Source organism: Faecalibacterium faecis (genome assembly GCF_040096475.1).
Lineage (GTDB): Bacteria > Bacillota > Clostridia > Oscillospirales > Ruminococcaceae > Faecalibacterium > Faecalibacterium taiwanense.
The window spans coordinates 1-87,325 of record NZ_JBBMEP010000013.1; the positions used below are offsets into that span (position 1 = coordinate 1).

The 87,325-nt window shown below is 52.9% G+C and carries 83 protein-coding genes, 9 tRNA genes and 4 pseudogenes; 43 read left to right on the forward strand and 53 right to left on the reverse strand.

The genetic code is table 11. From position 1 onward, the window contains the following. Positions 1-123: 123 nt before the first annotated feature. A complete protein-coding gene (locus WMO17_RS07995; protein ID WP_349137848.1) occupies positions 124-408 on the reverse strand; it encodes a DUF3847 domain-containing protein in 285 nt (94 codons plus the stop codon). Positions 409-493: 85 nt separating this feature from the next. Here WMO17_RS07995 and WMO17_RS08000 point away from each other — a divergent pair, with 85 nt between their 5' ends. The 6 genes from WMO17_RS08000 (at position 494) to WMO17_RS08025 (ending at position 4,684) form a co-directional block, all read left to right on the forward strand. Next, positions 494-1,033: an RNA polymerase sigma factor gene (locus WMO17_RS08000; RefSeq protein ID WP_223383315.1), complete on the forward strand. Its 540-nt coding sequence runs from the start codon at positions 494-496 to the stop codon at positions 1,031-1,033. Continuing rightward, positions 1,026-1,721 carry a DUF4367 domain-containing protein gene (locus WMO17_RS08005; RefSeq protein ID WP_005924698.1) on the forward strand — a complete coding sequence of 232 codons (696 nt, stop codon included), beginning with the start codon at positions 1,026-1,028 and terminating at the stop codon, positions 1,719-1,721. The genes WMO17_RS08000 and WMO17_RS08005 overlap by 8 nt, the downstream gene beginning before the upstream one ends. Before the next feature lie 171 nt (positions 1,722-1,892). Beyond that, on the forward strand, positions 1,893-2,279 hold the full coding sequence (locus WMO17_RS08010; protein WP_223383317.1) for a hypothetical protein: 387 nt from the start codon (positions 1,893-1,895) through the stop codon (positions 2,277-2,279). A gap of 156 nt (positions 2,280-2,435) precedes the next feature. After that, positions 2,436-2,828, forward strand: coding sequence for a hypothetical protein (locus WMO17_RS08015; RefSeq protein WP_223383318.1), 393 nt, complete (start codon positions 2,436-2,438; stop codon positions 2,826-2,828). Positions 2,829-2,839: 11 nt separating this feature from the next. Further along, positions 2,840-3,547, forward strand: a complete 708-nt coding sequence (locus WMO17_RS08020; protein WP_015536562.1) for a hypothetical protein — start codon at positions 2,840-2,842, stop codon at positions 3,545-3,547. A gap of 210 nt (positions 3,548-3,757) precedes the next feature. Further along, on the forward strand, positions 3,758-4,684 hold the full coding sequence (locus WMO17_RS08025) for a trypsin-like serine peptidase (RefSeq protein WP_005924705.1): 927 nt from the start codon (positions 3,758-3,760) through the stop codon (positions 4,682-4,684). Between the two features lie 761 nt (positions 4,685-5,445). On the opposite strand, the gene WMO17_RS08030 is transcribed toward WMO17_RS08025, so the two are convergent. Next, positions 5,446-5,727, reverse strand: coding sequence for a DUF6061 family protein (locus WMO17_RS08030; RefSeq protein ID WP_112091635.1), 282 nt, complete (start codon positions 5,725-5,727; stop codon positions 5,446-5,448). A 439-nt stretch (positions 5,728-6,166) separates the two neighbouring features. Between WMO17_RS08030 and WMO17_RS13240 the strand changes: the two genes are divergently transcribed. Beyond that, positions 6,167-6,373 carry a transposase gene (locus WMO17_RS13240; RefSeq protein ID WP_470295127.1) on the forward strand — a complete coding sequence of 69 codons (207 nt, stop codon included), beginning with the start codon at positions 6,167-6,169 and terminating at the stop codon, positions 6,371-6,373. A 162-nt stretch (positions 6,374-6,535) separates the two neighbouring features. Here the strand turns inward: WMO17_RS13240 and WMO17_RS08035 are convergent, their stop codons facing one another. Then, positions 6,536-7,615 carry a GGDEF domain-containing protein gene (locus WMO17_RS08035; protein ID WP_349137849.1) on the reverse strand — a complete coding sequence of 360 codons (1,080 nt, stop codon included), beginning with the start codon at positions 7,613-7,615 and terminating at the stop codon, positions 6,536-6,538. A 470-nt stretch (positions 7,616-8,085) separates the two neighbouring features. Here WMO17_RS08035 and WMO17_RS08040 point away from each other — a divergent pair, with 470 nt between their 5' ends. The 12 genes from WMO17_RS08040 to WMO17_RS13160 all read left to right on the forward strand — a co-directional run bounded on the left by WMO17_RS08040 (position 8,086) and on the right by WMO17_RS13160 (position 20,437). Next, positions 8,086-8,526 (forward strand): Rrf2 family transcriptional regulator, encoded by a 441-nt coding sequence (locus WMO17_RS08040; protein ID WP_181567127.1) that lies wholly within the window; start codon positions 8,086-8,088, stop codon positions 8,524-8,526. Positions 8,527-8,548: 22 nt separating this feature from the next. After that, positions 8,549-10,462, forward strand: a complete 1,914-nt coding sequence (locus tag WMO17_RS08045; RefSeq protein WP_005946387.1) for an acyl-CoA dehydrogenase family protein — start codon at positions 8,549-8,551, stop codon at positions 10,460-10,462. A gap of 23 nt (positions 10,463-10,485) precedes the next feature. Then, positions 10,486-11,697 (forward strand): FprA family A-type flavoprotein, encoded by a 1,212-nt coding sequence (locus WMO17_RS08050; protein ID WP_349137850.1) that lies wholly within the window; start codon positions 10,486-10,488, stop codon positions 11,695-11,697. A 165-nt stretch (positions 11,698-11,862) separates the two neighbouring features. Then, on the forward strand, positions 11,863-14,379 hold the full coding sequence (locus WMO17_RS08055; RefSeq protein WP_349137851.1) for a ribonucleoside-diphosphate reductase subunit alpha: 2,517 nt from the start codon (positions 11,863-11,865) through the stop codon (positions 14,377-14,379). Positions 14,380-14,389: 10 nt separating this feature from the next. Then, a complete protein-coding gene (locus WMO17_RS08060; protein WP_005946381.1) occupies positions 14,390-15,433 on the forward strand; it encodes a ribonucleotide-diphosphate reductase subunit beta in 1,044 nt (347 codons plus the stop codon). A 34-nt stretch (positions 15,434-15,467) separates the two neighbouring features. Beyond that, the gene (locus tag WMO17_RS08065; RefSeq protein ID WP_005946376.1) at positions 15,468-16,331 is read left to right on the forward strand and encodes a nitroreductase family protein; all 864 of its coding nucleotides are present in this window, start codon (positions 15,468-15,470) and stop codon (positions 16,329-16,331) included. Positions 16,332-16,459: 128 nt separating this feature from the next. Beyond that, a complete protein-coding gene (locus tag WMO17_RS08070) occupies positions 16,460-17,641 on the forward strand; it encodes an FprA family A-type flavoprotein (protein WP_349137852.1) in 1,182 nt (393 codons plus the stop codon). 160 nt (positions 17,642-17,801) lie between these two features. Next, positions 17,802-18,125, forward strand: coding sequence for a thioredoxin (trxA, locus tag WMO17_RS08075; protein WP_154261239.1), 324 nt, complete (start codon positions 17,802-17,804; stop codon positions 18,123-18,125). A 14-nt stretch (positions 18,126-18,139) separates the two neighbouring features. Then, entirely contained in the window at positions 18,140-19,069 is a 930-nt protein-coding gene (trxB, locus tag WMO17_RS08080; protein ID WP_117476252.1) for a thioredoxin-disulfide reductase, read from the forward strand. A gap of 394 nt (positions 19,070-19,463) precedes the next feature. Further along, complete coding sequence (locus WMO17_RS08085) at positions 19,464-19,649, forward strand: helix-turn-helix domain-containing protein (RefSeq protein WP_186825153.1); 186 nt, start codon at positions 19,464-19,466, stop codon at positions 19,647-19,649. After that, a complete protein-coding gene (locus WMO17_RS08090) occupies positions 19,639-20,148 on the forward strand; it encodes a ferritin (RefSeq protein WP_015536768.1) in 510 nt (169 codons plus the stop codon). The genes WMO17_RS08085 and WMO17_RS08090 overlap by 11 nt, the downstream gene beginning before the upstream one ends. A gap of 124 nt (positions 20,149-20,272) precedes the next feature. Next, the gene (locus WMO17_RS13160; RefSeq protein WP_353963379.1) at positions 20,273-20,437 is read left to right on the forward strand and encodes a nitrous oxide-stimulated promoter family protein; all 165 of its coding nucleotides are present in this window, start codon (positions 20,273-20,275) and stop codon (positions 20,435-20,437) included. A 77-nt stretch (positions 20,438-20,514) separates the two neighbouring features. Here the strand turns inward: WMO17_RS13160 and WMO17_RS08095 are convergent. The 15 genes and pseudogenes from WMO17_RS08095 to WMO17_RS08165 all read right to left on the reverse strand — a co-directional run. Then, positions 20,515-23,232, reverse strand: a pseudogene (locus WMO17_RS08095) (winged helix domain-containing protein); the annotation flags it as partial. 785 nt (positions 23,233-24,017) lie between these two features. Beyond that, positions 24,018-24,368 carry a TnpV protein gene (locus WMO17_RS08100; protein ID WP_349137854.1) on the reverse strand — a complete coding sequence of 117 codons (351 nt, stop codon included), beginning with the start codon at positions 24,366-24,368 and terminating at the stop codon, positions 24,018-24,020. 268 nt (positions 24,369-24,636) lie between these two features. Then, positions 24,637-25,062 carry a hypothetical protein gene (locus WMO17_RS08105; protein ID WP_005921288.1) on the reverse strand — a complete coding sequence of 142 codons (426 nt, stop codon included), beginning with the start codon at positions 25,060-25,062 and terminating at the stop codon, positions 24,637-24,639. Positions 25,063-25,104: 42 nt separating this feature from the next. Next, positions 25,105-25,302, reverse strand: a complete 198-nt coding sequence (locus WMO17_RS08110) for a helix-turn-helix domain-containing protein (RefSeq protein ID WP_005921293.1) — start codon at positions 25,300-25,302, stop codon at positions 25,105-25,107. Beyond that, positions 25,280-25,780 (reverse strand): RNA polymerase sigma factor, encoded by a 501-nt coding sequence (locus WMO17_RS08115; protein WP_004853592.1) that lies wholly within the window; start codon positions 25,778-25,780, stop codon positions 25,280-25,282. Before WMO17_RS08115 ends, WMO17_RS08110 begins: the two co-directional genes overlap by 23 nt. 116 nt (positions 25,781-25,896) lie before the next feature. Beyond that, positions 25,897-26,601: a zf-HC2 domain-containing protein gene (locus WMO17_RS08120; protein ID WP_349137855.1), complete on the reverse strand. Its 705-nt coding sequence runs from the start codon at positions 26,599-26,601 to the stop codon at positions 25,897-25,899. Then, complete coding sequence (locus WMO17_RS08125; protein WP_003533443.1) at positions 26,594-27,106, reverse strand: RNA polymerase sigma factor; 513 nt, start codon at positions 27,104-27,106, stop codon at positions 26,594-26,596. Before WMO17_RS08125 ends, WMO17_RS08120 begins: the two co-directional genes overlap by 8 nt. 257 nt (positions 27,107-27,363) lie before the next feature. Next, a pseudogene (locus tag WMO17_RS08130) lies at positions 27,364-27,492 on the reverse strand (Maff2 family mobile element protein); the annotation flags it as partial. Between the two features lie 137 nt (positions 27,493-27,629). Beyond that, positions 27,630-28,457 (reverse strand): annotated as a pseudogene (locus WMO17_RS08135) (VirD4-like conjugal transfer protein, CD1115 family); the annotation flags it as partial. A gap of 86 nt (positions 28,458-28,543) precedes the next feature. Then, positions 28,544-28,909, reverse strand: coding sequence for a hypothetical protein (locus WMO17_RS08140; RefSeq protein ID WP_173821703.1), 366 nt, complete (start codon positions 28,907-28,909; stop codon positions 28,544-28,546). A gap of 77 nt (positions 28,910-28,986) precedes the next feature. Then, the gene (locus tag WMO17_RS08145; RefSeq protein WP_156067938.1) at positions 28,987-29,181 is read right to left on the reverse strand and encodes a transposon-encoded TnpW family protein; all 195 of its coding nucleotides are present in this window, start codon (positions 29,179-29,181) and stop codon (positions 28,987-28,989) included. Between the two features lie 43 nt (positions 29,182-29,224). Next, positions 29,225-30,088: an ATP-binding protein gene (locus WMO17_RS08150; protein WP_227094398.1), complete on the reverse strand. Its 864-nt coding sequence runs from the start codon at positions 30,086-30,088 to the stop codon at positions 29,225-29,227. After that, complete coding sequence (locus WMO17_RS08155) at positions 30,085-30,819, reverse strand: phage replisome organizer N-terminal domain-containing protein (protein WP_156067942.1); 735 nt, start codon at positions 30,817-30,819, stop codon at positions 30,085-30,087. The genes WMO17_RS08150 and WMO17_RS08155 overlap by 4 nt, the downstream gene beginning before the upstream one ends. A gap of 112 nt (positions 30,820-30,931) precedes the next feature. Further along, positions 30,932-31,330: a cysteine-rich VLP domain-containing protein gene (locus WMO17_RS08160; protein WP_156067944.1), complete on the reverse strand. Its 399-nt coding sequence runs from the start codon at positions 31,328-31,330 to the stop codon at positions 30,932-30,934. Beyond that, complete coding sequence (locus WMO17_RS08165) at positions 31,311-31,487, reverse strand: hypothetical protein (RefSeq protein WP_197036909.1); 177 nt, start codon at positions 31,485-31,487, stop codon at positions 31,311-31,313. The genes WMO17_RS08160 and WMO17_RS08165 overlap by 20 nt, the downstream gene beginning before the upstream one ends. A gap of 106 nt (positions 31,488-31,593) precedes the next feature. On the opposite strand from WMO17_RS08165, the gene WMO17_RS08170 reads away from it, so the two are divergent. Both WMO17_RS08170 and WMO17_RS08175 read left to right on the forward strand, forming a co-directional pair. Continuing rightward, a complete protein-coding gene (locus tag WMO17_RS08170) occupies positions 31,594-31,872 on the forward strand; it encodes a type II toxin-antitoxin system RelB/DinJ family antitoxin (RefSeq protein WP_005924829.1) in 279 nt (92 codons plus the stop codon). Next, positions 31,869-32,159, forward strand: coding sequence for a type II toxin-antitoxin system YafQ family toxin (locus WMO17_RS08175; protein WP_002596328.1), 291 nt, complete (start codon positions 31,869-31,871; stop codon positions 32,157-32,159). The genes WMO17_RS08170 and WMO17_RS08175 overlap by 4 nt, the downstream gene beginning before the upstream one ends. A 78-nt stretch (positions 32,160-32,237) precedes the next feature. Here WMO17_RS08175 and mobQ read toward each other — a convergent pair whose 3' ends face one another. The 11 genes from mobQ to WMO17_RS08230 all read right to left on the reverse strand — a co-directional run bounded on the left by mobQ (position 32,238) and on the right by WMO17_RS08230 (position 42,075). After that, entirely contained in the window at positions 32,238-33,683 is a 1,446-nt protein-coding gene (mobQ, locus tag WMO17_RS08180) for a MobQ family relaxase (RefSeq protein WP_349137856.1), read from the reverse strand. A 186-nt stretch (positions 33,684-33,869) separates the two neighbouring features. Continuing rightward, positions 33,870-34,160, reverse strand: coding sequence for a DUF3847 domain-containing protein (locus tag WMO17_RS08185; RefSeq protein ID WP_014081144.1), 291 nt, complete (start codon positions 34,158-34,160; stop codon positions 33,870-33,872). A 28-nt stretch (positions 34,161-34,188) separates the two neighbouring features. After that, positions 34,189-34,650 (reverse strand): RNA polymerase sigma factor, encoded by a 462-nt coding sequence (locus WMO17_RS08190; protein WP_009589128.1) that lies wholly within the window; start codon positions 34,648-34,650, stop codon positions 34,189-34,191. Positions 34,651-34,660: 10 nt separating this feature from the next. Continuing rightward, complete coding sequence (locus WMO17_RS08195; RefSeq protein WP_118610970.1) at positions 34,661-35,113, reverse strand: RNA polymerase subunit sigma-24; 453 nt, start codon at positions 35,111-35,113, stop codon at positions 34,661-34,663. Positions 35,114-35,216: 103 nt separating this feature from the next. After that, complete coding sequence (locus WMO17_RS08200; RefSeq protein WP_055214733.1) at positions 35,217-35,630, reverse strand: RNA polymerase sigma factor; 414 nt, start codon at positions 35,628-35,630, stop codon at positions 35,217-35,219. Positions 35,631-36,471: 841 nt separating this feature from the next. Further along, positions 36,472-36,846 carry a hypothetical protein gene (locus WMO17_RS08205; RefSeq protein WP_055214731.1) on the reverse strand — a complete coding sequence of 125 codons (375 nt, stop codon included), beginning with the start codon at positions 36,844-36,846 and terminating at the stop codon, positions 36,472-36,474. Positions 36,847-36,900: 54 nt separating this feature from the next. Next, positions 36,901-39,417, reverse strand: coding sequence for an ABC transporter permease (locus WMO17_RS08210; protein ID WP_055214729.1), 2,517 nt, complete (start codon positions 39,415-39,417; stop codon positions 36,901-36,903). Further along, positions 39,417-40,097, reverse strand: coding sequence for an ABC transporter ATP-binding protein (locus tag WMO17_RS08215; protein ID WP_055214727.1), 681 nt, complete (start codon positions 40,095-40,097; stop codon positions 39,417-39,419). Before WMO17_RS08215 ends, WMO17_RS08210 begins: the two co-directional genes overlap by 1 nt. A gap of 116 nt (positions 40,098-40,213) precedes the next feature. After that, on the reverse strand, positions 40,214-41,221 hold the full coding sequence (locus WMO17_RS08220; protein WP_055214725.1) for a sensor histidine kinase: 1,008 nt from the start codon (positions 41,219-41,221) through the stop codon (positions 40,214-40,216). A gap of 1 nt (position 41,222) precedes the next feature. After that, positions 41,223-41,894, reverse strand: a complete 672-nt coding sequence (locus WMO17_RS08225) for a response regulator transcription factor (RefSeq protein WP_055214723.1) — start codon at positions 41,892-41,894, stop codon at positions 41,223-41,225. After that, a complete protein-coding gene (locus WMO17_RS08230; RefSeq protein WP_055214721.1) occupies positions 41,872-42,075 on the reverse strand; it encodes a helix-turn-helix domain-containing protein in 204 nt (67 codons plus the stop codon). Before WMO17_RS08230 ends, WMO17_RS08225 begins: the two co-directional genes overlap by 23 nt. Before the next feature lie 144 nt (positions 42,076-42,219). Between WMO17_RS08230 and WMO17_RS08235 the strand changes: the two genes are divergently transcribed. Next, positions 42,220-42,588: a helix-turn-helix transcriptional regulator gene (locus tag WMO17_RS08235; protein ID WP_055214719.1), complete on the forward strand. Its 369-nt coding sequence runs from the start codon at positions 42,220-42,222 to the stop codon at positions 42,586-42,588. Positions 42,589-42,615: 27 nt separating this feature from the next. Here the strand turns inward: WMO17_RS08235 and WMO17_RS08240 are convergent, their stop codons facing one another. From WMO17_RS08240 to WMO17_RS08270, 7 genes and pseudogenes are all read right to left on the reverse strand, one after another. Then, a complete protein-coding gene (locus WMO17_RS08240; protein ID WP_021650276.1) occupies positions 42,616-42,915 on the reverse strand; it encodes a hypothetical protein in 300 nt (99 codons plus the stop codon). A 16-nt stretch (positions 42,916-42,931) separates the two neighbouring features. Further along, entirely contained in the window at positions 42,932-43,285 is a 354-nt protein-coding gene (locus tag WMO17_RS08245; RefSeq protein ID WP_097784692.1) for a TnpV protein, read from the reverse strand. 26 nt (positions 43,286-43,311) lie between these two features. Next, on the reverse strand, positions 43,312-45,192 hold the full coding sequence (locus WMO17_RS08250) for a recombinase family protein (protein ID WP_118610966.1): 1,881 nt from the start codon (positions 45,190-45,192) through the stop codon (positions 43,312-43,314). A 214-nt stretch (positions 45,193-45,406) separates the two neighbouring features. Then, positions 45,407-46,057, reverse strand: a pseudogene (locus WMO17_RS08255) (replication initiator protein A); the annotation flags it as partial. Continuing rightward, the gene (locus WMO17_RS08260) at positions 46,020-46,274 is read right to left on the reverse strand and encodes a hypothetical protein (RefSeq protein WP_005924919.1); all 255 of its coding nucleotides are present in this window, start codon (positions 46,272-46,274) and stop codon (positions 46,020-46,022) included. The gene WMO17_RS08260 and the pseudogene WMO17_RS08255, both read right to left, overlap by 38 nt. Continuing rightward, complete coding sequence (locus WMO17_RS08265; protein WP_154256648.1) at positions 46,271-46,531, reverse strand: hypothetical protein; 261 nt, start codon at positions 46,529-46,531, stop codon at positions 46,271-46,273. The genes WMO17_RS08260 and WMO17_RS08265 overlap by 4 nt, the downstream gene beginning before the upstream one ends. Before the next feature lie 396 nt (positions 46,532-46,927). Continuing rightward, a tRNA-Arg gene (locus WMO17_RS08270) sits at positions 46,928-47,001 on the reverse strand. Positions 47,002-47,610: 609 nt separating this feature from the next. Here WMO17_RS08270 and WMO17_RS08275 point away from each other — a divergent pair. Next, positions 47,611-48,996 (forward strand): TrkH family potassium uptake protein, encoded by a 1,386-nt coding sequence (locus WMO17_RS08275; protein ID WP_154256650.1) that lies wholly within the window; start codon positions 47,611-47,613, stop codon positions 48,994-48,996. 399 nt (positions 48,997-49,395) lie between these two features. Here the strand turns inward: WMO17_RS08275 and pepT are convergent, their stop codons facing one another. Beyond that, complete coding sequence (pepT, locus tag WMO17_RS08280) at positions 49,396-50,613, reverse strand: peptidase T (RefSeq protein WP_332376010.1); 1,218 nt, start codon at positions 50,611-50,613, stop codon at positions 49,396-49,398. A gap of 208 nt (positions 50,614-50,821) precedes the next feature. Here pepT and WMO17_RS08285 point away from each other — a divergent pair, with 208 nt between their 5' ends. Continuing rightward, entirely contained in the window at positions 50,822-51,817 is a 996-nt protein-coding gene (locus WMO17_RS08285; RefSeq protein WP_349137857.1) for a D-isomer specific 2-hydroxyacid dehydrogenase family protein, read from the forward strand. Positions 51,818-52,110: 293 nt separating this feature from the next. On the opposite strand, the gene WMO17_RS08290 is transcribed toward WMO17_RS08285, so the two are convergent. Beyond that, on the reverse strand, positions 52,111-53,190 hold the full coding sequence (locus WMO17_RS08290) for a 6-phosphofructokinase (protein ID WP_005945310.1): 1,080 nt from the start codon (positions 53,188-53,190) through the stop codon (positions 52,111-52,113). Between the two features lie 280 nt (positions 53,191-53,470). Between WMO17_RS08290 and WMO17_RS08295 the strand changes: the two genes are divergently transcribed. From WMO17_RS08295 to WMO17_RS08320, 6 genes are all read left to right on the forward strand, one after another. Continuing rightward, positions 53,471-53,544 (forward strand) — tRNA-Gln (locus WMO17_RS08295). A gap of 34 nt (positions 53,545-53,578) precedes the next feature. Next, positions 53,579-53,654, forward strand: a tRNA-Pro gene (locus WMO17_RS08300). 654 nt (positions 53,655-54,308) lie between these two features. Then, the gene (locus WMO17_RS08305) at positions 54,309-55,919 is read left to right on the forward strand and encodes a glycosyltransferase family 39 protein (protein WP_349137858.1); all 1,611 of its coding nucleotides are present in this window, start codon (positions 54,309-54,311) and stop codon (positions 55,917-55,919) included. 108 nt (positions 55,920-56,027) lie between these two features. Next, positions 56,028-56,867: a CPBP family intramembrane glutamic endopeptidase gene (locus tag WMO17_RS08310; protein ID WP_349137859.1), complete on the forward strand. Its 840-nt coding sequence runs from the start codon at positions 56,028-56,030 to the stop codon at positions 56,865-56,867. A 158-nt stretch (positions 56,868-57,025) separates the two neighbouring features. Next, on the forward strand, positions 57,026-57,280 hold the full coding sequence (gene rpsO / locus WMO17_RS08315; RefSeq protein ID WP_005933138.1) for a 30S ribosomal protein S15: 255 nt from the start codon (positions 57,026-57,028) through the stop codon (positions 57,278-57,280). Between the two features lie 189 nt (positions 57,281-57,469). Continuing rightward, complete coding sequence (locus WMO17_RS08320; protein ID WP_294648317.1) at positions 57,470-59,620, forward strand: polyribonucleotide nucleotidyltransferase; 2,151 nt, start codon at positions 57,470-57,472, stop codon at positions 59,618-59,620. A gap of 79 nt (positions 59,621-59,699) precedes the next feature. Here the strand turns inward: WMO17_RS08320 and WMO17_RS08325 are convergent, their stop codons facing one another. The 8 genes from WMO17_RS08325 to WMO17_RS08360 form a co-directional block, all read right to left on the reverse strand. After that, positions 59,700-60,593, reverse strand: coding sequence for a SpaA isopeptide-forming pilin-related protein (locus WMO17_RS08325; RefSeq protein ID WP_349137860.1), 894 nt, complete (start codon positions 60,591-60,593; stop codon positions 59,700-59,702). Next, complete coding sequence (locus WMO17_RS08330) at positions 60,580-61,425, reverse strand: class C sortase (RefSeq protein WP_349137861.1); 846 nt, start codon at positions 61,423-61,425, stop codon at positions 60,580-60,582. Before WMO17_RS08330 ends, WMO17_RS08325 begins: the two co-directional genes overlap by 14 nt. Positions 61,426-61,504: 79 nt before the next feature. Next, on the reverse strand, positions 61,505-63,133 hold the full coding sequence (locus tag WMO17_RS08335) for an isopeptide-forming domain-containing fimbrial protein (protein ID WP_349137862.1): 1,629 nt from the start codon (positions 63,131-63,133) through the stop codon (positions 61,505-61,507). Between the two features lie 103 nt (positions 63,134-63,236). After that, positions 63,237-65,855, reverse strand: a complete 2,619-nt coding sequence (locus tag WMO17_RS08340; protein ID WP_349137863.1) for an LPXTG cell wall anchor domain-containing protein — start codon at positions 65,853-65,855, stop codon at positions 63,237-63,239. Positions 65,856-65,870: 15 nt separating this feature from the next. Next, positions 65,871-66,461, reverse strand: a complete 591-nt coding sequence (gene lepB / locus WMO17_RS08345; RefSeq protein ID WP_349137864.1) for a signal peptidase I — start codon at positions 66,459-66,461, stop codon at positions 65,871-65,873. Continuing rightward, on the reverse strand, positions 66,458-67,000 hold the full coding sequence (locus tag WMO17_RS08350; protein ID WP_349137865.1) for a hypothetical protein: 543 nt from the start codon (positions 66,998-67,000) through the stop codon (positions 66,458-66,460). The genes lepB and WMO17_RS08350 overlap by 4 nt, the downstream gene beginning before the upstream one ends. Positions 67,001-67,326: 326 nt before the next feature. Further along, positions 67,327-67,548: a hypothetical protein gene (locus WMO17_RS08355; protein ID WP_223388047.1), complete on the reverse strand. Its 222-nt coding sequence runs from the start codon at positions 67,546-67,548 to the stop codon at positions 67,327-67,329. A 48-nt stretch (positions 67,549-67,596) separates the two neighbouring features. Next, on the reverse strand, positions 67,597-68,055 hold the full coding sequence (locus tag WMO17_RS08360; RefSeq protein ID WP_349137866.1) for an InlB B-repeat-containing protein: 459 nt from the start codon (positions 68,053-68,055) through the stop codon (positions 67,597-67,599). A gap of 314 nt (positions 68,056-68,369) precedes the next feature. Between WMO17_RS08360 and WMO17_RS08365 the strand changes: the two genes are divergently transcribed. Next, positions 68,370-68,443, forward strand: a tRNA-Gln gene (locus tag WMO17_RS08365). A gap of 78 nt (positions 68,444-68,521) precedes the next feature. Here the strand turns inward: WMO17_RS08365 and WMO17_RS08370 are convergent. Next, the gene (locus WMO17_RS08370; protein WP_097773890.1) at positions 68,522-69,862 is read right to left on the reverse strand and encodes a D-alanyl-D-alanine carboxypeptidase family protein; all 1,341 of its coding nucleotides are present in this window, start codon (positions 69,860-69,862) and stop codon (positions 68,522-68,524) included. Positions 69,863-70,037: 175 nt separating this feature from the next. On the opposite strand from WMO17_RS08370, the gene WMO17_RS08375 reads away from it, so the two are divergent. Next, the gene (locus WMO17_RS08375; protein ID WP_120079695.1) at positions 70,038-70,730 is read left to right on the forward strand and encodes a metallophosphoesterase family protein; all 693 of its coding nucleotides are present in this window, start codon (positions 70,038-70,040) and stop codon (positions 70,728-70,730) included. Positions 70,731-70,800: 70 nt separating this feature from the next. On the opposite strand, the gene recG is transcribed toward WMO17_RS08375, so the two are convergent. Then, positions 70,801-72,861 (reverse strand): ATP-dependent DNA helicase RecG, encoded by a 2,061-nt coding sequence (gene recG / locus WMO17_RS08380; RefSeq protein WP_349137867.1) that lies wholly within the window; start codon positions 72,859-72,861, stop codon positions 70,801-70,803. A gap of 150 nt (positions 72,862-73,011) precedes the next feature. Here recG and WMO17_RS08385 point away from each other — a divergent pair, with 150 nt between their 5' ends. Continuing rightward, positions 73,012-73,494, forward strand: a complete 483-nt coding sequence (locus tag WMO17_RS08385; protein WP_046414970.1) for a GNAT family N-acetyltransferase — start codon at positions 73,012-73,014, stop codon at positions 73,492-73,494. A gap of 381 nt (positions 73,495-73,875) precedes the next feature. On the opposite strand, the gene WMO17_RS08390 is transcribed toward WMO17_RS08385, so the two are convergent. The 5 genes from WMO17_RS08390 to WMO17_RS08410 form a co-directional block, all read right to left on the reverse strand. After that, positions 73,876-73,950 (reverse strand) — tRNA-Cys (locus WMO17_RS08390). 28 nt (positions 73,951-73,978) lie between these two features. Continuing rightward, a tRNA-Gly gene (locus tag WMO17_RS08395) sits at positions 73,979-74,054 on the reverse strand. An 86-nt stretch (positions 74,055-74,140) separates the two neighbouring features. After that, a tRNA-Asp gene (locus WMO17_RS08400) sits at positions 74,141-74,217 on the reverse strand. Positions 74,218-74,246: 29 nt separating this feature from the next. Further along, positions 74,247-74,322, reverse strand: a tRNA-Gly gene (locus tag WMO17_RS08405). A 30-nt stretch (positions 74,323-74,352) separates the two neighbouring features. Then, positions 74,353-74,428 (reverse strand) — tRNA-Phe (locus WMO17_RS08410). 355 nt (positions 74,429-74,783) lie between these two features. On the opposite strand from WMO17_RS08410, the gene WMO17_RS08415 reads away from it, so the two are divergent. From WMO17_RS08415 to WMO17_RS08460, 10 genes are all read left to right on the forward strand, one after another. Continuing rightward, a complete protein-coding gene (locus WMO17_RS08415; protein ID WP_154261165.1) occupies positions 74,784-76,775 on the forward strand; it encodes a DNA gyrase/topoisomerase IV subunit B in 1,992 nt (663 codons plus the stop codon). A gap of 292 nt (positions 76,776-77,067) precedes the next feature. After that, positions 77,068-79,317 (forward strand): DNA gyrase subunit A, encoded by a 2,250-nt coding sequence (locus tag WMO17_RS08420; RefSeq protein WP_349137868.1) that lies wholly within the window; start codon positions 77,068-77,070, stop codon positions 79,315-79,317. 212 nt (positions 79,318-79,529) lie between these two features. After that, entirely contained in the window at positions 79,530-80,015 is a 486-nt protein-coding gene (gene rlmH / locus WMO17_RS08425; protein ID WP_044954166.1) for a 23S rRNA (pseudouridine(1915)-N(3))-methyltransferase RlmH, read from the forward strand. A gap of 182 nt (positions 80,016-80,197) precedes the next feature. After that, positions 80,198-81,619, forward strand: a complete 1,422-nt coding sequence (locus tag WMO17_RS08430) for a glycine--tRNA ligase (protein ID WP_097773884.1) — start codon at positions 80,198-80,200, stop codon at positions 81,617-81,619. A gap of 506 nt (positions 81,620-82,125) precedes the next feature. Then, a complete protein-coding gene (locus WMO17_RS08435) occupies positions 82,126-83,367 on the forward strand; it encodes an aminopeptidase (protein WP_349137869.1) in 1,242 nt (413 codons plus the stop codon). 137 nt (positions 83,368-83,504) lie between these two features. After that, positions 83,505-83,990: a ribosome maturation factor RimP gene (gene rimP, locus WMO17_RS08440; protein ID WP_005945397.1), complete on the forward strand. Its 486-nt coding sequence runs from the start codon at positions 83,505-83,507 to the stop codon at positions 83,988-83,990. Between the two features lie 37 nt (positions 83,991-84,027). After that, on the forward strand, positions 84,028-85,134 hold the full coding sequence (gene nusA / locus WMO17_RS08445) for a transcription termination factor NusA (RefSeq protein ID WP_097773881.1): 1,107 nt from the start codon (positions 84,028-84,030) through the stop codon (positions 85,132-85,134). A gap of 33 nt (positions 85,135-85,167) precedes the next feature. Then, complete coding sequence (rnpM, locus tag WMO17_RS08450) at positions 85,168-85,467, forward strand: RNase P modulator RnpM (protein ID WP_005945403.1); 300 nt, start codon at positions 85,168-85,170, stop codon at positions 85,465-85,467. Continuing rightward, positions 85,451-85,828 (forward strand): L7Ae/L30e/S12e/Gadd45 family ribosomal protein, encoded by a 378-nt coding sequence (locus WMO17_RS08455; RefSeq protein ID WP_005945406.1) that lies wholly within the window; start codon positions 85,451-85,453, stop codon positions 85,826-85,828. Before rnpM ends, WMO17_RS08455 begins: the two co-directional genes overlap by 17 nt. Next, on the forward strand, positions 85,825-87,325 hold a 1,501-nt coding region (locus tag WMO17_RS08460), incomplete at its 3' end, for a translation initiation factor IF-2 N-terminal domain-containing protein (RefSeq protein ID WP_349137870.1). The genes WMO17_RS08455 and WMO17_RS08460, both read left to right, overlap by 4 nt.

An 87,325-nucleotide genomic window follows, 5' to 3' on the forward strand; every position in this document is an offset into this window, starting at 1 on the left:
AATGATTCTTCCACAAATTGGATAGAAAAGATCATGGAGGGTGTCGGTATTCACTAGATGGATTCTCAAGAAGCATATGCACGAAAGTTCTGCACGCGATAAGTATCTTGCCATTATGAAGCCCTACCTTCTGATGTGGCACAGTAGCAGTTGAAAACAGCTCAGGTTACCTATTGCAATTCTGACTATTTGGAATATCACCTGATCGTTGGTGAGTTCTTCCGGCGCAATCAGAAAACTTTCCAGCATTCCGGCACGGGTACACAGCCGATGCACACGGGCCTTGCGGGTCAGCTCCGGTATCTGGTGTTCCAGAATTTTCTCCCGGTGCTGGTAGTAGCGCAGCTGCTGTTCTGCTTTGGATTTTTCGTTGCGGAGGTAGGCAAGGTCGGTTTTGGGTTGGGTCATGGCATCACGCTCCTTTTCAAAAGTTGGTTGTATTCGACATTTTTATTGGTTCGTGGTACACTACACACAATCAATGTGAATAGAGGTGACTGCGTTGCTTGCGTTATATCTAAGTGTGCTTGATGATCGAAACTTTGAAGAAGATTTTACCGAGGTGTACAATACATACAAACGGCTGGTTTACCATACCGCTTACAAAATCATGGATGATTCGTATCTGGCAGAGGATGTGCTACAAGAGGTATTTTTGTACGTTGCAAAAAATTTTTCTAAAATTCATCGAGAAAACTGTCACGAACTCGCTGCTTATCTCGTTAGTTGTAGTAGAAGCCGTGCATATGATATGCTTCGCAAACAACGAGAAGAATTGCTGGAAGATGTCCCAAACGAACCAGATGCCGCTCCGGTGCCGGATGATGCAGCAGTTAGCACCGATAACATTGAACGTCTAACAGAACTGATTGGCCAAATGAAACCGATGTACCGTGATCCGCTACGCCTTTTGGCAATGGGATATACAAACCGTGAGATTGCAAAATCGCTGGGATTAACGGATGAAGTGGTACGAACACGGCTCTTTCGAGGACGAAAACTATTATGGAAGGAGATGAACAGCCATGAGTGAGCGGACAGACATTTCATTTGATGCGGCTTTGATGATGGCACTTCGTGCAGATGCGCAAAGAGAACTGGATTCGCTTCCAACGCCAAAGCAGTTTGAGGAAATCTACCCAGATACGTCCCAATGGGACGAACGAATGACAGAGGCCTTAAAGAAGAAAAAGCACCACCCAGTGTTGAAACGAGTACTAATTGCGGCATTGACACTCGTAATGCTGACGGTTGGTGCTCTTGCGGTCAGCGCTGATTTCCGCAGGGCAGTCTATACGATGATTCAAAAATTTCTGCCCATTGAGATGCAGCTGACTTATCAGGTGGATGGCGAACCGCTGGAGTGGCTCCCGGATGGATACAGCGACCATTATGTGCCGAACGGCTTTGAAATGGACGATGTGCAGAAATTTGAGCGAGCAGAAAACTTTTTACATGTTTACTCGTCAAAAGAAACAGAGGAAAGCTACACAGTCCGTTGCTCAATTATCCAGCCAGGGCAGCAGTCCCTGTTTGATAATGAGCATACAGTGTACGAAACCGTAAAGGTCGGAGAAGCAGATGGTGTACTTGGAACCAGTACGGATGAACATGGAAAGAATGTTTATACTCTAAGTTGGGAACATCGGGGGATTACACATACCGTTATGGGAAACATTCCATACGATGAGATTATGAAAATTGCGGAAGGTATCCGTTAAGAAAGCTGGACACTTGTGAGAGTTCACAAATGTCTGGCTTTCTTTTTGTCTGAACTTACAAAGATGGAAAATTTGAAAAATTTTCTCCTGAAAATTGAAACGAAGCGAATGCGAATTGCGTTGATTATACAAAGGCTCTTGATGGGAGCAAAAAAACGGAGGTGTATGTCTATGTCGAAAAAGCGTTTGTTGTCCATTGTTGTTTCAGCGGTGATTCTCTTGAGCTTTGCCTGCACCGCAATGGCCGCTGAAAAGTCTGAACGGTATGTAGGCGATAGTACGGTCAACGGATCTATTTACCAAACATACTATCAGGTTGATGCCCAGACTCGAACTGGAGTAAAGAAAATCAGCGTTTCAGGCGTTCTCTATGAAAAGGGGACAATTGGAACATGGCAAAAAGTAAGTAGCTGCTCAAACAGCAGCACGACCTCAACCTGCATGGTGAGCAGTAGCTTTAACACTAAGCCCGGAAAATCTTATAGGCTTGAGTATTCTGCGACCTTTAGCTATTCCGATGGACGGAGCGAAACCATTACCGGAAGTACCAGTAGATAAGTGGAGTTTGTTATATATTTCAGCAAGTTAGAAAGGTGTGAGGTAATTATAAAGGCGAGACCAACGCGAGTTATCCGATACCTAGCTATAGTCGCACTGTGCTTGCTTTTGGGCTTTATGCTTGGAAGAAAAAGCAAATATGAAAAACGAGATTATTTGAAACAATTCAAAATTGGAAAAGCAACATACTCTGAATCGTTGATATATGAGGCTTATGGCGGATTGCAAAATGATGGGATAATGTTAGCGGTATACTACGATGTGGATGCAGCCAAAATTATTCATCAACTCGATTCATGGGAGAAAATTAATGATTCTCCAACCATATCTTCTATATTAAAAAATGTGTCGTCATATTTTGGATTAGATTTTGTGATTCCTGAAATTGCAAGTGGAAATTTTTTTCTTTATGATAATAGTCAGCATAAGGAACTACGCTCGGAAGCCGAAATGAATACATTGCTTTTACATTCTGAAGATGTGAATTTTAGTCTCGTTGTCTGGGATGATGAGAAGCACACAATTTATATAGTAGAGTACAGAATTTAAGGAGGTTCGTTATGAAGAGGTTCGTATCATTAATTCTTTCAGTGTGTTTTTTGTTTTCGATAAATACTGTGTCTTATGCTGCTAACATAAGCAGCCGTAAAGCTAGCAATCCTGTTATTCAAAGCATGAATGATAAGTATCATGTTGATTTTTCGGGAATGTCGATAGATGAATTAAATAAGTTTATCGATAAGATGAAAGATGAAGATCAAACACGTGCATCTGGAAATTTGTTAAATAATACACAGCTTGCATGGTTGGCAGCTGCGCAAATTGCACGGGATAAGGGATATGAATGTGCGGCTCTTATGGTTGAATTCTCTGTATATAATATTGACTATTCTGAGAGTGTGACGGATTCTTCGACGCCATTGCTTGACAAGTTAAACACGACAACAGTTTTTAATAATTATAAAAACAAAGTACTTAATAGTGGCTTGAAAGATTTTAGTGGAGGAAGTTGGTCTTTTACAATTCAAAAGTCTGATAATGCAGATTTATTCTATGCATTGCATAGGGTAAGCACCTCTGGAACAGGCTTCATGATTGGTAATTCTATAATGTATTACTTGATTACCGTTCATGACACATTTGATTTTGCATATGACAACAACTATGACGACTTGTTTACTACTACAGTGAACAATTGGGCTTGGTTGTGCCAGCAGACGCATGTGTTGAATCCCATAGAGATAAATCTTAGCACGGCTATTGGATAAAAAATCAGTGGTATTTATTTTTTTGCGAAAGTAAAAGTTGAAATCTAAAATAAGGATGGCTCTAACGTATGAAAAATTTTACGGAGGTGTTTCCAATGCAGAGCAACTGATGTATAAGAAATCTTGTGTATACTCTAAAAGTAAAGAAGGAAAATTAAAATAGCTAGTGAAAAAATATCTCGTAGAATTTTTTTGAAAGCAAGTGGGATTGTGGCTCTTTCTTCAATGGAGCTTAACTCTGGGCTGACTGCTTTTGCAGATAATCAAAGTGATGGAAGCAAATCTCATATCGAGAGATACCATAGATACGATTTTGATACAAAAGAAGAATCTATAGAGGAAATTATAGTTGAAACCAATTCCTTCACGGATGGAGAGACAACTGCAGGCTATTTTCCAAATGGAAAGATTTCGGATATTGATCTATCCGATCTGTATGCGATTATCGGAAGCAATGATATCACTGTTGTTGATAATCCAACGGCAACACCATATTGTAGTACGGTATGCCTACAGATAACGACCAATAATGGAGGGACAAATTATGGTTCTGGATTTATGATTGGGCCTAATGCACTTGCAACAGCAGCACATAATCTATACAGTATAAAGGAAAAAGCCTACGTTAAGTCGGTAAATGTCGCACCTGCTCGATCTGATAATAGTAAACCTTTTGGAAGCGAAAATGTATCGGCAAGTTCGATGATTGTTAGTGATTCTTATCTTGCTGGAACAAGTTCGGAGGATTGGGCGATTATTACGCTCAAGAATAATTTAGGAACGAAAACGGGATGGCTTGGGTTACATTGGCAGTCTAGCAATTATTCATCATCACAGTTGGTGTATGCTTATGGCTATCCGAGCCAAATAAATGGTGCCGATGCGAGATATCGGATGTGTAAATCTTCTGGGTATATTAGAAGTCAGACTTCAAAATATCTCAAGGGCGATTGGGATTTGACAGGTGGCTTTAGTGGTGGTCCTCTTGTAGAATATATTTCTGGAGCTGGGTATGTAGCTATCGGAATCCATAAAGATGGAAGCACAATTGATGGTTCTTCATATCCAACTTCTTATACAGGGGCATTGAGAATAACACAATCGCTTTATACGCTGTTCCTTTCATACAGAGGTTGATAAAATGAAATGCAAACGGAAGATTATGGTTGGCATAGCATTTGTGGCAGTGGTTCTCTGCATTCTATTTCAATCGAATACATTCGGAAGAAAAAAATCGGAACTTATAATTGAAGAAGTTGACCTGAAGAACAATTGTATTTATGCGACTGCAAAAAATCAATTATATGATACGGATGACAATTATATAATTTATGGCGTATCAAACTACTTGAAAGGAAATCTTCAGTTGTCGTATCTTAAAGAAGGCGAAAGCATTCTTGTGATATCAAACGGTAAGGTGTTGCTATCAGATCCGTATCAATTTGATAAAATATACAGTATTCAACTGTTGCAATAGCGTTTCATTTTCTCAATAAATAATATAAGCTATTTACAGCTGCCTCCTCTGTTAAGTGGTGGTGCAGTGCTTATTCTCAATAACGATGCGATTGATGAAAATGATAGACCTTTTTGGAATTTAGAATTTTCTCAATAATCAAGCCCCCAAAATGGCAAACTTGAAATCATCGAGAGATACATAAAATATAGGGTTAAATCGACTTTCGTGTCGAAAAAAACAAGTGCTAGAAATAGCAAAATCCATTGAATTTTAGAACGACATTTATAAGAAACCAGTAGATTTGCCTGATGTTTGTGATTTCTTTGACCGTTGGGCCATTGATTTTGCACTACTATGAGCAAAGGAAAAACTTAAAATAAGCCAACAACCCGCCATTTGCAGCGACTGCAAGTAGCGGGTTGTTTGGCCTATTTAGAGGTTAGTCTTTCAGTTTGCCATGGTCACAACCGAGCGTGAGGTAGTGCTCTATCTCCCCGCTCAGCACCATCCGTGCGTACTCCAGCGGATTGTTGTATAGCAGCCAATCAAGTTCAGCTCGCTGTGCCGGGGTATTGCCGTACTCGTCCTCAATGGCGATACAATCAATGGAAAGGGTTGTGCCATCTTCAAATCGGGTTTCCACCCGGTTGGTGTCCATGTTGTAGCGGCAGGAAAGCGCTTTTTGAGAGTGATTAAGGTCGAAATTCTGATTTCGTTTCATTTGAATAGCTCCTTTAATGATTTTGAAATTTGATTTTCAACGAGATGAGGTCTCTTTTTTCTTTCTCCTAAGTCACCCAACCGCACTACCCTGCATCAGCCGATCGGACAGAGCCGACATTTCTTCCTCGGTCAAAATGCGCTTGGGCACACGCTCGGTGCGCTGCTTTTCTGCGGCAAGCTGCTCATCATAATACTGCTTCTATTTATCCTTTGGCAATCTCCAGATAAACGCTAAAATGGAGCATCTACTGCACATCCTAACTTAATATGCACTGAATAAAAGAAAAAGCCTTATATTTCAATCCATAGAGGCCAATCTGTGGTATAATTGGAGCAAGAGAACTGGAAAAAATCCAGCAAAAACCTTGTACCTGGAGGGCAGCTATGTATCGTTACAGCAATGGCCAGATCAGCTTGGCGGATTAATCGAGTATCTAATGCAGCAGGAGACCATCCTCCGGAAATGTGAGGCAGTGCTGGATCTACCGTCCGTGTATGAGAAAATGGTGCAGTTGTGCAGCAAAGAAGATAGTCGTCCGCCCCTCGCCCCAGCGTTCATCGTAAAGTACCTGCTGGTGAGTTTCCTGTACAGCAAACCATCGAACCGGCAGATCGGGCAGCGCACCCCTTCACCTCAAAGCTAACGAAGCTAATGAACTGCACGCTGCCACCAGCCTTCAGTACCTCCATCACAACTGCGACGTGGACGTTCAGTGCCGCCTCCCTGTCCTTTCTTCGTCAGGCCAGGCTTTTTTCGCAATAGTGGCGACGAATTCGTTCTTGCTGTTTTTCGTTTGAAAAGAGCCTTATGACCTGGGCGCTCTCCGGTCGTGGGTGGCGTAGTAGGCTCGCTTATTTTCGTACATGCAATAGTCGGCCTTGTCCAGCAGCGTTTGCATGATGCAGCCTTCATAATCGGCGGAGATCGCCCAACCGTAGGCGTAGCTGAGAGGAAGCTGATTGCCGTCACGGTTTGCAGCGTCGGCTTCCCTGCGCAGACTGTCCAGTATGCCCTCCACCTCCTGCCGGTCCGTATGGTAAATGACCGCCATAAATTCGTCGCCGCCGTATCTGCCCACGAAATGCTTTTCCGGGATCACCCGGCGTAAAAGCCGGGCAAAGCTCAGGATCAGTTGGTCACCCGCCGAATGACCCCTCGTATCGTTGACGGTTTTCAGATTGTTCAGGTCAAATATGACGCAGGCCGTAGGCTCCCGGAGAATTTCCCTGTTGTTGAGAAGCTCCTCGCAGGAGCCTTTGTTGGGCAGGCCGGTATGGATGTCGATGTATGCCTTCTGCTCCAGCAGTTGGTTTTTCCGGGCCATTTTCAGTGCCATGGCGGTCTGGAGCATGATCAGGATCACCAGGCACAGCATATCCAGTGCCGAGAGGATCTCAATAGTGCGGATCTTCATGGCGATCTTTTCTGAATAGTGTTCCGCGGCAGACACCGTTTCGTCCGCCATTTCAAAATAGGTCTCGCTCATGGCAACGATTTGGGTGTTCTCATATCCACGATGTCTGGCCGCCGCGACCTCCGCCTTGAGCCGCTCCCAGTAGGCACGCTGGCTGTCCAGCCTTTCCTGATAGGCCGCGTCCTTGAGCTTTACCAATTCGTAGTGCCCTTCTCCGGATGTCAGATTGCTTAAGATATCGTCTAAATACGCGATCAACTCATCGTTTCGGGTGCCTGTAATCTCCAGCTTTACCGCCCGCTGCGTGTCTCCGCGCACCAGCCCGGCATAATTGATGACGCGGGCCGTGCCCTTCAGGTTGCCGATCTCGACCATCATCAGAGCGACAAGGATCACCAAAATCAGCACAAGGCAGCTTTGCAGGATGCTGATGAGATTTTTGCGATCTATTTTTACATTTCCTTTTATCATAACGACCTCGATCACGGAACGACCATGATATTCTTTATTGCGAATCAGTCTTGACGAATACTTTACTCTGTAACGCACATCATGTCAATAACAATGGAAATTTTTCTACTGTCTCCCAAGAATGATCGGCATAAATAAAATGAAAAGCACGCACTTTATTGCTTGTTTCGGTTGGATGGCTTAGGCTTGTCAGGGATCGCCTCATCCGCCTTGGATGGGCGACCCCTGCGAGCCCCAACCAATTTCTCCGCTTTCTGGTTTTCAGGCATAGTCTTTTCTGCTTTCGGCGGACTGCCACGGCACAGCTTTTTCGGCTTCTATAATTGTAAGGGACATGGCTTTTCGCTGAATGGAAAGCGAAGCTGACCCGGGCTGGGGCGGTCTGTAATAAAGCGATATTTTTTTTGAAACTATCTTGACAAAATTTATCAAGATTGATATTATGGTATTAACAAGCAAGCGAAAAGAGGATGTGGAGCATGATCATCACCAAAGAGACGGACTACGCGCTGCGCATTTTGCGGGTGCTGATGGACGGGGAGAAGCATTCGGTGGCCGAGATGTCGGAAACGGAATTGATCCCCAATCAGTTTGCCTACCAGATTCTGCGCAAGCTCTCCGCCGGCAATTTGGTGCGGGTGAGCCGCGGCGCTCTCGGCGGCTGCGAGCTGTCCTGCGATCTGGACGCGACCTCCCTCTACGATCTCATGGGGGTCGTGGGGGAGCGGGGCATCCTGTGCGCCTGCATGGAGCCGGGATATGAATGCCGCTGGCATGACAAGCATGGGCGGTGCGCCATCCACTGTCAGCTGGCGGCTTTGCAGCAAAAGCAGGACGAGGCGTTCCGTGCCGTGAGCCTGCGCAGGCTGCTGACCGGCGGATCCGATCCCCAAGATACAAGCAAGCTGTAAAATTTTAAAAGGAGGTACCCGTATGCTGTTTCAAACCACGTCGGCGCACGAAGAGCTGCGCGCGAAGATCCGGAGTTTTGCGGAGGAGGAGATCAAGCCACTCGCATTTTTAATGGATCAGAACAATGAGTTTCCCGAGGAGGCTGTCAAGAAGCTGGGTAAGCTGGGCTGGATGGGCATTCCCTACCCCAAGGAGTACGGCGGTGCCGGTCTTGATGCTCTGAGCTACGCCATCGCGGTGGAGGAGCTGGCCCGTGTGGACGGCGGCACGGGCGTAATCCTCTCCGCCCACGTCTCCCTCGGCTCATGGCCCATTTTCGCCTATGGCACCGAGGAGCAGAAGAAGAAATATCTGGTTCCGCTGGCCAAGGGCGAGAAGATCGGCGCCTTCGGCCTTACGGAGACCAACGCCGGATCCGACGCCGGCGGCACGGAGACCACAGCGCTGGATAAGGGGGACTACTACCTCCTCAACGGCGGCAAGATCTTCATTACCAACGCCCCTAAGGCGGACACCTATGTGGTTTTCGCCGTCACCACGCCGGACATCGGCACCCGGGGCATCTCCGCTTTCATCGTGGAGAAGGGCTGGAAGGGCTTTGAGTTCGGCGACCACTATGACAAGATGGGTATTCGCTCCTCCTCCACGGCGGAGCTGATCTTCAACAACGTGAAGGTTCCCAAGGAAAACCTATTGGGCAAGGAGGGTGAGGGCTTCAAGATTGCCATGTCCACGCTGGACGGCGGACGCATCGGCATCGCCGCGCAGGCGCTGGGCATCGCCCAGGGCGCGTTTGAGCACGCGTTGAGCTATTCCAAGGAGCGCGTCCAGTTCGGCAAGCCCATCGCGGCCCAGCAGAGCATCGCCTTCAAGCTGGCAGATATGGCAACCAAGCTGCGCTGCGCCCGGTTCCTCATCTACTCCGCGGCGGAGCTGAAGGAGCAGCACGCACCTTACGGCATGGAGTCCGCCATGGCGAAGATGTACGCCTCGGACATCGCGCTGGAGGTCACCAACGATGCCTTGCAGATCCACGGCGGCAGCGGCTACCTCAAGGGCATGGAGGTGGAACGGGCCTACCGCGACGCCAAGATCACCACCCTCTACGAGGGCACTAACGAGATCCAGCGGGTGGTCATCGCCTCTCATCTGTTGGGCAGGCTGGGCAAGAGCTCCGGCGGCGAGAGCCGTTCGGCGGCCAAGAAACCCGCGCCCATCACCGGCATTCGCAAAAAGACCATCTTCCGGGAGGGGGATGCTGCCCAGCAGGTGGCCGACCTTGTGGCGGCGCTGAAGAAGGATGGTCACGACTTCTCCGTGGGCATCCCTATGGATACGCCCATCCCGCAGGCGGAGCGGGTGGTCTCCGCGGGCAAGGGCATCGGGGAGAAAAAGAACATGAAACTGGTAGAGTCGCTGGCCAAGGCCGCCGGCGCGGCCATCGGTTCTTCCCGCCCTGTGGCGGAGACTCTCAAATATCTGCCGCTGAACCGCTATGTGGGTATGTCCGGTCAGAAGTTCACCGGCAATCTGTACATCGCCTGCGGCATCTCCGGCGCATCCCAGCACCTTAAGGGCATCAAGGACGCCTCCACCATCGTGGCCATCAATAAGAACGGTAACGCGCCTATCTTCAAGAACTGCGACTACGGCATCGTGGGCGATGTGGAGGAGATCCTGCCCCTGCTCACTGCCGCGCTGGATAGCGGCGAAAAGCTGCCCGCGCCGCCCATGGTAAAGATGAAGCGGCCCACGCCGCCGAAGCCCGCCCCCATCGGCGACCGCTACGTCTGCAGCGGCTGCGGCTACGAGTATGTGCCGGAGTTGGGCGACGAGGACGGCGAGATCGCGCCCGGTACGCTCTTTGAGCAGCTTCCCGCCGAGTGGGTGTGTCCCGAGTGCGCGGAGACGAAGGATCAATTTGTAAAGGCTTGAGGCCGTGAAGGAGGCAAGATAAGATGTATTGCGTGCGTAAAGTAACGAACGACCTCTACTGGGTGGGCGCCAACGACCATCGCCTGGCCCTGTTTGAAAACTGCTTTCCCATTCCCCGGGGCGTAAGCTACAACGCCTACTGCCTGCTGGATGAAAAGACGGTGCTCTTTGACACGGTGGACTGGTCTGCCTGCCGCCAGCTTTTGGAAAATCTGGCGTATGTGCTGGATGGCCGCGAGCTGGACTACCTGCTGGTCAACCATCTGGAGCCGGATCACGCCGCCTGCATCGAGGAGATCCTGCTACGCCATCCCAAGGTGAAACTGATCTCCAATGAGAAGGCATTCATGCTCATGCGGCAGTTCGGCTTCCATGTGGACGGACATGAGTGCATCGAGGTGAAGGAGGGCGACACCTTCTCCTTCGGCAAGCACACCGTCACCTTTGTGGGCGCGCCTATGGTTCACTGGCCGGAGGCCATGGTGACCTTTGACGTCACCGACGGCGTCCTCTTTTCCGCCGACGCCTTCGGCACCTTCGGCGCGCTGGACGGCAAGCTGTTCGCCGACGAGGTGGACTTCGAGCGGGACTGGCTGGACGACGCCCGCCGTTACCTCACCAACATCGTGGGCAAGTACGGCCCCCACATCCAGCTCCTGCTGAAAAAGGCCGGCGGCGTTTTGGATCAGATCAAGTACATCTGCCCGCTCCACGGCCCCGTGTGGCGCAAGGATCTGGGCTGGTTCATTGAAAAGTACGACACATGGAGCCGCTATGCCCCTGAGACCCAGGGCGTGCTCATCGTCTACGCCTCTATGTACGGCAACACGGAGAACGCGGCGCAGGCGCTGGCGACGTCGCTCTGCGATAAGGGCATGAGCAAGGTGGCGATGTACGATGTGTCCTCCACTCATGTCTCCCAGCTGATCTCCGAGGCGTTTAAGTACAGTCACATTGTCCTGGCCTCTGTGACCTACAACCTCGGCATCTACCCTGCCATGCATGACTTCCTCATGGATATGAAGGCACTGAATCTGCAAAACCGCACCTTTGCCATCATTGAAAACGGCTCATGGGCGGTGAAGTCCGGTGACCTCATGCAGAAATTCGTCAACAATGAGCTTAAGAACATGACGGTGCTCAACGAGCGGCTCAGCCTCGCCTCGTCCATGGGCACGGACAAGCGCACTGAGCTGGAAGCACTGGCGGACGCCATTCTGGAATCTATGAAGTAACTGGCAGGAAAGCCAAAACCAAGACAACAGACAACAAACAGCCCTGCCGCGTCGGCTGCAGAAAAACCGGCTTTCAAAAACAGAGCGGGCAAGCGTGATACTGCGCTTGCCCGCTCTTTGCCCAAAAGGACATGAGAAGTGACCGGAGAAGATGAGAGGATCGAAATGGAGATCAGAAAACGAAACGGGGAGTCTGTTCCCTTTCAACAGGAGAAAATTTTCAACGCCATGAAAAAGGCGTTTGACGGACAGGGCAAGGAGATTGGGAGCAGAGAGATGGATGAGATCCTCGCCACCGTTCTCAACAATCTCTCCGTCACAGTGCCGCTCACCGTAGAACGTGTGCAGGACGAGGTGGAGCGAACGCTCATGGAGCGCGGACACTATGAGGTGGCCAAGGCGTACATCCTCTACCGCGAAAAGCGGTCTGCGCTGCGCCGTGTCCGGCATACCATCGCGCGGACGGTGGGGGATGACTCGCTTGACGAGGTGCTGCGCCGCATCCAGATGGATTTTACCGAGGAAGTCTACTCCCTCGCGGCGCTTCAAATGAAGTTTGAGAGTTTCTGTCGTCTGGGTATGACGGAGGATGAGCGGGCTGAGGCACTGACCAAGGCGGCGGTAGAGCTGACTACGGCAGAGGCACCCAAGTGGGAGTTCATCGCGGCGCGGCTTCTGAACCACTCCTTTCGCTGTCGCAACGCACAGGAATGGGAGGGGCGCGGCGTTGGCGACCTCTATGGCAAGCTTCGCTATCTGACGGATAAGGGACTCTACGGTGACTATATCCTTGCCCACTATACCCACGAGGAAATTGCCATGGCGGAGGACTTTCTCTGCCCGGAACGGGACGAGCTATTCACCTACTCCGGCCTTGACCTGCTGCTCAAACGCTATGTGATCCAGTCACGCAGCCGCGTGCCGCTGGAAACACCGCAGGAGATGTTTTTGGGTATCGCGCTGCATCTTGCTATGAACGAAGGCTCTGATCGCATGGGGTGGGTAAAACGCTTTTACGATATGCTCAGCCGTATGGAGGTCACGATGGCGACACCTACCATGTCCAACGCACGAAAGCCCTACCATCAGCTTTCAAGCTGCTTTGTGGACACTGTGCCGGACAGTCTGGACGGCATCTACCGCTCGCTGGACAACTTCGCAAAGGTCTCTAAATTCGGCGGTGGAATGGGGATGTACTTCGGTAAGGTGCGCGCTGCAGGCAGCACCATCCGCGGCTTTCAAGGGGCGGCGGGCGGTGTTATCCGCTGGATCCGGCTGGTCAACGACACCGCCGTGGCGGTGGATCAGTTGGGGATGCGGCAGGGCGCTGTGGCGGTTTACTTAGACGCATGGCACCGGGATCTGCCGGAATTCCTTCAACTGCGCACCAACAACGGCGACGACCGCATGAAGGCACATGATGTGTTTCCCGCCGTGTGCTATCCGGATCTCTTCTGGCGACTGGCGGAGGAGAACATAGACGCGCCGTGGCATCTCATGTGTCCGCATGAGATCCTCACGGTCAAGGGCTACGCACTGGAGGATTACTGGGGTACAGAATGGGAGAAGCGGTATCTGGACTGCGTCAATGACCCGCGCATCGAAAAGCGCAGCGTCACCGTCAAGGACATCGTGCGGCTGGTGCTTCGCTCGGCAGTGGAGACCGGCACACCCTTCGCTTTTAATCGCGACAGTGTAAATCATATGAACCCAAACGGCCACACGGGAATGATCTATTGCTCCAATCTCTGTACGGAGATCGCGCAGAACATGGCACCCATCGAGCACATCAGCACTGAGGTGCACACGGAGAACGGCGACACAATTGTGGTGACGGCCACACGCCCAGGTGAGTTTGTGGTCTGCAACCTGGCGAGTCTGTCTCTCGGTAATCTGCCGGTGGAGGACGAGGCCTATATGGAACGCACGGTGGAAACGGCCATCCGCGCACTGGATAATGTGATCGACCTCAACTTCTACCCGTTGGAATACGCGCGGCTTACCAATCAGAAGTACCGCAGCATCGGCCTGGGCGTCAGCGGCTACCACCACATGCTGGCAAAGCGCGGCATCCGCTGGGAGAGCGATGAGCACCTTGCCTTCACCGACGCAGTGTTCGAGTTCATCAACTACGCCGCCGTCAAGGCGGACACAGCACTGGCACGGGAAAGGGGTCGTTACGCGCTCTTTGAGGGCAGCGACTGGCAGACTGGCGCGTATTTTGAAAAGCGGGGTTATACCTCCGAAAAGTGGCGGGCGCTTGCGAAAACGGTGGCGGTGCAGGGAATGCGCAACGCCTATCTGCTGGCGGTCGCACCGACCTCCAGCACATCTATCCTCTCCGGCACGTCGGCGGGCATAGATCCAATTATGAAGAAATTCTTTTTAGAGGAAAAAAAGGGCAGCATGCTGCCCCGCGTTGCTCCGGAGCTTTCTATGGACACATGGTGGTACTATAAGGCAGCGCATCTGATCGACCAAAGCTGGTCGGTACGCGCCGCGGGCCTTCGCCAGAGACATATTGACCAGGCGCAGAGCATGAATCTCTATATCACCAACGACTATTCCATGCGTCAGGTGCTCAGACTGTATTTGGAGGCGTGGAGGGCCGGCGTCAAGACCATTTACTATGTCCGCAGCAAGGCCCTTGAGGTCGAGGCCTGCGAAAGCTGCTCGTCATAAGGAGGATAGCATGACGGAACTGAAGAAAAAGCCCCTCTTTAACCCGGAGGGCGACCCTGATGTGCGCCTGCGGCGCATGATCGGCGGCAATACCACCAACCTCAATGACTTCAACAATATGAAGTACGCTTGGGTCAGCGACTGGTACCGGCAGGCCATGAACAACTTTTGGATTCCTGAGGAGATCAATCTCTCGCAGGATGTGAAGGACTATCCCCGCCTGCTGTCAGCCGAGCGCAGCGCCTACGATAAAATTCTGAGTTTTCTTGTCTTTTTGGATTCCATTCAGACAGCGAACCTGCCTAATATCGGCGCCTACATTACCGCCAACGAGGTCAATCTCTGCCTGTCCATTCAGGCGTTTCAGGAGTGTGTCCACTCACAGAGCTACAGCTATATGCTCGACACCATCTGTTCCCCCGTGGAGCGCAATGACATCCTCTACCAATGGAAAACGGACGAGCATCTGCTGCGCCGCAACACCTTCATTGGGGACTGCTACAACGAGTTTCAGGAGCGGAAGGACGCTCCCACGCTACTGCGCGTGATGATGGCAAACTATATTTTGGAGGGCATCTATTTTTACAGCGGCTTTATGTTCTTCTACAATCTCTCCCGAAACGGGAAGATGCCCGGCTCGGCGCAGGAGATTCGCTACATAAACCGCGATGAGAACACGCACTTGTGGCTGTTCCGCAATATCATCACGGAGCTGCAAAAGGAGCAGCCGGAGTTATTCACCGCCGAGAGCGTACAAGCGCTGCGCGAGATGATGCGTGAGGGCGTGGAGCAGGAGATCGCATGGGGGCATTATGTAATCGGCGACGACATCCCGGGGCTGAACCGGCAGATGATCAGCGATTACATCCGCTATCTCGGCAACCTCCGCTGGACGAGCCTTGGCTATCCTGCATTGTATCCAGGCTTTGAGAGCGAACCGGAGAGCATGGAATGGGTCAGCCAGTACGCCGACGCCAACATGGTCAAGACCGATTTCTTTGAGGCACGCAGTACCGCCTACGCCAAGAGCACCGCACTGATAGACGATTTATAAGAAAACCAAAGACATCAGAATAGGAGATACTACTATGAATTACAGCGCTATGATTCAAAATCGCAGATCCGTTCGCGCATTCCGCGAAAAGGAAGTTCCGAGCGAGGCTATCGGCCAGCTCCGATCCTACTATGAAAAGACCTGCCCCCGTCTTGTCCCGGAGATTGCAACGGAGCTGATCGTCTTGGACAAGGATGCACAGCCGGCGCTGGAGAGCTCAGCGGGTTATAATCAATTTCTCATCGGAGCACCGCACTACCTGCTCCTTATGTCTGCCCCGCATTCCTATGCGGCCATCAACGCCGGCTACATGATGGAAGATCTCGTCCTCAAGCTGACTGAGTTGGACATTGACACCTGCTGGATGACCTTCACCGACAGCGACAAAATCAAAAAGGCACTGTCTCTCGCCACCCCGTTAGAGGTGGCGGCAATCGTTGCCTTTGGCTACGGGGAAAAGACCGCAAAAAAGCTGCGGCTGAATATCCTAAGTATGTCTCAGATCGATGTGCGGGCCGAACAGCAGTACTACGCGCCCAAAAAGGGCGTGCACGATTTGGTTCACATGGGGAGCTGGAGCAACAAGTCTGGGCTTGACGAGATGATGGACTTCTACGACGATATGCTCTGGCAGTCCTTCTACGCCGCTTCGCTCTCCCCCAGCTATCTCAACCGTCAGCCCTATGGCTTCCTTGTGCAGGATCACAGCATCTATTTGGTGCAGCAGGAGGATGCCTACACCGATAATTTGGATGCCGCATTGGATCTCGGTATTGTCATGCTCCACTTCTCCGCTGTCGCCTCCCAGTGGGCGGGGCAGGTACGCTGGGAACTTTCACCTGCTGCGCCCGACGGCCTGCCGGAAGGACTTCGCTCCGCTGCGGTGTACCACATGTAACGACTCTGGGGGAAGCAAGGCAACGGTAAAATGCGCGACCGCCGATCCGCGGTTGAGCGTATGTTTCATTAGAAAAGAAGAACCTATCAGTCAGAGTCTGAGTAAGGAAAATAGGAGGTATTTTTTATATGGCTATCCAAACGGTAACAGATGCCATCCGCTATGTAGGGGTGGATGATAACACATTGGCACTCTTTGAAAACCAGTACCCCGTCCAGCCTATGGGAGTGAGCTACAACTCCTATGTCATTCTGGATGAGAAGATTGCCGTGATGGACAGCGTGGACGCACGGGCAACGGAAGAATGGCTTTCCAATGTGGCGCGGGTGTTGGAGGGGCGCAGGCCCGACTATCTTGTGGTCACACACATGGAGCCGGATCATTCCGGCAGTCTCATGCGGCTGGCACAAAAGTACCCGGAGATGAAGATCGTGGGAAACGCGAAAACATTTACCCTGATCAAGCAGTTCTTCGGCACAGGTGCATTGTCGGAAGACCGTATGCTGGAGGTTGGCGAAAGAGATACGCTTTCCTTGGGTTTGCACCGGCTGCGCTTTCTGCTGGCGCCGATGGTACACTGGCCGGAGGTGATGACAGCGTATGAAGAGGAGGAAAAGATCCTGTTCTCGGCGGATGCCTTCGGCCGCTTCGGTTCACTGGAACGGACTGCCCGTGCCCCCTGGGCGCCGCAGGCCCGGCGGTATTATTACAACATCATCGGAAAGTATGGTGCACAGGTGCAGGCGCTGCTGAAAAAAATCTCCGCGCTGGAGATCAAAACGATCTGCCCGCTCCATGGTCCCGTGCTTACAGAAGGGCTGGAGGAGTGTCTGCGGCTCTATGATCTCTGGTCACAATGGGAACCAGAAGAATCGGAGAGCATACTGATTGCCCACGCATCCATCCATGGAAATACTGCCCATGCGGCGAAGACCCTCAAGGGTAAATTAGAGAAAAAAGGCGTACAGGTCAACATATGTGATCTCACTGTGACAGATCTTTCCTACGCTGTTGCCAGTGCATTCTACTGCGGGAAGTTGGTTTTAGCCAGCTCCACCTATGACGGAGGACTGTTTCCGCCCATGAGGGAGTTTTTGGAACATTTACGGACAAAGGGATTCCGAAACCGCCGGGTTGGCCTTATTGAAGACGGCTCTTGGGCACCTGCTGCCGCGCGGCTGATGCGCACCAAATTGGAGGAGATGAAGGATATCCACCTTTACGAAACGGTAGTGTCTCTGCGTGGTGCATTGAACCAAACCAGCGAAGCGCAGATGGACGCTCTAGTGGCTGAGCTCTGCGCAGAATAAGCTGCAACAAACCGCAGCTATTCTCGTACAGATGATGGTCTTACTCATCTGCTTATGTCCCAAGGGCAGAGTACCGTCATCTCAGGTTGAGGTCACGATGTGGTGTGGGGCGAGACCGGAGTCTTGAGAATACCCAAACAAAGGAAAGGAGCTGGCAGATATGGCAGCTATGAACATGAATCAGGAGCAGTTTGAGCAGGCGATCCGGGAGGAAAAGCCCGTTTTGGTGGATTTCTGGGCGCCCTGGTGCGGCTACTGCCGGAGGATCGGCCCCGCGTATGAGAAGATCGGAGAGGAATACGCGGACAGCCTCGCCGTCGGCAAGATCAACATTGACGAGGAGCCGCGGCTGGCGGGGGCCGAGGGGATCGAGGACATCCCAACTCTGGTGCTGTACCGGAACGGAAAGGCCGTGGATTCCATCACCGCGCCCGGCTCAAAGGCAGAAATCGACCGTTTCATTCAGGAAGCCTTGGCGAAATAACGGAGGGTTCAGATATGAACAACAATCATGTTTATGATATGCTCGTGGTGGGGGGCGGACCGGGCGGCTACACCGCCGCCCTGTACGCGGCACGGGCGGGGCTGGACACCATCGTGCTGGAAAAACTGTCCGCCGGAGGGCAGATGGCCCTGACCGAGCAGATCGACAACTATCCTGGCTTTGAGGACGGGATCGACGGCTTCTCTCTGGCGGAGAAGATGCAAAAGCAGGCGGAGCGCTTCGGGGCACGCAGCGAATACGCAGAAGTCCTCCGCATGGATCTGACGGCGGTTCCCAAGCTCGTGGAGACCAGCGAGGGGATCTTTCTGGGGAAAACCGTGGTGCTGGCCACCGGTGCGAACCCCAGAACGCTGGGCGTGGCCAGAGAGTCGGAACTGGTGGGCCGAGGCGTGGCCTACTGCGCCGCCTGCGACGGGATGTTTTACAAGGGCAAAACGGTGGTCGTGGTGGGCGGCGGCAATTCCGCCGCGGCAGATGCCCTCCTTCTCAGCCGCGTGGCGAAAAAAGTGATCCTCGTCCACCGCAGAGACACCCTGCGGGCCACCAAGATCTATCACGAGCCGCTGGCACAGGCCGAAAACGTGGAATTCCGTTGGAACAGCGTCGTTTCCGCGCTGCTTTCCGGGGACAGGCTGACCGGCGTCCGCCTGCGGGACACCGTCACCGGTGAGGAAAGCGTGGTGGACTGCGACGGCGTATTTGTCAGCGTGGGCCGACAGCCCGCCACGGCGCTGGCGGTGGGTCAACTGGAGCTGGACGGCGGCGGCTATATCGTGGCCGGAGAGACCACGGAAACCAGTATTCCCGGCGTTTACGCCGTGGGCGACGTGCGGACGAAGCCCCTCCGTCAGGTGGTCACCGCCGTGGCGGACGGCGCGGTGGCAGTTCACATGGCGGAGAAATATATCGCGGAAAACCGATAAGGGAGGTAGATTCAAAAAGCCATGTTTAAGGTCAGGCCGGATACGACCGCAGCGGGAATGCCGACATATCTGCAAGGCAAACTGCCAGAGTGATGGCAGATAAGATAACCCATGTAAGATCGGGAGATGTGTTGTCTCTCCATATCCAGTCCACACAACAGTGAGCAACTGAACACAAAACACAGCCACAGATGTACTCTGCGGCTGTGTTTTTATGCGTAGTATTACCGCGTGACAAGCGGTTTTACTGTGACGGCGTCACATAATTTGAGAAAATCGGCTTCGAGGCAGCTTTTGGAGCACAAGCCCTTTGTGGTTGTTGACAGAGAAAAAAATATAGGTATAATAAAAGCAAAATAATAAGATTCATTCTTGCATTTGGAGAGTTGGCGGTATGCCAAAATACGCAGAGGAGATATTGGCCGCCGCAACGGAGCTGCAGCAGCATCCCAAGGCGGAGCAGGTGTTCCTGGAGATGAAAAGGGAGCATCCCAGCATCGCTCTGGGTACGGTATACCTGCCCCCCATGCCGGGAGCAGGAAAAGACAATCTTATGGAGGAGAAGTATCATGAACGCTAACGTATCTCTTCTGCTCAACGAGCAGATCAATAAGGAGTTCTACTCCGCCTATCTGTATCTGGACTTTGCCAACTACTACGCCGCCGTCGGACTGGACGGCTTTGAGAACTGGTACCGAGTACAGGCGCAGGAGGAACGGGATCACGCCATGCTGTTTTGTCAGTATTTGCAGAATAACGGCGAGGGCGTCACCTTTGAGGCTATCGCAAAGCCGGAGTGGGAACGAGGCGACCACATGGCCCCGCTGAAAAGAGCACTGGAACACGAGATGCTGGTCACCGCCAGCATCAATGCCATCTACGCCGCCGCATACGAGGTCAGGGACTTCCGCACCATGCAGATGCTGGACTGGTTCATCAAGGAACAGGGTGAGGAGGAGAAGAACGCCGCTGACCTCATTACCAAGATGGATTTGTTCGGCGGTGACAGCAAGGGGCTGTATATGCTAAACAGCGAGCTGAAGGCACGGGTCTACACCGCGCCCTCGCTGGTGCTGTAAGCCCCGCGTGTCTGCGGGATTTCGCATCAGGCAAAAGGCAGACTACATACAGGTGGCCTGCCTTTTCTTCCACCAGATGGTTAGTGCCGGTTAACTATGTATAAAACAGAAAGGACTTCAGAACTTGAACAAGGAAAAGGAAACCGAAACCGAAACCGTTACCCTCATGGTGCGCCGGTATTGTTGTGGCGTGCATTGGACAAGGGGCGAGGCGCTTTGTCCGGCGTGCAATGCACTGCTGGAATACGCCAGAGAACGGCGGGACAGATGCCAGCACGGGAAAATTTAGTGGCACTTTGAATCCTTTCCGAGAGGCACAATGGCGTTTCTTACTACAACTGCATCGGCACTGTCTCTTTTCTCACAGCTGTTTATCATAAACTGTTGTACGATAGAGGGGTCAAGCCATGTGGCACCCAAACGCACATCAATTTCAGATGCCTCCAGATCTTTGGGCTGTGCCTTGGTCAGTGCGTCCACATTAACCTTGAACTCCGGGTGACTTTCCGCAGCAAGCTGTGCCATCCGCAGCTTATCGCGTACATTACCCGAAAGGTATTCGTCCGCAGTCTGCCAGCCCGCTTCCGGGTCGGTGGGGTCGGCGGCAGGGTCCTTGAAGATCACACCAGACAATTCAGTGGTGATGCGCCCGTACTCGTCGGGTGTGCCCAGCAGTTCTGCCATATAGGGCAAGTCCACCTTGCCATGCTCCCCGATGGACACCGCCAACGCTTCACTGGGGGTATCCACGCTGGTAACGGTGCTCTCCGGGCGAATCGTCCGTTTCGTGAACATCGCTGCCTTAGATTTAAGCTGCCCCTGCTCGTCCAGATTTTCCAGCGAACACAGCAGATAATACGAGGAATCCTGCTCAAACAGCCGCCCATTTTTGCGGTCGTTCAGCAGACCGTATTTTGCGGTAAAAGCATCGTAGGCGGCGTTCAAATGCTCCTGCGTTGCCTTGATGTCCTCGTCCGGGTAGTCGTTCAACTGCTGGTCGATCAGGTCATTGACGATCTGCCGCAGTTCCACCATGCCGGTGACACGTCCCTTGGCGGTGTCGGACAGTTCTACCTGCGTCATCACGGAATTTTCCCGGTAGAAAACTTCGCCGTCCACTACGGTATAGGAGAAGTTTTTGACCTCCGGGTCAGCCGGGAGAATGTGCTTCTCATTTTCGACATCCGCAATATCTGGTGTTTCCACCTCAACTTCGGCGTATTGCCCCTCAATATGCTGTACCGCTTCTGCAAGCTGGTCGGCAAGGCTGATGCCCTCAAGGGGCACAACCGTCAGTTCCTCTCGTCCATACTGGGTGCTTTCGGTGGAGAGTACGCCCAGAACCATCTCCGGGTGGTCTGCGAAATACTGGTTGATGGCAAAGCCATCTTCTGTTTTGCCCAACTGCACCCAGTCCGGCTCATGGTCGATGGGGCGGTCACGCTTCTGCAAGAAGATGATGTCGCTGACAACATCCGTACCAGCGTTGGCACGGAAAGCGTTGTTGGGCAGACGAATGGCCCCCAGCAAATCGGCTCGTTCTGCCATGTGCTTGCGGGCAGAAGAATCTTTACTGTCCAGCGTGTAACGACTGGTAACAAACGCCACCACGCCGCCCGGACGCACTTGGTCGATGGCCTTGGCGAAAAAGTAGTTGTGGATAGAAAATCCCAGCTTGCTATACGCCTTATCGTTGACCTTGTACTGACCAAAAGGCACGTTGCCCACCGCCAAATCGTAGAAATCACGTCGGTCGGTGGTCTCAAAGCCTGCCACGGTAATGTCTGCCTGCGGATACAGCTTTTTGGCGATGCGCCCGGTAATGGAATCCAGCTCTACGCCGTACAGCCGGCTATCTGCCATGCTGGTGGGCAGCATTCCAAAGAAATTGCCCACACCCATAGACGGCTCCAGAATGTTGCCGCTGCGGAAACCCATGCGCTCCACGGCATCGTAAATACTACGGATGACGGTGGGGCTGGTATAGTGGGCGTTCAGGGTGCTGGAACGGGCAGCAGCGTACTCATCCTCGGAAAGCAGTCCTTTCAGTTCGGCGTATTCCTTTGCCCAATTATCTTTGCCGGGGTCAAAAGCGTCTGCCAAACCGCCCCAGCCCACATACTGCGAAAGCACCTGCTGCTCCTCGGCGGTGGCACCCCGGTGCTTCTCTTCCAGCTTGAACAGGGTACGGATGGCTTCGATGTTCCGGGCGAATTTCTGTTTGGGGCCTCCGACACCCAAATCATCATCCGTGATGTGGAAGTTCCCGGCAAGATCAAGTGTGGATCGTTCCGGTTCAACTGCATCCAGAGTAGGTGATTTTGAGCCAATCGTCTGGATCACAATATCATAAGGCATACGGTTTTCTTCAGCAGGGTATATGGCAACCGTTTTTACAGTATCATCTGGCTGCGTAGTAACCTGTTCATTCTGCCGCAAGCCCTCCTCGAATTGTTGCTTATTGACAACTTCGTTATCCCATGACTGCCCGTGCGCACTGGTGTCGATGCGCACATCCGTTTCACCCACATAGCCAACTTTCCCCTCAATAGTTCGAGTGGGGAGTTCGACCACAACATTGTCACCGACCTTGTAATCGGGCAGGGGGGATTCCATCATATCCTGCTCCTCGTACAACTCCCGGACAAGTGCCAGCGGTTCCTCCCGGAAAACTGGTATCCGCATTTCTGCCAGTGCCACATCCTGCAGGGTCACGCTACCCCTATCATAGTTTACCGTATCCACTCGGAAGGCTCGTCCCTCCATGTGGATGGTAGTGCCCAGCGGCAGATAATCTTCCCGGCGCAGGTACTTCGTCTGGTGGTGGGTGCCGTCCTCGTTCAGTCCGGCAAGGTAGATGTTCTCGCCGCACTGCCACAGTTGTTTGGCACGGTATGCCCACTGGTCGCGGGGAAAACCGGTGACCGGGACTGTGCCCAATTCCGTTTCCTTTTTCAGCAGCTTTCCACCTACAAGTTCGCAGACCTTCCGGGCATCCTCGCCGTAAAACTCAAACTGACCGCCCTGTTCAAAACCTACCAACGCATCCGGGTGCTGTTCCTTCAGGGCGTTGTACTCGGAGGCGGCATCCAACGGCAACAGTGCCGGGCGTTCCTCTGCTTTGCTGTGGTAGTGCTCCAGTTCCTCGTCTGTGACACTGACGAGTTCCGAAAAATCCAGTGCTTCCAACTCGGTCTCGGTCAGTTCTTCCAGACTTTCGTACTGGCGTTCGTCTATCAGCACCTCGCCCAGATACCGCTCCACACGGTATCCCACCAAATCCACATTAACTTGAATGGGAATATCCTCATCGGTGGCGTTGGTGTAGGCAACGCCGATCTTGGACAGGTCAGAAAAGTCCGGCTCAGAATCATATTCTTCCTGACAAAATTCCCGGATCAGGTTTTTTGCATGGGTCAGGGTGGCATCTGGCTCTGCGCTGACGGGCGGCGTGTAATGCTCCTTTTCCTTGTCCGTCAGGTAGCGGTCGGACTGGATCATCAGGTCGATATACTTTTCCACCTGTGCCCATTTCAGGGTGATCTTCTGGTGATCGGGGTAATGGTCAAATTCCAGCCCCTTCCAGTCATGGTTGACGAATCCCCTGCTGCCGTCCAGAAAATCATAGGAGTGCCCACCAGTGCCGTACTCTTTTGCCAACGCCTTGGCACGGAGGCTGCGGTCTGGCTGGGCCTGATACAGCGTCATAATGCGCTGCTTACCGCCCTCAAATCCTGAACCGTGCTTGCGCAGTTCGTTCTCAATTTCCGCTTGCGACAAAACAAAAGCGGAGGGCGTTTTTTCGCTCTCCGCTTGGTCGATGGCTTCAATTTGCTGGACTTCGGTGGGAATGTGGGCATCGAAGAAACTTAACTGTAAATCAGTTCGTTCAGCACCAGTTCCTCGGCCTGTGCTTTCAGACTGTTCATGTGCTGCACCCACCCAATCTGATGCTGCTCCTTGTTCGGAGCCGGGTTCTGCTTCAGCAGTCCCTGCATGGTCTGCTGCATCTGGCTCTCTGCGGTCTGCTCCACCTCCATCAGGTGCGGGTACAGGCTCCCGTTCAGGAGCATCGTGTTGTACAGCACCGGGCGATGGTTCATCAGGTACGTCCGGCGCAGCCTGCCGTACTTGCCCAGCGGCTTCCGGGGCTGGTTCAGGGTCAGGTTCGGGAGCTGGTAGTCCCCGACGGTCGAGTAAGTCACGTTCTTGCTGTTCATACTGGCTTGCTCCACCAATATAGCGATTGCGGCGGCGTGTTCTGCCCGCTGTTCACCACTACAACGGTGAAAAGGGGGCGTTTTGGCAAACGCAGCGAAAATTTTTTTATTTTCCCTGTCTGCTCCCTACAACAATCCGGCGGTGTGGTTTGCCAAAGATTTTTGAAAATGGGCGCAAAAAAAGCAGTAAACCTTTTCAAGATTTACTGCTTATCTGCCGCTGTGATGGGCGGCGGTATTAAATTGTCAGCCGTTTTTCAAATGGAATTTATCTGCAATCGCTTTCTTTCCGCTTTCCAATTCCTTTTCTGTAATCTTCCATAATCCTAACGCAATGATCTGCTATCTTTTGCATTCCGAGTTCTTCAAAAAAGGCAATTTGTATTTTCATCAGTTCTTCACAAACAGTCAACTTCTGCTCATCCATATTGCTAATAGCAAGCCATGGGAACGCTTTATATTTCTTAGTGTCCCCAATGAGAAAATTGTACCCTATCAACTCATTTTCACGGAAAACGAAATAGAATTGTGGGCCTGAACCTGGAACTGACTTTTCCATAATTTGCTGCATTGTTCTCACGCCGCCGTATGCCGGAAAAAAACCTATTCGCTCAAGAGCATTTAATATGTCAATCCTTTTATCTGTGGGTATGTCTCTATAATTGATAATCTGTTCCATTTGCTCTACCCTCATTGAAGTTTAATTTGTCAGGCTCTAATTATACAACTTTTCTGTTTAGCGGTCAAAGCGGAACTTCAACAGGCTTTCTATCAGTTGCCTGACGATATGCTCCTGCATATCCGTGTTAATCTGTCCGTCCATTTTCGCACAAGAGCGGACATATCCCGCATAATGGGATAGGACGGCGGCAACAGCTTCCGGGTCGCCCTCGCTTGCCTTAACGATTGTCTCATAGGGAAGTAGCTGGCTCATAGGACAAACCCTCCAACTCTGCCCGTAGCCGCCGTAAAATCATCTGAATACGCCGCCCGGTTGTGTTGCCAGCCCGTCCATATCTCCGTCCAATCTCCCTATGCGTCAATCGTTGGAAGTAGTACAAGAAAATGATTTCCTGTTCCATCTGTGATAGTGCGGACAGGGCTGCGGCAAGCTCTGGACTTTCCAAAAGCACCATCTGACCACAGACGAAAAGCGGATAGCTGGTCATGCCGGATTGCTCCGCAAAGTATTTATCTGTGGTACTGAATGGATAGTGTTTTTCTTCTATCAGATATTCAAGCGAGATTTCCCGCTTGCGGCGGCTCCGTATGCTCCGGGCTGCGTCTATGGCAGCGTGGCGAATAACAGTCTTGCAAAAGGCATCGTGTGTATGCCGGATATGTTCTTGATACTTTTCGTGTTCGGTCATGGAAAATCCCCCTTTCTGAATAATGGCAGAGGGCGGCAGCATCTTGTGCTGTCGCCCTCTTGATTACCGAACAGCAAAGACGGGCGGGGCTGTCAACGGCGGCGCATTTGCGCCGTTCATCTTGACCGTTGACAGGCTCGGCTGGGTTTGCTATCTGCTCACGGCAATTCACTCTCATTGATAGGAATTGCTTCAAGTTCCGTATTCAAATCGTTCCAATAAGAGCCAATATCCGCACTTGTGAAATACTTAAAACCGCCTGCTTCTGACTTCAATTCGCCGTTTTTAACTCCATAGCAGGCGTAAATCAAATCGTAGCTTGTTCCATCTGAGAGGTTAAATCTAAAGCTGGTCACATCTGCTCCGGCAGTTTCCTCAGTTGTTTTGTCTTTTAAGGATAAGCCCTTGAACTTATCATACAGGGTCTTTATATCATTTTCAGCAACAACTACTTTCTTTTCTGCTGATGCAGGCACTCCGTCATAGTGGTACATTTCAACGCTTTCGACATCTTCAACCTCAAATGGGAAGTCGATTTTGACAGGCTCATAAGCAATGTTTATAGGTAACAGAAAGAGAGCTGTAAAAATTGCAATGATACAAAGAGCGATGGAAACGAGAACAGCAATCGTTATCTTTTTTCTGCCTCTCTGCTTTTCTTTTGCCTCATGGCGCATAATAACGCTTTCGCTTTCTTCGTGAAGAACATCTTCGCTCGTGTGAGAAAGCAATTTCTGATAAATTGCGTTACAGTCAGCACAGGCGTTCAAATGCTCTTTTACCATCTCTGCGCTTGCTTCGCTGCAAGCACCGTCAACATACAGCGGAAGAATATCTCGAACAATATCGCATTGTTTACTCATGCTTTTCATCCATCCTTTCTTGAATTTTTAGCTTTGCACGATGATAAGTAACTCTCGCCCATGATTCTGTTTTTCCAAAAATTGCAGCGATTTGTGAAAAAGATAGTTCCCCGAATACGCGAAGCTGAAAGACTTCTTTGTATGGTTCTTCCAAACGGTGAAGAACGAGGTGTATGCGGAACGCCATGTCAGAATCTGCAACTGAGTTCTCAACATTTTCATTTGATGGCAAGTCATTGATTTCACTCACATCAGCTACTCGCTGACGGCTTCGCATTTCATCATGGTAAAGGTTTTTTGCTATGGAGCAGAGCCATGTCAATTCATCTGACTTACCTTTGAATTGTGATGTTGTAGAAACAGCCTTATAGAATGTGTTCTGCGTGATTTCCTCTGCTATCTCACGATTTTTGGCAAGAGAAATAGTATACGAGTATACCTGTAAATAGTAGGCTTTATAGAGCTTTTCATAGTCCATACTTGTCATCACCTCCTTCAGCTTCATAGGTTAGACGGAGAAATCGGAATTTCGTTACAAAGAAGTTTGAAATTTTTATACCTTTACGCTACTCTTGCTTTGTGCGGACTATTGGTAGACGCGCATTAACGGCAAGTAAAGAGATTGCTGTGTCAGCTTGATATGTTCAAATGCTAATTAAGTATAGCATACAGCTATGAATTTTTCTATTGCGTTCCCCTGACTTCGGAATAGTGGCAGGGCTGGCTATCCTTGTTTTGCTTTGTGCTTCTCTACCGTACATGAGCATTTGCGGAGGGGTTATCGCCGCCGTAACCCTCCATCAGGTTAACGGCACCCCACACGCCCAGACCGGCACCCAATGCCACAACCAGAGTCTTCAGAACGTCCACTGCGCTGTTAAAGAATTCCATAGAAAAATCTCCTTTGTTTTGAAAAAGTGACCCTGCACACACCCGAAATCCGTTTGCAAAAAGCCGAAAACCACGGCGAAGGCTGATTTTCCGGTGTACCTGTTGGGTCAATGGATAAAAAATAACCGCTCGTCTTATCAGGCGGGCGGGAGTGAATCAGCATCCACCATGATGAAGGTATCATCCGGGTGGATTTTTTCTTTTCGGTTCAAGAACTTCTCGATATCGAGGGCGTTCTTGGGGTCATAATCGGAGGTGTACTTGTAGTTCGGGTGCTGGGTCAGGTCGTACTTGTCGCTCAAAAACGGGCGCACACCCCGCAGTTGCAGGATGCACTTGCCGCCATCCAGCACCGCCAGTTCATCCCGGCTCATAAGTTCGTGGCCGAGTTTTTGATAGTTGGTTCCATAGCTTGGGCTATTGCCACGGGTATCAGAATTGTTGTAGCTGTCGATGGTTTCCTTGCCGAGTGCTTCGGCAAGATCTTTCAGGGTGGTAGGCTCACTGCCGCCGAGGAAAATCTGGCTGTCCATGTTGCCCACGATGGTATCCGCATTATCTTTGTAGATGGCTTTCAGCTGGCTGCGGGTCTGCAAGACCAGACACGCCGAGATCTCACGGCTGCGGATGGTAGCCACCAGCTTTTCCAGCTGCGGAATCTGACCGATGTTAGCACACTCATCGATCAGGCACCGCACATGGACAGGCAACTTGCCGCCGTATTGGTCATCCGCCTTATCGCAGAGCAGATTGAAAAGCTGGGTGTAGATCATGGAGATCAGGAAGTTAAAGGTGCTGTCCGTATCACTCATGATGAGAAACAGCGCCGTTTTTCGGTCGCCCAGCTTGTCCAGTTCCAGCTCATCGTACATGGTGGCATCCCGGACTTCCTGAATATCGAAGGGTGCGAGCCGGGCACCGCAGGAAATAAGGATCGACTTGGCCGTTTTGCCCGAAACGAGTTGTCAAGGACTTTTTCATCAAATTCACAAAAAATCCACAAAAAAGGTGCCAGAAGCACCGTATGGCTCCTGACACCTCGTTTGATAGATTACATTTTTCCGTTCAGCAGGTCTTTGCAGAGATACGCATAGTCTGGCAGCTGGTTGATATATGGCTCCCAGCGCCGCTTGATTTCGGCCAATTCCAGCGGGTCGGCTGCTTCCAGTGCATGATCGTTGCCCGTCATATACAAAACATCCATAGCAACATCATCCAAACACCTGCCGCAGAGATCGGCGGCAGATTCTATCCTGATACCGGTATCCACATAGACTGGATTTACGCCAATCGCCAGCCAAACATAGCCTACCTTGTCCGACCAGAGCAGTTCAAAATCAGGGCTTTGCCGCAGATGTTCCGCAAAGACTTCCTTTACTCGCTCAATTTCATGTTTCTCTTTTTCTGTGTAAAGCATTTTCGTGTCCTCCTTGACAAAAATTTTGGTGCGTACCATCATCAGTTTAGCACAAGGCGGCTTCGTTTATCAGTCTGTCACATTTGCTGAATTTCATTTTTGAGCATACGCTTGATTTTATCGCTCATGGTTTCTGTGCTGGTATTGCTGAAATGGACATGAACCTTGTAGGTCGTCTTGCCGATTTTCTTTACCATCGCCGCCGTGTTTTCCGGCGCTCTGGACGCAGTAGCGGCGGCTGCCACCTGCATAGTACGGGGTTCTTTGTTCATGGCGCTCCTTTCTCCGAACGGGTCTGTGCCGCCCGGTAAAAAATCAGTCTTGCTTACTGCTTACAATGTCTTTTGCTGTCTGTCGGGTAGCACCGGCATTTTCTTCCCGGAAATTCTTCCCGTCAAAGAGGATCGGCGCACACCGTTCCAAAATACGGTCATAGATACGGGCGTGGGCCAGATCAGGCGGGTTTTTCAGCTCGGACAGTTTCAAGTTTGTTGTGATAATCATGGGCCTGCGGCTGCGGTAGCGGCTGTCGATGACGAAAAACATCTGCTCCATCGCATACTCGGTACTGCGCTCTACACCCAGATCGTCAATGATAAGCAGGTCGTATTCGTCAAAGCTGGCGATAAAGTCGGCCCTGTCTTCGGAGAACATCCCTGTCAGGCGGTTCAGGATGGTGGGAAAGTTCGTCATCAGCACAGGCACATCCCGGTCAAGCAGGGCGTTGGCGATGCAGCCGGCGAAAAAGGACTTGCCGGTTCCCACATCCCCGAACAACAGCAGGCCGGTGTTGTTCCTGTATGCCTCCTTCCAGTTCTCCACGTAGGCGCGGGCCTTTTCCATCAGAGGATTTTGGCCGTTGTCGTTGGCAAAGGTGTAGTCGTACAGATAGCGGTCTTGCAGGCCCTGGGCCTTCCGGCGCTTGATGCGCTCCATGCGGCGCTGCCGTTCCTCGGCGGCCTTGCGCTGTTCCTCGGCCTCCCGCTGACACTGGCAGATACAGCGGGGCATGAAGTAGCCGGGTTTCCCAAAGCATGGCACAACGGTCTGCCTCTGGCCGCCGCACTTTTTACAGTGAATGAGACCGTCTGACAGGTCTATATACTCGTCCTCAGCCAGTTCCACACCGGCGGCTGCCTTGTCAATCAGCGCCCGGATTTCTGCGGTAATCTCAATCATACGGTTTCATCCTCCTTTACGCTGTAATCCCGGTTGCGAGAGGGCGGGGCTGCTTTCTTCGCGTCCTCACCGGCCCAGCGCCGGATGGTCGCTGCATGGCTCTGATAACGCTTGCCGGTAGAAGCCATGTACTCGGACAGTTTTTCGATGTACTGTTCCCATACAGCAGGAAAGCTGGCCTGCAAGTCTGCCAGTTCTTCATCTGTCAGGAAAACATTCTGGTAACGGCCATAGGCGGGGGCGGGGTGTCCCTTCTCTATCTCTCTCTTTATCTCTATCTCTTTCTCTAACTCTATCTCTATCTCTGGTGGATGAATGTCGGACAAATGTCCGCCGTTTGTCCGGGGCGCAGAAAGAGCCTTATTTTGGAGCCTCGCAGCCCGCTTTCGCTCAGCCTCGGTAGAGGACTGGCCGATTAAAAGTTCGATGTTGCTCATGTAGAATGTGCCGCTGTCCAGCACCTCCACAAGACCCAGCTTCAAAAAGATCTGCAAGGCTCTCTCCACAGTGCCGATCTGCTGGCGGGTAATGGTGGCGATCATCTGCGCCGTGTAAGGAATGTCCTCGTCAAGTTGAAGCCGTCCACCATGTTTCAGCGATTTCAGATACAGCTTGAGCAGAATGTTGGAATACAGCACACCATCCTGCATACTTTCCAGCAGCACGATGGAATCATCGTCAAAATAGTTTTCTTTGAGTTTCAGATAATAATATTTTCGATTGTCTGACATAGGGTTCCTCCTTGGGGTTCTCTTGGGATTCTGTACGCATTTTAAGGCCGTTTTAGGGGGCGGAGGATAAATCTATCAGCCTGCCTTTGACACCCTCGAAAAAAGCCTTGATTTACAAGGGTTTTTCAGCCCCTAAAGCGTGACATTTCTCCCGTTGTTTTCGCTTGCGCTTTGCGGCGTTGACCCGCTTCATGCGTGCGGCACATTCCGGGCAGTATTTGGCCCGGTTGGAACCGGGGGTAAACAGCGCCCCGCATACGGCGCATTTCTTCGCATTCATCCGGTGGAACAGCGCCGTTTCCAGTTCCTTATCCTGCGGCAATACCGCCGTCCGAAACCACCGGCACAACAGGGAGTAGGAAATGGACTGGACGCAGACACATTCCTCCCCATCATCCAGCGCGATACAGTGGCCGCCGTCATAGTTGCAGCACTCATGTACCAGCCGCCGCGCTCTGCGGTACTGGCGGTAGTCCATGACGGGGACGGGTTCAGGCTTGCTTTTTTTCATGCTGGCACTTCCCACACCCGCCGCAGTTGCCGCAGCCCTGGCAGGCATGGGCCTCCGGCTCCGGGCCGGTGGGCGCGTCTGCCGATTCCAGCTGCAAGAGGGCAAGGGGCAGGCGGATATTCAGGTGGATAGTGACGGGCAAAATAATTTGCTTCATACAGTGACCTCCTTCAATGAATTTACTATTAAATATTCGTGCAAAGTATTGTTTTCTTCGTGCAAATGGCATATACTATAATTGCCAGCAGAAAGGGGTTGATCGTATGGCTGGAAATACCACAAACATCAGTATCCGCATGGACGCAGATTTGAAAGCGCAGGCGGACGCACTGTTTACTGAACTTGGCATGAACCTGACTACGGCGTTTAACATCTTTGTGCGCCAGTCGCTTCGTGAAGGCGGCATTCCCTTTGAAGTAAGGCTGGAACAGCCGAACAAAGAAACGGTTGCTGCCATGCTGGAAGCGGAAAGGATTGCAAAAGACCCGTCTGTAAAGGGCTACAATGACCTTGACGAGTTATTTGCTGACCTGAAAAGATGAAAGAAACCAAATATACCGTCAAGTACACGACCAGTTTCAAAAAAGACTACAAACGAGCCATCAAGCGTGGCTTGAAGATCGAACTGCTGGAGCAGGTCGTAGCGTTGCTGGCGATGGGCGAACCGCTGCCGGATAAGAACCGTGACCATGACCTGTCCGGCGATTGGGCAGGCCATCGGGAATGTCACATTCTCCCGGACTGGCTGCTTGTCTACCGCATAGAAGATGATGTTCTGGTGCTGACGCTGGCCCGCACCGGCACACACAGCGACTTGTTCGGCAAATAAACAGTCTGCCGCCGTATGGGGGAAACCTGTACGGCGGTTTTTCTGTGTGCAAAAGTATGTCGTGAAACGTGGTAGCCCTTACCGCTCCGGCTCCCGGTCGTGAGACTTGTCCCGTTCCTGTCTGGACAGCTGCTCGGCGGTTTTGCGGAGCCGTTCCACTGCTTTCAAATCCTCCCGCATGGATTTCATGGCAAGCGTGTCCGCCTGCTTTCCAGCGGCCAGCTGGTCAATTTCCCGCTGCCATGCCTTCGGGGTGATTGCCTCGCCGCTGTCTTTCAGTTCTTTCAGATACCGGGCCGCTGCGTCATACAGAATCAGTTCCCGGCTGTGGCGCTGCTCGAACAGTTCCCGCTTCTCCGGCTTCACCTTGGCAAACTGCTTATGGACAGTCTTGTACTGGTTGTACTGCGCCCACATCTCCCCGCGCTCGGTAAGGATAGTGATCCGGCGCTCGGCCTTGACGATCTTTCCGCGCAGGTCATAGTAACGGCTGTTCATATCAGCGATTTTTTCATGAAGCTGCTGCATAGACTGGATGCCGTTTGCCTGTAAAAAGCTGAATAGTGCAGCGCTTTCTTGCAAAGCCCGGATTTTGCCGGTGCGGGTGTCAGGCCGCTTGAGCTGCTGCTGGGCCTCCCACAAGTCAATCATGCTGGGCTGCTGTCCCACCGGCTTTTCGGCTTCGGCCTTAGACCAGTTGTAAAGGCGGGTAATGCGAGCCTTGATTTCCTTGAGCAGCTTGTTGTCGGCGGCGATCTGCCGGTTTACTTCTCCCTTGTCGGTGCGGATACCGCGCTTTTCCATTTGGCTGGCGGCTGGCCCCAGATGGACAGATGGGATTTTATCAATGCCCTGCCGCTTGTAGCTGCGGTGGTCAATGCGCTCCGGTCTACCGGCAGATTCCAGCGCCCGGTTGGTGTAGGCTGCCCACGCTGCCCGCCAAATCTCCACATTTCCTTTATCGTTCCAATCGGTTGTATCCTCACGATGATTTTTCCAGCCGCCTTTCCCATCCGGGATACGCTGTCCATTCTCGTCCAGATCGTATGCCTTGCGGCACTTTGCGCCCCACTGTCCATTTTCTTTCAGAGGCCGGAGCGTCAGCATGATATGGACATGAGGGTTGCCGGTTCCCTTGTCATGGATAGCAAAGTCGGCGCACATTCCTTTGTCTACAAAGTTGTCCTTCACATAGGCACGCACAAGGGCAAGCTGCTCTTCGCCGGACAGTTCACGGGGCAGGGCTGCTTCAATCTCGCGGGCAAGCTGGCTGTCCCTTGCTTTCTCGATTTGCTCCACGCTGTTCCAGAGGATAGATCGGTCTGCAAATTCCGGCGGCGCGTGGGCAGGCAGCATGATCTCCGCATGAACAATGCCGCCTTTCCGGGTGTAGTCGTGGGTCATGCCGTCCCATTCATTTGTCAGCTTGGTTCCGCTGCGGTAAGCAGCTGCGGCAACAGCAGAACGGCCTGCGCTGCGCTTGATAATACTGACGGGGATATGACAGAAATCTATGGGTGGCACCTCCTTTCGGCGGGGATATTTCAGGCTCCGTGGAGCCGAACAAACGCGAAGCGGGTGTTTGGCTGCGCGGGGCGCACAAGGGGTTTGGGGAGTGTAGCGCCCCATCGCGGACGAAGTACGCAACGCCCCCGGCAGGGCGCACAGCACCGGCAACGGTGTATAAGTGCGCCCTTGTAAACAAGGGACTTATGGCGTGTCCCCGGATTTTGGCAGGTTTGCAGTCAATTCCGCAGCCCCCGGAAGATGGGACAGGGCAATCAGAAATGTTTTGACCTCCGCGCCGGAAAGGTCGGGAGCCAGCGGGAAAATCCCCTCCAAAACGGCTCCGCGCTCAATCAGGCGGCGGGTGCGACCCCTGCGTTCTTCATTCCGCTGCTTGTTCTCTAAAATCTTCTTGCGGTTTTCAAGCTGCCGGATCTCCTTCAGAACTTTCTCCCGTTCTTCTTTTTGGGGGTGGGCTGTAATTTTTTCGTTCATGTCAGGCACCTCTTTTCTTTGGAAATACTCATAGATTGACCGTCCATTTCTGACGCGCAAAGTACCGGCGCAGCCTCCGCAGTGCAGCGTGGATGGATTTTCCCGCCTGTGATGGCGTGATACCCTCCATTGCGGCAATATCTTTCACTTTCATACCCAGCATATAGCGGGCGTGGACACGGCGAGCCTGCATAGGCGGCAGGGAAGAAATGGCTTCGTACAATCGCCGTATCAGTTCTTCGTATTCGGCTAATTCTTCTTTTTCTATCAGGTAGTCCTCCGGCGATGGCTGCGCCCAGCCGATGGCGGCATTTTCGATTCCATCGTTACAATCGAGGGAATAAAACGCCTTATACCGGAACATCTTGCGCTCTCTGGCGGCCTCGGCTCTCTTATCCAGAAGAAACGCTTCGACGATCTCATCGGACACCTCCACAAAAATGTCCTCTTTGCAAAATGGATAATATTGTTTGAGATTGATGGTCTGCATAGGCACGCCCTCACTCTGTTTGAAAAAGGTCATCATAGCAGCGGCGCATATTCCGCAGACCCCGACGGATGGCAACGCTGACCTTGCTGCTGTGGACGCCCTCTCTCCGGGAGATTTCCGGCTGCTTGATACCGGCAATATAGTAGGCGTGAACACGGCGGGCCTGTGTCGGAGTGGCATGAGCCAGAGCCACCGGCAGAGCTGCTATCAGGTGCAGGCGGGTGGTCATTTCTTCTCGTTCCAGCAAAATATCTTCCGGCGATCTGTTGTGTTCCAGTGCGTAATTTTCCAGCCAGCTGTATGCGTCCAGAGAGTAGTAGGCGCGGTGGTAGACTTTCCGGCGCTCATAGTTCTCCATCTCCCGCTGGGCCTGATACATCGCTGCCCATACCTCGTCCGTAACATCCACAAACTCGTCATGCCGGTAGTGGGGATACATCCACCGCAGATTGATTGTTTTCATAGGCTTACCTCCTGAAAATCGGAGAGGCGGACAGCTCGTCCGCTGTCCGCCCCTCGCTGAGATAAGGGAAATGATCCCTTTCACTTGGTAGCCAGAAAACAGGTCATTCGTTAAGCCTGTTCTCAAAGAAATTTATAAATTTTTTTCTGACCGCCTCCACACTTTGATAAACAGCCACTTTGGAGCAGCCGCACAGCACACCGATCTCTGCAAGGCTCAGCCCGTCAAGCGCATAGAGCAGGAACCGGCGGCGCTGGGCCTCGGTACAGGTGTCCAGAACAGCCATCAGCTCATGCAGCGTTTCCATGCGGCAAAGGTATTCCTCCGGCGTTTCGCTGCAGACCCCTACACCCTCGGTGGTAATGATGTACTCGTCAAACTCCCGGCCATCCCAATGCCGCCGCTGTTCATGGAACAGGTTCTCCGTTTTATGATCGGCCCGGTCAAGAAATTCATAGACTTCCAGCGTGACCTCCACGGCAACAGCTTGTCCGTTATAATTGATGGTAACTTCCATCTACCTTTCCTCCATTCAGATTTTTTGGGTAAATCTGAATAAGGCGGCGGGGAGCGGCACCGAGGATAAAGTTCGGGCCATGTTGACCCGATGTTCCGGCTCCATAGGGACAAAAAAACGCCCGAACGGCATAATGCCATACGAGCGTCATGGAATACTTTTTGTTGTTTACTTACATGGTATAGTACATACTTCTGACCGCATTGCTCCGCTGCTGGGAACAGGCTTTTTTTAGCTGGTGCAGTTCATGTGTACTGTGAAAAAAGGCAAAAATAGACACGGCGGCAATCCTCCTATGTGCCGCCGTGGATTTACACGGTGTTAGGTCGTCGTTGGTTTAGGATAGACGAAAAGAAACGGCGGCTCTGAAAATCAAAGCCGCCGTTTCAAATGGGCGTGTCAAATTGTCTGCTCTACGACGGCTTTTTTCTTTTGCCGTCGTCCGGCAGAGTATTAGAAATATTGTGTTTGTTTTATTTTCTTGTCCATCCCTTTCAAAATGAGCGATGATAAAGTATCACTCACCTGAATAATGGCTCAATCACAAGGTCTTTGCCGAAAGCCAGCGTATAGCATATTTCCAGCTACTTCTTTAGCTCACAATATAACTGTATGAGTGCCTGAGCCTTTGCCAGAAACTTCTCTGTCAAATACAGCTCTCAAATGTATGCGTGTGCGCCTTGCCGAAATACCCACATGTGCTCCGCATGACAAAATTGGGAAGCCAGAATCAGAATAGGCGTTGCCTTGGATTTTCGGATGGTAACTGAAAGCTGGTGAGAGTCCTGCTTTCCGATATGTACTATGATGCTACATACTTAAATTGATTTACGCGCTGTTACTATTTTTGCAACACTAAATATACCTGACCTGCAAAGTAGATTATCAATTGATTTTCATCAACATCAACACAAAACTCCGCACTGATGTCATCCTGTGTTACACAGATAGTATCTGTGTAACTGAAATGATAAGAAGCATTACCATGATATAAACCTGCTTCAGGAATGTCATTGTACAGTATTAGAGTGTCACTGTCTTGAACTGTAATTACATTTTCTGAATTGCTGTTTTTCCATGTGCCGATAATATTTTTTTCGTTTTGAGAAAGTTTAATTTTCTTGGCGCATACTACAACCAGAACAATCAAAATAACAGCCAAAAATAATATCATAAATACTTTCAACTTGCCATGAGTAATATGTTTTTTGTTCATTTCATTTCTTTCCTTTCATTTTACGAGATGTGCCTAATTCCCGATTGTCTTGAACTACATGCTCCCAGTTTTCAATTCTTTCACAATTTCAACCTTTTCAATACTTCGCAAAGAAAACAGCATTGCCGTTACTACTACAAGTGCAACCATAATAACAGCGATTCCGTATGCTCCCCAATTGATATAAAACACAAATGGGGTCATTCCTTTCGAAATCATGGAATACATGACATAATGAATGATTAAGCTGATCGGTATTGCAAATATCAGCGACTTCATGCCATATAATACAGATTCCAAAAGTAACATTTTCTTTAAATCACCAGATGTCATGCCAACAGATCGCAATACTGCAAACTCACTTCTACGGACATCTATGGTATTTGAAATCGTATTGCATACATTTAGTCCAATAATCATTGTCATTAAGACCGTGAAGATGCAAACCATCATTTTGAGAAGCATATATGTCTGGCGGGAATTTTCCGTTGTACTTGCCACATCAACCACTTGAAAAAATCCCGTATCCGCTAAACACTCCGCAACTTCTTCGTGCTGTGCTGTGTTAATGGTAAGTTCAATAGCGGTATCATCATTCAGCAGCCACTGAAAAAAAGACATTGGAACAATCAAGACAGCTCTATCTTGAACAAATTGTGATTGAATACTCGCATTATTTCCATTCACAATATCTTGAACAATGACCGTTTTATTTGTATCGTCGCCGTATTCCAGTTCGATTTTACACCCATTTTCAAGCACAAACGGAGAACCAACTACAACACGATTTGGAGACGTACCATAATTCCCAGTTGCATGATTGAATAGTATTCCGTGATTTGGCTTGCCATCATATCCTGTATAATTCAAATCATTTTCTTTACAAATAGCGCGAAAATGTTCTTCATCAATACCCACAACATATAATTCTGCAAAGTTGCCATTTATAAAGTATCCCGCCATATCTGAATTGATATTTTCTTCCTCAAATGCAGCTGTCATGTATCGGGAAATACGATAGGATATGTCTGCTGAAATACCCTCATCAGAAATTGCTTTCGCAGCAGTTGCTAAATCTTTATACGGAACAGCAGCTTGAACATCTGTATAACTTGAACCATCTTCTTTCATATCCATAGATGTTTGAAAAAGCATAAAATCCGAAAAACTATACAAGGATAACCCAAGAACCACAGCTAAAAAAATAGAAAGCGTTATCGCACGAAAGCGTTTCGGATTCCGATGGATATTTTTTGAAGCCAACGATCCGTAGATTCCAAAAAATATTGACATTAGTTTTCCATGTGTTATCCATTTTTGCTTTACTTGATAAATGTTGGTTTGCTTCAATGTATCGATTACTGTAACTTTTGAAGCGATTTTTCCCGGAGTTTTACAAGCAAAAAACAAAGAACCAATACCTGAAATTGCTCCCAGGAGAAAAGGGAGCCAATAAATATATGTTTTTAGCTCAATCATTCCAAAAGTAAAAGTGTCTTTAAAGGAAATCCGTATCATTGCCAGAACAACAACCGTTAAACCCAAACCAAATAACAGGCCCAATGGAATACCAATTATGCCAAGTAGAAAGGCTTCTATGGTAACGCTGGCTTTCTTCTGTTTACTTGTTGCACCGATACTCGCAAGCATACCAAGCTGCTTAATACGTTCCTGCAGAGAAATCGAAAGGACATTGCTAATCATGGCAGAGCAAGCAGCCATTAGCAATAGAATAACTACAGCAACAGCCGCAATCATCTTTACAGCTCCCTTACCCGCAGTCACACCATGATAAATGAGCAAATCAGAATGGAATGCTGACACAATACCACCAACTGCTTTTGCATTTTCTTCCGCTTCGGCGTATATAGACTTAGAAATATCCTTGCACTTTACAAATGCCGATAAATTAGTTTCATTATTGCTAATTCCGATATAAGCGTTAAAGTCACTGGCTACTTTAGACCCATTCATTTCAGATACAATACCAACAATGGTATATGTCCGCTCCGCAGTATCTGGATGAAAACTTTCCCTATCACCCAGATAATTTACTAATCCATATAACTCTGTGTCGATTTCGTCCCACACTCGCGTACCAAGTAAAAGTTGTATCGTATCCCCAACAGAGAATGTAAGCCCATTATCGTCAATAAAATCTTGCGTTAAGACAATTTCATTTTCATTGAACGGGTAACGGCCTTCCAGTAAATATTGTTCCAGATAAAAATTTTCGACAAATGCATCGTTGATTTCTGCAATGGCAAGCAAATTTTTATTAGATGGTTCTCCGTAAAAACTACTTCCAGCGAAACGTAGCAACGACACATTCTCTATATTCTTTCCTTGCATAAGAGTTTCCGCTTGCTGCTGCGAGGTGAGTTCAATACGATACGCATAATCTCCACCGTATACGGCTTCTTTCTCTTGCAAAAAGCGAAGCATGGACCAGCCGCCACACAAGACAGCAGTCATCATACCTACCGAAAGAATGATCGTGAAAATCGTAAGAAATGCACGCTTTTTGTTTTGTTGCAGTGTCCTTAATGTAAGGGTAAATATTGTTTCCATCAGCGAATCACCTCATCCCTGACAAGCTGACCATCCTGTATTTCCAAAATCCGATCTGCTTGTAAAGCGATTTCCCGGTCATGGGTAATCAGGACAATCGTTTGATGATAGGATTTATTAGAAGCTTTCAAAAGTTGCATGATTTCTTGTGTGTTTTGTGTATCCAGGTTTCCCGTAGGTTCATCAGCTAAGAGAATTGCAGGAGCGTTAATAAGCGCACGACCAATGGACACACGTTGTTGCTGCCCACCTGAAAGCTGACTTGGCAAATGCTTTCTACGCTTTGTTAAGCCAAGTACCTCTAACAATTCTGCTAAACGCTTCTTATTTATTTTTCGCCCATCCAGCCTAATAGGCAGGGTAATATTTTCCTCTACATTCAAGACCGGAATCAAGTTATAGAACTGGTAAATCAGTCCTACTTGGCGTCTGCGAAACACGGCAAGTTGATCTTCCGTTTGTTCATACACACTTTGACCATCTACAATTACTTCGCCTGATGTGGGACGATCAATACCGCCGAGAATATGGAGCAAAGTGGATTTACCAGAGCCAGATGCGCCAATTATTGCAACAAATTCTCCTTTTTGCACTGAAAATGAAATATCGGTCAAGGCATTCACTGTGGTTTCACCTGTGTGGTATGTTTTGCAAACATTTTCAACTCTTAATATTTCCATTGTTGTTTCCTCCTGCTGAAAGTAATTCCGTACAATGATGAAATCATAGCAAATTTAAATAACTCTATTATTACGCTTTCATTACAAAAATGTCACTTTGCAAAAAAGGGATTGCATTATGCAACCCCTCTGTCAAAGAAAATTGTAAATTTTGCCCCACATGGCATTATGTTTTCAGCGATAATCCTTCCGTTCTGCTGCGTGATAATTGCTTTTGCTAAGGCCAAGCCAATCCCTGCCCCGTTTTTGCCGGAGTTCTTACCTCGATAGAAACGCTCAAATAAGTGTGGAATATCTTCCTCCGCTATGCCTGTTCCGCTATCGATAACACACAATTTCACATACATGGCATTTTCTTCAGCGCTGATTTTTACTTGTCCTCCATCGGGAGTAGATTCAATACAATTTTTTACAACATTAGACAAAGCTTCTGCAAGCCACTTGATATCCCCGTATAGTTGAATTTCCTCTATATCTGAAATATCCATTTTAATATTTTTAATATCCAGCATGATATCAAATGGCGCTGTTGCCTGCTGGACTAATTTTTCCACAGGAAAGGACTTATTTTCGAATTTGATTGTCCCTGCATCAAGACGCGACAGCTTTAATAAAACGTCAATCAGCCATTCCATACGTGACAACAGTAATAACTGTTCATGCAATAGTGAAGATTGCTGTTCGAAATCAATACCTTCTTGTGAAAGCGCAGCATTCAATATTTCAAGAGAAGTCAGCGGTGTCTTTAATTGGTGGGAAATATCCGCCAAAGAATCCGCTAAATATTTTTTATCTTTTTGCAGCTGTCCCGATTGCACTAAAAGCCGTAATGTCATTTTTGAAATCTCATTTTCCAGAACAGCTAACTCTCCCTCACCATAATCGTCAAAACGAATACTTTCTTCACCATGTAATAGTCTATCAATATCCTGACTTAAAGAAGAAATCTTCATATAGCGGCGATATGTGAATATAAGGGAAATAGCGGTGATGGCGCAGCCAGTTAAAAATGTAACCCAATAGAACTTCATGCAAAAGAAATAGCTTAAAACACTCCCAATCACCGTCACACCAATACAGAGCATTATTTGCAATCGAACTTCCTTGTTTCGTAAAAAATCCATGTTATTCACCAGCCTTATACCCAAGCCCGCGAACAGTCAAAAGAATTTCCGGCTCTTGTGGATTTGTTTCAATTTTATCTCGCAATCTTTTCATATAGACAGTCAATGTGTTGTCACTAATAAAATCACCTGTAACATCCCAAATCATTTCAAGTAGTTTTTTCCTTGAAAATACAACACCCGGATTCTGCAAAAACACCAACAGCAAACGGTATTCTAATGCCGAAAGGAATAGCTCTGTATTTCCTTTTCGGACAACCGCCTTTTGAACATCAACTGTAATATCTTTACAAGACAGAAATTCACTTTTTCCATTTTTTCTGCGCAACACAGTGTTGATTCTTGCCAATAATTCTCTTGGGCGGAACGGCTTGCAAATATAATCATCTGCACCCAATTCCAGACCGCTAACAACACTAAATTCATCATCATCTGCGGTCAGAAAGATAATGGGAATGTCTTTTTGGCTCTTAATTGCTGAGCAAGTGCTAAAACCATTTCCATCATTCAACGAAATATCTAAAAGGATAATGTCGTATTGTTCCTGAGCTATTTTCTGTAAAGCAGTTTGTTGTCCATTTGCACTGTCAACCAGATAGCCTTCATTTTTCATAAATAAAGTAAGGGAGGACACTATATTGGGGTCATCTTCAACCAGCAGTATTTTTTTCATGCTTATCTCCCTTTCTTCTTTTTGTCCGACCATCAATCGGCTTTTCCGCAGTTTTCGGAATCAGCCAAATCGTCGCCATTTTTACAGCACCGGGGATGCGACCCGCAGTGCAGTAATAGTTTATCCATCGTGGGGTCACGCCCCATTTTTCGGCGGCCTCTTTTAGTGTCATATAATCCATTCTGCACCTCCACAGAGTACATTATAGTTCTCTTTCTCGAACAATGCAACAAATAGAATATGAATTATAAACTTCAACTAACCTTCATATAGCAACATTCCGCGGGCAAAGTATGAATTATACAATGTAACCGGGTGATGTTATATGGCGAAAGTTGAAGATTGTCCCGGTTTTGAAACCTTCGGTGCGGATGTCAAAGCCGCACGAGAGGCAAAGCGTCTGGCACGAAAAACATTGGCAGAAATGGTTGGGATTGAATGGCGGTATCTTGCCAACATTGAGAATCAAGGTGCGATTCCGAGCCTGCCTGTGATGATCCAGTTGATTAAGGTCTGCGGACTTCCCGTAGAGCGATATTTTAACCCGGAGATCATGCGGGAAGAAAGCGCACAGCGGCAGCGGGTCAGCCATAAGCTGAAGCTTTGCCCTGAAGAATACCTGCCGATTATCGAAGGTGCCATAGACGGGGCGCTCAAAATGGAACAGACTGCGAAGCAGAAGGAGGACGCATAATCGCGGCCTCCTTCTGGCGTTTCTGTATCATGTTTCCCTGCACTTTTCCAAAAGTTCCCGGCACCTCTGCTGGATTTCTCCGGTTTCTGTCACAGTCAGGTCACGGTCATTTCCAGTAATCTTATCTTCCAGAAAGTTGGCGTATGTACCCAACAAAGCGTTCCGTAAATCCTCCGGGGTTTTCTGTATTTCAGCGCTGTACCAGTCATTCCGGTGGGGTTCCCATGCCATCAATGTATAACCGTGGCTGGTCTGAACTACCTCATACAGTGGATCATCATCCAGATATGCCTGAAACACTTTCAAAATCTTTTCAAAGGTCAGCATTTCCCGCACCTCCCATTCAGCTGCAAATCAGTTCCCTGATTAAAATTTCCTCAATCTGTGCCGTTAATGTGTTCATCAGCCCCACCCAACGCATAGGGTCACAGGCTTTCAGTTCTTCCGTGACACCCGCAGTCTCCATCATGTGAGGCAACATGGTGTCCACGCGCTCCTGCGCTGTCCGGTCAATCTCTAACAGGTGTGGATACAGCTTCTCGCTCATCAGCAGTTGGTTGTAGAGAATGGGGCGATGTTTCTTTAGGTAGGATTTTCTCATCCTGCCGTACTTGCCGATAGAAGTTTCCGGCTGTTCAGAAAGTTTTAGGTTGGGTATATCATAATCTCCACAACGAATGTAAGTCAACTTACTCATTTTCATTCTCCTTTGCTTCGTGATGATTAGACTGCTGCGCTGGCTGCTATGCTGCCTTTGCGCGGTTCTTCTTTTGGTAGCTGACCGATAGTAGAAAAAACACCTTTTTTCATATCCTCAGCCCGGATCAGGGCTTTCTTAGCGTCCATTTCCGCTTTTTTCTTCGCCTTGATTTTGTCCTCATACTGTTTCTGTGCGCCGCTGGCTTTCCGCTTCAAATAATTCTGATGAAGCCTGTCCTTGCGTTCTTCTTTTTTCCGCAGTTCTTCCTGTTCCTCCGGGGTTAAAGGAACCGGCTGTAAGGATGGTGGGATATAGCGTCCTAAAAAATTGAAGTAGATTTCAATTTCCTGCGTGGTGTCCTGACTGCCTTTTCGGGCGCGTTCGTGGACAAGGATTTTCTCTACAAACTCATTGAGCATGGTGTTTGTCAGAGTGTCAAAATTCTCGTACTTATCAATCAGGGCTATAAATTTCTCCGCTGATTTCTGGCTCTGCTCATAGCCGGTAACAGCCTTTTCCAGCTCTGCAATTTCAATCTCAAGTGCATCCTGCTCTTTGGCATACTGTGCATCAAGCGCCTTATATCGTGCATCCGGCAGCTTGCCGAGGGCGTTGTCCTCATAGATTTTGCAAATCAGTTTTTCCAGTTCTCCGGCTCTCTTTTGAGCAGCAGCCAGACGCCTGCGCTTTTTCGATATATCGGCACTCTGTTGAGCAACCTGCGTTTCCTGAACGGTGTGAATAAATTCCGTCCGGTCATTTCTGGAATATTCAGCGATAGCCCGGAGCGTGTCAGAAACCAATGTCAGAACAGCACTCTCATTGATACGGTGTTGTGTAGGGCATAGTGTCCCACACGGAACTTTGGTATAATTGGAACAGGTATATTGAGAAATCCGCCTGCCATTGTTGGTGCGGTGGACATACATCTTGCCGCCACAATCGGCACAATAGAGCAAACCTGTGAGGGGAGCCGCTTCGCCCCAGCCGTTTGGATAACGCCGTACATTGCTGCGGATTTTCTGCGCCAAATCAAAGGTCTGCTGGTCGATAATGGCTTCATGGGTATTCTCAAAGATCGTCCATTCATCCTCAGAAACATAGTGGCTTTTCTTGTCCTTAAAGTGCTTGCGGGTCTTGAAATTGATGGTATGCCCTAAATACTCTCGTTTTTTCAAAATGTTCACGATGGTAGATGATCCCCATCCATAGGGGTCTTTGACCGGCTTTGAACGGTTCACACCTTCGTTGAATCGGGCAAGGTGTACGACAGGAATTTCAATCCGGTCTGCGGACAACTTGCAAGCGATCTGATAAGGCCCATATCCCTCCAGCGTGAGGGAAAAGATACGGCGTACCACTTCGGCGGCTTCCTCATCTACCAGCCAATGTTCCCGCTTTTCATCCCACAAGTAGCCGTAAATCACGGTGCCTGTCAGGTGCTTACCGCTCATGCCTTTTGACTTAAACACAGAGCGGATTTTCCGGCTGGTGTCGCGGGCGTAAAACTCATTCATGATATTGCGGAAGGGCGTAAAATCATCGTCGCCTTTCAGACTGTCCACGCCATCGTTGATGGCAATTAACCGGACGCCGCGCTGCCGCAAAATCTCCATGACCTGGCCGACTTTCAGATAGTCACGCCCTAACCGGCTCATGTCCTTGATGACGATTGCCTCTACACGCCCTGCCTCCACTTCCTCCATCATCGCCAAAAATCCGGGGCGGTCAAAACGGGTGCCTGAGATACCATCATCGGTAAAGTGCGTAGGGTTGGGCAGCCCATTCCGGCGGGCAAAATCCTCTAACATCTGCTTTTGGTTGGATATGGAATTGCTCTCGCCCTGTAACTCATCGTCCCGGCTCAGGCGCTCGTACAGTGGGGTAATTTTTTCATTTCTCATGGCTGTACCTCCTGAAACAAAAATGCTCTAAGTGATTGCTTCACTAACCATGACAAAATCATGATTAAGAAGTCACTTAGAGCATATATCACCGGCAGCTAGCTTGTAAAGTTTGTACTGCCGCACGGCAAAGGATTTTGGTCTTTTCTTTCCCAGATCCTCAAACAGTAGGTCAACTGGATTCTGATAGGTTTCATCATCTTCCGAAACCTGCATCCACCAGCAAATTCACGATTTGATAGATGGTGTCCTCATCATCCGGGCAAAGCCGGAGCAGAAGGTCTACCTCCAAAGACTGCGAAAAATATTCTTCCAGTTGGGCGCGTTTGCTCATCCAGTCGTTTTCATCGGAATAGATAGGATCAGTATCGCTTACCTCTGTATTATTTCTCTCAGTCTTATTACATCGTAGTTTGGCCGGGTCTTGAAGCGTATTCTGGACGACTCCAGAATCGTCATTATCACGATTCAGAAAGCGTAGTTTTGACGATTCTGACGAAAAATTCTTCACATAGATGAGATCGGGCTTGCCCAGCCCCCTCCGTTTGCGTTCAATCAGGCCGTACTCTTCCAGTTCTCGCAGCAGCTTGGTCGCCTTTTTATCGGCACAGCCCAGTGAATCCTGCACCTCCTGCACAGTATAGATGATGAACACCCGCCCAGCTTTGTCCAACCAACCATTCCGGGCTGAAAGGCTCATGCGGTCCAGCAGGATACCGTACAGGGTTTTGGCATCTGTGGAAAGCGGTTGGAAGCGGCTATCCTGAAACAACAGCTTGGGAATCCGGTAGAAGGAGAACAGCTCGCTGGACTGCCCATAGAAGTAATCAAGGTCTGCGGTTCTTGTCGGCTTTTTTTCGGGCATAGAGAATATCCCATTTTTCAGGTGTGGAACGGAATACATTGACCTGCTTCTTATAAGGGCAGTGGGCATACAGGCAGGTGCGGAACTTGAAATCGGGTCGATAGTACGGGCACAGCTTGCAACTGTCCGGGGCACGGTCGGAACCTTCGCCAGCGGCGATCACATGGTGCATGGAGTGCTGAACATGGCGCAGAGCTTCGTTTCGCTTGTGGCTCACTTGGCATCACCTCGTTTCTCCAGCGGTGCCATCAGGTCTTTGTAGCAGGGAACCAGCACACAGGGCTTTGCCCGCTTGTAGGGGCACCCTTCGCACTTGCTGGGGCCTTTGGGCGGCTCGATCAGGTAGTAGCAGTTCTCTTTGCCGAGAACGCAGCCCTTCTTTCGATTCTTCCAGAAGAAGCAGTGCCGGCAATCTGCCGGGCGGGAAGCATGGTAGCGGATACCGTCGATCGTGACGGTCAGAACTTTTTTCATTGGTAAACCCTCCTTTGATGGATTCGGGAAGTTCAGCCCGAAAACAAAAAAGCGCGTTCCTCTTTCTGTTCCGAGAGAACAGCGAGTGAACGCGCTATGTATGGAGAAAAGTGTTTTGCACGGTTTCTGGTAGGAATGTGAAAAATAGATTTACACAGTTTATCTTGTATTTACATGGATTTACAGGAAAGCGGCTACCAATTTTAGCAGAGAGCCGGGAAACAGAGTTCAAAAGGTGCTTTATGGGGCTTCATTAGCTGGAAACCTGATTTTATTAGCTGAAACCGAAAATTCTGCTAATGGCATTAGCTGGCTAATTTTGGTGATAGGTTCAAAATGAAAAATGCGAAGATCGTCTTTCACATGGAAAAATGACCTTCGCATTTCTTAAAAGGATGTCCCTACCCGGGTTCGAACCGGGGGCGTTTCGCTTAGGAGGCGAACCCTCTATCCAGCTGAGGTATAGAGACATATATGTATTATCGTTGATTTTTGACTTTTCTGCACTTTGTATGGAATGCTTTTCACAACGAAGTGACCGACTGCATTGCAACCTGGACGATGGTAAAGTTGTTGCATCAAAATTTGTTGAGAAAACCGTGATTCTCGGTCTTGCTTTTGATTAGAACAATCACTTCTGCCCCCAAGGTATCAGGTTGACCGAATTCTTAGGAGGGAGGCGCTTTATCCAGCTAAGCTACTGAGGCATATTATGTATTATCGTTGATTTTTTGAAATTCAACGCGCTTGGAAACGAATATGCAGAATGATTTCTACACCGAAGTGACCGACTGCATTGCAACCGGGACGATGGTAAAGTTGTTGCATCAAGATTTGTTGGGAAAATCTCGATCCCCAGTCTCGCTTTTGATTAGAGCAATCACTTCTGCCCCCAAGGTATCAGGTTGACCGAATTCTTAGGAGGCTTGCGCTCTATCCATCTGAGCTACGGAGACGGATGCCCTATTATAATACAGCATTTTGCGGATAAAATCAAGTTGAACCGGAGGGCAAAATGGTGTATGCTATAGAGGAAATGAAAATAGCCGCGGCAGGCTTTGCCGCGTGCGGAGGAACTTATGGAAAAGGCAAAAGGGAAAAAGCTGTTTTACCGCCCGGCGGGCAAGCGCAAGGGGATGTATACGCCTACGCAGATCATCTGTGTGAGCTTTGTCATCGTGATCGCGCTGGGCACCTTTCTGCTCAGCCTGCCTGTTGCCAGCAAGCATGGGCGGCTGGATGTACTGGATGCCATGTTCACCGCCACAAGCGCTACCTGCGTTACTGGTCTGATCGTGCGGGATACCTGGACCCAGTTCACCTACTTTGGGCAGGCGGTGATCCTGCTGCTCATTCAGGTGGGTGGTCTGGGGTTGGTCACCCTCACCAGCTTCTTCGCGCTGGCTATGCGGCGGCGTATGGGCTTCCGCGATCTGCGGCTGCTGGGAGAAAGCGTCTCAGCGGACGGATATGCGCAGGCCAAGGACGTGCTGAAGATCGTGGTGGGACTGGCTGGCCTGTTTGAAGGCATTGGCATTGTGCTGCTACTGTTCGCCTTTGTGCCGCAGTTCGGGCTGGAAGGCATCTGGGTGAGCGTGTTCACGGCCATCTCGGCTTTCTGTAACGCGGGCTTTGATCTGTTTGGCCGGTTCGGCCAGTATTCCTCACTGGCACCCTATGTGAACAATTACTATGTTCAGGCCGTTGTGATGTTCATGATCATCTCCGGCGGTCTGGGCTTCATGGTATGGGTGGAGATCGGTCAATACCGCAAAAAGCACCGGCTTTCCCTGCAGGCCAAGGTGGTGCTGAGCTTCTCGGTGATCCTGTGGCTCGGCGGCGCGGCGCTCATCGCGCTGATGGAGTGGAACAATCCTGCCAGCATGGGCGGGCTCTCTGTGCCCGGCAAGCTGATGGCGGCACTGTTCCAGTCGGTGTCCACTCGTACTGCGGGCATGAATACCATCGACCTTGCGGCCTGCGGCCCCATCACCAAACTGCTGATGAGCGCGTTGCAGTTCATTGGTGCGGCACCCGGCTCTACCGGCGGCGGCGTGAAGGTGACTACGTTCGCTGTGATCATCCTGACGATCCGCAGCGTGGCTCAGGGCCGCGACGACTGTGTGATCGCAGAGCACCACATCGAGTCCAAGACGGTTTATCGTGCTTTGACCATTATCGTGCTCGGCGGGCTGGCGGCGGTTGGCTCGGCTGTGGTGGTGTTCTATAACACCTCGGACGCTGTGTCGGTCATTGACGCTATTTTCGAGTCCTGCTCTGCCTTTGGCACAGTTGGCCTTTCGGTGGGCGTTACCGCTCAGCTGAACCGGGGCGCAAAAATCCTGTATATGCTGGTCATGTTCATGGGCCGTGTCGGCCCGGTGTCGCTGGCCATGAGCCTGACGGCAAAGCCGGACGACAACAAACGGAAGATCATGCCGGTGGGGCATATCAACGTTGGTTAAACGATTTTGAATGCCCTCCTAGAGTTGCGGCTCCCAGCATCCACTTCATGCCTTGAGCGGCATTCGTGTCTTGCTGGCCGCGGCCCCAACAACTCCTCCCTGCTTCTGCCGCAGGCAGCGGTCGTCGTTGTTGTACTCTGGGCATGTTCAGTGGAATTTGATTTTTATTTTTCGCATTTGTCGCAGCCCTGACGTTTGTCAGGGCGAATCCCTTCCATCTGCTAACGCAGACCGCTCGCCTGCTTGAAAGCCCCACTGGGGCTTTCATTGCTACGCATCCGCAGGGCTGCTCCAAATGCATTTTCACGAGTGGAGTCGTAGAGATAAGCGTCAGAGTATAACAAAAGTGGGTGCTATCCGAAAATAGCACCCACTTTTTTGTATATTGAAAAATAAAATTTACTCTGCGTACAGCTTTATGATGTTCAGCAAGATCTCAGTGCAGCGGTCCATGCGCTCAGCGGTGATGCACTCGCATACGCCGTGGAAATTGAAGCCGCCGGTGCCCAGATTGGGGCAGGGCAGACCTTTCCAGCTCAGCATAGCACCGTCGGTGCCGCCGCGCACCGGAATTTCCTCCGGTTCCAGCCCGGCCATGCGGGTGGCCTTGCGGGCGGTCTCTACTAAGTGGAAATGCGGCTTGATTTTTTCCAGCATGTTGCGGTAGCTGTCCTTGATCTCCACGGTCACGGTGCCTTCGCCGTACTTTCCGTTCAAAAATTCGGCAATATCCAGCATGTTGTCCTTCTTGAACTGCAGCTTTGCGGCATCGTGGTCGCGCAGGATGTAGCCCAGCTTTGCGGTAGTCACATCGCCGTACATCTGGCACAGGTGGTAGAAGCCCTGCCGGCCCTCGGTCGTTTCGGGGCGGGCCGTGACGGGCAGAGCACCGTGGAACTCCATTGCTACGTTGGAAGCGTTGATCATGGTGTCCTTGGCGGTGCCCGGGTGCACCGAGAAGCCGCGGATGGTCACGGTGGCGGAAGCGGCGTTGAAGTTCTCGTACTCAATGGAGCCGGCATCGCCGCCGTCCACCGTATAGGCAAAGTCGGCACCGAAGCCCGGAATATCGAACAGCTCTGCACCCTCGCCGATCTCTTCATCCGGAGTAAAGGCGATACACAGCTTGCCGTGGGGCAGGCCTTTTTCCTGAATGGTCTCAACAGCGGTCAAAATTTCGGCAATACCGGCCTTATCGTCGGCACCCAGCAGGGTGGTACCGTCTGAGGTGATGAGGGTCTCGCCCTTCATGGAAGTAAGGAAGGGGAACACAGAGGGCTTCATCACCATGCCGGTGGCGGGCAGAGTTACGTCGCCGCCGTTGTAGTTTTCCCACACAACGGGCTGCACATTCTCACCGCTGGCATCGTCGGCAGTGTCCATGTGGGCGATCAGGCCCAGAGCGTGTTGATCCTCACAGCCGGGCGTGGCAGGCAGGGTGCCATAGACGTAGCAGTGCTCGTCCACATGGGCATCCTCCATGCCAAGGGCCTTCATCTCATCCACCAGCTGGCGGGCAAGGTCAAACTCCCGTTCAGCGGAAGGGTGCGTACCGGAGTTTTCGTCCGAGGTGGTATGCACCCGGACATAATTCAAAAGCCGTTCATAAGCGCGCATAAGGCACACTCCTTTTATATTTCAGTGATGTATACTTCTCAGTTCCTTTATCATACCCTCTTTTCCGACAATTTACAACTGTTTTGCGCGCATTCATATGGAAAGATGAATCCTCATTTTTAAGGTGAACAAAATTCACGCAGTAAAATGCATCCATCTGTGCAGAACGTGCTACAATAGATACAAAATAAGCCGGGAGGGAAGTTTTATGGCTACAAAAGTCTTTTTTTACACCCTGCGCCCCTACGATGAGCTGGGCATCGCGCAGCGGCTGGCACCGCAGCTGGACGTTGAGTTTGGCTCTACGCAGGAGTATCCCACGCTGGAAAACGCTGAACTGGCAAAGGGCTATGATGCCGTGTCGGTAACGCCCTGTGATATGAGCACGCCCATGGTCAAGCGGTTTCACGAGCTGGGCGTAAAGTCCATCTGCTGCCGTTCCATCGGCTATGACCACGTAGACCGCGAGACGGCCCGGGAACTGGGCATGAAGGTGGCCAATGTGGACTACCCGCCAAACGGCGTTGCAAACTTTGCCATTATGCTCATGCTGATGAGCCTGCGCAAGGCAGGGCACATCCTCAAGCGCGGCGAAGCGCAGGACTACTCCCTGCAGGGAAAAATCGGCCGCGATATTTCCACCTGCACTGTGGGTGTGATCGGTACGGGCCGCATTGGCCGCACGGTGCTGCAGCATCTGTCCGGCTTTGGCTGCCGCCTGCTGGCCTACGACCTGTACCCCAACGACGAGGTAAAGAAGATCGCCGAGTATGTGCCGCTGGAGACCCTGCTGGCGGAAAGCAATGTCATCACTCTGCACACCAACGCTACGGAGGAGAATCACCATCTCATCGACACCAAAGCAATTGAGAGCATGAAGCCGGGCGTGACCATCATCAACACCGCCCGCGGCAAGCTGATCGACAGCGATGCACTGATCGCCGGGCTGGAAAGCAGCAAGATTGGCGCGGCGGGCCTGGACGTGCTGGAAAATGAGAACGGCCTGTACTATTATAATCGCATGGGCGATGTGATCCCGAACCCGGAGCTGGCGGCTCTGCGCAGCATGCCCAATGTGATCCTGACCGACCACACGGCTTTCTACACCCACGAGGATGTGGAGAGCATGGTGCGCGGTGTGCTGGAAAGCGCGGTTGCCTTTGAAAAAGGCCAGCCCACCCGGCATGATGTGACGGACCTTTGATTTGTCCGGCAGACGATTTTGAATGGCCACTGTTGCATTCTGGCCATCTTCAACGGAAACAGTATTTCTGAATAGAGCAGATCCCGGCAGACTGCGGTCTGCCGGGATCTGCATTTTCACGGGAGGGGGTGCAGCGGAAAATGGCATTCCGTTTGTTTGAAGCATCTGCCGGTTGGGACCCTTCCGGTGAAAAAGGGATTCCTGAAAATCCGCAGATTTTCAGGAATCCCCAATAAAAAATAATTATTCCGCTAAATATGCTCAGAGCAAAGCGAAGAGCATTCAAATGGTAATCAACCCAGACTGATGCCCATGCGGCGGGCGACGGTGAGCAGGTCGCAGTTCTCCGGCACGTTGCGGGTCTTGCCTGCAATGTCGGCCAGACGGTTCTCGGTGACATGGCGGTTCACCATGGCAACGGTCACGCCGTAGCGCTCGATCTCCACCAGCTTTGCCGCATAGCTGCCGAACTGGGTGGCCAGCACACGGTCGTAGGCGCTGGGGCTGCCGCCGCGCTGCATGTGGCCCGGGATGCACACACGGGTCTCCATGCCGGTTTTTTTCTGCACGGCCTGTGCAATGCGGTTGGTGGCGGTGGTGCCAAAGCCTGCCTCGGCGCGCTTTGCCATCCATTCCTTGCGCTTCATGCCGGCTTCCTCGCAGTTGATGGCACCCTCGGCCACAGCGATGATGGAGAAGTTGGAACCCTTCTTTGCGCGGCGTTCCACGGCAGAGCACACACGGTCGATATCATAGGGCTGTTCCGGCAGCAGAATAATATCTGCACCACCTGCAATGCCGGAATACAGTGTCAGCCAGCCTGCCTTGTTGCCCATGATCTCAATGCACATCACGCGGCTGTGGCTGCCTGCGGTGGTGTGGATGCGGTCGATCACATCGGTGGCAATGTCCACGGCGGTGTGGAAGCCGAAGGTTACGTCGGTACCATAGATATCGTTATCAATGGTCTTGGGCAGGCCGATGATGTTCAGACCCTCCTGCGAGAGCAGGTTTGCGGTTTTGTGGGTGCCATTGCCGCCCAGGCACAGCAGGCAGTCCAGCTTGGCTTCTTTGTAGGTCTTTTTCATGGCGGCAACTTTATCAATGTTGTCGTCCTCCACCACACGCATCATTTTAAAGGGGGTGCGCTTGGTGCCCAGAATGGTGCCGCCCAGCGTCAGGATGCCGCGGAAATCGTCCTCGCACATCTCCTTGTAGTCGCCGTTGATCAGGCCGCTGTATCCGTTCAGGATGCCAACGATCTCCACGTTATCGCCCATGCGGGCATACAGTGCTTTTGCTACGCCGCGGATGGTGGCGTTCAGACCCGGACAGTCGCCGCCAGAGGTCAGGATTCCAACACGTTTTTTCATTCAAAAGCCCTCTTTCATTTGGTATTCAGCGCCGCGCGTTCTGCCTTTCAAAGTCAGTCTGCCCGGAGACCTACCTGTTTATAGTATAAGATTATTCCGGATGGGGGCTGCTGTCAAGAGAAGCGCAGAAAATTTACACGCTTCCACGGTGCATTTCTGCGGGCAGGAGAACAGCGGGAAAACTTTTGCAGAAAAAATAAAAAAATGGTTGACAAGCGCGGGCCTTTTGAGTATAATATCCCTTGTCAGCAGCGCACGGCGCGGCAGACAAACTGAATAATGGGGATTTGCATAGTGGTAGTGCGGTAGACTCTGACTCTACTTGTGGGAGTTCGATTCTCTCATCCCCAACCAAGAAAACCGCAGTCTCAACTGGCTGCGGTATTTTCGGGGCATAGCGCAGTTGGTAGCGCGCCTCGTTCGGGACGAGGAGGCCGTGGGTTCAAATCCCGCTGCTCCGACCAAAAAGAACCAGTACACATTCGTGTACTGGTTTTTTTTGTCTCCGCGCGGGATTTGAACAGGGCGGCGGTGCGAAGCACCGCAAACAAAGCCATAGTATGGCTTTGTTTAGCCCGCGGGTCCCACCGGCTAGGAATGTCTAACAGGGTGCATGCTGCTAACACATTCGTGTACTGGTTCTTTTTTGTCTCCGCGCGGGATTTGAAGGAGCACGGGCCGCGCCGTAGGCGAGGTAATCAAAGCCCCAGTGGGGCTTTGATTAGTGCGAGGGTCCCAACCCGTAGGAATGTCTAACAAGGTGCATGCTGCTAACACATTCGTGTACTGGTTCTTTTTTGTCTCCGCGCGGGATTTGCAACAGCGACGACCGCTGCCTGCGGCAGAGACAGGGAGGAGCTGTTGGGGCCGCGTTCTGATTTTTCAAAGCCCTGTCAAGGGGCTGCGGAAAAATCAGCAAACGCAACCCGTTGGGCGGCGGAGATCAGATGATGTTACGGGTTCCACCGGCTAGGAATGTCTAACAGGGTGCATGCTGCTAGGAGCAGCGGGATCTGCAACCCGAAAAGTTTTGACTTGTGTTCTAAATATGATATACTGGAAAAGCAAAGCCATATTTGGCTGCAGAACGGACAAAAAAGCGAGGAAAAACAGAAACTATGCAGGAAACAAAAAAGAAAAAACGGGCGGTCGCGCTTTTTGTGATCGTTCTGATCTGCCTTTGCGGCTGGTGGGCTGTGCGGAAAGAGGGTTTCTTTCTGGATGAGATCTACTCCTACGGCCTTGCAAACAGCAGCTATGCGCCGTTTTTGAATTGGTATTATAATGGTGAGCATTCGTTTGATGGAAATCTCCCGGAAGCAGTTTTTGAACAACAGGATTTTGTGAATTATATTTCGGTTCAGAAAAATGATCGCTTCAACTATGCGTCGGTCTACTATAATCAGACGCAGGACATTCATCCGCCGCTGTTTTATTTTCTGTTGAATACAGTATGCTCGCTGTTCCCGGGCAGCTTTACAAAATGGACGGGTCTGGGGATGAATTTTGTGCTGCTGGGCGGCACGCTGGCAGCGCTGTATGCGCTGGGCATGGAGCTGTTTGCAGACTGGAAAAAAGCATTGTTCGTCTGTGCATTGTATGCGTTCAACCGTGAAATGATCTCGAATGTGACGATGGTGCGCATGTATATGCTCATGACCTTGCTGACGATCCTGTTTGCGCTGCTGGTGGCAAAGTCTCTTCGCAGGCCGTCTGTGCCCAAATATCTTCTGATCGGTGTAACCATCTATCTTGGCATGATGACCCAGTATTTCTTTGTGGTCTATGCCTTCCTGCTGTGCGCAGCATATGACCTTTACCTGATGTTCCGGCGCGAATGGAAAAATGCTGCTGCATTTTCGCTTCCGGCACTTGCGGGCGTTGGCGGAATGCTGCTCACCTTTCCGTGCTGGTATGCACAGCTGCACTCGCAGAATACGAACTCACTGGATGCTACAACGCGCAATCTTTTTGATCTGGCGCAGTACCCCAAAGGCCCGCTGGAGCTGATCGGCTGGAGCATCGTCGGCTTTGCTGTAGGCGCAGGCATTATGGCCGTGCTGGTCCTGACGAAGCTGGGACAGCGCTGGCTGCCGGGCAAGTTGCGCGGCACTACGCTGATCCCCGGGGATGTCAAGCTGATCACGGTCCCGGCGCTTGCTGCATTTCTGGTTATCGCGGTGATCTCGCCGTATAAGTCGCTGCGGTATGTGTACCATCTGCAGCCGCTGGAAGCGTTGTTTTGTGGCTGCGGCCTTTTCTCCATTCTGGATACGCTGCGTGCAGGCACCAGAAAGCGCATTCTGCAGATCGTGTGCCTTGCAATGGTCGTGCTTGCATTTGTGATCGAGCCGGAGCGCATGTACAGCGGTACTTATAAGATAGACAAAGAACTGGAACAATACAGTCAGGCCGCCTGCGTGGATATTACCGGGGACCTTGGCAGTTTCACTTCCGGCGTGCAGGAGCTTCTCAAATTTCAGGAGGTCTGTGTGGTGCCGGACGATTCCAGTGAGCTGCTGGTGCAGTATAACACCGGCGAAAATGATACGCTGGTGCTGTTCATTGGAGGCCGGGGGCTGTGGCAGTTCGTGACGGCAGAACAGGTGGAGCAGATCACGGCCCAGAACATGGAAACTGCGTGGAACGTTGCCCGACAGGGCGGCTATGAGGATGTTTCGCTGCTGGCAACGCAGGAGTTTGAACAGATCTTTGTTTTGAAAAAGTGAACGCTTTGCGGCACAGCAGAAGGGAAAACTGCCTTTTTTGCGCGTGCTATATCGTTTTAAGGTAAAGTGTGCTAGAATAGTACTATCAATGATTCAGGAGGGTATCCCATGCTCAAACGACTGCGCAAAGCGCACCCAATCTTATTCTGCGTTCTGGCAGAAGTGGTCTTTCTGGCAAGCCTGTTCGTAACAGATCTTGTCTTTACCATTGCATTGGTTCTTTTTCGGACGGATTTTGCGTCCATTGATACATACCTCTACAGCACTCTGCAGGAGCTGGTGGGGGCCATGGTGGCAGTGCTGTTTCTGGTACGGACAGACCGTGCTGGGCTGCTGCGCCGCCGCGGCAGCGGCTTTTTCAATGGCCTGCTGGTGGGCATGTACCCGCTGGTGTTCATTGGCTACAATGCCTTTGGGGCGTTGGTGCTGGGCCGGCCGGAGAACGGCGTGCTGCAGCCTGCGGCACGCATCTGCACCTTCCTTGTCAGCATGGCCATGGTGGGTGTGGCCGAGGAATTCATCTTCCGCGGTGTCATTGCCCAGACCCTGCTGGAGCACTTTGGCACCAGCCGCGCCGGTGTGTGGAAGGCCTGCCTTTTGTCCGGTGTGCTGTTTGGTGCGGCGCACCTGACCAATATCCTCAGTTCGGCACCCTTCGGTGTGCTGATGCAGTGCGTGTTTGCAGCATCGCTTGGCACTCTTTTTGCGGCGATCTACTTCCGCACCGGCAATTTGTGGGTGACGGTATTCCTGCATGGTGCCATGGATATTTCGTCCATGCTCATCGGTGGGCTGTACGGCACCACTACCGTGGCCGATGCGGTGAGCGGCTACGATGCATCCATGCTGCTTTCGGTGCTGCTGTATCTGATCCCCACCGCAGTTCTGCTGCGCAAAAAGAAGCTGCCGGAGGTACAGCTGTACTGGCACCAGTACGTAAAAAAATAAAGGCAGGATGCAAAAAATATCCTTGCATTTTGCACAGGGTTCTGGTATACTGTATCTGTTACCGTGGTACGGGGTTGGGAGTATGCCCGCTTTTTGGGAATGCCGTTTCCCGCCGCTGTTCCATTGGCACATAAAATTTTATAAAGAGGTATGTAACTATGAACAAGCAGGAAGTTATGGCCAAAGTCGCTCTGACCGAGAAGGACACTGGCTCTCCCGAAGTGCAGGTCGCTCTGCTGACCGCTCACATCAACGAGCTGAACGAGCACCTGAAGAAGAACCCGAACGATCACCACAGCCGCCGCGGCCTGATGAAGATGGTTGGCCGCCGCCGCAATCTGCTGGCTTATCTCCAGAAGAAGGACATCGAGCGTTACCGTGCTCTGATCGCAACTCTGGGTCTGCGTAAGTAATTTAAACAGAGGGCAGGTACCGCAAAGGTGCCTGCCTTTTGCTTTTATGTACAAAATGGCGGCGGCAGCGTATTGCAGCAGTAAATCGAACGCCTGTGCCCCGGGTACGGACGCTGGATTTATTGCTATGATGCGCGTGCCACCGCCTTTTGGATAGAAAAAATCCGAAAAAACAAGGAGGCAAAAACAATGGCAATTGAATTTGGTTCCCGCAGAGAGACCTTTGAGAACTACAAGGTCTACGAGACCATGCTGGCAGGCCGCCCGTTCAAGGTAGAAATGGGCAAAATGTGCGGTCTGTCCAACGCCAGTGCGCTGATCCGCTACGGCGAGACCTGCGTTCTGTGCAATGTGGTCATGAGCCCCAAGCCCCGCGAGGGTGTGGATTTCTTCCCCCTGAACGTGGAGTATGAGGAAAAGCTCTACGCCGCAGGCCGCATCCCCGGCAGCTTTATGCGCCGTGAGGGCCGCCCCGGTGAGCGCGCCATCCTGACCAGCCGCGTGGTGGACCGCCCCATGCGCCCGCTGTTCCCCAAGGAGATGCGCAACGACGTGTGCATCACCATGACCGTCATGAGTCTGGACCCCGACTGCAGCCCTGAGATCGCCGGTATGATCGGTGCTTCTCTGGTCACTGCCGTGTCCGACATCCCGTGGAACGGCCCCATCGGCGGCGTGCAGGTGGGTCTGGTGGACGGCGAGATCGTGCTGAACCCCACGCAGGAACAGCGCAAGGTGAGCGACCTTGCCCTGACCGTTGCCGCCACCATGGATAAGATCGTGATGATCGAGGCCGGTGCCAACGAGGTGGACGAGGACACCATGCTGAACGCCATCAAGGCCGCTCACGTGGAGATCAAAAAGACCATTGAGTTCATCAACCGCATCGTGGCCGAGCGCGGTAAGAAGAAGATCGATTTTCAGGTGGTGGGTCTGGATATGGACGTGTTCCACGCCATCCAGAACAAGTATCTGGACGACTTCAAGGCCGCTATGGACACCGACGACAAGAATGTGCGCGATGCCGCTCTGCTGCCCATCATGGACAAGATCGCCGAGGAGTACCCCGACCTGACCGCTGCAGACCTTGATCTGGTCAGCTACAAGATGCAGAAGTTCGTGGTGCGCCGCTGGCTGCTGGACGAGGGCAAGCGCGTGGACGGCCGCGGCATCAACGAGATCCGCCCGCTGGCTGCCGAAGTGGGCATCCTGCCCCGCGTGCATGGCTCCGGCATGTTCACCCGCGGCCAGACGCAGGTGCTCACCACCTGCACTCTGGGCGGCACCAAGGACAACCAGCTCATGGACGACCTGACCGACGAGCAGACCAAGCGCTATATCCATCACTACAACTTCCCGCCGTACTCTGTGGGCGAGGCCCGCGCACCGCGCAGCCCCGGCCGCCGCGAGATCGGCCATGGCGCACTGGCAGAGCGTGCTCTGGTGCCCGTGCTGCCCTCTCTGGAAGAGTTCCCCTACACCATCCGCTGCGTGTCTGAGGTGCTCTCCTCCAACGGTTCCACCTCTCAGGCATCCATCTGCGGCTCTACGCTGGCCCTGATGGATGCAGGCGTGCCCATCAAGGCACCCGTTGCCGGCATTTCCTGTGGTCTGATCACCGAGGGCGACCGCTGGATGACCATGCTGGACATTCAGGGCGTGGAGGACTTCCACGGCGACATGGACTTCAAGGTGGGCGGCACCCGCAAGGGCATCACTGCCATCCAGATGGACATCAAGATCGATGGCCTGACCTACGACATCATTGCCGAGGCTTTCGAGAAGTGCCGCAAGGGCCGCCTGTATATTCTGGACGAGATCATCAAGCCGGTGATCGCAGAGCCCCGCCATGAGCTGAGCCGCTACGCACCCAAGATGTTCAGCATGATGATCCCCACCGATAAGATCAAGGACGTGATCGGTAAGGGCGGCAAGGTCATTCAGGACATCTGCGCTACCTGCAACTGCAAGATCGACGTGCAGGAGGACGGCCATGTGTTCGTCTCTGCTGTGGATCAGGAGGACGCAAAGCGCGCCATCTTTACCATCAAGACCATTGTGGAGGACCCCGAGATCGGTGCCATCTACAAGGGCAAAGTGACCCGCCTGATGAACTTTGGTGCCTTCGTTGAGATCGCACCGGGCAAGGAAGGTCTGGTGCACATCTCCAAGCTGGACACCAAGCGTGTGGAGCGCGTGGAGGATGTGGTGGCCGTGGGTGATGCCATCGTGGTCAAGGTGACCGACATCGACCAGCAGGGCCGTATCAACCTGAGCCGCCGCGATGCCATTCTGGCGCTGGAAGCCAAGCGCGCCGAGCAGCAGGCACAGCAGCAGTAAACCCTGACTGCATAAAAGAAACCGAAAAAGAGGACCCGATGCATCTGCATCGGGTCCTCTTTGTTGTATCAGAATAAAATTATACTGTGCGGTATTTGCGATCCAGCGCCCAGCCGAATGCAAACAGCACCACACCACTGACAGCCAGCACCGGCACGGGCCAGTTCAGCTGACCGGTCTGCGGCAGACCGCTCATTGCCGGGTTATCCGGGTGGCCCGGCAGAACGGGGCTGTCTGGATTACCGGGTGCTACCGGATGATCCGGATGGCCCGGGGCCACGGGATTGTCCGGGTGGCCCGGAGCCACGGGATTGTCCGGATTACCGGGAGAGACCGGGTTATCCGGGTTGTCCGGCGGGGTAGGCGTATCAGGATAATCGGGCGTAGGCGGGGTAGGGGGCGTAGGCGGCGTGTCCGGCTTGGTGGGGGTGTAAGCACCCACCTTGGGGCTGGCATCCACCGTATAATTCCACTTGCCATCCTCCGCCATGGGCAGAGAGACAAGGAACGGATTGATCGGCTCATAGCCCTTGGAAGCCTCGGTCTGCACGATCAGATACAGGCCCAGCTCCAGACCACGGAAGGTTACGCTGCCGTCCGCATCAATGGTCTTTGTGGTGCCCTCGGCGCTTTGGGGCAGATACTCCTGCAGCTGGGCCGCAAGGGTGCTGTCGGTCAAATCACCCAGCGCAATGCCGCAGCCGTAGAAATCGCCGCAGTATTCGTAGCTCAGGTTGCCGTTTTGGCGCTTTACCTCGGCCACACGGTACAAAGTGAGCTTGCCGCCGCTCAGCGCCTTATCGTTGGCGCTGTCGTACAGCGTAACGTGGATGGTGCCGGTAGTGGGATTGCCGCTGCTGTCCACCAGCTTGATGTTTGCGCTGGTGGCAAGGGCAGGCAGCGCACTTGTTACCAGAAGGCACAGCACCAAAAGCAGGGCCGCAGCGTGCTTTTTGAGATCAGTGCGTTTCATGTTTTTCACCTCTTGTAGATTTGCGTTTGCGGTTGGAGAACAGCAGCCAGAGCAGCAGCACCAGCAGCAGGGGCAGTGCCATGATGGGAGCTGTGATGATCGGTTCGATCTTGATGGCATCGGCTGTTACACGGATGTGCTTGAGCTTGTCCGGCGTTTCGATGCGCCGTCCCCGCACCAGAAGGCGGTGGGAGTTGATGCCGTAGGGGGTGCAGGTCATCAGGGTGACGTAATCCTTGCCGTCCACCACCTTGAGGTTGTCGGTCTCGGTGGGCAGTACAATGGAGATCTGGTCCACCTCATAGGTCAGCACCCGGTCCAGCACCGTGATGGTGAAGGTGTCGCCCACTTCCAGCTGGTCCAGATTGGTGAACAGCTTGGCGCTGGGCAGGCCGCGGTGCGCCGAAATGACCGCGTGGGTGCTCTCGCCGCCCACCGGCAGGCTGGTGCCTTCCAAGTGGCCTGCGGCGATCTGCAGCACGCCATCGCTGGTGCCGTGGTAGATGGGCAGCTCCACACCGATCTTTTCAATGGTGATGTAGCCCATAATGCCGGTGCCGGTGACATCCAGCGTGGCGTTGTAGCTGGTGAACCGGTCGGCATGGAACAGCGCGTCCGGGTCGGCGGCGATCTGCGCATTGAACGCATCTGCCGCCTCGAAATAGGCGCTGTAGTCGGCATCGGTCAGATTGTCCACATCCTCGGCATAGGTGGCCACAGCACGGGACTGATGCAGCTGGTTGACGTAATCGCTGAGGGTGGGGTATAACATCACGGATAGACCCACGAAAAAGACGAGGATCAGGATGATAGTGCTTTTGTTCTTTTTCATGGGCTACTCCCTAATGTTATAAGGATAGGAGCGGGGGCCTTGCGGCCCCTTTGCTCCGGGTTCTTGGGGGAAATGGAGCTTACTTGTTCTCCATGCGCTTCTTGGTGACCAGCAGAACGATGGCCGCAACCATCAGGCCGCCGCCGACCACATAGAACAGGGTAGTGCCGATGCCGCCGGTGGAGGGCAGGGTAATGCCGCCGGCTTTTTTGTTGATGATGGTGGTGGACAGGGTACCGGACAGATTAACATTGTATTCGTTGTGCGTTGCAGAAATGACGATTTCTTTATCGGCACAGGCACTGTAATCGGCAGGAGGATTGGTCTCCTTCAGGTAGTAGGTGCCAGCGTCCAGACCCTTGACATTGAACTGACCATGTTCGTCAGAGAACATCTCAACAGCGTCTTGGGCTTTATCGGTTGCGTCTTTGATGGGGTAGTAGAAGTTGTCTTTTTTGTAGAGCTTTACTTCCTGTTCCGGAGTGCAATCTTTACCGCTGTACAGACGGAAGCCGGCGCCCGCCAACTCGTTGCCCGGGGTATCATCATCGTGATACTTGGTGTTGTTCAGCTGGTAGGTGTACACACAGACTTCGCTTTCGTGAGTATGATCAAGGGATGTGCTGATTCTGGGATTGTTGGAATACTCGAGATAAACACGATTCTTGTTTTTAGTATCACCGCCTGCAGTATTGACATAGGCCGTTTCGTTCAGGTGTGCAGTATAGGTGACCGTAATAGTAGCGCCCTTATTCAAATCAAGATTAGCGGCACGGGCACAGGTCTTGACATCATCAATGCTCAGTTTGAAGGACTGAGAACCGTTCGGATTACGTGTATAGTTATCAGCATTGATCACTTGTGGATTAACGCCATCGACATTTGCGATTTCCACCTTATCCAATTTGTCAAAGGTAATGCCGTCAGACAGAGTATCATTGAAGCAAACAGTGTACTTCTTATAGTAATCGTAAGCACGGCCATTGTCTTTGCTTGCGGGCAACTTAGCGATCAGCCTGAACTGGAACTTTTCGTTGATTGCATGGTCAGCGGAACTGCCCCAACCGTCATTGTTACCAGCAGAGCTAATGTCGTTGTTGTCGTTGTCGTAGACTTTCTTCTCAACAGTGGGCTTTACAACCTTATAATTAATGTTAAAGACATATTCTGCTTTGGTAACTTTCAGCAGGAAGGAATTGTAGGCATGATAGAAATCGTCTTCGTCAAAGGGGGAAGTATCAACGATCAGATAATAACCTGGCTTTGGAACTTTGATGCCACCGGTGTGAAGACCTTGAATGACGGGTTTCGGGTCTCCATTCGAGTAGAGATAGTTGCATACACAACGCGCAAAAGCGATGCTGTTATCATCGGAATCACCCCATTTGCTGATAACCGCAACAGCTTCCTGAGGAGTGAAATTAGTTTTAAACTCACCGCCGATGGTAGAATCTGCCGTCAACTGCGCCAGAAACTCGGTAGGATTAGTGATGCTTTCGCCCCACTTTGCGTTGGAAATCTTAAAGTCATCAATATTATTACCCTTAACATCACCCGTGAAGATCTGGAAAGCGGCGTACTCGTGTTTTGTGTTGAGGTCCTCCTCAGTCTCCCAAGAGTTGGATGCAAACGCCGGGATCGCCATGGCGCACACCATGGCAACTGCCAGCAGTGCGGCCAGCAGCTTTTTGATTACTTTCTTCATCATGATTTGCGAAAGTCTCCTTTCAAGTTTTTCTGATTCCTATTTTCAGGGTCTGCTTCCGGCGCAGAATCAATTTTGCCGCCGTGTCAGGAAGGATGCAGGCTTTTTAACGTGCCCCCCTTTCGCGTCTGCGCTTTTTGCAAACCCCGCACACCAGAGCGGCAAGCATCAGCGCGCCGCCGCCTGCTGTATACAGTTTGGTACCGGCCCCGCCGGTAGAGGGAAGTTCGTAGTCGGACGGATCGGCCTGACTGGTGATCACAAGGCTGTCGGTTTTTACCGACTTCTCGGCATCATCGCTGATGGTCGTGTCCAGAATCCTGATGTTATTGATTACTTCACCGTCAACAGCCGTTTTGTCAAAGTCCTTCAGCTTGACGGTGTAGCGGATAGAATAGGTGCCTGCGGCAATGGGGGAATCGGCAGAACCCAAGGTGATCTTGCGCTCATCACTAACATCTTTCCAAGTGATGCCGAGCGTTGTATTGCCGTTTTCCATGCTGAGCCGGAGCGAGTCTTCGACATATTCGGCGGTTACGCCGGTGGGCAGGGTCATGCTGTCCGCAAGCGTCAGCGGGCCGGCCTGTTCGTTCTGGACCACAAGCGTAACAGTGTAATCCAGGTAGGCATCGCTGCCATTGTAGCGCGGGTCCTTCACGCTCTGGTTAAGGTCATAGTTCTTATCGTCTCTTTGATCCTCATCGGGGGTTTCATCCGGGTTGATGGTGATATCAAGGGCGTAATCTTTGTTGACCTCGATCTGATTAAAGCCGCTGCTGGTGACCTCGCTCTGGTTCCACTGGAAATTGAAGGAAACGTTGCTGGTGACCTTGGCATCGGAAGGATCGGCGCCTGCGGCTGCCTCCTCTTTCTGCTTGATATAGTTTTGGTCGTACCGCAGCACGGCGTACCAGCAGCCGTCATTCCCCTTGAGCAGCCGGTAGCTGCCGCAGGTGTCATAATTGCCGGTATCTTCCAGTTTGCCGGAGATAAGCTCATCGTTCAGCACATCAAAGCTCTTGGGCAGCTTAACATGGACAAAGTAGTCGTTGTCCTGGATCGCTTGGGCCGGGATATCTGTGACGGTAAGGCTGCTGTGCAGAAGCTCCGAAATGGTGGTGACGTTGGTATCCTCGTATTCAGTGCCATTCTTGCGCTGCACCTCCAGAGCAGTGAGGTAATCCAGTGCATCCAGACCTTTGATGGTGGTAATGGCATCTGCGTCATCTTCGACTTTGAAATCCGGCGTAGCAACGCCGTAATCGGCCTGCTGCGCATTTGCCACAGACACCAGCGTTGTCACCTGCGAAGCATTCAGCGTGACTTTAGCCACCTTGCCATCCACATCGCCGGAGATCACGGTCAGGGTGCCGGAATCTTCGTCCACATCGCTCACGATGCCAACGGTGCTGGCATCCACGGTGTATTCCTCAATGTGGGGCGCGGTGTCGGTGGTGGCCGCAGCATCCATGGAGAGCAGGGCAATGTCGGCATCGGCGGAATCATCCTGCACCTGCAACGGCTGGCTTTCCGCGGCCACAGCCTTGGTCACGGTGCCATTGTAAATGACGATATCACCGGGCATTGCGGCATCAGACGGCAGATCACCGTCAAAATCCATGGCATAGCCGCTGCCGGTCTCTTCGTTGTACAGCGCGCTGCGCAGCTGGCTGTGCAAAGACAGCACGCTGGAAACCTGCGGGATAGCGCTCTGGGGGATATCGGCATATTTCAGGCAGTAGGAAAGGAACATCACGTCCCATGGGCCGTAGTCGTTGCCGTAGTCGTTGCCGTAGCGGGTGTAGTGGCGCACGGTCTCGCCGTCGGCATCGTCCAGCTGGAAGTTGCGCTCGCTCTGCTCATAGCCCAGCTGGCTCTCGGCTACGGCCAGCAGGTCGTCGGCCCAGTTGCCGCTCAGCGTGGTGCCGGTCTGTGCCAGCCATTCGTCCTCGTCCTGCATGTCGTCCAGCGGGTCGGACAGGCAGTTCACCGTGTGGTGATGCTCCGGCAGGTCGCAGACCAGCACTTCCTCGTAGCAGGCATCGGTGTGGTGGTGCACCGGGGTCTCGATCACAGGATCGACCACCACGGGCTTTGCGGCCACCGGCTCCTCAAACAGGGCCACCGGGTCATAATCGGGGTTCACTTCTTCTACAAGCTCGCCCTCTTCCAGACCGCACACCAGCTCATAGGTGGTGGTGTAGCAGCTGTCGTCGTGGGTGTGCTCGAATTTATCGCAGATGAAGGTGACACCATCCTCATCAAAACAGCTGTCGTCGTGGGTGTGCTCTTCTTCCAGGCAGGTCAGCTCCTGCACTTCCTGGTAGCAGTCGTCGGTGTGCTCATGGGGCACAAAGATGTACTCCGGCTCTGCGGAATGGGCTGCAATGCCGGGATCATCCGCATCCACGCCGAACGCATCATCATCCATGTCGAATGTATCATCAAAAGACATGCCGTCGTCCGTCATGGTGGCGTTCCAGTCCTCCGGTTCGCCTTCCTCATAGCCGCACACCAGCTGCTTTTCATAGCAGGCAGCGGTGTGCTCGTGCTCCAACTCGCCGCACAGATAATCGGCCGTCTTGGCAATGCCCACGCCGTGCAGCTGCCAGTTCACGAACAGGCTGGTGGTAAGCGCCAGTGCCAGCAGCAGCGCAGTATAGCGTCTGGCGCGCTGGTGGTTCCGACGGAACTTTTTCTGATATTCTTTCACAATATCCCGCATGATTCCTAAACCTCCTTAGTGGATCAACGAGAAGCTGGACAAGGGCCATACCCGCAAAAAAACCTTGCCTACGATCTGACTTTTTTCCACACAGCCGATCACACTGCTGCGGCTGTCAATGGAGGTGGCCCGATGGTCACCCAGTACGAAATACCGGTTTTCCGGCACCTGATAGGGAAATTTGATGTCGCATTCGCCCAGAGCAAGTTCATCTACATAGGGCTCATCCAGCGTCTGGCCGTTCACAGTGACCACACCGTCCTCGTCCAGTTCGATCACATCACCGGGCAGGCCGATGATGCGCTTGAGCAGAAGCTTGTTCTGCCAGTAAAATCCGCAAAGGTCGCCGGTCTTCATGTCGCTGCCCTTGACCAGCAGAATGATGTCCCGGTCCTGCAGAGTGGGGTTCATGCTGTCGCCGGAGACCTGCAGCACCGGCAGAAACAGAGTGGCCAGCAGCACGGCAATGGCCGCGACCACCAGCAGCGTGTAGACCGTGCTGCGCAGCACCCGCATATAACGGCTGCGGTAGGCCAGACGTTCGCGCTCTGCTTCCACCTCTGCTGTGGATGGAATGGGCGTGAACCTGATCTTTTGCTCTTTCATTTGGCACGCTCCTCCGGCAGGAATTCCGTGCTGTGATAGCCGTCCAGCAGTTCGCTGGCCCGGCGGTCAAAAGCGGCCCGGCGCTGCTGGATCTCCTGCTGCGTCCGGGCAAGCATTGCCTTGCAGTCCGCTTCGGTCTGGGCGCGCTTGCGTGCGACGGCTTCCGTTTCCGCGTCGCACTGCTGCTGGGTACGGGCCTTCAGGTTCGCAGCCTCGGTCTGTGCCTGTGCAAGGATCTGCTGGGCTTCGGCTTCCGCCTGAGCGCGCAGAGCGCTGGCAGCGGCATCGGTGTTTTTGTTTGCTGCGAGCACCGATGCAACGTATTCATCAGCCGCAGCCTGCGCCGCTTCAAACACCTTGTTCAGCTCCAGTGCAGCCTGCGCAATGGAACCTGCGTTTTCAATATGGATCTGCCGTTCTTGCAGCTGGGCAGACAGGGCAGCGTTTTCTGCCCGGAGCCGGTCCTCGCTCTGCTTGAGCGCCAGAATGATCTCGACTAATTCGGTGCGGCGCATGTGCCGCAGTTCACGGTCTGGCATAATGATCGATTTCTCCCGCAAAAAGTGGTCGGATTAGGCGAACGAAAACTTTCGACAAATACGAAAATTTTCGCACCACAAAACCACATTTGATATATCAGTTTTCGGCGTGAAAGCGCCAGTTTGATGAATGACCTTCCACCTTATATGTTAGCACAGTATACGTAACAAAAGCGTAACAAAAATGCCTTTTCCGTGCATTTTTTTGCCAAAGCCAAAGAAAAATTGTTTCTTTTGATGTAAACGATTAAAATGCGTTAAAAACAAAAAGAACTGTCCCCACAACGGAGACAGTTCTTGAAAAACAGATGAAAATAGAAGCCGGATCAGAAGCTCTTCAGCAGATCGCCCAGAGTCAGGAAGGACTGGTAGATCACGTTGACATTGTTGATGATGGAGCTTGCACCGGAGAAGATGCGGGCAATGGCGTTGAACACCTTACCGACATTCAGGAAGCTGTTGTAAGCGTCGCGGGCACCACCGTCCAGATAGACCATTTCCTCTTCGCTGATGGAGGCATAGTTTGCGGGCAGTTTCATAGTAGACATGGAGATTTTCCTTTCTATTGATAAAATTGATACAGTGTGTGAAAAGACTTAAATAAAGGCAGCCACGGCCAGCGTGGTGATCAGAGCACCGGCTACCGTCAGAACGCTCAGAATCGGGCCGTCATCGTATTCCTGCGCGGTCTGTTCCGGCTGAGCGGGCGTGGATGTGCTGGTGGAAATGGTGGCATTTTTCACGGTCCAGTGTGCGTACACAGTGGTATCACCGGTAAACACCGTAGAGGTGCTGATTTTTGTGCCGCCCACCGGCTCGGTATACCAGCCGTCAAAGGTGTAGCCTTCCAGCGCAGGCTGCGCGGGCAGGGCACTGAGTTTGCCGCTCAGATTGGTGGTGACTGCCACAGCGGAGCTGCTGCCGCCCATGGCATCCAGACCAATGGTGTAGACCTGCGAATCCTTGTCTTCTGCGGCAAAGGCAGAGGGCAGTGCACAGCAGAGCAGTGCAGCGCTGAGCAGACCGAGGACCAGCATTTTCAAGATCTTTTTCATATGACTCCTCGCTTTCCTGACAAATTGGGATGTGGTGCATGCCGGGAACGGAAACACCAGAACAGACCTCGATGTCCCCGCCATGAGGCAGTAGACGAAAAAGCCGGGAAGAGGAGGTTTATTCAATCCTATATTTACCACATGCAGTGTAACAAAAGCGCAACAAAATGGGCGTGCTTTGTTGTTATGATGAAAAAAATTGGTTTTTCACAAATTGCAGGCTGCAAAAGGCGGCACAGAGCCGCCGCAAAAGCGGAAAAGTGGAACCTTCCCCTTGTGGAAAAACAAAGAATATGGTATAATATCTTGCACGATGCGCCATCGCCAAGCGGTAAGGCAGGGGACTTTGACTCCCCCATCGTAGGTTCGACTCCTGCTGGCGCAACCAAAAGCCCCGTCATCCTGAAAAGGCTGACGGGGCTTTTTGTATCACTTTTCCACAAAATGCGGCTGAACGGTGCAAAGCTCAGCGGCGGCGGATCTTTCTGGTGGGCTTGCGGCGGTTCCAGTTGTTCAAAAGGACCCACGCAAAGTAGATGATGATGGAAATAATACTCAGTGTTATTACAACTTTGAGGTACAGACTGCCTAAGAATTCCTGAAAACGCGCCACAGTGAACAGCAGCGGGTTGCGGCTGACATCCTGCCCGGCGATCAGGTCCACCACGCCAATGGTCTCACCGGCAAGCTTCAGTTCCACGGTACCCACCACATCGCCCTGCTGGACAGGGGCACACACGGAATCCGGCAGGTGGAAATATTTCTGGGTCACGCTGCCGTCGCCGGTGGAAGGCAGCAGGGTCATCATGCTGTCGGCGGGATACAGCTGCAGGGAGCTGGTATCGGAGGAATACTTCACCGGGATCTCGGCCAGCGTAAGGTCGGTGTCCAGTGCGGCCTGAATGGAAAAGCTGTCGAACACCCAGTCCATCAGCTTCACGGTCTCGCACAGGGCCGGGCGACGGTTGGCGTAGCCGAAATCGTCGCAGGTGTCCGGGCTTTGCATCACGCAGAAAATATAGGTGGCACCATCCTTATTGGCCCATGAAACATAGCTCTGATTGCCACTGTCGCTTTTGAATGCGGTCACATCGCACATGCCGCCCTGCATGGCGCTGCGGTAGTATTTGCCGCCGCTGGATTTGCTCAGCGCGGCGTTCTGGCTGACCAGAACAGACGAAGAACGGTGTTTTTCTTTGGCGGGCATGGTAAAGCTGGGCGCACCGGAAACCTCCACAAAGGCATCAAAGCTCATCAGATAGCGCAGGATCAGGTACATATCCACGGCACAGGTCACGTTGCCGCTGTCGATGCCGCAGGCATCCGTCCAGGTGCTGCCGGTGGTGCCGATGCGCTGGGACAGGGTGTTCATCTGGCTCACCCAGCCCGCGAGGTCGCCGCCGGAAAGGGCATAGGCAAGGCCCATGGCGGCTTCGTTGGCGTTGCGGGTCAGCATGGCGTACATGGCTTCGCGGTAGGTAAAGGTCTCGTTGGAGCGCATATCGGCGTTGTTGGTGTTATAAACGTAATCCGAGATGGCAAAGGGCATCTGGAAGGTGTCGTCCAGATGGTCGGCATAGTTGGTCAGCAGCAGGGCAATGGTCATGTACTTTGTCAGACCACCGGCGGATACCTGCTTTGTGCTGTCCTTATCATAGACGATGATATTGGTATCGGTGTTGACGATATAGGCACTCTGTGCCTGCACCTGATAGACCGGGGTGGGGTCGAACATAGCCCCAGCGGGCAGCACAAGGCAGCTGAACAGGACAGCGAACGACAAAACCAGCGCAAAAATACGTTTCATGTGGACAATTCCTTTAAAAAGCGATAATATAAAACAACAGGCAGCACGGCACAGGTGCAGTGCGCCGGATAAGAACGAGATCACAGCGGAAGACTGTATTCTTTATAATAACAGGTTTGGCGGGGTGTGACAAGGCTTATTGTGCCGATTTCACATCCGGTCAGGGAGGACAGGAATGGTATATCTGACAGGGGACACCCACGGCGACATCGACCGCTTCAAGCACGGCAAGCTGCGCTGGCTGGGCAAACGGGATACCGTGGTGGTACTGGGCGACTTTGGCTTTGTGTGGGACGGCAGCAAGGAGGAACAGAAAAAGCTGGATTGGCTGCGCAAGCGCCCGTATACCCTGCTGTTTCTGGACGGCAGCCACGAAAACTACGACCTTTTAAAGCAGTATCCCACCGAGGAACGCTTTGGCGGCAAGGTGCAGGCACTGGGCGGCAATGTGTACCATGTGTGCCGCGGCAGCGTGCTGGAATTGGAGAATAAAAAATACCTGTGCTTTGGCGGTGCGGAAAGTCAGGATGTGGAGGATCGGGAACCCGGCGTGAACTGGTGGAGGGAAGAAATGCCTTCGGAGGAGGAATACGCCTTTTGTGAGGAGAACCTTGCAGAGTGCGATTACAAAGTGGATTATGTGCTGACCCACGATGCGCCAAGCAGATTTTTGGATTTTACCGCCCTTGCCAGCGGCGAGACCAACCAGCTGCACAGCTTTCTGGATAAAATTTTGTTGAAGCTGACCTACGACAAGTGGTTTTTTGGCTGCTACCATAAGGATACCCAGCTTTCCACCAAAAGCCGATGCGTGTTCTGCGATGTGATAAGCATGGGCGAACGGCACGCAAAGCGTTCCGTTCGATAACAGGGGCCGCTGCACCAGCCGTGCAGCGGCTTTTGCATTTGCTGTTGCTTGTGCGCAAAAAGCCTCCGGATCAGTTCATGGCTCCGGCTTTCTCGAACATCTGCTGCACCTGCTGTTCCAGCAGTACGTGCTCCGGCGCTTCCAGCAGCGGGTCGTCGGCCAGCATGGCAACGGCTTCCGCCTGCGCAGCGTGCAGGGTGCGGGTGTCGTTCATCAGGTCGGCGATCTGCAGGGTGGGCAGGCCGTGCTGGCGGCTGCCGAAAAAGTCGCCGGGGCCGCGGGTCTCCAGATCGTACTGCGCCACCGCAAAGCCGTCCGTGGTGCTGCACAAAAATTTCAGCCGCTTTTGTACGTTTTCGCTTTGGTTGTCGCTGACAAGAAAGCACCAGCTCTCCGCTGCACCGCGTCCCACGCGGCCGCGCAGCTGGTGCAGGGCGCTCAGACCGTAGCGCTCTGCGTTTTCAATCACCATTACGCTGGCATTGGGCACATCCACACCCACCTCAATGACGGTGGTGGACACCAGTGCGTCCAGCCGTCCGGCTTTGAAGTCCTCCATCACGGCAGCTTTCTCCTTGGGTTTGAGCTTGCCGTGCATCAGGCCTACCCGGCGCTCCGGCAGCAGGGCTTTGGCAATGCCCTCGTAGTAGCTCTTAACGGCGTTCAGCCCGCCATCCGGTGTGTCCTCGATGGCGGGGCAGACCAGATACACCTGCCGCCCGCGCCCGATCTCCTGATCGAGAAAATGGTAGAGGTCGTGCCGCTTTTTGCCGGTGATGCAGCGGGTCTTGACCGGTGTGCGGCCCGGCGGCAGCTCGTCCAGAATGGAGATGTCCAAATCGCCGTAGATGAGCAGGCCCAGCGTGCGGGGAATGGGCGTTGCGCTCATCACCAGCAGGTGCGGATTCGCGGCCTTTTCAGCCAGCATCCCGCGCTGCCGTACCCCAAAGCGGTGCTGCTCGTCGATCACGGCAAGACCCAGCCGGGCAAATTCTACGCCTTCGCTGAGGATGGCGTGGGTGCCCACCACAAGGTCGGCTTCGTCGTTCCGGATGGCGGCAAGGGTGGTGCGGCGTGCAGCGGCCTTCATGCCGCCGGTCAGCAGGGCCACCCGCATCCCGAAGGGGGCAAGCATCCGGTTCAGGCCTTCGGCGTGCTGGGTGGCCAGAATTTCTGTCGGGGCCAGCAGCGCGGCCTGATACCCCGCCCGGATGCAGGCCCAGATGGCGGCAGCCGCCACCAGCGTTTTGCCGCTGCCCACATCGCCCTGCAAAAGGCGGTTCATGGAAGTCTCGCCCGCCATGTCGGCCAGAATCTCGCTCACGGCCCGGCGCTGGGCTCCGGTGGGGGAAAAGGGCAGGCTGGCCCAGAACAGGGACGGGTCGGCAAGCTGCATGGGCGCACCGGTGGCAGCGGCACCCCGGTTTTTCATCCGGCCAATGCCCAGCTGCAAAACCAGAAGTTCTTCATAGATCAGCCGCCGCCGGGCTGCATAGGCCTGCTCTTCGGTGGCAGGGCAGTGGATGGCCCGCACGGCATCTGCCTTGGAGAGCAGACGGTATTTTGCCAGCATTTCCGGCGGAAGAGGGTCGGGCAGAAGCTCTGCATGGGGCAGCAGCTGCCGCACGCACTTAGCGATGGCATTGCTGGTCAGGCCCTCGGTCTGGGGGTAGACCGCTTCAAAGGGAGAAGCCTTGATCTGCTCGGCGGTGCGCACCTGCGGGTTGACCATCTGGCGGCGCAGCATCCCGCCGGTAACGATGCCCTGAAAATAATATTCCTGCCCAAGCTGCAGCTTCTGGGCGGCATACGGATTATTGAACCATGTGATCTCCAGACTGGACACATCGTCCCCGGCAGTGATGCGCTCCATCCGCCGCCCGCCCGGCAGGATACGCCCGCCGGGTTTGGCGAACACCTCAGCCCTGACGACGCACTCCACATCGGTGGGCGCTTCGGCGATGGAATAGGGTTTGGTGAAGTCGATATATCTGCGCGGGTAGTGGCACAGCAGGTCGGCCAGCGTCACGATGCCCAGCTTCTCGAACCGCTCAGCGGTCTTGGGGCCAACGCCCTTCAGGTAGCGCACCGGCGTATCCGGGGTGAGGGTGGTATGGTTTTCGGCGGGCATGGCGTGTCAGCTCCTTTCCTGGATGCAATATAGCCATTGTAACACGGAGCGGCAGCGGATGCAAATGGCCCAAAAAGGAAAAACCGGCAGGACCTTTGCCTTTGGGCAGGAACTGTGGTACACTCGGAAGAAAAAGAGGGGAGAATATTTATGGAGATCCGTAAGGGGACCTTAAAGGACTTGGAGGCCATTGCAGCGGTGGAGGCGGCCTGCTTCCCGGCGGCAGAGGCGGCTACGGCAGAGGAGTTTGCCGGGCGGCTGCAGCAGTACGGCGATCATTTTTGGCTGCTGTGGGAGGGGGAAAGGCTGCTGGCCTTTGTGGACGGCTTTTGCACCGACTGGCCGGACCTGACCGATGAGATGTACGCCGACGCCTCCCTCCACCGGGAGAATGGTGCCTGGCAGATGATCTTTGGGGTAAACACCATCCCGGCCTGCCGCAGACAGGGGTACGCCGGGCAGCTGCTGCAGCAGGCCATTGCCGACGCCCGGGCCCAAGGCCGGAAGGGGCTGGTACTGACCTGCAAGGAGGCCCTGGTGCACTACTATGCAAAGTTCGGCTTTGTGAACGAGGGCGTTTCCGGCTCCACCCACGGGGGCGTGGTGTGGTACCAGATGCGGCTGAAGTTCTGAGGGGGACGATCTGGAATGGCCTACGCCTTGCTCCGGCCGTATTCAGCGGAAGAATAATTTTTAAGAGAGCAATGCCGGAGCGTCCGCGGAAGCTCCGGCATTGCATTTTCACTGGAGGGGGCGTAAAGGTAGACGGCATTTGCAGTGCCGCTTTCTGCGAAAGTGCGGCACTGCGGCAGACTTTTCGGCTTAACTGCAAAGTGACCGGTTTCGCTAGAGGCTCTCCCTTTGAGGAAAGACTTCCCCCGTTCCGGGGGAAGATGTCACCGCAGGTGACAAAAGGGGGAGTCTGTCACCGTAGGTGACGGAGAGGGCGAGGAGGCTGATAGGGAACAACGCAAAACAAAAAAATCCCGGAAGCTTCAGCTTCCGGGAATCTTTTGGAGGTGACGACCAGATTTGAACTGGTGGATGAGGGTTTTGCAGACCCTTGCCTTACCACTTGGCCACGTCACCATATTTAGGAGTGAATTTCCACTCCTGTTGGAGCGGCCGACGAGGCTCGAACTCGCTACCTCCACCTTGGCAAGGTGGCGCTCTACCAGATGAGCTACGGCCGCATATTCGGTGCATTTTACCTTGCACCCATCATTTCTGATGCCCTGAAAACAAGTTTCAAAGTAGGTGAAAGCTTGCGCTTTCTTGGTGGCGACCCGGATCGGGCTCGAACCGACGACCCCCAGCGTGACAGGCTGGTGCTCTAACCAACTGAGCTACCGGGCCATATTGGAGCAACTATTGCTGCTCCCTTATGGAGCGGCCGACGAGGCTCGAACTCGCTACCTCCACCTTGGCAAGGTGGCGCTCTACCAGATGAGCTACGGCCGCATATTGGAAACCCTGCTGGGTTTCCTTGACTGGTGCCTCCGATCGGAATCGAACCAATGACACGGGGATTTTCAGTCCCCTGCTCTACCGACTGAGCTACAGAGGCGCACCGGACGATGATTATTATACCTGAAATTTCGATTTTGTAAAGGGGTAAATCCGAATTTTTTTTAGAAAATTGAAACTTTCTTGATTTTGGTCGCTCCAGCGCGTAAAATAAGAATGACTTTTTTCAACCTGCTTTCGGCACATCCGGCACAGGACGTGCTGTGTGCGGGTGTGCCAAACAGAAATTGACAAATTCAACAACCTATGGTTTAATGAAAATGAAATGATTCAGGCGCTTTTGCCCTTTTTCTCTGTGTATACCTATATTATAGTAAGAAAAGGGCAGAGGCGTTTTATGATTTGACTACAGACGGCCCGCTTTTTGCAAGAAAGGCCGGGCCGGGAGGAGCAGCATGGCAAAAAAACAGGAATATGGCAACGAGAGCATTACTTCTTTGAAGGGTGCTGACCGTGTGCGTAAGCGCCCGGCCGTTATCTTTGGCTCAGACGGCGTGGAGGGCTGCGCCCACTCCATCTTTGAGATCGTCTCCAACTCCATCGACGAAGCCCGCGACGGCCACGGCGATACCATCAACGTGACCCGCTGTAAGGATGGCAGCGTCATCGTTGAGGACTTTGGCCGCGGTATGCCCGTGGACTGGAACAACGGCGAGGGGCGCTACAATTGGGAGCTGTTGTTCTGCGAGATGTATGCAGGCGGCAAGTATGGCGAGGGTGAGGATAACTACGAGTTCAGCCTTGGCTTGAACGGTCTGGGCCTGTGCGCTACCCAGTATGCTTCTGCATGGATGACCGCCGATATCTATCGTGACGGATACCACTATCACCTTGATTTTAAAAAGGGCGAGAATGTGGGCGGCCTGCAGAAGGAAGCCTACAAGGGCCGCCGCACCGGCAGCATCATTCACTGGAAGCCGGACGACGAGGTGTTTACCGACATCGATGTGCCCGGCAGCTACTATAAGGATACCCTGCGCCGTCAAGCAGTGGTCAACGCAGGCCTGACCCTGAACTTTACCGATGAAAAAGAGAAAGACCCTGCCACTGGCAAGGCGTGGTACGAGAGCTGGTGCTATGAGCACGGTATCGCGGACTATGTGGCCGAGGTGGCAGGGGAGGATACCCTGACCCCGGTGTTCAGCTGCGAGAGTGAGGCTGTGGGCCGGGACCGCGAGGACCAGCCGGATTACAAGGTGCGCATGAGCGCGGCGTTCTGCTTCTCCAATAAGGTGCAGATGCTGGAATACTACCACAACTCTTCCTGGCTGGAGCACGGCGGCAGCCCGGAGCACGCGGTGCGCACTGCCTTTGTCTACCAGATCAATAAGTACCTGAAGGAAAAGAACCTCTATAAAAAAGGTGAGAGCGCCATCAGCTTTCAGGATGTGCAGGACTGCTTGGTGTATGTCTCGTCCAGTTTTTCCACCCGCACCAGCTACGAGAACCAGACCAAAAAGGCCATCACCAACAAATTCGTCTCGCAGGCTATGACCGACTTCCTCAAGCATTATCTGGAAGTGTATTTTCTGGAAAAGCCGGACGAGGCCCAGAAGATCTGCCAGCAGGTGCTGGTGAACAAGCAGAGCCGTGAGCATGCAGAAAAAACGCGCCAGAGCATCAAAAAAACCCTGTCCACCCAGATCGACCTTGCCAACCGGGTGCAGAAATTCGTGGACTGCCGCACCAAGGATGCATCCCGCCGCGAGCTGTATATCGTGGAGGGCGATTCCGCTATGGGTGCAGTCAAGTCCAGCCGCGACAGTGAATATCAGGCCATCATGCCCATCCGCGGCAAGATCCTGAACTGCCTGAAGGCCGACTATGCCCGCATCTTTAAGTCGGATGTCATCGTGGATCTCATCAAGGTGATGGGCTGCGGCGTGGAACTGGGCGGCAAACACAACAAGGAGCTGGCCACCTTCAATCTCGATAATCTGCGGTTCAATAAAATCGTCATTTGTACCGATGCCGATGTGGACGGCTACCAGATCCGCACGCTGGTGCTCACCATGCTCTACCGCCTGACCCCGACCCTGATCGAGAAGGGCTATGTGTATATCGCAGAGTCGCCGCTGTATGAAATTACAACGAAAGACCGAACTTATTTTGCCTACACCGAGCCGGAAAAGACAGCGTTTCTGGAAGAGATCGGCGAGAAAAAATACACCATCCAGCGCTCCAAAGGTCTGGGTGAGAACGACCCCGAGATGATGTGGCTGACCACCATGAACCCGGAGAGCCGCCGTCTGATCAAGGTGATGCCCACCGATGTGGTGCAGACTGCGCAGGTGTTCGATATCCTGCTGGGTGATAACCTTGCAGGCCGCAAGGAACACATTGCGCAGCACGGCGCAGAATATCTGGACGATCTGGATGTGAGCTGATGATTTTAAATTGCCTCCGCTTGCGCTCTGGCAATGACAGAGGTAACGTTATTTTAATTTGGTGATTTGTCGCAGCCTGCGGGCTGCTCCAAATCACGTTTTCACGAAGAAGGCCCCAACGGGTCACGGCATTTTAAGGGAAAAATGCAGAAAACCGGAACGGCTCCATCTGTGAAAGAGCAGCTCAGGATGGCCCGCAGGCCATCCTGAGCTGCAAAAATAAAAAATATTTTCCGCTGAATATGGGCAGAGCGAGAGCGGCGCCCATTTAAAATCGTCAAGAGGTTAGAAGATGCCTAGAAAATCGACCAAGAAAACACTCAAGCCGGTGCGCCCGCAGCTGGGCGACGGCGTTGAAATTTTAAATGCCGGCAGTGTGCTGGAGGACCCCATCACCCGCACGCTGGAAACCAACTATATGCCCTACGCCATGAGCGTCATCGTCAGCCGCGCGCTGCCAGAGATCGACGGCTTCAAACCGGCGCACCGCAAGCTGCTGTACACCATGTACGAGATGGGCCTGCTCAAGGGCGCACGCACCAAGTCTGCCAACATTGTGGGCAGCACCATGCACCTGAACCCCCACGGCGATGCCGCCATCTACGGCACCATGGTGCGCATGGGCCGCGGCAACGAGAGCCTGCTGGTGCCCTTTGTGGACAGCAAGGGCAACTTTGGCAAGGCCTACAGCCGGGATATGTCCTGCGCTGCTGCCCGTTATACGGAGGCAAAGCTCGAGGGTGTGTGCGAGGAGCTGTTCCGGGATATCGACAAGGAGACCGTGGACTTTGTGCCCAACTACGACAGCACCACCACCGAGCCTACCCTGCTGCCGGTCACCTTCCCCACCATTCTGGCCAACAACACGCTGGGCATCGCGGTGGGCATGGCATGCAACATCTGCTCATTCAATCTGGCAGAGCTGTGCGCCACCACCGTGGCCCTGATGAAGGACGAGCACCACGACATCTCCACCACCATGCCTGCCCCGGACTTCGTGGGCGGCGGTCAGATTTTGTACGATGAAGCGCAGATGCGTGAAATTTACGAGAACGGCCGCGGCAGCGTGAAGGTACGCGCCCGCTACAGTGTGGTGCCGGGCGAGAACATGATCGAGGTCACCCAGATCCCGCCAACCACCACGGTGGAGGCCATCATGGACAAGATCACAGAGCTGGTCAAGGCCGGCAAGGTCAAGGAGATCAGCGACATGCGTGACGAGACCGACCTGAACGGCCTGAAGCTGACACTAGACCTCAAGCGCGGCGTGGATGCCGACAAGCTGATGGCAAAGCTGTTTAAGGCTACCCCTCTGGAAGACAGCTTCAGCGCTAACTTCAATATTCTGGTGTCCGGCCAGCCCCGCGTGATGGGCGTGCGCGAAATTCTCAAGGAGTGGACGGCCTTCCGCGTGGAGTGCGTGCGCCGCCGCACCTACTACGACCTGCACGGCAAGGAAAAGCGCCTGCACCTGCTCAAGGGTCTTGCTGCCATCCTGCTGGACATTGACAAGGCAATCAAAATTATCCGCACCACCGAGGAAGAGACCGAAGTGGTGCCCAACCTGATGATCGGTTTTGGCATCGATGAAGTGCAGGCCGACTATGTGGCCGAGATCAAGCTGCGTCATTTGAACCGGGAATATATCCTCAAGCGCACCAGCGAGATCGAACAGCTGGAGAAGGACATTGCCGACCTGAACGATATCCTTGCAAAGCCCGCCCGCATCCGCCGCATCATCATCAATGAGCTGAACGATGTTGCCAAGAAGTACGGCCAGCCCCGCCGCAGCGAGATCCTGTACGATCTGCCTGAGGATGAGAACGGCTCCGAGGAGGAAGAAGCGCCGGATTACCCCGTGACGGTGTTCTTTACCCGCGAGGGCTACTTCAAAAAGATCCCGCCGCAGGGTCTGCGCACCGCCGGTGCCCATAAGCTGAAAGAAGGCGACGAGATCGTGCAGCAGATCGAGACCCGCAACAACGTAGAAGCGCTGTTCTTTACCGACAAGCAGCAGGTGTACAAGGTGCGTCTGGCTGAGCTGGAGGACGGCAAGGTGGCTCAGATGGGCATTTTCATCCCGGGCCGTCTGGGCATGGACGAGGGCGAGAACGTGCTCTCCATGGTGATCACCAGCGACTACAGCGGCTATATGCTGTTCTTCTTTGCCAGCGGCAAGTGCGCTAAAATTCCGCTCAGCTCCTATGCCACCAAGCAGAACCGCCGCAAGCTGCTCAAGGCCTACTGCGACAAGGAACCGCTGGCAAAGCTCTTCTTCCTGCCGGAGGAAACGGAGCTTGCCATCCGCACCAGCGCCAGCCGGATGCTGCTGGTTGGCACGGCGCAGATCGCGGCCAAGGCCACTCGCGACAGTCAGGGCGTGGCAGTGGTTACTTTGAAAAAGAACCAGACCATCGCTTCGGTGGTGCCTGCGGACACGCTGGAGCTGGCGAACCCCCACCGCTACCGTGTGCGCAGCCTGCCCGCTACCGGTGCGCTGATTCGTGCCGAGGACGAGGGCGAGCAGATGAGCCTGCTGTAAAAAAACTCCCCCAGTCTCGCATTCGCTCGACAGCCCCCTCTAGGATGGGGCCTTTGGCATGGCGGCAAAGCCTCTGGTTGAATTGCAAAGTATCCGGTTTCGCCAGAGGCTCCCTCTCCGAGGGAGCTGGCACGGCGTAAGCCGTGACTGAGGGAGTTCAAGCAGTAGCGGAGACAATTTTAAATCGTTTCGATATAAAAGAGGAAACTGCAATGCAAAACATCGACCTGATCTGTGTGGGCAAGCTGAATGCAAAATATTTCGCCGAGGGCGTGGCCGAGTACCAGAAGCGCCTTGCCGCCTTCGCGTCCTTCCGCATCATTGAGCTGCCGGAGGAAAAGATCGAGGAGAAGAACGCCTCGGATGCCGTGGTAAAAAAGGCACTGGACAAGGAGGGCAAGGCCATCCTGTCCAACGTGCGCAAGGGCGCTGCCATCGTGGCTATGTGCATTGAGGGCAGGCAAATCTCCTCCGACGAGCTGGCGCAGTTCCTTGCCGACCGCGCAAACAGTGGGGCAGGAGACGTGGCCTTTGTGATCGGCTCGTCCCACGGCCTGTCCGATGAGGTGAAAAAGGCCGCTGCACTCAAGTTCAGCATGGGACGCATCACCATGCCCCACCAGCTGGCCCGCCTTGTGCTCACGGAACAGATCTACCGTGCCTGCACCATCAATGCAGGAATGAAATACCATAAATAAGTGCAAAAACCGGTCTGTTCCCCAAAGCAGGCCGGTTTTCGGCTTTACAAGCGGCGCAAAACATGGTACAGTAAAGATACTGTGCTTTCCCTTTGAAAAGCACGCCCGGCAGTGGGGAAAGCTGCCGGAACGATACAACAACGACACGGCAAACCAGCCGCGGACGGAAAGGATGTACTACAATGGAACAGAGCGAAAAGACCCTTGATATGATCGTCAATCTCTGCAAGAACCGTGGTTATGTGTTCCCCGGTTCCGAGATCTACGGCGGTCTGGCCAACAGCTGGGACTACGGCCCGCTGGGCGTCGAGTTCAAGAACAATGTCAAAAAGGCATGGCTGAAGAAATTCGTGCAGGAGAGCCCCTATAATGTGGGTCTGGATGCAGCCATCATCATGAACCCTCAGACCTGGGTGACCACCGGCCACGTCTCCAGCTTCTCGGACCCCCTGCTGGACTGCCGCGCCTGCAAGGCACGCCACCGCGCCGACAAGCTGATCGGCGAGGAGCACCCCGAGGTGAACGTGGATGCCATGAGCTTTGACGAAATGGATGCTTTCATCGCAGAGCATGAGGACATCGTGTGCCCGGTGTGCGGCAAGCACGATTTTACCCCCATCCGCAAGTTCAACCTGATGTTCAAGACTGCCATCGGCGTTACTGAGGATAGCTCTTCCACCTGCTATCTGCGTCCTGAGACCGCACAGGGCATCTTTGTCAACTTTGCCAACATCCAGCGCACCACCCGCCGCAAGCTGCCCTTCGGCGTGTGCCAGGTAGGCAAGGCTTTCCGCAACGAGATCACCCCGGGCAACTTCACCTTCCGCACCCGTGAGTTCGAGCAGATGGAGTGCGAGTTCTTCTGCAAGCCCGGCACCGATCTGGAATGGTTCGCTTACTGGAAGGACTATTGCGAGAACTGGCTGCTGAGCCTTGGCATCAAGAAGGAGCACCTGCGCCTGCGTGACCACGAGCCTGCAGAGCTGGCCTTCTACAGCCGCGCTACCACCGATATCGAGTACGCCTTCCCGTTCACCGACTGGGGTGAGCTGTGGGGCATCGCGGATCGTACCAACTACGACCTGACCCGCCATCAGGAAGCTTCCGGCAAGAGCCTGGAGTACTTCGACAGCGAGACCAACGAGCACTACATCCCCTACGTCATTGAGCCGTCTCTGGGCTGTGACCGTGTGGCTTTGGCCTTCCTGTGCGAAGCATACGACGAGGAGCACCTGACCGACAGCAAGGGCAAGGAGGATATCCGTACCGTGCTGCATCTGCATCCGGCTCTGGCTCCCTACAAGTGCGCCGTGCTGCCCTTGAGCAAGAAGCTGGGCGAGAAGGCCATGGAGATCCGCAACGAGCTGAGCAAGTACTTCATGGTAGATTACGACGATACCGGTTCCATCGGCAAGCGTTACCGCCGCGAGGACGAGATCGGCACCCCGTACTGCATCACGGTGGACTTTGATACCGTGGGTGACGAGGCCAAGGGCATTGCCGCCGACAACTGCGTCACCGTCCGTGACCGCGACACCATGGAGCAGGTGCGTATGCCCATCTCCGAGCTGAAAGCTTATATCGAGAGCAAGATCGAGTTCTGAGGAAAATTCGCTTTCAGGCGATAAAAAACAGCCCCGCCGTTGCAATTTCGGCGGGGCTGTGCTATAATACAAATAAAGAAAGTGCTGTCTGGCAAACGGTCAGTACCTTTCCGGCGCGATAATCAAAAGATGACCGCTCAGGTTTGGACGCTGAGGGCGGTCATTTTTTGTTGTTGAAGATCTTCCACGCGATATCGAAAATGCCAAAGCTCACGGTTGCAAGCAATGTGAGCAGAGCCAGAGTTTCTAAAAGCGTCATGAAGCATCACCCCCTTCGCTGCAAAGCGTCGGGGTACGACAAAAATGTTCGCCTTCCCGACGCAGGGCCGAAAAGGCATAGACCGCCTGCCGTATGTAGACAGCACTCTCAAAAGACAGTATAACAGACGTTTCCTGCTTTTTCAACAGCGGGAGGTGTCTGTTTTCTTTTTACTGGACAGAACGGCTCGTACCGGGTATACTGAAAAACAGAAAAACATGATTTTTACACCGCAGGAGGTTCTACCGTGGAAAACTTTGACGAACTGCTGAAAAAATATGCCGATTTCATCGTCCGGGTGGGGGTGAACCCGCAGCCCGGACAGACCCTCATCATCAACTGCCCGCTGGAGGGCGCGCCGCTGGCGCGGCTGTGCGTGCGCAGTGCCTACGAAGCCGGTGCCCGGGATGTGCAGGTGAACTGGAGCGATGACGCTGTGGCCCGTGCCCGCATGGAGCTGGGCAGCGAGGAGGCCCTGACCGACCTCAAGCCATGGCAGCTGCGCCGCTATCTTGACTATGCTGAAAGCGAGGGCGGCGTGTGTGTACTGCATCTCATTGCGGACGACCCGGAGCTGTATGTGGGCATTGACGGCAATAAGATCAGCCGGGTGAATGCCGCCCGCCGCGCCTTTATGGAGGAGTGGCAGGAGTACACCATGAACGACCGGGTGCAGTGGTCCATTGCGGCCCTGCCCAGTGTGCCGTGGGCAAAGAAGGTCTTCCCGGAGCTGGACGCGGATGCCGCCATGGAAGCGCTGTGGAAGCTGATCTTTGACGTGTGCCGGGTCACCGGTGGCGACCCGGTGAACGAGTGGCAGGCCCATATGGAGCGGCTCAGCACTCTGCGGGATAAAATGAACGCGCTGGACTTGGAAAGCGTGCATTTTGAGAGCAGCAATGGCACGGACCTGACCGTGGGTCTTGCGGATCAGGCTGTGTGGGAAAGCGCTGCCAGCAAGAGCGAAAAGGGCGTGGTGTTCCTGCCCAACATCCCCACGGAGGAAGTGTTCACTGCGCCCCACAAGGACAGGGTAGAGGGCGTTGTCTACGGCACAAAGCCCTATGTGTTCAACGGCCAGCTCATCAAGAACTTCCATGTCACCTTTGAGAAGGGCCGGGTTGTGGACTACCACGCCGAGCAGGGACAGGTGCTGCTGGGCCGTCTGCTGGACGGCGACGAAGGCTCCCGCAGCATTGGCGAAGTGGCACTGGTGCCGGCAAGCAGCCCCATCAATCGCAGCGGCAAGCTGTTCTACAGCACGTTGTTTGACGAAAATGCCGCCTGCCACATCGCTTTTGGTGCCAGCTACCCCGGCACCACGAAGGGCGGCACGGCGCTGACGAAGGAAGAGCTGCTGGCCCGCGGCATGAACCAGTCCCGCCTGCATGAGGATGTGATGATCGGTGCAGAGGACAGCCATATCACCGGCAAATGCCGCGATGGCCGCACCGTGGAGCTGTTCAGGGACGGCGTGTGGGTGCTGTAAAAGACCCTGCGGCGAAAAAAATCTGCGAAAATGCTTGCATAATCGCGGGATGTATGGTATATTCTAGTAGTACGATATAGTTTAACCTGAAACGTGGGCCGCAAGGTCCGCGTTTCTTGTTTGTTTGGAGGTTTTTTATGGCGAAGCAGTCTGGCGGCAACACCGCCCAGAGAGTCGAAGCGCTTGTCCGCCCCACCGTGGAGGGCATGGGCCTGCGCCTGTGGGATGTGGTTTTTGAAAAGGAAGGTCCAGACTGGTATCTTCGCGTGCTCATCGACAAGGACGGCACCATGGATACCGACACCTGCGCGGATGTTTCCCATGCGCTGGACCCCATCCTTGACGAGGCAGACCCCATCGACCAGAGCTATTATCTGGAAGTGGGCAGCCCCGGCCTTGGCCGTAAGCTGACCCGCCCGGAGCACTATGAAGCCCTCAAGGGCCAGAAGATCCGGGTAAAGCTCATCCGCCCGAATGCAGACGGCGTGCGTGAGTTTTCCGGTATCCTGACAGGCCGCGAGGGCAGCACCGTTACGGTGAACACCGATGCGGGCGCTGTCACCTTTGAGGTGAACGCCGCATCCAGCGTGAACCTGTGCGACGATGAAGACCTGTTTGACTAACATAGATAGAGAGTAAATTACAGGAGGAACCCGAAAAATGGCAGCAGCGAACAATGAATTTTTTGAAGCTCTCTCCATGCTGGAGCACGAGCGCGGCATCACCGCAGAATACCTGATCGAAAAGATCAAGGCTGCGATCATCATTGCCGTCAAGAAGAACTATGAGGTGGAAGAGGACCACGTGAAGGTGGATATCGACCCCGCCGCAGGCCGCTTTGATGTGGCCCTGATCCAGGACGTTGTGGCCGACGAGGACTGGTACGACGAGCACTCTGAGATCGGCATTACCGAGGCACAGAAGATCCGCAAGAGCTACGAAGTGGGCGACCGCATCGTGACCCCCCTCAAGACCAAGGACTTCGGCCGCATTGCAGCCCAGACTGCAAAGCACGTGATCCGTCAGGGCATCCGCGAGGCTGAGCGCAGCCAGCAGCTGAGCGAGATCCAGTCCCGTGCACACGACATCGTGCAGGCCACCGTTACCCGCGTGGACCCGGAGAAGGGCATCGTTGCTCTGGATCTGGGCAAGGGCGGCGAGGCCATCCTGCCCCACAACGAGCAGGTGCCCGGCGAGGTGTACACCGAGGGCCAGACCCTGCAGGTCTACGTTGTGGACGTGGTCAGCACTGAGCGCGGCCCCCGCGTTATGATCAGCCGCACCCACCCCGGCCTTGTCAAGCGCCTGTTTGAGCTGGAAGTGCCCGAAATTTTTGACGGCACTGTGGAGGTCAAGGCCATCAGCCGCGAGGCTGGTGCCCGCACCAAGATGGCTGTTTGGAGCAAGGACCCCAACGTGAACCCTGTTTCCGCCTGCATCGGCGAGCACGGTGCCCGTGTAGCTGCTGTTGTGGAAAAGCTGGGCGGCGAAAAGATCGACATTGTGAAGTGGAGCGAGGATATCTCCGAGTTCATCTCCGCAGCACTCAGCCCGGCCAAGGTGGTCAAGGTGGAACTGCTGCCCGGCGAGACCCGTTCCTGCCGTGTGACCGTGCCCGACCAGCAGCTGAGCCTTGCCATTGGCAACAAGGGCCAGAACGCACGCCTGTGCGCACGCCTGACCGGCTACAACATTGATATCCGCCCCGAGAGCGGCTATTATGGCGAGGAAGAGCCGAAGAAGGAAGCCGAGACCGACACCGAGTAATTCCGGCGCAGATGGCCAAAGGAGGGAAACCGGATGGCACAGAAAAAGATCCCTTCCCGCCAGTGCATCGGCTGCATGACCAGCCGCCCCAAAAAGGAGCTGGTGCGTGTGGTGCGTGCACCCAGCGGAGAGATCAGCATTGATCTGGTCGGCAAAAAGCCGGGCCGCGGCGCGTATCTCTGCCCGAACCCCGACTGCCTGACCAAGGCAAAAAAGAAAAAGGCGCTGGAGCGCTGCTTTGAGCAGCCGGTTCCCGCCGAAGTTTACGAGGCTCTGGCCGCACAGCTGGCCGAAGCCGCAAAGGAGGCAGCAGCAAATGGCAAAGAAGAATAACACCCCCGCAAAGCCCAAGCTGCCGCCGGAGGAAGCGCTGTTTCAGGCGCTGAGCCTGTGCCGCAAGGCGGGCGCACTGACCATGGGCTTTGATGCCGTGGAAGATGCCTGCGTCAAGAGCAAGGCATGGCTGGTGATGGTGGCAAGCGATGCCAGCGCCAAGACCGTGCAGCGCCTCGACTATTCTGTGGGCGATCTGGTGGATGTGATCACCATGCCGCTTACGCAGGATAAACTGGCCGATATCAGCCGCAAGCCTGTGGCTGTTTACGCGGTGACTGACCGCAACCTCGCAAAGCTCTGCTTTGACCGCCTGTCGGACTGCGGAGCAATCAAAAATGAGGAGGATATGACCGAATGATCGTAAAATATAAAGTGAGTGATTTTGCAAAGGACCTGAACCTTTCCGCCAAGAAGGTCCTGGATGAGCTGAACGCTATGGGCAGCACCGGCAAGAAGAACAGCTCCAATCTGGAAGAGAACGAGCTGAACTACCTGCTGGAAAAGTTCAGCAAGGATAACAGCGTGGCAAATCTGGACGAATTCCTGAACAGCGCCAAGGCCGCAAAGGAAGAGCCGAAGCCCACTGAGAAGAAGGCCGAGAAAAAGCCCGAAGCTCCCAAGGCAGAAAAGAAGCCTGAGCAGCCTGCCGCCAAAAAGGCAGAGCCTGCCCAGCAGGATAAGAACGGCAATAAGCATAACGAAAAGAAGAACGAGCAGCACAAGAAGCGCGAGGAAAAGACCGTTTCTCTCAGCGAACTGGCTCGTGAGACCGGTGCCAAGGCATCCGCTGCTCCGGCACAGGCTGTGTCCGTGCGCCGCGAGGACAATCAGGTCACCGTGGATACCCGCACTGTGGATATGAACGTGGACCGCTTCGATGCCCGTTACGATGATCTGGCTTCCACCAAGAACACCGAGAACCGCCGCAAGCCCACCCCGCAGGGCAACAAGCAAAAGTTCACCCAGCGCGGTCAGCGCCAGCGCCAGCAGTTCCAGAAGGGCAAGCGCGAGACCGAGTTCGAGCGTCTGCAGCGCATCCAGCTGGAAAAGGCCCGCAGCGCACAGCTGAAGGTGATGATCCCCGACGAGATCACCGTGGGCGAACTGGCTGCCCGCCTGAAGCAGCAGGCCGGCAAGGTCATTGCCAAGTTCATGCAGATGGGTGAGATGCACGCCATCAACGATGTGATCGATTTTGATACCGCTTCTCTGCTGGCAGAGGAGTTCCACGCAAAGGTCGAGCACGAGGTGCATGTGACCATCGAGGAGCGCCTGTTCACGCAGGAAGAGGATTCGCAGGAGGATCTGGTGGAGCGTCCCCCGGTGGTCTGCGTTATGGGCCACGTTGACCACGGCAAGACCAGTATTCTGGATGCCATCCGCAAGACCAACGTTACCGCAGGCGAGGCCGGCGGCATCACGCAGGCCATCGGTGCATATCAGGTCAAGGTCAACGACAGCCTCATCACCTTCCTGGATACCCCGGGCCACGAGGCATTCACCTCCATGCGTGCCCGCGGTGCCAACATGACCGATATCGCCGTTCTGGTGGTTGCTGCTGACGACGGCATCATGCCCCAGACCATCGAGTCCATCAACCACGCCAAGGCTGCAAATGTCAAGATTATCGTGGCAATGAACAAGATGGATAAGCCCACCGCAAACCCCGAGCGCGTGATGGAAGGCCTGACCAAGTACGGCATCATCACCGAGGACTGGGGCGGCGATGTGGCCTGCATCCCGGTGTCTGCCCTGACCGGCATGGGCATCAACGACCTGCTGGAGCGCATTGCTCTGGAAGCTGAGGTCATGGAGCTGAAGGCAAACCCCAACCGCCGCGCCAAGGGCGCGGTGG

Excerpts from the sequence above, each read along its gene's own strand:
- WMO17_RS07995 (WP_349137848.1), bottom strand. The coding sequence starts at position 408 with ATGACCCAACCCAAAACCGACCTTGCCTACCTCCGCAACGAAAAATCC.
- WMO17_RS08005 (WP_005924698.1), top strand. The coding sequence starts at position 1,026 with ATGAGTGAGCGGACAGACATTTCATTTGATGCGGCTTTGATGATGGCA.
- WMO17_RS08010 (WP_223383317.1), top strand. The coding sequence starts at position 1,893 with ATGTCGAAAAAGCGTTTGTTGTCCATTGTTGTTTCAGCGGTGATTCTC.
- WMO17_RS08020 (WP_015536562.1), top strand. The coding sequence starts at position 2,840 with ATGAAGAGGTTCGTATCATTAATTCTTTCAGTGTGTTTTTTGTTTTCG.
- WMO17_RS08030 (WP_112091635.1), bottom strand. The coding sequence starts at position 5,727 with ATGAAACGAAATCAGAATTTCGACCTTAATCACTCTCAAAAAGCGCTT.
- WMO17_RS13240 (WP_470295127.1), top strand. The coding sequence starts at position 6,167 with ATGCAGCAGGAGACCATCCTCCGGAAATGTGAGGCAGTGCTGGATCTA.
- WMO17_RS08035 (WP_349137849.1), bottom strand. The coding sequence starts at position 7,615 with ATGATAAAAGGAAATGTAAAAATAGATCGCAAAAATCTCATCAGCATC.
- WMO17_RS08040 (WP_181567127.1), top strand. The coding sequence starts at position 8,086 with ATGTGGAGCATGATCATCACCAAAGAGACGGACTACGCGCTGCGCATT.
- WMO17_RS08045 (WP_005946387.1), top strand. The coding sequence starts at position 8,549 with ATGCTGTTTCAAACCACGTCGGCGCACGAAGAGCTGCGCGCGAAGATC.
- WMO17_RS08050 (WP_349137850.1), top strand. The coding sequence starts at position 10,486 with ATGTATTGCGTGCGTAAAGTAACGAACGACCTCTACTGGGTGGGCGCC.
- WMO17_RS08055 (WP_349137851.1), top strand. The coding sequence starts at position 11,863 with ATGGAGATCAGAAAACGAAACGGGGAGTCTGTTCCCTTTCAACAGGAG.
- WMO17_RS08060 (WP_005946381.1), top strand. The coding sequence starts at position 14,390 with ATGACGGAACTGAAGAAAAAGCCCCTCTTTAACCCGGAGGGCGACCCT.
- WMO17_RS08065 (WP_005946376.1), top strand. The coding sequence starts at position 15,468 with ATGAATTACAGCGCTATGATTCAAAATCGCAGATCCGTTCGCGCATTC.
- WMO17_RS08070 (WP_349137852.1), top strand. The coding sequence starts at position 16,460 with ATGGCTATCCAAACGGTAACAGATGCCATCCGCTATGTAGGGGTGGAT.
- trxA (WP_154261239.1), top strand. The coding sequence starts at position 17,802 with ATGGCAGCTATGAACATGAATCAGGAGCAGTTTGAGCAGGCGATCCGG.
- trxB (WP_117476252.1), top strand. The coding sequence starts at position 18,140 with ATGAACAACAATCATGTTTATGATATGCTCGTGGTGGGGGGCGGACCG.
- WMO17_RS08085 (WP_186825153.1), top strand. The coding sequence starts at position 19,464 with ATGCCAAAATACGCAGAGGAGATATTGGCCGCCGCAACGGAGCTGCAG.
- WMO17_RS08090 (WP_015536768.1), top strand. The coding sequence starts at position 19,639 with ATGAACGCTAACGTATCTCTTCTGCTCAACGAGCAGATCAATAAGGAG.
- WMO17_RS08100 (WP_349137854.1), bottom strand. The coding sequence starts at position 24,368 with ATGAACAGCAAGAACGTGACTTACTCGACCGTCGGGGACTACCAGCTC.
- WMO17_RS08105 (WP_005921288.1), bottom strand. The coding sequence starts at position 25,062 with ATGAGGGTAGAGCAAATGGAACAGATTATCAATTATAGAGACATACCC.
- WMO17_RS08110 (WP_005921293.1), bottom strand. The coding sequence starts at position 25,302 with ATGAGCCAGCTACTTCCCTATGAGACAATCGTTAAGGCAAGCGAGGGC.
- WMO17_RS08115 (WP_004853592.1), bottom strand. The coding sequence starts at position 25,780 with ATGCTGCCGCCCTCTGCCATTATTCAGAAAGGGGGATTTTCCATGACC.
- WMO17_RS08120 (WP_349137855.1), bottom strand. The coding sequence starts at position 26,601 with ATGAGTAAACAATGCGATATTGTTCGAGATATTCTTCCGCTGTATGTT.
- WMO17_RS08125 (WP_003533443.1), bottom strand. The coding sequence starts at position 27,106 with ATGAAGCTGAAGGAGGTGATGACAAGTATGGACTATGAAAAGCTCTAT.
- WMO17_RS08140 (WP_173821703.1), bottom strand. The coding sequence starts at position 28,909 with ATGCTTTACACAGAAAAAGAGAAACATGAAATTGAGCGAGTAAAGGAA.
- WMO17_RS08145 (WP_156067938.1), bottom strand. The coding sequence starts at position 29,181 with ATGAACAAAGAACCCCGTACTATGCAGGTGGCAGCCGCCGCTACTGCG.
- WMO17_RS08150 (WP_227094398.1), bottom strand. The coding sequence starts at position 30,088 with ATGATTGAGATTACCGCAGAAATCCGGGCGCTGATTGACAAGGCAGCC.
- WMO17_RS08155 (WP_156067942.1), bottom strand. The coding sequence starts at position 30,819 with ATGTCAGACAATCGAAAATATTATTATCTGAAACTCAAAGAAAACTAT.
- WMO17_RS08160 (WP_156067944.1), bottom strand. The coding sequence starts at position 31,330 with ATGAAAAAAAGCAAGCCTGAACCCGTCCCCGTCATGGACTACCGCCAG.
- WMO17_RS08165 (WP_197036909.1), bottom strand. The coding sequence starts at position 31,487 with ATGAAGCAAATTATTTTGCCCGTCACTATCCACCTGAATATCCGCCTG.
- WMO17_RS08170 (WP_005924829.1), top strand. The coding sequence starts at position 31,594 with ATGGCTGGAAATACCACAAACATCAGTATCCGCATGGACGCAGATTTG.
- WMO17_RS08175 (WP_002596328.1), top strand. The coding sequence starts at position 31,869 with ATGAAAGAAACCAAATATACCGTCAAGTACACGACCAGTTTCAAAAAA.
- WMO17_RS08185 (WP_014081144.1), bottom strand. The coding sequence starts at position 34,160 with ATGAACGAAAAAATTACAGCCCACCCCCAAAAAGAAGAACGGGAGAAA.
- WMO17_RS08190 (WP_009589128.1), bottom strand. The coding sequence starts at position 34,650 with ATGCAGACCATCAATCTCAAACAATATTATCCATTTTGCAAAGAGGAC.
- WMO17_RS08195 (WP_118610970.1), bottom strand. The coding sequence starts at position 35,113 with ATGAAAACAATCAATCTGCGGTGGATGTATCCCCACTACCGGCATGAC.
- WMO17_RS08200 (WP_055214733.1), bottom strand. The coding sequence starts at position 35,630 with ATGGAAGTTACCATCAATTATAACGGACAAGCTGTTGCCGTGGAGGTC.
- WMO17_RS08205 (WP_055214731.1), bottom strand. The coding sequence starts at position 36,846 with ATGAACAAAAAACATATTACTCATGGCAAGTTGAAAGTATTTATGATA.
- WMO17_RS08210 (WP_055214729.1), bottom strand. The coding sequence starts at position 39,417 with ATGGAAACAATATTTACCCTTACATTAAGGACACTGCAACAAAACAAA.
- WMO17_RS08215 (WP_055214727.1), bottom strand. The coding sequence starts at position 40,097 with ATGGAAATATTAAGAGTTGAAAATGTTTGCAAAACATACCACACAGGT.
- WMO17_RS08220 (WP_055214725.1), bottom strand. The coding sequence starts at position 41,221 with ATGGATTTTTTACGAAACAAGGAAGTTCGATTGCAAATAATGCTCTGT.
- WMO17_RS08225 (WP_055214723.1), bottom strand. The coding sequence starts at position 41,894 with ATGAAAAAAATACTGCTGGTTGAAGATGACCCCAATATAGTGTCCTCC.
- WMO17_RS08230 (WP_055214721.1), bottom strand. The coding sequence starts at position 42,075 with ATGGATTATATGACACTAAAAGAGGCCGCCGAAAAATGGGGCGTGACC.
- WMO17_RS08235 (WP_055214719.1), top strand. The coding sequence starts at position 42,220 with ATGGCGAAAGTTGAAGATTGTCCCGGTTTTGAAACCTTCGGTGCGGAT.
- WMO17_RS08240 (WP_021650276.1), bottom strand. The coding sequence starts at position 42,915 with ATGCTGACCTTTGAAAAGATTTTGAAAGTGTTTCAGGCATATCTGGAT.
- WMO17_RS08245 (WP_097784692.1), bottom strand. The coding sequence starts at position 43,285 with ATGAGTAAGTTGACTTACATTCGTTGTGGAGATTATGATATACCCAAC.
- WMO17_RS08250 (WP_118610966.1), bottom strand. The coding sequence starts at position 45,192 with ATGAGAAATGAAAAAATTACCCCACTGTACGAGCGCCTGAGCCGGGAC.
- WMO17_RS08265 (WP_154256648.1), bottom strand. The coding sequence starts at position 46,531 with ATGAAAAAAGTTCTGACCGTCACGATCGACGGTATCCGCTACCATGCT.
- WMO17_RS08275 (WP_154256650.1), top strand. The coding sequence starts at position 47,611 with ATGGAAAAGGCAAAAGGGAAAAAGCTGTTTTACCGCCCGGCGGGCAAG.
- pepT (WP_332376010.1), bottom strand. The coding sequence starts at position 50,613 with ATGCGCGCTTATGAACGGCTTTTGAATTATGTCCGGGTGCATACCACC.
- WMO17_RS08285 (WP_349137857.1), top strand. The coding sequence starts at position 50,822 with ATGGCTACAAAAGTCTTTTTTTACACCCTGCGCCCCTACGATGAGCTG.
- WMO17_RS08290 (WP_005945310.1), bottom strand. The coding sequence starts at position 53,190 with ATGAAAAAACGTGTTGGAATCCTGACCTCTGGCGGCGACTGTCCGGGT.
- WMO17_RS08305 (WP_349137858.1), top strand. The coding sequence starts at position 54,309 with ATGCAGGAAACAAAAAAGAAAAAACGGGCGGTCGCGCTTTTTGTGATC.
- WMO17_RS08310 (WP_349137859.1), top strand. The coding sequence starts at position 56,028 with ATGCTCAAACGACTGCGCAAAGCGCACCCAATCTTATTCTGCGTTCTG.
- rpsO (WP_005933138.1), top strand. The coding sequence starts at position 57,026 with ATGAACAAGCAGGAAGTTATGGCCAAAGTCGCTCTGACCGAGAAGGAC.
- WMO17_RS08320 (WP_294648317.1), top strand. The coding sequence starts at position 57,470 with ATGGCAATTGAATTTGGTTCCCGCAGAGAGACCTTTGAGAACTACAAG.
- WMO17_RS08325 (WP_349137860.1), bottom strand. The coding sequence starts at position 60,593 with ATGAAACGCACTGATCTCAAAAAGCACGCTGCGGCCCTGCTTTTGGTG.
- WMO17_RS08330 (WP_349137861.1), bottom strand. The coding sequence starts at position 61,425 with ATGAAAAAGAACAAAAGCACTATCATCCTGATCCTCGTCTTTTTCGTG.
- WMO17_RS08335 (WP_349137862.1), bottom strand. The coding sequence starts at position 63,133 with ATGATGAAGAAAGTAATCAAAAAGCTGCTGGCCGCACTGCTGGCAGTT.
- WMO17_RS08340 (WP_349137863.1), bottom strand. The coding sequence starts at position 65,855 with ATGCGGGATATTGTGAAAGAATATCAGAAAAAGTTCCGTCGGAACCAC.
- lepB (WP_349137864.1), bottom strand. The coding sequence starts at position 66,461 with ATGAAAGAGCAAAAGATCAGGTTCACGCCCATTCCATCCACAGCAGAG.
- WMO17_RS08350 (WP_349137865.1), bottom strand. The coding sequence starts at position 67,000 with ATGCCAGACCGTGAACTGCGGCACATGCGCCGCACCGAATTAGTCGAG.
- WMO17_RS08355 (WP_223388047.1), bottom strand. The coding sequence starts at position 67,548 with ATGTCTACTATGAAACTGCCCGCAAACTATGCCTCCATCAGCGAAGAG.
- WMO17_RS08360 (WP_349137866.1), bottom strand. The coding sequence starts at position 68,055 with ATGAAAAAGATCTTGAAAATGCTGGTCCTCGGTCTGCTCAGCGCTGCA.
- WMO17_RS08370 (WP_097773890.1), bottom strand. The coding sequence starts at position 69,862 with ATGAAACGTATTTTTGCGCTGGTTTTGTCGTTCGCTGTCCTGTTCAGC.
- WMO17_RS08375 (WP_120079695.1), top strand. The coding sequence starts at position 70,038 with ATGGTATATCTGACAGGGGACACCCACGGCGACATCGACCGCTTCAAG.
- recG (WP_349137867.1), bottom strand. The coding sequence starts at position 72,861 with ATGCCCGCCGAAAACCATACCACCCTCACCCCGGATACGCCGGTGCGC.
- WMO17_RS08385 (WP_046414970.1), top strand. The coding sequence starts at position 73,012 with ATGGAGATCCGTAAGGGGACCTTAAAGGACTTGGAGGCCATTGCAGCG.
- WMO17_RS08415 (WP_154261165.1), top strand. The coding sequence starts at position 74,784 with ATGGCAAAAAAACAGGAATATGGCAACGAGAGCATTACTTCTTTGAAG.
- WMO17_RS08420 (WP_349137868.1), top strand. The coding sequence starts at position 77,068 with ATGCCTAGAAAATCGACCAAGAAAACACTCAAGCCGGTGCGCCCGCAG.
- rlmH (WP_044954166.1), top strand. The coding sequence starts at position 79,530 with ATGCAAAACATCGACCTGATCTGTGTGGGCAAGCTGAATGCAAAATAT.
- WMO17_RS08430 (WP_097773884.1), top strand. The coding sequence starts at position 80,198 with ATGGAACAGAGCGAAAAGACCCTTGATATGATCGTCAATCTCTGCAAG.
- rimP (WP_005945397.1), top strand. The coding sequence starts at position 83,505 with ATGGCGAAGCAGTCTGGCGGCAACACCGCCCAGAGAGTCGAAGCGCTT.
- nusA (WP_097773881.1), top strand. The coding sequence starts at position 84,028 with ATGGCAGCAGCGAACAATGAATTTTTTGAAGCTCTCTCCATGCTGGAG.
- rnpM (WP_005945403.1), top strand. The coding sequence starts at position 85,168 with ATGGCACAGAAAAAGATCCCTTCCCGCCAGTGCATCGGCTGCATGACC.
- WMO17_RS08455 (WP_005945406.1), top strand. The coding sequence starts at position 85,451 with ATGGCAAAGAAGAATAACACCCCCGCAAAGCCCAAGCTGCCGCCGGAG.